Origin of the sequence: Capnocytophaga sp. oral taxon 412 str. F0487, from assembly GCF_000271925.1 — a bacterium.
Lineage (GTDB): Bacteria > Bacteroidota > Bacteroidia > Flavobacteriales > Flavobacteriaceae > Capnocytophaga > Capnocytophaga ochracea.
The window spans coordinates 1-103,576 of record NZ_AJZR01000022.1; the positions used below are offsets into that span (position 1 = coordinate 1).

Here is a 103,576-nt window from a genome sequence, read left to right on the forward strand (position 1 = left end):
TTTGTTCGTTCTTTGTTCGTTCTTTGTTCGTTCTTTGTTCGTTCTTTGTTCGTTCTTTGTTCGTTCTTTGTTCGTTCTTTGTTCGTTCTTTGTTCGTTCTTTGTTCGTTCTTTGTTCGTTCTTTGTTCGTTCTTTGTTCGTTCTTTGTTCGTTCTTTGTTCGTTCTTTGTTCGTTCTTTGTTCGTTCTTTGTTCGTCTTTTGTTCGTCTTTTGTTCGTCTCACTTTTCCGTTACTACACTCCCTCTCCTTGGGAGAGGGTTGGGGAGAGGATATTTTGTTCGTCTTTTCTCTATCTGCCCGTGTGGCTCACACTATCTGCCCGTCGTGCTACGACTGTCTGTCGTCCTACGAGCTCACACTTTACCTTCAACAATTGGTATTATTGGCATTATAGTATTAATTACGGATATAATAAATATTTCTTTCTCATCTCCTTAAACTGCTCTATATCCTTTTGCCACGATTGGCGTATTTCGTCTTCGGTCTTCCCTTCGCTGATTTGCTTCTTTAATATATCATTACCAGCAATCTTATTGAACGATGAAGTAAAGAAAGGTGTTTTCACTCCTTTGCCTTGCTCAAAAGCTTTTTTAAGCCAAGTAAGATTTAGTTTATCCAAACGAGGTGTTTTTCTCAAGTCCTCACCGTAACATAGCTCACCATTAAACTTCGGATTCTTGTCGCCTGCGTTAGGGTGTGGCGTAAAGCTAAAAGCCGTCTTATTAAAATAAGGAGAGCCATAAATCTGAAACTGCATATCGGTACCGCGCCCCATACTCACATTTGTCCCCTCAAAAAAACACAAACTTGGGTACAAGTTCACCGATACATCATTAGGTAAGTTAGGCGAAGGTTTTATCGGTAAGCTATAAGACGTTTGATGTGTATAATAGGCAAGAGGAATCACTTTAAGGTCAGCAGTAACGCCTGCTTGCAACCACTTTTCACCATTTATCATCTGAGCATATTCGCCAATAGTCATTCCATAAACCACGGGTACAGGGTGCATCCCAATAAAACTCCTAAAAGCAGGTTGCAATACCGCTCCATCAATGTAATGCGCATTAGGATTCGGACGGTCGAGTACTATTACAGGAATATGCTGTTCAGCACAAGCCTCCATCACATAATGCAAAGTAGAAATATAAGTGTAAAAGCGCACCCCTACATCTTGCAAATCAAAGAGCACAAGGTCTACACCTTTCAGTTGCTCAGCAGTAGGTTTTTTGTTTTTACCATAGAGCGATACAATAGGCAAGCCCGTTTTAGTGTCTTTGCCGTCTTTTACCACTTCACCTGCATCGGCTTCCCCTCTGAATCCGTGTTCAGGAGCAAAAACCTTGCTGATAGATACTTTCTTCTTTAATAACGTATCCACCAAATGTACATAATTCCCTTTTTCGGCTTTCACAATCCCAGTCTGATTCGTAACGATAGCTATATTTTTAGCGCGTAAATCCTTAATGTAAAGATACATTCGGTTAGCGCCTACCACCACTTCTTTCGTCTGTTTTTCAGTATTTTGCACAGAAGCATTACCTTGTGTCTGTCCATTATTTTTGCACGATATAAGCGTACATAAGAAAAAAAGTGTAACTTTGGCACTTCTAAAAGGCATTATTGTTTTGAATGTTGAATATTTCATAGCAAAAAGAGTTATTTTTTCGAAAGGGGACAAAGGTACAATTTCTTCCCCAATTATCAAAATGGCAATAGCTGCCATTGCTGTGGGTATGGTGATGATGCTCATTGCCATTGCTACGGGTATTGGCTTGCAACGCAAGATTAGGGAGAAGTTGGTAGTCTTTCACGGGCACATTCAGATTTTTGATTATAGCAATAATATATCAGAGGTTAGTACTAAACCTATTAAGTTACAACAAGATTTTTACCCTACTTTTTCAGCAGTACCGGAAGTTACCCATATTCAAGCAGTAGCTACCAAAGGTGGTATCATCCGTACTGAAACCACTTATGAATCGATTCTCGCTAAAGGTGTGGGGAAAGACTACAATTGGTCACTTATTCGCGATTTTATTACCGAAGGACGCACCCCTAATGTAGCGAGTGAAGAAGTAACCGATGAGGTGCTAATGTCTAGCTATTTAGCCAACAGATTGCACCTAAAACTGGGCGACCGTTGCCAAGCTATCTTTCTAAAAGACGAAGCTGCCCAAGCCCCTAACCAACGTAGTTTTAAAATTGTAGGGCTTTACAATAGTGGCTTTCAAGAATTTGATGCGTCGTACGTCTTCACTGATATACGTCATATTCAGAAAATCAATAAATGGCAACCTGACCAAATAGGCAATTTCGAGCTTTTTATCAAAGATTTTGACCATATAGAAGAAGTAGGCAAACAAGTGTACGGCAAGGTAGGTTCATTCCTCGATTCGCAAACTATCATTCAGAAGTTTCCTTTTATCTTCGAATGGCTTGGTATGTTCGATTTCAATATTTACCTCATCATCGGGATAATGATAGTGGTAGGTGGATTTAATATGATTACGGCTATTCTCGTGCTCATATTGGAGAAAACACCAATGATAGGTACTTTAAAGAGCTTAGGTGCCTCTGACCGCAGTATCCGCAAGATATTTTTGTATAATGCCACCTATATCATAGGCTTAGGACTCTTATGGGGGAATGTTTTAGGATTCTTATTGCTCTGGTTACAACAGCGTTACAGCCTTATCAAGTTAGACCCTGCCACCTATTACGTAACCGAAGTACCGATTGCTTTCACTCCTCTGTGGGTGTTATTGCTCAATATAGGCGTTTTGCTATTGTGCTTGCTGATGCTACTCATTCCTACCTATGTGATTACCAAAATATCACCTACTAAATCTATGAAGTTTTCGTAAATAATTTGAGATAGTGCAAAAGTGAGTGCATAATTATTTAAAATCTTTGCTTTATTCAAAATAAAGAAGTACATTTGCCACAAATTAAAAAATGTGACTATATGAAAAGAAATATTAGCACTTTGGACAAGAATATCCGTTTGCTCATTATCGTTATCACTGCAATATTGGGGTATTTTAACGAGTTTTCTATTACCATTGCTTCCGTGTTATCAGGCGTTTCTATATTGCTTTTGGTAACCATTCTCATCAATTTCTCACCCATTTACGCACTTTTAGGTATCAGTACCTATAAGCCTAAAGAAAAATAATTATTATGACTTCTTTTTTTAACGAAACTCCCTTTGTCTTTCCTTTTAAGAAAAACGAAGTAAAACGTTGGGTGAAATGCGTAGCCCAATCCGAAGGTAAAGAGGTAGGCAATATCAACTATATTTTTTGCGATGATGAGTATTTGCACAAAATAAATGTAGAGTATTTGCAACACGACACCCTTACCGATATCATCACCTTTGATTATTCTGAGGGAAAGGTACTCCATTCGGATATTTATATTTCGGTAGAGCGCGTAAAGGAGAATGCTAACATCTTTAAAGTACCATTCCAAAGAGAGCTCCTGCGGGTATTGGCACACGGCTTGTTACATCTTTGCGGTTATAAGGATAAAACACCCGAAGACAGTGCGCTAATGCGCAACAAGGAAGAAGAAAAGATGAACCTTTTTACGGTTGTTTAGGAAGAGTAGATTTGAGCTTTATAGTAAAACTCGCTAAATAACCATAAATAAGCAAAAGTAAGGTTCCTATGTAGATACTATTGTCAAAAGCATAAAAATTTACAAATGAGAAAACAACACTCATTCCAAGGAAGATTTTTATCTTCCTTTTTTTATAGGGTATCGGATAGTATTTTTGTCCGTAGTAATATGAAATAAACATCATCGCTCCATAGGTGATGAGTGTTGCTAACGCCGCCCCTTTATAACTGAGCCAAGGAATAAGCGCAAAGTTGAACACTACTGTGATAGCCATTCCTACTAAAGATACGATAGCCCCGAAACTGGTGCGGTCGGTTACTTTGTACCACACCGAAAGACTGTGGTAAATACCCAAACAAAGGTTAGCTAACAAGATAATAGGTACAATCCAAAGGGCTTCCCAATAGGCTTTGTTAGGTATCAAAATAAGTTTAAAAACATCGGTGAACACGGTAATAAAGAGCAAAATAAAGCCTCCGCACACAATGAAATATTCGGTGATACGAGCATAAGTTTTAGGCGCATTCTTATCCTGTGCACTGCTAAAAAAGAAAGGTTCTATACCGAGTTTATAAGCAGTGACAAAAAGGTTCATAAATACTCCCATTTTGTAACAAGCTGAGTAGATACCTATAGTTCCATCGGCAGTATCAGCGGGGAGAAGCATACGCAAGAACACTCGGTCAAAACCTTCGTTTACGGCAAAAGCAATACCTGCCAATAATACAGGGAAAGCATAAACCATCATCTCTTTCCAAAGTCGATAATCAAAACGGAAATGTATTTTGAAATAGATAGGCAACAAGACAATGAAAGTCGCTAAACTCGCTATTACGTTGGCTAAAAAGATATAATATACACCACCATTGGTAGCAAGAGTTTCAGCAGGTAAATAGTTCAGGTAGTAAATGTTCAGAGCTAAATTCACTACCGTATTCTCTATTTTAACAATAGCATAAAGTTTAGCTTTGCCTTTGTTTCTGAGCCACGCAAACGGAATCACCACTAAGGCATCGAGTACTAATATATAAATGGCAAAGACGATATACTGTACATCGTAGTTCAGCCAGGAGGCAATAAAGTGTCGCAATAAGTAAGCAATCAGCAGGAAAAACAAAGAGCTGACTGTAAGAGAAGTAAGCGCAGTAGATTGTACCTTCTTCTTCCGTTCGCCTTTGTTCATAAAGCGGAAGAAAGCTGTTTCCATACCGTATGATAGCAGTACGTTCCCCAAGATAAGATAGACAAACAACCCTGAATAGATACCAAAATCGGCAGTATCGAGTTTATTCACGTACAGCCTTGTGAGCAATAGGGTAAGCACACGAGGGAGTACAGTAGCAATGCCGTAAATAATGGTATCTTTAAAGAGTTTTTTCAACATAAGGCGTTTTTATTATCCAAATAGTTCTTGTATTGCATCTTCTATCTTGGCAACTTTTACAATCCTAATTTTAGTATTTTTAAGGGCTATTTTGTTATATTTTGATACAAAAATAGTGTTGAAGCCTAATTTCTCAGCTTCAGTAATGCGTTGCTCTACGCGTTGTACAGGGCGTATTTCACCACCTAATCCTACTTCGCCGGCAAAACAGACGTCCTTTTCAATCGCTATATCTTCGTTAGAAGATAGGATAGCCATCGCCACTCCTAAGTCAGTTGCAGGGTCGTCGATAGTAATGCCTCCCGTAATATTTAGGAAGACGTCCTTAGCACCTAAGCGAAATCCTGCGCGTTTCTCAAGCACTGCCAAAAGCATATTGAGGCGTTTGGCATTGAAGCCCGTAGTACTGCGTTGTGGTGTACCATATACCGCTGTACTTACGAGTGCTTGTATTTCAATCATCAGCGGACGCATACCTTCCAAAGTGGCAGCTATGGAGGTACCGCTAATCGTCTCATCGGTTTTGGAAATGAGAATCTCCGAAGGATTATTTACCTCACGCAATCCGTTGCTAAGCATCTCGTAAATACCTAGTTCGGAAGTAGAGCCAAAGCGGTTTTTCAGTGAACGCAAGATACGGTACACGTGATTACGGTCGCCTTCAAACTGCAAAACCGTATCGACCATATGCTCTAATATCTTAGGTCCTGCTATTTGTCCGTCCTTAGTGATATGCCCAATGAGTATTACAGGAGTGTGAGTAGTTTTAGCAAACTTAATCAGTTCGGAGGCACATTCCCTAATTTGAGAAATGCTCCCTGCTGATGCCTCTATATAATCGGATTGAAGGGTTTGAATAGAGTCGATAATCACGATTTCAGGTAAGAGTTCTTTTATCTGTTGAAAGATATTTTGCGTCTTAGTTTCAGTGAGAATAAAACAATTATCGAGCTTATGCGGAATGCGGTCGGCGCGCATTTTTATCTGTTTCTCACTTTCCTCCCCCGATACGTAGAGCGTACGATAGGGCAAATTGAGGGCTATTTGTAGCAGTAGCGTACTCTTGCCTATCCCTGGTTCTCCTCCTAAAAGAGTAACCGAACCGGGTACAATTCCCCCTCCCAAGACGTTATTCAATTCGTGGTTGTTGCTGTTGAGGCGCGCCTCCTGTTGTGTATCGATTTGCGAAATAGAAATATACTTAGGAGCTTTACTCTTGATAGGTGATTCTTTCTCTTGCCAAGCAGGAGCAGTGTCTTTCTGTACGACCTCTTCCACAATGGTATTCCACTGCTTGCAGACGTAACACTGTCCTTGCCATTTGCTGTATTGTGCTCCGCAATTCTGACAGAAATATGCTGTTTTTAGTTTTGCCATTTTTTAGGAGGTTAGATGTTAGGAGGCACGAGCTACAAGCTCGCACCAGCATAGATAGAGGTTAGGTTTTAGGCGTTAGATTATCTGGAAAAGCAAATTATCTATTGTTCATCGTTAATTGCAAAAGGTATTGCCCGTATTGGTTTTTGAGCATTGGTTTTGCTAAGTCTTGTAACTTTTCAACGGTAATCCAACCCTTGCGATAGGCTATTTCTTCCAAACAAGAAATTTTGAGTCCTTGACGTTTTTCTAAGGTTTCTACGAAGTTCGATGCCTCGCTAAGCGAATCGTGGGTGCCGGTATCAAGCCACGCAAAACCGCGCCCTAAAAGTTGTACTTTTAATTCGCCGTCGTTTAGAAACTCTTGATTCACCGTAGTAATCTCCAATTCACCTCGTGCTGAGGGTTTGATACTTTTGGCTACTTTCACTACTTTATTGGGGTAAAAATAGAGTCCTACTACCGCATAGTTAGATTTAGGCTGTGTGGGTTTTTCTTCAATGCTAAGCACATTGCCCTCGGTGTCAAATTCAGCTACCCCATAACGTTCAGGGTCTTTTACGTAATAACCAAAGACAGTAGCTTTGCGTTCTTTCTTTACATTCTCTACCGCTTGAGCGAGCATTTTCGAGAAACTCTGTCCGTAGAAAATATTATCTCCTAATACCAGGCATACATCGTCATCACCTATAAACTCTTCGCCTATGATAAAAGCTTGAGCCAAGCCATCGGGACTGGGTTGCTCGGCATAGCTAAGGTGAATACCGAAGTCGGAACCGTCACCTAAGAGGCGCTCAAAACCTGGTAAGTCCTGAGGAGTAGAAATTACCAATATCTCGCGAATACCCGAAAGCATCAGCACCGATAATGGGTAGTAAATCATTGGTTTATCGTAAATAGGGAGCAATTGTTTAGAAACTCCCTTAGTAATGGGGTAAAGGCGTGTACCTGAACCGCCTGCTAATATAATTCCTTTCATCGGTTGTTAGTTTTTTCAGACGTTAGTAATTACTGTAACTTTCATATTATTTTGAGCATTGCCCAAAGTCACTATACGACAAGCTATCAAAAAAACTTTGGCAAAGGTACAGTATTTATTTGAAATTAGCAAATGTGCTATTAATACCACAATGCCAATTGTTGAAGGTAAAAGATAAAAGATAAAAGGTAAAAGGTAAAGTGTGAGCTCGTAGCGCAACAGACAGATAAAATTAGTAAATTAGTAAATGAGTCAATTAGCAAATGGGGGCGGGAGAATAAAATAATGTAGATATAAAGAGCTTATAGGAAAGACGAACAATGAACGAACAATGAACGAACAAAAGACGGTGCGAGCCGCACGGGCAGATAATGAAAAGACGAAGAAAATATCCTCTCCCCAACCCTCTCCCAAGGAGAGGGAGTGTAGTAACCAAAAAGTGAGACGAACAAAAGACGAAGAAAAGACGAACAATGAATGAACGAACAAAGAACGAACAAAGAACGAACAAAAGACGAACAAAAGACGAACAAAAGACGAACAAAAGACGAACAAAAGACGAACAAAAGACGAACAAAAGACGAACAAAAGACGAACAAATGACGAACAAAAGACGAACAAATGACGGTGCGAGCCGCACGGGCAGATAAAGAAATGACGAAGGAAAAGTGGGGGTAAGTTAAAGCTAAGATAAAAATAAAAAGAGGGTTATTAGTAGATTTCAACTTTGGCAAATTTTGAAACTTTGGCAAAGTTCGTACATATAAACGGATAAATGACGGTGCGAGCCATACGGCAGATAGACAATGAACAAAGGAAAAGTAGAGACAAGGTGGTGAAAAAGCGGAGAGCAAACGGAGGAAAATGACTGGAAAAATTAATTAGAAAATAATTTTGGGTAAATGAAAATAAATTCCTACCTTTGCCAAATTAAGACATAAATAAGATTAAAGATTATGAAGAAATTACTAGCCTTAATAGCTTTTTTATGGGTAATGACCGCCTGTGAAAAATCAGGGGAAGATACGCCCCAAAATGCGCAAACTCAAATACCTTATGATTGGGATTTTTATTTGAAGCCTTCTCGGTTGTATGCAGTAAAAAATGAAAAAAATGCCGAGTTGAAAAAACTGTATTACCAAGTGTATGGTACGCCCTGCGGAGATTGGTATGATGGAATTAACCCAAACAGTAAGGATAGCGACCTCTATCTAAAGAATTTTGTTGAAGGAGCTGAACACGCTCGCAAAACGCCTATTGTGGTGATTTACGGTATCCCCAATCGCGATTGTGGGTCGTTCTCAGGAGGCGGACACCCTAATGCTGCTTCTTACAGAGCGTGGATAGACCGCGTAAGTGCCATTATTGGACAACGCCGTGCAGTAGTAATTATAGAACCAGATGCCATTAACTACTGCGGACATAAAAAGGGATCAGCTGAGTACAAAGAACGCGCTGATTTGCTCACTTATTGTGCAAGAAAGCTAAAAGAGAATAACCCTAATGTAGCGAGCTATATTCACGCTGGGAATTCTGATTTGGTCACAAAACACCCTGAAGCTGTTGCCAATGCCATTATAGATGGAGGCTTACAATATATGCGTGGTTTCGCACTGAATGTTTCGGGCTTAGGAGGCACTGCTGAAGAACAAGCAGGAGCCGAGAAATTTGTAAATTACTTAGCTTCTAAAGGTTTTAAAGATGTGCATTACGTGATTGACACAGGGCGCAGTGGTATCAATAGACCTAAACACCAAAATGCAAATGCTCCTTATAACTCTTGCAATAACTTTAATGCAGCTTTAGGCCCGCGTAGCACTACCAAAACCACAGGTGCACACGCCGATGCTTATTTATGGATTAACGGAGGAGGTGGCTCTGACGGTGAATGTAATATGGGAGCTCCCGAAGCGGGAAAGCCTTATCCTGAATATACAAGACACTTGGTGCAAAACGCTATGAGAGTGAAAAGTATAGAGATTTTGGAAGTACCTCAAAGCTTAAAATAGTCGTAGCACGACAAGCAATTAGAAACTTTGGCAAAGTGTGTGAAGAGTCGTAGCACGACAGAAGAGACATTTTATTTACATTGCCATTGGAAGTCTTCGACTTTAGATTGCATTTCGGGACGGTACTCATAGTGCCACCACTCTGAGAAAATAGATTTAAAGTTATATTTGTTGAGTACATCCTTCAACAACTTGCGATTCTCAAGTACCTTTTTAGGGAGGGTCGTGCAAGTGTGATGTGCTTTTTTACCAAAGAAATCAAAAGGAGTACCCATATCTAATTCCTTGCCTTGTGCATCTACAAGGGTAAGATCGACAGCAGCCCCGCGATTGTGTTTAGAGCCTTTCGCGGGGTTTGCTACGTAGTGGGTACCTGGAAGTATCTTCCACATCTTTTTCTGTACCGAAAGCGGTCGGTAGCAGTCGAACAATTTAATGCGGTATCCCAACGATTTAAACTCTTCATTAGCTTTGACCAAAGCCTTCGCAGTACTCTTGCGGAGATAACACTCACCACAATCATATACTGCTTGTTTGAGGAAATTATCGGGGGTGGCGTATTTCATATCGAATACAAAGTCATTAGAAAGGCTTCTGAGAAGCACAAAATCATTCTGCTGCGCTAAAAGTGAGGACACTGATAATAATGTAAAAAGTTGTAAGAGGTATTTCATAAGAGTGATTTTCGGCAAAAGTACAAAAAAACTTAAAAAAAAGCTTGCTATATGTAACAAATTTACTACTTTTGTGCTATGATTCAGAAAACAGTACAAATACTCAACAAACGGGCGAAATTTGAATATGAAATCCTCGACAAATACACGGCGGGGATTGTGCTCGTGGGTACCGAGATAAAGTCTATACGAATGGGAAAAGCCTCGATAGCTGAGAGTTTTTGCGAGTTTAACGATAAAGGAGAGCTTTTCGTAATTAACTCTACCATTGAAGCATATGACTTTGGCACCTATTACAACCACCGCCCCAAAAGCGAACGCAAACTGCTTTTGCAGAAAAAAGAACTACGCAAACTCAATAAAGAAGTGAAAAATAGCGGGCTTACTATTGTACCACTCAAACTCTTTATTAACGAAAAAGGTTTGGCTAAAATGGATATAGCCTTAGTACGCGGTAAGAAATTGTACGATAAACGCGAAACTATTAAAGACCGTGATAACAAGAGAAACTTGGATAGGCTAATGAAGAAATAAATCCTCACCCCGTTGCCCCTCTCCCAAGGAGAGGGGCAAATTGTGAATTAATCATTAACAATTAATCATTAGATAAGTGTATAGAGATTTTAAAGAACTCCCCGATGATGCCCGTGTGTGGGTATACCAATGCAACCGTAGCTTTACAGAAGATGAGCAAAAGCAACTGCATACACAATTAGAAGAATTTATAAACCACTGGATGGTACACGGCAAGGATTTGTTATCATCATTTGAATTACGCTATAACCGTTTTATAGTTATAGGGGCATTACCCGATGCCCACGGTGTAGGAGGCTGTTCTCTTGATGCTTTAGCGCACTTTATTCAAGAGCTTGAAGCCCAATACAACGTTACATTGCTTGACCGTATGAATGTGAGTTATCGTCAAGGTGAACACATCGCCTATAAAAACCTTGCCGATTTCAAGAAGATGGTAAAAGAAAAAGCAGTATCGGCACAAACTATAGTGTTCAACAATTTGGTGAATACTAAAATAGAATACGAAGAGAATTGGGAAGTGCCTTTGGAAGACAGCTGGCACAACCGGTTTTTATAGTGCGAGCCACAGTGCGAGCCGCACAGGCAATAAAAGAAGTATGAACTTTGCCAAAATCTGAAACTTTGGCAAAGTGTAGCGACGCAAATGCGATTTTAAGACTTTTCGGACAGCCTTTTTTATTGTTAATATATCTGTCCTCTTAGTAAGTCTTCGAAGGTTTCTGCCTTTCTGATAAGTTTAGCTTCCCCATTCTGCCACAATACTTCTGCTGGACGCAAGCGTGAATTGTAGTTGCTCGCCATAGTGTAGCAATAGGCACCTGCATTGTGAAAGCACAATATATCACCCTCAGTAATCTCAGCTATTTGTCGGTTGGAGGCAAAAGTATCGGTCTCGCATATATACCCGACTACTGAATAGAAACGCTTCTTACCTTCGGGGTTAGAAATGTTTTCGATATAATGATTAGCCCCGTAGAACATTGGTCGGATAAGATGATTAAAACCAGAGTCGATGCCTGCAAATACCGTAGAAGTGGTTTGCTTTACTACATTCACCTTTACTAAAAAGTAGCCTGCTTCACTTACTAAAAACTTACCAGGTTCGAAAGCTAATGTAAGGTTGCGACCGTACTCCTTGCAGAAATCAGCAAAGCGACTGCTGAGACGTTCGCCCAACTCTTCTATATTGGTTTGTATATCTCCCTCTTTATAAGGCACTTTAAAGCCACTACCAAAGTCGATAAATTGTAAATCCTTAAAGTGTTTAGCGGTTTCAAAGAGTATTTCGGCAGCATATAGGAACACATCAATATCTAAAATATCACTACCTGTGTGCATATGAATACCGTTGATGTGCATCTTTGTATTCTGGACGATGCGCAAGATATGCGGTATTTGGTGAATGCTAATACCAAACTTACTATCGATATGCCCTACCGAAATATTGCTATTACCGCCTGCCATCACGTGTGGATTGATACGAATACACACGGGTATCTCAGGGTGTTGTGTGCCAAACTGCTCCAAGAACGAAAGATTATCGATGTTGAGCTGTACTCCTAAGCGCATAGCCTCTTCAATTTCGTCCATTGAGACACCATTAGGCGTAAAAATAATTTGCTGAGGGTCAAAACCTGCCAGCAATCCCAACTGTACTTCCTGAATAGAAACGGTATCAAGACCAGCACCTAAATCCTTCATCAATTTCAAGATAGAGATATTAGAAAGGGCTTTCATTGCATAGTTGATGCGCAACTTGGGTACTGAGGCAAAGGCATTGGTAAGTCGGTTATATTGAGAAGCAATCTTCTGGGCATCATATACATATACAGGGCTACCGTAAGTGTGTACTATGTTTAGTAAATCGTTTATTTTCATTGAATATACTGTTGTTTAAATGATTATAGGGCACAAAAGTACAAATAATTAGCAAATTGGCAAATAATACTAATAATACCAGAAATGCTAATAATACCAAATTAATGACAAATGATGGTGTGAGCCACATAGGCGGATAAAATGAGAAAATGAGGAAATGAGGAAATGAGAGAATGAGGAAATGGGGGCGGGAGAATAAAATAATGTAGATGAAATCCTTATTTAATGATTAATGGTTAATGATTAATGGTTAATTTAAAAGAAGCTTATAGGAAAGACGAACAAAAGACGGTGCGAGCCACACGGGCAGTCGTAGCACGACAGGCAGATAATGAAAAGACGAACAAAGAACGAACAAAAGACGAACAAAAGACGAACAAAAGACGAACAAAAGACGAACAAAAGACGAACAAAAGACGAACAAAAGACGAACAAAAGACGGTGCGAGCCGCACGGGCAAAGGAACGAATGACGAACAATGAATGAAGAAAAGATAAAGCTAAGGTGGAAATAAGAAGAAGGTTATTAGTAGAATTCATACTACAACGGCGAAGGGTATATGAAGATGGGGTTGTTTTATGACTAAAAAGCAGTAGTTTTCAGATATTTAAATAATAATCTCATATTGATTAAACGTCTGTAATACAGTATATAATAAATTAGTATACACAAAAATAATCTGAAAAAAGAGAAAAAAGTTTTGCTGTTTCAAAAAATAGTTATACCTTTGCGCCCTGAATATAAATAACACATTAATAAATAGAGAAAAAAATGGCAAGAGTTTGTGACTTAACAGGCAAAAAAGCATTGGTGGGCAATAACGTGTCACACGCAATGAACAAAACTAAACGTAAATTCAATGTAAACCTCCGTACAAAACGTTTCTTCATTCCGGAAGAGAATCGTTGGATTACCCTAAAAGTATCGGCAACTGCAATTAAAACTATCGACAAGAAAGGTATCTATGCAGTGCTTAAAGAAGTAGAACGTAACGGATATATTAACTAATTTAAAAGAATACTAAAATGGCTAAAAAAGGAAATAGAATTCAGGTTATTTTGGAGTGCACTGAGCACAAAGAGTCTGGTTTACCAGGAACTTCACGTTACATCACTACCAAAAACAAAAAAAATACTCCAGATAGATTAGAGCTTAAGAAGTTCAACCCTATCCTAAAGAAAGTAACTGTTCATAAAGAAATTAAATAATTAAAACATTATGGCAAAGAAAACAGTAGCAACCCTACAAGGTAAATCTAAGAAGCATACTAAAGCTATCAAAATGGTGAAATCACCTAAAACAGGTGCTTATACTTTCGTAGAAAGCGTAATGGCTCCTGAGCTCGTTGATGAATTTTTGAAGAAGAAATAATTAAATTTTCTCTATTTTTATCATATTTAAAAAAGCTGTCGTGAGACGGCTTTTTTGCATATATAAACTTTTTTACTACCTTTGCACTCATATCCTAAAATATACAATAAGCTATGGCATTGCAATTTCTGAAAAATATCTTTTCAAAAGAAAAGAAAGAAACCTTAGATAAAGGCTTAGAGAAATCTAAAAACAGCTTTTTTGACCGCTTAGGAAAGGCTCTCGTTGGGAAATCGAAAGTAGATGAAGAGGTGCTCGATGACCTTGAAGAAGTGCTTATTGCCAGTGACGTAGGGGTAAATACTACTCTTAAAATCATTGATCGTATAGAGGCTCGTGTGGCTGAAGACAAGTACTTAAATACTTCTGAACTGAATACTATCCTTCGTGAAGAAATAGCAGGACTTCTATCAGAAACTCATACAGGAGAAGCAACAGACTTTACTTTACCTACTGACAAAAAGCCTTATGTGATGATGGTAGTAGGAGTAAACGGAGCTGGAAAGACCACTACTATCGGCAAGCTAGCAAGTCAGTTTACTAAAAAAGGTTTGAAAGTAGTATTAGGTGCTGCTGATACTTTCCGCGCCGCTGCGATTGACCAGCTACAAGTGTGGGCAGACCGTACCGGAGTGCCAATGATTAAACAACAGTTAGGTAGCGACCCTGCTTCGGTAGCCTATGATACCCTTAGTTCGGCGCTAAAACAAAATGCTGATGTAGTAATTATTGATACGGCAGGACGCTTGCACAACAAAATCAATCTAATGAACGAGCTTTCTAAAATCAAGCGCGTGATGCAAAAAGTGATTCCTGATGCTCCTCACGAAGTGCTGTTAGTACTCGATGGTTCTACTGGACAAAATGCCTTTGAGCAAGCTAAAGAATTTACCAAAGCCACTGAAGTAACCGCTTTGGCTGTTACTAAACTGGACGGTACCGCCAAGGGGGGTGTGGTAATAGGCATCTCTGACCAATTTCAGATTCCTGTAAAATACATAGGAGTAGGAGAAGGTATAGACGACTTACAAATTTTTAACAAATATGAGTTCGTAGATTCTTTCTTTAAAGAATAACAACTTCAAAACTAAAATGAGTAATTGATTAACATTGTACTAAAAGCGAACCTTTATTGTATCGGTCATCGCATAAGCTTGACAGGTAAGAATATAGCCTTGCGATACTTCTTCTTCGCTGAGGGTTTCATTCTTCGCCATTTTGGCTTCTCCTTCCTCTACCCTACCGATACAGCTACTACACACGCCGTTCAGGCAAGAGTAAGGTGCATCGTAGCCACGTAAGAGTGCCGAACTGAGAAGTGTTTGGTTGCGCGCACTCTCAAAGCTGTGCGTCTGTCCGTTAAGTTCAAGAGTAATGGCGACATTGCCTTGTAGAGTGCTGTAATCTATCTCAGCTGGCGATGCCTCAAAAAGCTCTGTAAAAATGCGGTCTTTGTCTATCCCTCTTAACAAGAGTATCTCACGGAGGTTTTTCACCAATTCCGTAGGACCACAAGCATAGTAACGCCCCCAGTTAAGATCTTTGTATTTGGCAAAAATCTCGTTTACTATCCTATCGTTAATGCGCCCCGTATAGTGGTCGCCCCAAGGCTGCTGACTGAAAGCGTAGTGAACTAAAAAGCGTTCGGGATACTGAATGCGGAGGGCTTCTATTTCATCAAAAAACAAAGCTTCCTCTTTAGACTTACTACCATAGACGAATACTACCTTGATGTTCGTTTTTGACAAGGCTGTTTTAGCAATGCTCATCATAGGGGTTACGCCACTTCCTGCCGAGAAGAGCATAATATCCCGGTTGCCAAAGATGTCGTAGAAGAATACGAAAGAACCCTTAGGAGGCATCACTTCTAATACATCACCTGCTTTGAGTTGGGTCGTCGCATAGGTAGAGAACACACCATTAGGCACGCGCTTTACGGCTACGCTCAGTTCACCTTCGTTCACTCCAGAACAAATAGAATAAGCACGACGCACCTTTTCTCCACCAATCGTTTGTTGGAGTGTAAGGTATTCGCCAGCTTCAAAGTGAAATACTCTCTTCAATAACTCAGGTACTTCAAAGGTAATCATTACCGATGAAGTAGTAAGTTGTGTGATTTTAGATATGGTTAGTTCGTAAAATCGATTCATTTGTACATTTCATTCAAGCCAAAATAGCCAGAGGTAGAAGTACCGAGCTTCTCAAAGTAAAAAGTTTCTTTCGACGCTGATCGCAAAGCTCTTCCGGCAACATTTCCTGTAATCTCTTGTAAGGTGCGAGCCAAAAGAGGTTCAGTTTCGTCGCCTAATACCCCTAAATCATTTACAATCTCACTAATCTGGACATTAGGCTCTAAGCCATTTACGTAATCGCCTATGCCTTTGGCGTTTTCTATCTTCATTACCAAGGGTTGCATCGCCCATTTGTGCTTAGGGTTTTTAACTTTTCGTTGCTTATCGGTAAAGTCGTAAACAGTCACCGAGCCTTGGTTCTTACCCATTGTGGTTTCACCTATCTGCACTACATCTATGTAGGCTTTAAGACCATTGATAACCAATTCACTGGCTGAAGCTGTCCCGTCCGAAGTAATTACATACACTTTATTAAGGCGCAAACTATTGATAGCTACCTGTCGACTGCCTTTTACCATATTAGATGTAAAATACTCACGTTCATTCCCTTTAAAAGGTTGCAACTTGCTATTCCATTTTTCTATAGCAAACACCTGACCGTTAAACTGACCTGTAATCATCGATGCTAAGTAAGTAGCCGAATCGACACTACCTCCTCCATTGTAGCGCAAATCAAGAATTAAGTCAGTAGCTCCCTGTGCTTTAAAATCTGCAAAGGCATCGTTAAGTGCCTCATCAAAATCAGCTGTAAAGGCATTGTACATCAGGTAAGCTATTTTCTTTCCTCCCTTATTGAATACTTTATGAATGAGTACAGGGTTTTCAGGTGTTTGAGCTTGGTGCAAAGTAAACGATTTTTCAGTAGGAGTTGCTTTGCCATTTACAATTCTATAGGTTGAAAACGAAATAGTAGCCGTATTTTGCAACAGTTGAAGATAATTAGAACGGTTAAGTGATTGCCCGTTGATAGTGGTTATCAAATCCCCCCGTTGCAAACCTTGTTGTTCTGCCTCCGATTTAGGCACTACATAACGCACTACAGCATAAACTCTAGTTTTTGTTTCGTCTACAAAACCAAAAGCGTAGTTTATACCCACACTGGCAGTAATCCCCTTGAATTGGTTTTCAAGATCGGTGTAATTATCGGTGATATAGCTAAAACGGTCTATTTCTTCATATCTATTAAGTAACCCTTTATAGAAAAGGGCTTCAGGATTGCTAAAACTTTTTAAGAATTGAGTATAACTCTTATTTTTATCTGCTTTGGTATCAGCCAAACTACCAAAACGGTTATTTTGCAAATTAGGTACATCGGCTTGCCACAAATAATACGTGTTAAGCCCCTTCCAAATAAAATCGCGTACGCGCAAATCGGTATCGTTACCGGTATAGTCAGAGCCCGTAAAAGACACCTCATTGCCATTAGTAACAGGTTCTTTAGCACAAGATAACAAGCTGATAGCTATGAATATAGAGATAAACAAGTGTTTCATATTGAAAATAATTTTCCACAAAAGTAATACTTTTTTTATATTTGCACAAATTTTGTACCAGATAAGAAGTAAAACTAAATACCGATACGTGAAGTGTGAAAAACAAAATTTTCTGTTTTACAGCATAAAAAGTAGCTCTTTTTTTCAACTAAAATAGAAGATTCCTTCGGTTTTCATACGCTTATTGTTCGTTCATCATTCGTCATTCGTTCATTTGCCCGTGTGGCTCGCACCGTCATTTGTTCATTTGCCCGTGCGGCTCGCACCGTCATTTGTTCGTCATTTGTTCGTCATTTGTTCGTCATTTGTTCGTTCATTGTTCGTTCATTGTTCGTCTTTTGTTCGTTCATTGTTCGTTCATTGTTCGTCTTTTCATTATCTGCCTGTCGTGCTACGACTGTCCGCGTGGCTCGCACCTGCCTGTGCGGCTCACACTGCCCGTCGTGCTACGACCTCGCACTTTTTACCTTTTATCTTTTACCTTTTACCTAAATAGATAGAATGTCAGATATTATAAAATTACTCCCCGATCACGTAGCCAACCAGATAGCCGCTGGTGAAGTGATTCAGCGTCCCGCCTCAGCAGTCAAAGAGCTGATGGAGAATGCTATCGATGCCGGTGCTACCGAAATAAAACTGCTCATCAAAGACGCAGGCAAGACCCTCGTGCAGGTGATTGACAACGGTGTGGGAATGAGTACTACCGATGCGCGTATGGCTTTCGAGCGTCACGCCACCTCCAAAATACAAAAAGCAGAAGACCTTTTCCATTTGCAAACTAAAGGTTTCCGCGGGGAAGCCCTTGCCTCCATAGTGGCAATTGCGCACGTAGAGATGCAAACCAAGCGCCCAGAGGACGAGTTGGGTACCGAAATACACATCGAAGGCAGTAAGATTACGCGCCAAGAGCCCTGCGTATGCCCTACCGGTACGAGTATTGCGATGAAGAACCTCTTTTTCAACATTCCAGCGCGTCGCAACTTTCTAAAATCGGATACGGTGGAATTCCGCCATATACTCGATGAGTTTCACCGTGTTGCCTTGGCACACCCTGCAATTCATTTCTTTTTGTACAACAATGGCAACGAGCTGTTCAACCTGCCAGCTACCAATTTCCGCCAACGCATTGTACATCTTTTTGGAAGCAAAACCAATGAAAAGTTAGTGCCTATCATTGCCGAAAACACACCTTTGGTGCAAATCAGCGGATTTATCGTGAAACCTGAGTATTTAGCAAAGACTAAAAACTTGCAGTTTTTGATGGTCAATCATAGGTTTGTGAAAAATCAATACCTCAACCACGCAATTGCCTCGGCTTACGAAGGTCTTATCCACACCGACCAGAAGGCGGAGTATTTCATCAGTTTAGAAGTAGACCCCACAACTATCGACATCAATATTCACCCTACGAAAACCGAAATTAAGTTTGAAGAAGAGCATAGTATTTATGCCCTACTGAAGTCGGCAGTAAAACACAGTTTGGGTCAGTTTAACATCTCCCCTACGCTCGATTTTAGCAAAGACCCTACTTTCGATATTCCTTATAACTACAAGGACAAAACCCCAGAGTTTCCTAAGATAGAAGTAGACCCCAATTTCAACCCATTTAAAGAAGAATATGTAAGCCGAAGCAGTGGAAGCGATAGCCATAGTAATTTCGGCTCTTACAGCAAAAAAGCACCTACGTGGGAGAGTTTGTACACGGGCATTGAATCTTCTATCAATACTTCAAACCCTGAAACTATCGTGAGTTCGCTCTTTGAAACTGAACCTACACGAAGCCAAGGTAAGAAAATCATTGCTTTGGCAAAGAAATACCTCATAACTACTTTGGAAGGAGGGCTTATCATCATCAATATCAACAGGGCGCACCAACGTATCTTGTACGAAGATTTTATGAAGCATCTGCAATCCACCCATAGTGCAAGTCAGCAACTGATGTTCCCCTACGAACTGCCTTTTGCACCACACGAATTGGAAGTGATTGCACAACTGCGCGAACTCTTTGAGTGCAGTGGCTTTATGTTTACCATAGAAACCGACAAGATTGTAGTAAGTGGGATTCCTCTGCACCTTACCGATAGTGAGATTCCTAATATTTTCAACGAACTCTTGCAACAGCATATCGAGGCATTACCCTCTACCGAAAACACTCAGAAAGAAGCCTTTGCTAAAGCTTTATGCAAGAGCTTAGCTGTAAAAACCGGACAAGTACTCAGTGAGGAAGAACAAGAAACTTTGATAAATAATTTGTTTAGTTGTCAAGAAGTATTAATTTCGCCTTTTGGAAAGCGAATTTATTACAACCTTTCAGTAAATGAAATAGAAAACCTATTTTAAATGCGAGTCGGATAGGCAATATAAGCATTATGAACATTGCTAATTAACCAATCTCTAACAACTAATAACTAAAGACTAAAATGGACAGAATATCTAAAACAGTACTACATCTGATTATTATCAATACGATAGTATTAATACTTACCGCATTGAATGAAAAAGGACTATTTTTACCTCAAATAAATATAGTCGGTACTTTTGCCTTACATTATTTTGAGAATCCTAACTTTCACTGGTGGCAATATATCAGCTATATGTTTATGCACGCTGATTTTACACACCTGCTCTTTAATATGTACGCCTTATGGGCATTCGGGACTCCTTTAGAGAATATATGGGGGCGCAATAAGTTTCTATTCTTCTATTTCTCTTGTGGCGTAGGAGCAGCCTTACTTCATACGGGAGTAAATTACTACTATGTACATCACACCCTTGATGCTCTTGGCAGTATGGGAGTTACTATGGAAGATTTAATAAATACTATCAATACTAATTCTTATCCCCGCGTGTGGACTGAAGTGGCTTCAGTCGATGCTATTAATAATATGGGATCTTCTTTCGCAAGTACAACCGTAGGCGCTTCAGGTGCTATTTATGGTATATTAGTAGCTTTTGGAATGTTCTTCCCCGATGCCAAACTGATGTTGTTCTTTATCCCCTACCCTATAGCGGCTCGTTATTTTATCCCTTTACTCGTAGCCTTAGACTTAATAATGGGATTTGTGGGAGGAATTACTATTTTCGGTGGTAATATCGCCCACTTTGCACACGTAGGAGGGGCTCTCATAGGCTTCCTAATTATGCTGTACTGGAAAAAGCACAACTTTGATAAGAATAGATGGGACAGAAGATTGTAAAGAGCCTTTAAGTAGAATCCTATTTTTTAATAACAAATGATATGCAAAATATTCAAATTCCAGAAAACTGGACTGTCTATATCGGCAGATTAGAAGATAACCCCGCTGTATTCCGCCTCAATTTAGGATTAGAGGAAATTGCTCCTATCACCCAATACCCTCAAAGCGTACGCCTTACTTTTGAGCTAAAAGAACCTGATGAAAACGGTTTTTCAAATAACCGAGAACGTGACTTCCTCTATACGATAGAAGATGAAGAAGTAATGCCTTTGCTTAATGAAAGTGATATCTTAGCGGGTATTGTCACTTATCAAGGCACTATCACGTGGTATTTTTATACCGAAAATACTTCTGGTTTAGAAAAACGCTTGCAATCAGTAGTAACCAAACACCCTGATTATAGCACTCAAATCAAAACTACTGACGATACTGATTGGAAGATTTACTTTGAGTTTCTTTTCCCTAATATCTACGAAATGCAAAGCATTCACAATAGTAATTTGCAAGAACATTGTGAAGAAGCAGGCGACCACACCGACCAAGAGCGCCCTATTGAACACTGGTTGTATTTCCAAACTGAAAAAGATATGAATAGTGCTATTGCAAAAGCTGAAACCTTAGGTTTTTCAGTATATAACAGAGGTAAAATAGAGCCCGAAGAGGGCGAAGACTCTAATGAAGATTTAGGTTACTGCCTTATCCTCAGTAAAGTAAATAGTGTAGACAATATCGACTCTGATACGTGGGACTTGATAGACCTCGCTCTCGATACTCACGGCGAATACGACGGCTGGGAAACAGTCTTAGTTAAGTAAAAATAATTAACCATTTATCATTAAACATTAATCATTATTTTGAACTTAGAAAGTAAAAAAACAATTGTAGAGAAAAGTGCTAAAGACCTCTTTGCACTCTTAGAAAATGTAGCTAATTTTGAACGACTGATGCCCGATAATATTAGTAAGTTCCAAATGCTCAGTGAGCAGTCCTTTGTGTTTGCTTTAAAAGGAATGCCTGAAATTTCTTTAGAAAAGAAAAGTAGTACCCCCAGCAGTCAGTTGGTATTAGGAGAAGCAAAAGGTAAGATTCCTTTTCAGCTTACTGCCAATATTACCGAAGTATCGAACAATGAGAGTGAGGTACAACTACTCTTCGAAGGCAACTTCAACCCCGTAATGGCAATGATGGTAAAGACCCCTATCAGTAAGTTTATGGAGACCTTAGTAACCAAAATGAAAGAATTATAATGGCTAGAAATAGTATAGGTACACTCTTTAGGCTCACTACCTTTGGTGAATCGCACGGCGAAGCCTTAGGAGGAATTATAGACGGCTGTCCACCTAATATAACCTTAGATTTTGAAGCCATACAGCACGAACTCGACCGTCGGAAACCAGGGCAGTCAGCGATTGTTACGCAACGCAAAGAGGGCGACAAGGTACGCTTTCTCTCAGGAATTTTAGAAGGCAAAACTACGGGTACACCTATTGGCTTTATCATTGAGAACGAAAATCAGCATTCAGCTGATTATGCCCATATAGCCGAGGTATACCGCCCCAGCCACGCCGATTATGTATATCAACAGAAATACGGTATACGTGACTATCGTGGAGGCGGTCGCTCATCAGCGCGTGAAACGGCTTGTCGGGTAGTAGCAGGAGCTATTGCCAAACAGGTACTGAAAGGAGTACAAATTACCGCTTATGTATCAAGTGTAGGTGAGCTTACCCTTACCAAGCCCTATACCGAACTCAATTTGGCAATAGCCGAAACCAATGCAATACGCTGTCCCGACCCTACTTTAGCGGAACAAATGGAAGCATACATCAAAGCCATTCGTAAGGAGGGTGACACCGTAGGCGGGGTAGTGAGCTGTGTAGTAAGAGGTGTACCCGTAGGTTTAGGTGAACCTGTATTCGATAAGCTCCACGCACAGCTTGGCAAAGCAATGCTCTCTATCAATGCGGTTAAAGGCTTTGAATACGGCAGTGGTTTTGCAGGTACTGCAATGCGCGGTAGTCAGCACAACGACCTTTTTAACCCTGATGGCACTACCCAAACCAACTATTCAGGCGGGATACAAGGCGGTATCAGCAATGGTATGGATATTTATTTTAGAGTAGCTTTTAAGCCCGTAGCTACCCTTATGCAAGAGCAACCCGCACTCGACACACACGGCAACATCGTAACAATGCAAGGTAAAGGCAGACACGACCCTTGTGTAGTACCTCGTGCAGTACCTATCGTCGAGGCTATGACTGCAATCGTATTATTAGATTTTTACTCGTTAAATAATAGTTATCAGTAGTTGAACTTGTCAGACAAGTCTAACTTATATGACAATTAATCATTAAAGAATGAACTCAAAAGAAATAGCAAATGGTATATTGCGTGCCGTAGGGATTATTGTATTGGTAGTGTTAGGGCTCTACACCCTTTACTTGCTACAATCTATTATCATTTACCTCATTGTATCGCTGGTACTGACATTGATGGGCAAACCTCTTATACAGTTTTTTTACAAAAGGCTGAAGATAAAAAACCGAACCTTATGTGTGATTCTTACAATGTTATTGTTCGTGGTATTGAGCCTTGGGGTATTCAGTTTGTTTATCCCTTTGCTTATTTCGCAAGGTAAGAACCTCTCAAGCCTTAATATAGACTTGCTAAAGGACAACCTCGACGCCCTCCTCCACCAAACTCTTAGCAAGGTCGGACTTCAGAGAGAAGATTACTCTTTTGGAGTACAAGAGATGTTGAATTTTATCGATATTCCTAACTTCCTAAACTCTTTTATCTCGTTTATCAGTAGTTTTGGGGTAGGATTCTTCTCGGTACTTTTTATTACCTTCTTCTTTATGAAAGACGGTGACAGAATACTTATCGCATTGCTTTCTATTTTCTCTCCTAAACGCAAACGCAAACTTAAAACCTCTATTTTCAAAATAAACAACTTATTGTCCCGTTATTTTGTAGGATTAATGCTACAGCTTACTATTCTTTTTATAATTTACACCATAGTATTGCTTATTTTCGGGGTAGAAAATGCTTTTATCATAGCCCTTTTATGTGCTTTACTGAACCTTATTCCTTATATAGGTCCGATGATAAGTTTTATACTAATGGCTTTGCTTACAATGAGTAGCAACCTACAAAACGATTTTATGACGGTAAGTCTGCCTACTACTATCTATGTGTTGATAGGGTTCATAATAGGTCAGTTTATTGATAATTTCTTCTCTCAACCGCTTATTTTCTCTAATTCAGTAAAATCTACAGCCTTAGAGATTTTCCTCATTACCCTTATCAGTGGTACGCTTTTCGGGATAACAGGAATGGTAGTGGCTATTCCAGCCTATACGGTACTGAAAGTAGTATTAAAAGAGTTTTTCCCGAACAACAAGATTGTAGAACTTCTCACTAAAAACATATAGCTATGAACCCTCTTGCTCTCTTCATTTTAAATTAGACAAATGGTGAAGAACTCCGATTTTTAGGAAAAGAATGAACAAACAAATGATGGTGCGAGCCGCACGGGCAGTCGTAGCACGACAGGCAGATAATGAAAAGACAAATAATGAATGAACGAACAAAAGACGAACAAAAGACGAACTATGAACGAACTATGAACGAACTATGAACGAAGCTAAACTGAAGCTAAACTGAAGCTAAGACAAAGCTATAATCTTAGAAAACTGAATACTAATTGCTTTTTTAAGGTAATAAAACTTTGGAAAAAACACAATAACTTTAGAGTTTTTATGATTTTTAGACTTTAATAAAGTAAATGAGATTTACTTCGGACAATCAGGATTTAAATAGCTATTATTCAAACATATAAAATTACATATAAATAAAAAAGTAATTAAAATAGTTTTTATTCAAAATATTATTCGTAACTTTGTAGCCTAATATCAAACTTGATAAATTTTAAAAGAAATGAGTAAATACGACGTTATTGTATTAGGAAGTGGTCCTGGTGGGTATGTTACTGCCATTCGCGCTTCTCAATTAGGGTTTAAAACCGCTGTTATTGAAAAAGAAAACCTCGGTGGTATTTGTTTGAACTGGGGTTGTATTCCTACGAAAGCTTTGTTAAAATCAGCGCAAGTGTTTGAATACCTAAAGCACGCTGAGAACTATGGTATCACCGTAAAAAAAGAGTCTTTTGACAAAGATTTTTATGCGGTTATCAAACGTAGCCGCGAGGTAGCTGCTACAATGAGTAAAGGGGTGCAGTTCTTGATGAAAAAGAACAAAATAGATGTGATAATGGGCTATGGTACCCTAAAAGCTGGCAAGAAAGTAGACGTAAAAGATAAAGATGGCAAAGTAACTGAATACAGTGCTGACCACATTATTATTGCTACTGGAGCACGTTCACGCGAGTTGCCTGCTTTACCTCAAGACGGCAAGAAAATTATCGGTTACCGCCAAGCACTTACGCTCCCTGAGCAACCTAAGAAAATGATTGTAGTAGGTAGTGGGGCTATCGGTATTGAGTTTGCTTACTTCTATAACGCTATGGGTACTGAAGTAACCATCGTAGAGTTTATGCCTAATATTGTTCCTGTGGAAGATGAGGATATCTCTAAACAATTAGAAAAGAGTCTTACAAAATCAGGTATCAATATTATGACTTCGGCTGAGGTAACCAAAGTAGATACTTCTGGCAAAGGTGTAAAAGCATTTGTGAAAACAGCCAAAGGCGAAGAAGTTTTAGAAGCTGATATCTTGCTTTCAGCAGTAGGTATCAAAACAAATATTGAAAATATCGGTTTGGAAGCGGTAGGTATCAAAACTGAACGCGATAAAATTCAAGTAAACGAGTTCTACCAAACTAATGTTCCTGGTTATTACGCTATTGGTGACGTAGTTCCTGGTCAAGCCTTAGCACACGTAGCTTCAGCGGAAGGTATTATTTGCGTTGAAAAGATTAAAGGAATGCACGTAGAACCACTTAACTATGGTAATATCCCTGGTTGTACTTACTGCACTCCTGAAATTGCTTCAGTAGGTCTGACCGAAAAACAAGCTAAAGAAAAAGGCTATGAAATAAAAGTAGGTAAGTTCCCATTCACTGCCTCAGGAAAAGCAAATGCAGCGGGTACTACTGAAGGCTTCATAAAAGTAATCTTTGATGCTAAATATGGCGAATGGTTAGGTTGCCATATGATTGGCGCCGGCGTTACCGATATGATTGCTGAAGCGGTAGTAGCTCGTAAATTGGAAACTACAGGACACGAAATCATCAAAGCGGTACACCCACACCCTACAATGAGCGAAGGTGTAAAAGAAGCAGTAGCAGCTGCTTATGGTGAAGCTATCGACATTTAATATTTTTGTTCCAATAAATTCATAAACGCAAGAAACTCCAAGTAAAAAAGATTTTACTTGGAGTTTTTTTATTAGTGGAAATTTGAGATAAGAAATCTAACAGACTGTTAGTTATGATTAACTTTGGCTAAGTTTAAAACTTTAGCTAAGTGTGGGAGTAAAAAACAGTATTGTATTATGTTAAAATAGTGCTAAAAGAGCGTTTGTAGCACCTCTAATGATTTTATTTGTCTAAAATTGGGAAAGTGCCATTCGTAGTATTTAAGCAGTTGAAAAAGCAATGCATTACGCTCGTTCTTATTGCTTTTAACGTTTGATAACTGAGGATAATCGGTGTGTAGGAGGTTTTTGAATAGCAACAAGGTAGCGCCTGTAATGGTGTATTTGCTTTCATCGGTAGTACTGAAAATGCCGTCTTCCAACGAAAAGGAGGGCAAATGCTCGTGAGTGGTATCGGGGTAAAAGCCGAGATAGCGAGTGATATCAAGCAGAAACTTTAAGTGAAAATTGGCAGAGAAGTCGTTTCTATCAAAAAAGAGGAGCTTCTGTTCTAAAAACAAAAACATTTCTTCATCGGGAGCTTCAGATGTGCAAACAAAAGCACATACTTCGGAAAGAAACATACTTACAGCACTCTTGTACATATCAGTATGTAACGAGTAATAAGGGACGGCTATCTTAGCTTCTTTTACACGTCCTAACGTACCGTTATTTTTATGGGTAGCCACCAGTTCTAACAGCATAAAAGGCTGAAAAAGGGCTGTTTTTAAGTTCCCTTTCTTCTGTGCTAAAACGCCTTGTAACAAATAGCTACGAGTACCCATCGTTTGAGTAAAACACTTCACTATAAGACTGTTATCGCTGTATTTGAGGCTTGAAATAACTATGGCTCGGACTTTATCGTACATATTTCTTCTATAAATAGCGTTGCAAAAATACAAAAAAGACTTCAATAGGACGTAATTGATGATATAAATGAAAGGTAATGCCAATAATACCAATGAGAGAATGAGAAAATTAGAAAATTAGAGAATTAGTAAATGGGGTACGAGCTTGAGTTAGAGGAATGAGGCTGTGCCTTGTGAAGTAACTTTTTGGAACATTAACTTTGGCAAAGGTCGTAGCACGACGGGCATAGAAAATTAGAGAATTAGGAAATTTGGAAATTAGCAAATGGGTAGTGATAAAAAAGGTTTTTTGACGGGTCTGACTTGTCGGACAAATTGGACTGGTCTGAGTTATCGGAGGAAAACGAAAAATATAAAAAGTGAGTTGGAAGGATTTTTGGTGAAAAAAGGGTGTAAGGAGGGTGGGGTTAGCTTATAGAGAGCTTATAGGAAGCTTATACGAATCTTGGACGATTGGTATAGAAAGGGTATATAAGTGATTGATTCACATCATAATACAACAACATCAAAAATGTCAAAAACGGGGTTTCGAGGCGAAAGAAAGAGAAAAGGCACTAGGCCTTAGACCATAGGCAATAGGGGGAAGTATGACGGAAAGAAGAAGGAATCATTAGGAAATTAGTAAGTTAGTGGGAATATTGGAAAATCTTGGAGGGAGTTTGAATATAATGAGAGCATTTGTAATTCGCAATTATTTTGTACCTTTGCACCCATAATGAGCAAAAATAAGCATATAATCATTGAAAATGTAACCGTGATTGATGCAGGAGCCAAAGGCAAAAGCATTGCTAAAGCCCCTGACGGACGTGTGATATTTATAAGTAACGCTATTCCTGGTGATGTAGTAGACGTGCAGACCACCAAGAAGAAATCGGCTTATTATGAAGGTTTTGTAACTAAATATCACCAACTATCAGAACAACGAGTAACGCCCGTATGTTCTCACTTCGGCTATTGTGGCGGTTGCAAATGGCAAGATATGAACTACCAAAGTCAGTTGTTTTACAAGCAGAAAGAAGTAGAAAACAACTTAGTACGGTTAGGTAGGATAAAAATTCCTGCTGTAATGCCTATCATAGGCTCTGACGAGACTTATTACTACCGCAACAAAATGGAGTTTTCTTTTTCGGATATGCGCTGGCTTACTCCCGATGAAATTAAGAAAGCCGACGAAATAGACAATCGGAATGCCTTAGGTTTTCACATAGCAGGAGCTTGGGACAAGATTTTAGACATAGATAAATGTTACTTGCAAGCCGACCCTTCTAACGCGATACGCTTGGAGATAAAGCGTTTTGCCTTGGCGAACGAAATGCCTTTTTACAGTCCGAGGCAACAAACAGGCTTATTGCGTACTATGATGATACGCATTAGCTCCATTGGGCAAATAATGGTAGTGATACAGTTTTTCCGCAACGACCCTAAAATTACACTGCTCCTCGACCATATTGCAGAGACATTCCCGATGATTACCTCTTTGCAATACTGTATCAATAGCAAAGGCAACGATGCTATTTATGACCAAGAACTTATTTGCTATAAAGGTACTGACTGTATTTATGAGGAAATGGAAGGGTTGCGATTTAAAATCAATGCCAAGTCGTTTTACCAAACTAACTCGGCACAAGCGTACAAGCTGTACCAAGTAGCTCGTAACTTTGCCGATTTAAAGGGCGATGAATTAGTGTACGACCTTTATACGGGGACGGGCACTATTGCGCAGTTTGTAGCGAAAAAAGCGAAAAAAGTGATAGGGGTAGAAGCTGTACCAGAAGCTATAACAGATGCCAAAGACAATGCTTTTGCCAATGGTATTAAGAATGTTACTTTTTACGTGGGAGATATGAAAAACATTTTCAACGACACTTTTATAGAAGAAAACGGCACCCCTGATGTGATTATCACCGACCCTCCTCGCGACGGTATGCACAAAGATGTAGTAGCTAAAATTCTTCAAATAGCCCCGAAAAAGATAGTATATGTAAGTTGCAATAGTGCAACGCAAGCGCGAGACCTTTCCTTGCTTGATGTAACTTATAAAGTAACCAAAGTTCAGCCCGTGGATATGTTCCCACAAACCTACCACGTAGAGAATGTTGTATTATTAGAAAAGAGAAATGAAAAAAGCTGAAAAAGTAAACTTTATCATTGATACACTGGAAAGTATCTATCCTGAAATTACTATACCCCTGCAACACAAAGACCCTTATACGCTACTGATAGCCGTACTCTTATCGGCACAAACTACCGATGCACGGGTGAACCAAATCACGCCTATTCTATTTAGCAAGGCGGACAATCCGTATGATATGGTACTACTTTCGGTAGACGAAATACAGGAAATTATCAAACCCTTAGGGCTTGCCCCTATGAAATCTAAAGGTATTCACGGGCTTTCCCAAATACTCATAGACAAATACAACGGCGAAGTTCCTCAAACCTTTGAGGCTTTAGAGGCTCTCCCCTCAGTAGGACATAAAACTGCCAGCGTTGTTCTTGCACAAGCCTTTGGCATTCCGACCTTCCCCGTTGATACCCATATACACCGACTGATGCACCGCTGGAAGCTTTCCGACGGTAGTTCGGTAGTGCAAACGGAGAAAGATGCTAAACGACTCTTCCCCAAAGAAAAATGGAACAAACTGCACGTGCAAATCATCTTGTACGGGCGCGAATACAGTCCGGCGAGAGGCTGGAATATGGAAAAAGATATTATAACCAAAACCATTATACAATCGAAAAAATGAATTTACAACAGCGAGACGAAAAACATTTGTGGCACCCGTATACCCAACATCAAACGGCTGCCAAACCTATCGGAATTGTGAAAGGAAAAGATGCTCTCCTTTGGGACGAGGACGGCAAAGAATACATAGATGCCATTGCCAGTTGGTGGGTGAACCCCTATGGGCATAGCAACGAGCGATTAGCCCAAGCTGCCTACAAACAACTCACCCAGTTGGAGCACGTACTCTTTGGTGGCTTTACACACCGACCTGCCGTAGAGCTTGCTGAAAAGCTCATCAGTATTCTGCCTAAAAACCAACAGAAAGTATTCTTCTCGGACAACGGGTCGACAGCAGTGGAAGTAGGTATCAAGATGGCGTTACAGTACTTTTTCAATAAAGGCGAGAAGCGCTTTACGGTAGTTGCTTTTGAAGATGCATTTCACGGAGATACCTTTGCCGCTATGGCAGCTTCGGGTATTTCATTCTTTACTGATGCTTTTAAAGAACATTTGTTGAAAGTAGTGCGCATACCGTTACCCAAAAAAGGAAGCGATGAAGCTGCTAAAAAACTAAAAGAAGTGATTGCTGAACATCACCCTGCCGCCTTTATATTTGAAGCCTTAGTACAAGGAGCCTCAGGAATGCAAATATATGAACCAGAAGCCTTAGACAAGTTGATTCATATCGCACAAGAAAATGGTGTGATTACCATTGCCGACGAGGTAATGACAGGCTTCGGACGTACAGGACGCACTTTTGCTTCGGACTATCTCACTCATAAACCTGATATTATGTGCTTATCGAAAGCTCTTACAGGAGGAACGATTCCGCTTGCAGTAACTACTGCTACCCAAGAGATATTCGACGGTTTTTACAGTGAAGACGTGAACAAAGCTCTTTTCCACGGACATACCTTTACGGCAAACCCCACGGGCTGTGCGATTGCCTTAGAAGCTATTCGCATATTGGAAAGTGACGAAATGCAAGCCAATTTAAAACGCATTGCACGCCGTCATCAGGAGTTTTTAGCCCGTATTGCGAAATATCCATCGGTAGAGAATGCACGTACCTTAGGTGTTATTTTGGCATTCGACCTCAAAACCTCTCAAAATACTGACTACTATGGCTCATTTAGGGATAAACTGTACAACTTCTTCATCTCAGAAGGCGTAATACTGCGTCCGGTGGGAAATATTATCTACATTTTGCCCCCTTACATCATCACAGATGCTCAATTAGACCGAGTGTATGATGTTTTAGAAGAAGCGATACAGAAGTTCTCTAATCAGTAAGAGAAAAGAAAAACACATTTAAGAGACTATTTTCATAAGAGAATAGTCTCTTTTTTATTTAGTAACACAAGAGAAAAGTTAAAATAATTTTATTGAGATATTAGTACGAGATACAATCTTTAGAATTTTATTTTGATAGTAAAAAAATATTCTATATCTTTGCACCACTTATGAAAACTTTATAACAAAGAAGTTTAAATACTGTATACAATGAAAAAATTAGTCTTATTAGCCACCGCTTTATGTATGGTGGCTTGCAAAAGTATTGAAGCACCCAAGTCAGTGGGAGCTATTCCTTCCGCACGTCAGTTGCCGTGGCACGAGATGGAATATTATGCTTTTATCCACTTCAATATGAACACCTTTACCGATATGGAATGGGGCACAGGTGGCGAAGACCCTGTTTTATTCAACCCTACCGAATTAGATGTAAATCAGTGGGTAAAAGTGATTAAAGACGCTGGTATGAAAGGCGTTATCATCACGGCTAAGCACCACGATGGTTTCTGCTTATGGCCATCAAAGTACACTGAGCACTCTGTAAAAAACTCACCTTGGAAAAACGGCAAAGGCGATGTTATAAAAGAGCTTTCAGAAGCCTGCCACAAAGCGGGACTTAAATTTGGGGTGTATTTATCACCTTGGGATAGAAACCACGCTGAGTATGGCAGAGAAGCCTACGTAACCTATTTCCATAACCAACTACGAGAATTGCTTACCAATTACGGTGAAATATTTGAAGTATGGTTTGACGGTGCCAACGGTGGTTCAGGTTATTACGGTGGAGCTAACGAAACTCGTACTATTGATGCTCATACTTATTATCAGTGGGATAAAACATTTGCCATAGTACGCGAATTGCAGCCTAATGCTACTATCTTTGGTGATGAAGGTCCAGATATTCGCTGGATAGGTAATGAAAAAGGCTTTGGTACTCCTACTAACTGGAATCCTTTTACCTCTAACCCTTCTTTACAAGGAAAAGACCGCTTACATCATTTGGGTGAAGGCGATGAAAATGGCGTAAATTGGATTCCTGCTGAAGCTGATGTATCTATTCGCCCAGGTTGGTATTACCACGCACGAGAAGACCACCAAGTGCGTCCATTAGAAAAAATGGTAGACATATACTACGCTTCAGTAGGTCGCGGTTACAACTTATTACTCAATCTTCCCGTGGATAGACGTGGCTTAGTACACGAAAATGACATCAAGAGACTTATGGAACTCAAAAAAGTTATAGAAGCAGATTTTGCACATAACCTCGTAACTGATGCCTCTGTAACGGCTTCTAATGTTCGTGAAAATAACAAGCAATTTAACCCTGAAAAAACTACTGATAGTGATAAAAATACCTATTGGACAACCGACGAAGGAGTAACAGAAGCTTCTATAGAACTAAACTTTACCAAGCCTACTACCTTCAACCGCTTTATGGCACAAGAGTATATCCCATTGGGGCAACGTGTAAAGAAGTTTAAATTAGAATACCAAAAAGATGGCAAATGGGAAACTATAGATGAACAAACAACTATTGGCTACAAGCGATTATTGCGCTTCCCATCAGTAACAACTACTAAGGTACGTTTCACAGTTTTAGAAGCTAAAGGTTCACCATTGATTAGCAATATAGGGTTATACAATGCTCCTGTGTTATTGGTTACTCCTCAGCTTTCTCGTGATAAGAATGGTCTAGTAACCCTCACTCCAGCTGATACCGAAACTGAATTTTACTATACTTTAGACGGCAGTCAGCCTACTGAACAGTCGTTACGTTATACAACTCTTTTCCCTGTTACTCAGCCTACTTCTTTAAAATTTGTAGCCTATGACCGCAAGCGGCAATTGTACAGTGAAGTAGCTTCTTACGCATTGGATATCCCCAAAGCAAAGTGGAAAGTGTTATCTTCTGCTTCCTCTGATATCCAGAAAGTAATTGATGAGAAACCTAATACGTGGTTTGCTCAAGAAAAGGGCAATACACCCACTGCCATTACTATTGATTTGGGAGAGCTGTTAAACCTAAAAGGATTTACCTATTTGCCTTCACAAGACCGCTGGGCTGAAGGCACTATCAGTCATTACATTTTTGAAGTGAGTACTGATAATGTACATTGGAAGAAGCTAAGTGAGGGAGAATTTGGCAATATCAAGAACAATCCTATTGAACAACGCATTACTTTCCCTGCCGAGAAAGCCCGTTATATCAAGCTTACCGCTACCCAAACTGTAGATGATACCAATAGAGTATCGTATGCCGAAATAGGAATCATTACACAATAAAGTTATGTATCTTAAAAACGGAAGATTGTCACAGAGCCCTAAGTGGCTTTATATTATAGTTCCAACCCTGTTCTTTGCTTTTACAGGGTTGAACTTTTTAGTAGCACAGTTTTTTGATACTACTACACTTATACAGTCGGAAATTGCCCAAAAAGGAGAATTACAATTCTTGTTTGAGAACTTAGTTGTCTTTGCTATCTTCTTAGGGTTATTGTTACTATGGGTGAAGTTCATACATCGCCAGCCTTTGGTAGCACTTATTACGGCGCGACCCCGTATCAGTTGGAAGCGTTTTTGGTTTGCTTTCTTGTTGTGGGGAAGCGTAACCATAGGCATAACTTGTATCGACTACTTATTTTTTAACCCCGATGATTATATTTGGAATTTTCAGTGGATACCTTTCTTAAAACTACTCGTGATAGTAGTGCTGTTCATTCCTCTGCAAACCGCTTTTGAAGAAATATTCTTTCGAGGCTACCTAATGCAAGGCTTAGGACTTGCTATGCGTAATGCGTGGTTTCCTTTGCTTTTTACCTCTATCACCTTCGGACTAATGCACATTGCCAACCCCGAGGTAGAAAAATTAGGATACAGCTTGCTTATCTATTACATAGGTACAGGCTTGTTCTTAGGTATCACTACCTTAATGGACGATGGCTTAGAGTTAGCCTTAGGGTTTCACACCGCCAACAACCTTTTTACAGCTCTTTTAGTAACTTCCGACTGGACAGTATTCCAAGTTCCTTCCGTCTTGCGTGATGTCTCAGAACCCTCTTTAGGCTTCAGTGTATGGGCTCCTCTATTGCTCTGCTTCCCTCTTTTATTGTATATTTACGCCAAGAAATACCATTGGGAAGAGTGGAAAAAACACTTGTTATAAAAGAAAACTTAATTTTTTGTTAAAATAATTTCCTTCATATCATAATATTTCATATCTTTGCAACCGATTTTAAATAGCAAAAGGCGACACCCCGAAAAGCCTTTAACAGAGTAGGGAGTAATTTTAATTTTCAGTTTTTTATGGAAGAAAATACAACTTCAACACAAGAGCAATCTGTTTCTCAAGAACAGCAAACTGCTAAAGAAAACAACCCAACCATCATTATCCAAAACTCCTCTAAGAGCAACGGAATAGGCACCGCTGGTTTCGTATTAGCTTTAATAGCTGTATTCTTAGGTTGGGTTCCTGTTTTAGGGTGGATTATCTGGCTTTTAGGACTTGTCCTTTCAGGTATAGGTGTTACTAAAACTCCTAAAGGATTAGCCATTGCAGGGCTTGTGCTCTCTTTAATTGGGCTTGTTATCCTTATTCTTTTAGCTACTGTTTTTGCAACAGCGGCAGCTGTTTCTTCAATGCCAGTACAATAAGAATTTACAAAAAAGGCTATCTGAGATTCTTCTCAGATAGCCTTTTTCTATAAAGTTACATATCATTTTAGCTCCCTATAATAAAAATAGTAGGTCTCTTCTGCACATCAATATTCGTTTTCTTCCAACGATGCACAGGGAGTGTTTTAATTTCTTCAGTAGGAAGCGTAATATCACAAGCCACGCACAAAAGAGTATTAGCCTGTAATGTCTCTATCAAGTCAGTAAGCATTTGCTTATTGCGGTAAGGCGTTTCTATAAATAGTTGCGACTGTCCTTCTCGTGCTTTGCGCTCTAAGGTTTTAAGTACCTTCTTTCGCTCTTGTTTATCAATAGGGAGATATCCGTTAAAAGCAAAATTCTGCCCATTAAGTCCACTTGCCATCATTGCTAATAACAACGAAGAAGGTCCTACCAGCGGAATCACCTTCAGTCCTTTTTGGTGAGCCACCCGCACAATATCAGCTCCTGGGTCGGCTATCCCTGGGCAACCTGCCTCCGAGATAATCCCTATCGAGTGTCCTTCCACACAAGGGCTTAGGAAACTCTGATAGTCAGTATCCTGATGGTGCTTATCTATCACAACTATTTTTAAATCTGCTTGCACCTTGTTCGGAGTAACGAGCTTGATAAACTTCCTTGCCGACTTTTCGTTTTCTACTACAAAATAAGTAAGTGATTGCACTATATTTGCCACCTGTGCTGGCAATACATCAAGAGCAACACCCCCTAATAAGTTCGGTATTAAATAAATATTTCCCATCGTTGTTTGTATCAACATTACTAACAGATTGCAAAGGTATATTTTTTCATCATACTTATAGTATTAAATGATTAATTATTTGTACCTTTGTCGCGTATATCTCAACAATCTATAATCACAACAAATGAAAAACATTCTCTCTTATAGTTTCATTTTTTCGGTTATTACACTGATAAGCTGTAATAAAGACAGCAACAGCAATAACCTTTCTGAGCATTCCCAACAAATGCTACAACAAGCTATGCGCAATACCGAAGCAGGGCACGACACAAATTTTAGTGACAACACTCCCTTCATTTTCAATGGTTATAGTAATACTTCCAACAGATTGTTCGAAAAAGGAGGTAATATATCCATCGGGGCTGCCTTAAATTTTGCGTCTCTTAATCACGACAAAATCATTTATAAAAGTTGTTATTGGGGGCTTTATGGCAAAGAAGGCTACTGCAACTACCCTAACGAAAACCGATATTTTGAATTGTACAACCTTTGGGGGGTGCTATTTTCTGAAAAAAACAATCAGAACCCTAACGCTTTGATAAATGTAAAAAACTTCCGCTTCTACGTGCTTTACAAAGGTGAAAACGTATGGCGGAGAGTTCATTTTTCTGAAACTGATATTACCGACCAAGCCCCTATTACGTGGGCGGCTACATATTATAAAGATATCGTAACAGAAGCAGGCAATGGGAAGATTAAAGTAATACAAGAAAAAAACTATTCCACTATCCCTATTGCCAAATCAGGAAAATACGACGGCAAATGGTATGATGCCAAAATATTAGTAAACCACTTTGGTTCTAAACTTATGAAACCTGTGGGAGAGTTCACCCCTAGCAAAGTCGAAGGCGTGTATATGCAAGTAGAGGTACGTCTCGACCCAAGTTCCCCCAACGCCAAAGTAGGCATACAAGCTGGTATGGACGTCCGCCACGAAGGCATTAAAACTACTTACTATATGGCTTTTGGTTCTACCCGCATCGTTACTGTTGCCCCTCATTGGAAAACCGTTAATTGGGTAAACTACGCAGGCGGACAAGGAGCTGACGAAGGAGGCGTCGTACTGAGTAAAGAACGACTACTAAACACCTCTTTTCCAAGAGAATAACCCCCTCTTAAACGGCTCTAAAAAGCACCTTATCCCTCAAAACGAAATATATCTTATATAAAACGAAATTAGAATAGGGATTACTACCTTATATCATTTGTATAGCTTTTCTATATCTATCGTCCAAGATTCGTATAAGCTTCCTATAAGCTTCCTATATCTATCCCTTAACTATCAAGCTCTTACAACAATAGCAAAACAAACCCAAAAAAGTACCTAACAAACTAATTATCACAATGAAACAGTCATTTTATCAAAAAGAAGGAAAAAGAAAGAATAAGACAATTGTCTTCCTTCACGGCTTTTTAGAAGACCATACTATATGGCAACCTATTACTAAAGCTCTCTCTACCGAATATTTCACACTATCCATCGACCTTTTAGGGCACGGGCAGAGCCCCACTATCGCCCCAGTACACACAATGGAAATGATGGCAAACCAAGTAAACGATATCTTACTAAAAGAAGAAATAGAACATTGCACCATCGTGGGGCACTCAATGGGTGGGTATGTAGCCTTAGCCTTTGCCGAGTTATTCCCCAAAAAAACAGAAGGAATAGTATTGTTAAACTCCACTACCCTACCCGACTCCGAAGAGAAAAAAGTAAATAGAGACCGAGTGCTGAAAGTAATCGATAAAGAGAAAGAACTCTTCGTGCGCACTGCCGTTACAAACCTATTTAGCGACGAAAACAAAACACTTATGAAATCTGCGCTCAACAAACTAATCGATATAGCAATGCACACCCCTAACGAAGGTATCAAAGCAGCTTCCTTAGGAATGAAACAACGCCCCGACCGCACTGAACTATTCGAACAACTAACCGCTAAAAAGCATATCATTATGGGTAAAAAAGACGCTCTTATCCCTTCTGATAGTTTGATAGCATTAGCCCAAAAAGCAGGTGCAAGCAACACCTTGCTTTCAGGCGGACATTTAGTATATATTGAAAACGAAGCCGAAACCATAGAAGCCTTGCGCAACTTTATGGCACAACCCTAATCTTAACTCCTTTTCTCAAATTCCAAGATATGTATAAGCTATTCATTCGCCCATTCCTTTTCAATCTCGACCCCGAGAAAGCTCATCACTTTACATTTAAATACTTAAAGTTTGTTCACAAAATCCCCTTAGTGCCCTTGCTCATTCGCAAAATATACAATGTGGAACACCCTTCTCTACATCGCGAAGTCTTTGGGCTACACTTCAAAAATCCCATAGGATTAGCCGCAGGTTTAGATAAAGATGCTAAATTGTACAAAGAGTTAGCCAATTTAGGTTTTGGTTTTATCGAAATCGGAACCATTACCCCTAAACCACAACTGGGGAACCCAAAAAAGCGATTGTTCAGACTCATAGAAGACCAAGGAATTATAAACCGTATGGGCTTTAACAACGAAGGAGTTGAAGCTGCTGTAAAGCGTCTTAAAAAGAATACCAATGTACTGATAGGAGGAAATATTGGTAAAAATAAAACTACCCCAAATGAAGAAGCCGTAAACGATTACCTGATTTGTTTTGAACAACTCTTTAATTATGTCGATTATTTTGTAGTAAATGTAAGTTCACCCAATACTCCTAATTTGCGTACATTACAAGAAAAAGAACCTCTAAAACAGCTTTTAAGCACTTTGCAAAATACAAACCTAACCCATAAAAACCCTAAGCCTATCCTCTTAAAAATCGCCCCTGACCTTACCGACGAACAACTGTCAGATATCATCGAAATCGTACAAGAAACTCATATTGCAGGCGTAATAGCTACCAACACCACGATTGGTAGAGAAGGGTTAGTATCCGATAATCAAAAAGAAACCGGCGGACTTAGTGGGAAACCTCTAAAAGGTCGCTCCACTGAGGTAATACGTTTTCTAAGTGAAAAGAGCAACCACGCATTTCCCATCATTGGCGTTGGAGGAATATTTAGTGAAACCGATGCCCTCGAAAAGTTAGAAGCAGGAGCCTCACTTATCCAGCTCTATACAGGTTTCATTTACGAAGGCGCAGGTCTCATAAAACGTATTAATAAACAGCTAATTGCTAATGTGAATAAAGGTTTCAGAAATGATTGTCCCTGATTTACAACCTCATAGTCGTTTTTGCGTCACATATCCCCCTTTGGAGGGGGCTAGGGGGAGGTTTATAATCAATAATTTAGTTCAACTCTTGATTAGCTTTGCTAATTCTAACCAACATTAGCATTATTTCCGTTATTTGTTATTTGCGATTCTTAATTCACCGATACAAACCAAACGCATTGATGAAATAAAAGTCTTGATGAAAATTTATAAACATACTCACCTCACAAATATTGTCAATTACTAATTATTTTATACCTTTGCACTTATTTTCAAAAACGATATTATGATACAGTCAATGACAGGCTTTGGCAAGAGCGTACTATCTCTCACCGATAAACATATTAGTATAGAAATCAAATCCCTAAACAGTAAGAGTATTGATATCAATACACGTATTCCGCAAGCGTATCGCGAAAAAGAACTCGATTTCCGTAAACTCATTGCCGAGCAGCTCTTACGCGGGAAAGTAGATTTTAGTATCTTTGTAGAAAATACAGGTACACAAACACCTTCTAAAATCAATCCTAATATCGTAAAATCCTATATCGAGCAAATGCGTACTATTGTTGATGGTGACCTTACCGAACTGCTAAAAATGGCAGTACGTATGCCCGATGCCTTACAAACCACTACCGAAAGTGTTTCCGAAGAAGAACTTTCAGCTATTTTCGAACATATCAGCCTCGCCATTACCGATTTGCAAACCTTCCGCATTCAAGAAGGTAAAGTTTTAGAAAAAGACTTCGTTTTGCGTATTAGTAACATCGATAGCTTACTGCAAGAGGTACAAGCTCTCGACAGTGAACGCTTAGCGCTCATTCGCGAACGCTTGGAAAAAGCGGTAGCTGATATCCAAAATGTAGATGCCAACCGCTTTGAGCAAGAACTCATTTTCTACTTAGAAAAATTGGACATCACAGAAGAAAAAATCCGACTCAAAAAACACTTAGACTATTTTCTCGAAACCCTTCACAGCGAAGATTCTAACGGACGTAAATTGAGTTTTATTGCACAAGAAATAGGCAGAGAAATCAACACCTTAGGTTCAAAAGCTAACTTCGCTCCTATGCAACAGTTAGTAGTCCAAATGAAAGACGAACTCGAAAAGATTAAAGAACAAGTATTAAACGTCCTGTAACCTGACACCTATCACCTGACACCTAAAAATGAACAAACTAATTATTTTCTCAGCTCCTTCTGGGAGCGGCAAAACTACCATAGTGAGGCATTTACTCTCGCTCGAAAAACTAAACTTAGCCTTTTCTATTTCGGCTACTTCTCGTGCACCTCGTGGTGAAGAACAACACGGCAAAGAATACTATTTCCTTTCTGCTGATGAATTCAAAAAACGTATTCAGCACAACGAATTTATGGAATGGGAAGAGGTATACACAGGTTGTTATTACGGCACATTAAAATCAGAAGTAGAGCGCCTATGGGCAATGGGAAAGAATGTGGTATTCGATATTGATGTCGCAGGAGGTCTCCGTCTCAAACAACAATATCCTGGGCAAACCTTAGCAGTATTTGTTGAACCACCAAGCCTTGTTGCCTTAGAAGAACGCTTACGCAACCGTAAGACCGAAACAGAGGAGAAAATACAAATGCGTCTCAACAAAGCCGAACAAGAAATGGCAACTGCTCACCAGTTTGATGTGATTATCAAAAACGATAATCTACAACAAGCCCTACAAGAGGCTGAGCGCATAGTAACCGATTTTATCAACCGATGAAAAAACAAATAGGCTTATTCTTTGGCTCGTTTAACCCTATTCATATAGGGCATCTCATTATCGCCAATCATTTGGTGGAGCATAGTGCAATGAACGAACTGTGGTTTGTAGTAACACCTCAAAATCCGTTTAAAGAAAAACAATCGTTATTAGACAACCACTTGCGATTGGAAATGGTCAATTTGGCAATAGAGAGCTATCCCAAGTTACGCGCCTCAAACATCGAGTTTCACTTGCCACAACCTAATTACACAGTTAATACCTTAGCCTATTTAGAGGAAAAACACCCTAATACTAACTTTGCCCTAATTATGGGGGAAGACAACCTAAAAAGCTTTCACAAATGGAAGAACTACGAGCATATTTTAGCAAATTACTCTATTTACGTCTATCCTCGTATTTCAGAAGGTACAGTGCCCGAAGCTTTAACTGAGCACCCGCATATCACCCGTGTACCCGCCCCTATCATCGAACTCTCAGCCACCTTTATCCGTGAAGAGCTCAAAGCTGGACGCAATATACGTCCGCTCCTCCCCGAAAAAGTATGGCAATACATTGATAAATTAGGACTCTATTTCAATTAACAATTGACAAGTAACAATTAACATTTTTGCGTCACACACTTAGCCAAAGTTTCACACTTTGGCTAAGTTAAAACCAATAATATCTTTGTTTAATTTCTAAGGCGTAAGCCTTATCTCTTTTAATATATGAAAAAAACGAAAATACTAATGGTTTGCTTAGGCAATATTTGCCGTTCTCCTTTAGCCGAAGGCGTGATGAGAAGCAAGCTCCCTTCCGATAACTTTGAAGTAGATTCAGCTGGTACTGCCAACTATCACGTAGGCGATGCTCCTGACACTCGTTCTATCGCCTCTGGCAAAAAACACGGAGTAGATATCTCTATGCTTAGAGGTCGTCAGTTCTCAGCCAAAGATTTCGCCCTTTTCGATTATATTTTTGTAATGGATAAAAGCAATTACCAAAACGTTATCCGGCTTGCTAAGAACGAAAAAGAGCGTGCTAAAGTACATTTTTTAGCTGATGCTTTGGGTGGAATGACACAACACGAAATCCCCGACCCTTATTACGGCACAGAAGCTGATTTCGAAAACGTCTATCAGCTCATTGACGAGGCTTGCACCAAAGTTGCTCACAAACTATCTCCTAACCCCTAACTACTATTATCTCCTAAAATGGACTTTTCATCTAAACTCTTAGAAAACGCCGTCTACGAAATAGCTCAATTGCCTAGTATAGGCAAACGTACGGCTTTGCGTTTAGCCTTGCACCTGCTCAAACAACCCGAAGAGCAATCACTACAATTGGCACAAGCTATTGTGGCTTTACGCACCCATATCCAGTATTGTAAAAACTGCCACAACATCTCCGATGTAGATTTGTGTGAAATATGTGCTAACCCTATGCGTGATACGGGAGTCGTTTGTGTTGTAGAAGATTTTAGAGATGTAATGGCAATAGAAAACACAGGGCAATTCTTTGGTCAGTATCACGTTTTAGGAGGCAAAATATCCCCTATTGATGGCATCGCTCCTTCCAATCTACACATTGCCTCACTGATAGAAAAAGTAAAGACAGGTAAAGTAACTGAGTTAATCCTCGCTCTGAGCAATACAATGGAGGGCGATACTACCAATTTCTATATTTACAAACAAGTAGAGCCTTACCATATCACCATTTCTACCATTGCCCGAGGCATAGCCGTAGGAGGCGAACTCGAATATACTGATGAGGTAACTTTGGGCAGAAGTATTACTCAGCGCATTCCTTTTGAAAAAGCTATTAAAGCCGTTTAGAATATGATACAAGTAGCCAATACCATTATTTCGGAAGATATCATAGATTGCGATTTTGTATGCAATCTCAATGCTTGTAAAGGTGTTTGTTGTATAGAAGGTGATGCAGGAGCACCCGTAGAAGAAAGCGAACTAAAAGTGATGAAACGCATTTATCCCGAAGTAGCTCCTTACCTTACCGAGGAAGGTCGTACAGCTATCGAGGAGCAAGGAGTATACATCAAAGGAGAAGACGGCGAATGGGAAACTCCTCTCATCAATGGAGGCGAATGTGCTTATGTAGTACGCAATGAAAAAGGTTGGGCTCTTTGTGCTATCGAGCAAGCATATAACGATAAAAAGATAGACTGGAAGAAACCTATATCGTGTCACCTATATCCTATACGATTACAAGAGTACAGTTCCTTCACAGCAGTCAATTACCATCGTTGGAGTCCTATATGCGATGATGCTTGTATCTTGGGTAAAAAGTTACAAGTGCCTATCTACAAATTCGTAAAAGAGGCTCTTATTAGAAAGTTTGGAGAAGAGTGGTATCAAGAGTTAGAGCTTATAGCTGAGCACTTGAAAAAGTAACATACAAATAACAAAATAAAAGAGACAGTACAATATTAAAAGTACTGTCTCTTTCTTATATAGATATTATGGGATTTCTTACTTCATTGTCTCTAACTTCCCTTGTGATTTTAGCAACTGTATTTCTGCTAATTTGTAGTCCAACAAAGCATTAGTGTAATTGTTCTTAGCATCCGATAAAGAGCGTTCTGCTTCCAATAAATCTGTAAGGGAAGCCAAACCTTGTTGGTAGTTGTTTTGGGTGTTGAGCAATACCTCTTCTGCAAGCTTTACATTCTCCTTTTGCGAATCAATAGTAAGAAGGTTATTAGTAAGCTGACTATGGGCATTCTCATAAGCCAAATCCATTGCCAAACGGGTGTCTTTAAGGGTCGCTTCAAGCGCCTGACTTTCTATCTGTGCTTGGTGTATCTTAGCACGTGTACCGAAACCCGAAAATATAGGTATATTCACTCCCAATGTAATAGCCGAATAGTCAGCTCCGTACACTTTATCTTTCTTGCCGTAAATAATCGGTGTTTTAGGTCCCATACTCAAATAACCATAAGTAGCCTGCAACGCTAATGATGGATAAAGTGCTGCACGTTGTACTTTAGTATTGAGGTCAAGAAGTTGCTTTTGCTTTTCGAGTACTTGTAGCTCTATACGAGTATTGCTATTACCTTTCTCAAAAGCCAAATCGTAATTGGCTTCAAAGCCTTCTTTGGGCAAAGTAATTACTTCACTCATCGGCATACCTATCATATATTTAAGCGCGTTCTCCGAGAGTTGTACCCCATTAAGGGCTTGTTGGCGTGCCGATTTGAGATTATTTACAGCCACGGTAGTGCGGTCAACGTCTATTTTCTTTGACAACCCCGATTGGTTTAACCCTTTTACAACATTAGCCGTTTTCTCGGTAAGAGCCAAATTGCTTTCTATATTTTCTAATGTTTGTCGGGTTTGGTATACTTGATAGTAGGCTTGTGCTACTTTCTCAATGATTTCATTCTCGGTAAGCTGTTGGTTAAGCATATAGAACTCACGTGTCGTACGAGCCGCTTTCAAGCCCATAAACACCGTTTGATTAAACAATACTTGGGTAAGTTTTGCTTCAGCATTAGCCGACCATTTTTGCCCCATTTCCATTTTCATAGGTCCCGAAGGTGCTCCAAGAAAAGAAAAAGCACTTCCATCAATATAAGTAGCTTGTAACTTAGGATTGTACACCATACCGCCCGAAGCCGAAATACTAGGCAGTGCGTTAGCGCGTACTTCTTGTATTTTGTATTCGCTTTTGGTTACTTCCAATCGCGCTTTCTCAGCGTCCGCTTTATTCTCTAAAGCATAACGAATAGCGTCTTTTAAAGTCAATTCTTTTTGCTGTGCAAAGCTCATAAAACTGAGGAACAACAAAGCACTCGTAATGATTTTTTTCATAATAATTCAATTGCCTATTAATAGGCTTATTTATATTGTCCTTTTAATTCTGTTGTAACTTCTTTTTACTTTATTTATTCAGATACCCATCTCTCGCTGACCTTACTTTTTCACCTCTGATGATTGGTATTATTGGCATTTTTAGTATTATAGTGTTAAATTAACCTTTTACCTTTTATCTTTTACCTTTTACCTTTTACCTCCTTAAGCACTCGTTCCAATTCTTTGAGTCCTTTTTCATTCACAAGTATCCTAAAAAAGTACTCTAAAATAGTATAGATAGTTTCCCAAAAAGAAAACTCAGTTTCAGTAAATAACTCCGATTGTGCTTTCATTCGTTGTACAGCCGTATAGAAAATCTTAAAGAATTTAAGATTGATATCTTCTCTAAAAAGTCCCTCCTGTATACCTCTTTCCATTACTTTATCTATAAAAATCGCATCTGCCTTGGCAGTCTCTACATTCATACGTTCGTATGTCTTAGGATAGTATTTCTGCAATTCCCAAATAGGACGGTCGCTATTGATGTTAAAAACTTCTTGAACCTTTTTTTGGTTACGGTATACATTTTCTATCACCGAACCTTCTCCTTGTACAAAAATATCTGTATTTTTACAACTTATCTCTAAAGCGTAATCTAATGTAGCTTCTACCAAGTCGTTTTTAGAAGGAAAATGCTCGTAAAGCGTCTTTTTAGATATCCCCATTTTGTTAGCCAAATCATCCATAGTAAAGGTTTTAAACCCATACTGTATAAAGTCATTTAAGGCTCTTTTCACGATTTCTTCTTTCATCTCTCTCATCTTTAAATTCGGGGGCAAAGGTATAACAAAAAAACTTAATAAACAAAAAAAGTTTCCACTATTACCTCTTACCTCTTACTTCTTATCTGTTTAAAGACTTAAGAAAGTAAAGCCTACTCCCACAATAGTTTGTTTGTAATTGTAATCGATAAGGGAATCGCCATAACCGTGAGAGGCTTGCAACAAAATACGCAGGTCGCGACTCAGCGGATATACCCAGTTCAGTTCTACGTGCCCGCGATTATGATTAAAATTTAAATTATTCCTCACTCGCAAATTAAAAACATTTTTACGGAAGGGATAAGCAATGCTCAATTCACAACGTTCTATATAATTCTCAATATCGGGATTGTCATCTTCTCTTGCCTTTTCTGAGAAACGCCACCAAAAACGGCTGATAATCATTAAATCATTCCATTGAAAAATACCTAATAAAATAATTCTGTTCCAACTGCGGGAATGTGCCGCTTCTTTACCATTAGATTGGTGGTTTACGGATAGTCCTGCCATTTTCACTTTAAAATTCCCCACCGAGAGGTTCAGCGGGTAAGTAAATATCAATTCTGGTTCGTAATTCAGTTCCCTAAACGGACGTGAAAGCTCACCGTTGTACATCTGCCAATACGATTGCTGAGTGAAAGCTACCCACACATCTCCCTTCCCAAAAGCATCTTGCATAATCTTAGCTTTTAAGCTCACTTGAAATTTTACCTCCACGTGCTGGTAGTCGCGCCATTCGGGTATAGGTCGGTCGGGGTTCAAACTTATAGGTTGTTCCGTAGGTTTATCCGTAAAACGGAAAGGCATTACGTACATAGGTAAGTAATCCACAAATTTAAAAGTACCTCTCTGGTCTTCTCGGTCAAGCTCCCATAGCTTAGAAATAGCCCTCTCTAACTCGGCTCTTCTATCGGCTTTTATTCCTGTCTTAGGAAGTTCCTGTAATGTGTCATTCACCACCTCCTGAGGAAAAATAGGTGTTGCAATAGCCAAGAGCATTATAAATAAAGTGTATTTCATCATTTTGTTTTTTGCGGGTGCAAAGGTACAGCAAATAAACTTTATAAACAAAAAAAGTTTCCTACATTTTAATATGAGGAAACTTTTTCTATTCTGATACTTTATGTATATCAATATTTCTTCTTACTCAAACTCCGATGTAAAATGCAACTTTAAGTTCGGGTACTTTTGTTTTACCATCTCAATAGAGAAAGCTGAGTCAGCTAAGAAAACTAATTGATTCTGCTTATCGCGTGCTAAGAACTTCTGTTTTACGCGTAAGAAATCAAGATACTCAGCATCTTTGGGGTTTTCAGGCTCCTCTACCCAACAAGCTTTATAAATAGGAAAGTTTTCATAACTACACTTTGCCCCATACTCGTGTTCTAATCGATACTGAATTACCTCGTATTGGAGTGCTCCTACCGTCCCAATTACTTTGCGACCGTTGAAGTCTAACTTAAAGAGCTGTGCCACCCCTTCGTCCATTAGCTGGTCGATGCCTTTTTCTAATTGTTTAGATTTCAGTGGGTCAGCATTGTTAATGTAGCGGAAGTGCTCAGGAGAGAAGCTCGGTATCCCCTTGAAGTGCAATACTTCACCTTCAGTAAGTGTATCGCCTATCTTAAAGTTCCCCGTATCGTGCAATCCTACAATATCCCCCGCATACGAGATATCCACCACTTCTTTCTTTTCGGCAAAGAAAGCATTCGGACTGGAAAACTTCAACTTCTTGCCTAAACGCGTATGTAAATAAGGTTTGTTACGCTCGAAAGTGCCCGAAACAATTTTCACAAACGCCAAACGGTCGCGGTGGTTAGGGTCCATATTTGCGTGAATCTTGAAGACGAAGCCCGTAAAAGTAGGTTCTTCAGGGTTTACGATGCGCTCTTCACTGGCTTTCGGGCGGGGCGAAGGAGCAATTTCCACAAAACAATCCAAGAGTTCTCTTACCCCAAAATTATTCAATGCCGAGCCAAAAAATACAGGTTGTTGGTCTCCTTTGAGGTAGGCTTCTCTATCGAATTTAGGATATACTTCATACACTAACTCCAAATCGGAACGGAGGTTCTCGGCGGATTGTTCGGATATAATCTTCTCTAATTCAGGACTATTAATATCGTTGAAGGCTATAGTTTCCTCTATATTCTTACGGCTGTCGCCTGAAAAAAGGTTGATATTCTTCTCCCAGATGTTGTAAATCCCTTTGAAATCATACCCCATCCCTATGGGAAAGCTCAGCGGAGTAACCTTTAAGCCTAACTTCTGTTCTACTTCGTCCAACAGGTCGAAGGCGTCTTTCCCCTCACGGTCTAACTTATTAATAAACACAATCATAGGAATATTACGCATACGGCACACTTCAACGAGTTTTTCGGTTTGCTCTTCCACCCCTTTGGCAACGTCAATAACCACAATTACACTGTCCACAGCCGTGAGAGTGCGGAAGGTATCCTCGGCGAAATCCTTGTGCCCGGGGGTATCTAAGATGTTTATTTTATGCTCTTTGTAGTTAAAAGCCAGCACCGAAGTAGCTACGGAAATCCCACGTTGGCGTTCAATCTCCATAAAGTCGGAGGTAGCTCCTTTCTTTATTTTATTCGATTTCACCGCGCCAGCTTCTTGGATAGCCCCCCCGAAGAGTAAGAGTTTTTCGGTAAGGGTTGTCTTTCCCGCGTCGGGGTGAGAGATGATGCCGAAGGTACGGCGTTTTTGTATTTCTTGTTGTAAAGACATAAAGTTAATTTGCTAATCTGCTAATTTTCGAATCTGCTAATTTGCTAATTTGTTAATTAGTTTTTTTAAGAGTATAATTTGGTAGCGAGTTTACTATCATTAATGCTGTTACCTTCTTGGTCGAACATTCTTCGTAAGTACTTACACACGAACAACCATAAGTTGTAAGCAACAGCACTACCACACTGAATATTAATAAGATTCTTTTCATTCTTACTAATATTTTGTTTTAAAATCGGGTGCAAAAGTAGTGAATAAACTCCAAAAAGAGACATAAATAAGTAAAAAATTCACTTTACCCTAATTTAAACCACCTCTTAACCTCAACGTACCCCCACCCTTCCTTTGTCTTTTCTCTATCTGCCCGTGCGGCTCGCACCGTCATTTGTTCGTTCTTTCTCCATCTGCCCGTGCGGCTCGCACCGTCTTTTGTTCGTCTTTTATTCGTCTTTTGTTCGTCTTTCCTATAAGCTTCTCCCAAATTAACCATTAACCATTAACCATTAACCATTAACCATTAATCATTAACCATTAAACAATCGGTATTATTAGCATTTTTGGCATTGTGGTATTAAACTCATTTATCCATTTGATAATCAATAAATATATAAGAATATATACCCCTTATGCCAGCCTTTCAAATATAAATAAAATATAATTTTTTAGGACTTTATTTTTCTATGTTCAGTAAAATATATATCTTTGCCGTTTGAAGAGATAAAATAAGTAAATTATTTAATTAAAAAAATGCAAAACAAAGGACTTGTGAAACTATTTGCCATATTGTTTGGGCTAATATGTATTTATCAGCTTTCATTCACCTACGTGGCAGGTAGAGTAGAAGATGAAGCCAAAGCATTCGCTGAGGCAAAAGTGCCTAATACTCAAGCTGACTATATCGCTAAACGCGAAGCTATAGAAGCGAAGTATTTGGACGATAAAATGGGGCAAGATGTCTATAACCTCGGTTTTACAAAATTCACTTATGGTGAAGTAAAAGCTAAAGAATTGAACCGCGGTCTCGACCTTAAAGGCGGTATCAACGTGATTCTGCAAATTTCCGTAAAAGACATCTTGAGAGGTCTTGCTGACAACTCCAAAGACCCTATCTTTAACAAATCATTAGCCGAAGCCGATGAACAGCTCCGTAAAACCGACAAAACCTACTTGGATTTGTTCTTCGAGGCTTACGCTAAGAACGGAGGTAAATTAGCCTCCCCCGATGTGTTCGCTAATAAAACCCTCAGCGACCAAATCAACTTCCAAATGAGTGATAGTGAGGTGCGCCCTATCATCAGAAAACGCGTAGACGAGTCTATCGTATCTGCTTTTGAGGTATTGCGCAAACGTATCGATAAATTTGGCGTTTCTCAACCTAATATCCAGCGCCTTGGTAACTCAGGTCGTATCCTTGTAGAACTTCCTGGTGCCAAAGATATCACTCGTGTGCAATCACTCTTGCAAAGTACCGCTCAGCTTGAATTTTGGGAAACTTATAAGAATACTGATGTTTTCCCTTATTTACAAGCCCTCAACGAGCAACTTAAATCTACTGCTAAAACTACAGATAAAGTAAAAGATACGCTCACAGCCGCTACTCAATCAGGTAGCAGTGCTATCGACTCTCTACTTACTGATGTAAAGAAGGATTCTGTTCCTACTCAACAAGGAAAAGGCAATCCTTTGTTTGACCTTATCAAAGCTAATTCTTATGAAGGTTCTCCAGTACTTTTTACAGTAAGTTTAAAAGATACTGCTCAAGTAAATAGCTATATCAATTCTCCTGAAGCAAAACATTTGATTCCTGCTTCATTGCAGTATGTAAAATTCGCTTGGGGTAAACCTGATAAAAAGACCTCCCTTATCGAACTTTATGCCCTAAAAGGCAACCGCGATAACACCCCTCCTCTTACAGGTAACGTAGTAACCCAAGCCGAACAAACCTATGATGTTCGCAACCAGCCTGCCGTATCTATGCAAATGGACGGTAAAGGAGCACGCATTTGGGAAGCGCTTACAGGTAAAGCTTTTACTCAAAACACCAATATTGCTATCGTACTCGATAACATCGTATATTCAGCACCAGGAGTAACTACAGGCGCTATTTCAGGAGGTCGCTCTGAAATTACAGGGCATTTTACTTTAAATGAAGCTGTCGACCTTGCTAACGTGCTCCGTGCTGGTAAATTACCCGCAAGTGCTGATATAGTACAATCTGAAATCGTAGGACCTTCTTTAGGACAAGAAGCTATCGATAGCGGTATGAACTCTTTCCTTATCGCTACTATCTTCATCTTTGCGTGGATGATATTCTACTACGGTCGTGCCGGTATTTATGCCGACCTCGCTTTGGTATTCAATATACTCCTCATATTTGGAGTGTTAGCAAGTATAGAAGCTGTACTTACGCTCCCTGGTATTGCGGGTATCGTGCTTACCATTGGTATGGCAGTCGACTCGAACGTGCTGATATTCGAGCGGTCGAAAGAAGAACTGCGCAAAGGTAAAAACATCAATCAAGCAGTGGTTGATGGTTTCAAACACGCCCTATCATCTATCTTAGACTCTAACATTACTACAGCGCTTACTGCTCTTATCTTGTTGTTCTTTGGTAGCGGTCCTATTCAAGGTTTTGCAACTACCTTGCTCATTGGTATTGCAACTACTTTGTTCACCGCTATCTTTATCACTCGCTTGTTTATCGACTATAGCGTTGAGAAAAAACACACACTTACTTTCACCACTCCTATTACTAAGAACTGGTTCAAAAATGTAGATCTCAACTTCATCGGCAAACGCAAAATAGGATATGCTTTTTCTATTATCCTATCAATAATAGGTATCATTTCTCTTTCTACTCGTGGTCTCGACCAAGGTATCGATTTCGTAGGTGGTAGAACTTACCAAATTCGTTTTGAAAAAGAAGTTAATCCTACCCAAGTAGCCGATGCGCTCAAAACTACTTTAGGAAATGTGGAAGTAAAGACTTTTGGTGCTCCTAACCAAGTTAAAATTTCTACCAAATACAAAGTACAAGAAGAAAGTACTGAAGTAGATAATGAAATACAAGAGCTCTTGTACAAAGGCTTACAGAAATTCTTACCCGAAGGTACTTCATTCGATAGTTTTGCTAAAGCTAGTTCTACTGATAAGATTGGTATTATGCAATCTATGAAAGTAGGGCCTACTATCGCTGAAGATATTAAGAGCAGTGCGTTCTGGTCAGTTATCGGTTCGCTTATTGTAATCGGTCTATATATCTTATTCCGTTTCCGCAAATGGCAGTTCTCTATGGGTGCGATTGTATCTTCAGCGCACGACGTGCTAATGGTACTCGGTATCTACTCGCTCACTTATAGCATTATGCCTTTCAATATGGAAATCGACCAAGCCTTTATTGCAGCTATCCTTACAGTAGTAGGTTACTCACTAAACGACACGGTGATTATCTACGACCGTATCAGGGAAGTAATGCGTGAGCCTCATTGGTCAAGAGAGAAAATCAATCACGCACTCAACACTACCCTTAGCCGTACCTTGAACACCTCATTTACCACTATGGCAGTACTCGTTACTATCTTTATCTTTGGTGGTGAAACCTTGCGTGGCTTTATGTTCGCAATGATTATCGGGGTACTCATCGGCACTTACTCTTCTATCTTCGTGGCAGCTCCTCTCATTTACGACACTGTAAAGGACGAAGCTGACCATACTAAAGAACAATCTAAAAAGTAATATCTAATTACTGAATATATAAAAGGGACTGTCCTAAAAAGGATAGTCCCTTTTTCTATGCGGTAGAAAAAAGTGAAAAACTACTTGCAAATATCAATTATAAACCCTAACTTTGCCTTTCAAAAAACTAAGTAATATGAAAACATACGACATTGTTATCATCGGTTCAGGTCCTGGCGGTTATGTAGCCGCCATTCGCGCAGGTCAATTAGGCTTTAAAACTGCCCTTATTGAAAAATATAATACCTTAGGAGGCACTTGCCTTAATGTAGGCTGTATCCCTTCTAAAGCCTTACTCGACTCTTCTCACCACTACGAAAACGCCTCCAAACACCTCGAAGCCCACGGTATTGAAATCACAGGCAAAGTAAAGTTTAGCTTAGAGAAAATGATTGCTCGTAAGGCAGCTGTGGTAGAGCAAACTTGCGCAGGGGTAAAATTCCTAATGGAGAAAAACAAAGTAGACGTTTTTACCGGGGTAGGGAGCTTTGTATCACCCACACAAATTAAGATTACTCCTAATAAAGGCAAGGCAGAGACCATAGAAGCCAAGCACACCATTATTGCTACCGGCTCTAAACCTGCCTCCTTACCTTTTATTACAGTCGATAAAGAACGTATTATTACTTCTACTGAAGCCCTCCAGCTAAAAGAAGTACCAGAACACCTCATCGTGATTGGTGGGGGCGTAATAGGCTTAGAATTGGGGCAAGTATACAGTCGCTTAGGAGCTAAAGTGTCGGTAGTAGAATACACCGATAGCATTATCCCTACGATGGATAGAGGCTTAGGGCGCGAACTTACCAAAGTACTCAAAAAACAGGGCTTTGCTTTCTATACAGGTCATCAGGTGAAAGAAGTAACTCGCAAGGGCAAAACAGTAACTGTAAAAGCTACCACTCCCAAAGGCGAAGAGCTTATCCTTAAAGGTGATTACTGCTTAGTAGCCGTAGGTCGTCGCCCTTATACCGAGGGTCTTAACCTCGAAGTAGCAGGTGTACAGAAAGACGAGCGCGGTAGGGTAATAGTAAACGACCACCTGCAAACCAATGTGCCTAACATCTATGCCATAGGTGATGTAGTACGCGGAGCTATGCTCGCCCATAAAGCCGAAGAAGAAGGCGTATTGGTAGTAGAACAACTCGCTGGACAAAAACCACATATCGACTATAATCTTATCCCTGGTGTTGTTTACACCTGGCCTGAAGTAGCTTCAGTAGGAAAAAGTGAAGAGCAACTAAAAGCTGACGGCATAGCCTATAAAGTAGGGCAATTTGCTTTTCGTGCCTTAGGGCGCGCCCGTGCCAGTATGGATACCGACGGCTTTGTAAAGATTTTGGCTGACACCGAAACCGATGAAGTACTTGGCGTACACATCATTGGAGCTCGTGCTGCCGATATGATAGCCGAAGCCGTTACAGCAATGGAGTTCCGTGCCAGTGCCGAAGATATCGCTCGCATCTGCCACGCTCACCCTACCTTTACCGAAGCAATAAAGGAAGCCGCCCTTGCTACCACCGAAAACCGCGCTATCCATAGTTAACTACCGATGCCTATACAGGTAATAAAGATTTAAGTCCCATAGAAGGATATACGTTGCAATTAATAATTAGTAGTAAATACAGTGATAAAAATAATTAAGAAAAAGTTTGTTTCTTTCAAAATAAATAGTAACTTTGCCTCAACTAACCTTTAATCATTAAAATATTATGAGTAGATTTTCCGATACCCAAACCGCTTTTGCCCTCAAAAGCCAATCCGAACTCAACTGGGCTTACCGCCTTTTTAAACTTATTGGCAGTAATACCCTTACTCGTGTGGGCACTGCCCTTACCAACTTCTCCTTAAAACTGCGCCTGCCCGTCGAAGGACTCATCAAGCGCACCGTCTTTAAGCAGTTCTGCGGAGGTATCTCCGAACAAGACTGCCTTCCCGTAATCCAAAAGATGCATCAAAAAGGCGTAGGCTCTGTGCTCGACTATTCCGTAGAAGGTAAAGAAGACGAATCCTCTATCGAAGCTACTTTCGAAAAAACAATGGAAACCATCGATTTTGGTAATCTCCATCGCAACGAAGGTATTCCTATTGTGGTATTTAAACCTACGGGATTTGGGCGTTTTGCCATCTTCCAAAAACTCACCGAGAAAAAAGCCCTTACCCCCGAAGAAGAAAAAGAATGGGAGCGCATCAAATCTCGTTTCGACGCAGCCTGCAAGCGCGCCTACGAGTATAAAATTCCTATTTTGGTAGACGCCGAAGAAAGCTGGATGCAAACTGCTGCCGATGACCTCGTAGAAGAGATGATGCAGAAGTACAACAAAGAAGAACCTATCGTATACAATACCTTGCAAATGTACCGCCACGACCGTTTGCCTTACCTAAAAGAACTTTATGAACGTGCCGTAGATAAAGGCTTCTACATAGGCGTAAAAATCGTACGAGGTGCCTATATGGAAAAAGAAAACGAACGCGCTGCCGAGCTAGGCTATCCCACTCCCATTTGCCCCAGCAAGCAAGCAACCGACGATAATTATAACGCTGTTGTGCGCTATATTATTGACCATATCGATAGGATTGCGCTCTTTGCAGGTACTCACAACGAAGAAAGTGCTGCCCTGGTAATGGATTTGATGCACAAAAAAGGCTTGCAACCTAACGACAAACGCGTGTGGATAGCACAACTCTACGGTATGAGCGACCATATCAGCTTCAATGCCTCTAAGGAAGGCTATAACGTAGCCAAGTATTTGCCTTTTGGTCCCGTGCGCGAAGTGATGCCTTACCTTATCCGCCGAGCCGAAGAAAATACCTCAGTAGCAGGGCAAACAGGACGTGAACTCACTTTGCTAAAAGCAGAGAAAAAGCGCCGAAAAGAAACTGCTAACCAGTAAAAATAAGTTTTTATTATTCGTTGTAACTCTCGTTTTTGCACTTCTCGCAAAAACGAGAGTTATTTTTATTCCCAATTACTACCCTCTTACCTTCGCTCATTGTTCGTTTTTTGTTCGTCATTTCTCTATCTGCTCGTGCGGATCGCACCGTCTTTTGTTCGTTCTTTGTTCGTTCTTTGTTCGTTCTCTGTTCGTTCTTTGTTCGTTCTTTGTTCGTCTTTTGTTCGTCTTTCCTATAAGCTTCTCCCAAATTAATCATTAACCATTAATCATTAAATAAGGCTTCCTATAAGCTCTCCATATCTACATTATTTTATTCTTCCGTCTCCATTTGCTAATTCTCAAATTTGCTAATTTACTAATTATACCCGCTCGTGTGGCTCACACCTGCTTGTGCGGCTCGCACTGCCTATCGTGCTACAACCTCACATCGGTTTCCTTTTAAAGCTTGTCCCCCTTCGGGGGTTCGGGGGCTTTCGTCACACCGTCACTTATCACTCGTCATTGATTTGGTATTTTTGGCATTATTGACATTATTGGTATTAAATTAGTTGCTAATTCAAAAAAAAGTTGTACTTTTGCGTGATTTTCTATCTTAAAACAAAAAATATAAGAATGGCACGTTCCATCGATTCATTTAACAAACGAAGATTAATTACCTCCTATTTTTCGGTAATAGTGAGCATTACCTTAGTGCTCTTTCTTATGGGCTTTTTTAGTTTTTTAGTATTAAGTGCTAATAAATTAGCCAATTACTTCAAAGAGCAAGTAACCGTTACCGTCTTGATAAAGGACGATGCTAAAAATGCCGACATCGAACAGTTACAGAAAACTCTTTCGGTAGCGAGTTTTGTAAAGTCAGTGCGTTTTGTATCAAAAGAAGTTGCTGCCGAAAAGTTCAGTAAGGATATCGGCGAAGATTTTGTTACCTTCATCGGTACTAACCCTCTGCAAAACACCATCGATTTAAGCCTAAAAGCCGAATATGCCGAGCCCGATAAGATGCGTGAAATCAAACGTGAGTTAGAGCAAAACTCTTTTGTTACCGAAGTAGTATACGACCAATCTTTGGTAGCTCTTATCCACGAAAATGTGAACAGAATAGGTATTGTTACATTAATTTTCAGTGCCCTATTCACTTTTGTATCTATCTTGCTTATCAATGCCTCTATTCGCCTCTCCATTTATTCCAAACGTTTTATCATCAAAACAATGCAATTAGTAGGGGCTACGCGCAGTTTCATACGCCGTCCGTTTTTATGGACAAATGTACGATTGGGCATTCTCAGCGCTCTAATAGCCATAGTGCTTTTCTATCTATCGTTATTAGCCATTGTAAAGTCATATCCTGAGTTTAATATCTTAATGGATACAGGTACTTTAAGCATTGTTTTTATAAGCATTATAACCATTGGGATACTCATCAGTTGGCTAAGCACCTATTTTGCTACACAACGTTTCCTAAACCTCAATACCAACGACCTTTATTATTAACCATTAATCATTAATAATTAATCACTGATGAAACATCATTCAACTTTCATTTTTGAAAAGAAAAACTATCTTATTATGGCTATTGGCTTAATAGTAATAGCCCTTGGTTTTATAACAATGAGCGGTGGTGGTAGCGATAATCCCGCTGTGTTCGACCCCTCTATTTTCAATTTCCGACGTATTCACTTAGCTCCTGCTTTGGTACTTTTAGGTTTTGCCATTGAAATTTACGCCATTCTAGTAAATCCTAAAACTGATAAAAAACAAGAAGAAAAATAAGAATGAGTACACTGCAAGCTATTATTATTGCTATTATCGAAGGACTCACCGAGTACCTTCCTATCTCATCAACCGCACATATGGGCTTTACCGCTGCCCTTATGGGAATGCCCGACGATGAGTATTTGAAAATGTTTCAAGTTTCCATACAGTTTGGTGCTATCCTCTCGATAGTAGTACTGTATTGGCGCAAGTTCTTCGACTTTTCTAATTGGAACTTCTATTTCAAATTAGCGTGTGCCGTTATCCCTGCTCTTATATTAGGTAAGCTTTTCGATGATAAGATTGAAGCAGTTTTGGGCAACCAAAAAGCGATTGCTATTACCCTAATTGTCGGCGGTATTATCCTTATTTTTGTAGACAATTGGTTCAAACATCCTACGATTCACAACGAGAAAGACATCACAATAAAAAAAGCCGTTACTATTGGTTTTTGGCAGTGTTTAGCAATGATGCCAGGCACTTCGCGCTCGGCTGCTTCTATTATTGGCGGAATGACGCAAGGGCTCACTCGCAAAGCCGCCGCTGAGTTCTCTTTCTTCTTAGCCGTTCCTACAATGCTAGCTGTAACCGTGTATTCTATTTTCTTGAAGAAATGGGGTACTGCCCAGGAGAAAGGCTACGAGCTGATAATGAAAACTGATGAGAGTTTTTGGTTGTTTATCATAGGTAATGTAATAGCTTTTGTGGTAGCAATGATAGCCGTGAAATTCTTTATACATATCCTCACCAAATTTGGTTTTAAAGTATGGGGCATTTACCGCATTGTTATTGGAGCAGTATTACTGATTTATTTCTCAATTAACAATTAATTATCTTTCCCTCCTACCCTTACCTTTTACTTTTTACCTTTTTTCACAAAATGAAAATATTACTTTTAATTGTAGCTTTCTGTTTTATTCTCATTCAATCTATAAAAGCTCAAACCGATAGCTTATCAGTACTCCACGAGTCGGTACTCACAGCCGATACTTTGCAAATAGCTACTGAAAAACCTAAACTCAAACAGGTATTACTTCCTGCTTCTCTGATTACCTTAGGAGTTATCTCCAACGCTACTTATATCAATCGTTATGTACAACGACACGCTTATAGATATTCCGGCGGACAGAAGTTGCGCTTCGATGATTATATACAGTATCTACCTATTGCTAGCGTCTTTGCTTATAGCAATTTAGGTATAAAAGCCAAGCACAGTGTAAAGGAACGGCTCATAGTAGGAGCTACTGCTTATGCCATTACGGCAGCCTTAGTAAACGGAGTAAAATATAGTGTCAGAATACATCGTCCCGATGAAAGTGCTTACAATTCTTTCCCTTCAGGACACACCGCTACCGCTTTTACAGGTATGGAAATCCTTTGGCAAGAGTACAAAGATGAGAATATATGGGTAGGTATCAGTGGCTATGCTATAGCTACCACCGTAGGTGCAATGCGTTTGTACAATAATCGCCATTGGATAGGCGATGTGCTTGTAGGGGCAGGTATAGGTATCCTTAGTGCCAAAACAGCCTATTGGCTCTTGCCATATACTTCCAAATGGCTTACACGCAAAGAGAAATCTTCAGTACAAATAGCTGTTTACCCCGTTTATTCCGAAGAAATGAAAGGAGTAGGGCTCACCTTATTTCGCTAAAAACACCTTCTAATGGCTATTATTACCACTATATTAAACAAAGTTCCACGCCCTTGGCTTATAAAGATGAGCTATTGGGTGCGTCCGTTTTTAGCTTTCTACTTGCGAGGAAAGAAATACCAAGACCCTATTGATGGCAAGACTTTTAGGAAATTCTTACCATATGGCTACGGCAAAGTTCGCCCCAATGTACTCTCGCCCTCTACCCTATCGCTTGAACGCCACCGATTGCTTTGGCTCTATCTTACTCGTGAAACCGATTTCTTTACACGTGAGCTAAAAGTGCTACACGTCGCTCCTGAACAAGCCTTCTATAAACGCTTTAAAAAACAACCTAACCTCAATTACCTCACCACCGACCTATATTCTCCTTTGGCAGATGTAAAAGCCGATTTGTGTGCTTTGCCATTTGAAGACGAATGTTTTGATGTGATATTTTGCAACCACGTATTGGAGCATATCCAAGATGATACCCAAGCAATGAAAGAGCTTTATCGTGTGATGAAAAAGGGTGGTTGGGGTATTTTTCAAGTACCACAGGACTACCACAGAGCAATTACGTTTGAAGATAACACCATTACTGACCCGAAAGAACGCACCCGTATTTTTGGTCAGTATGACCACGTAAGGGTCTACGGTTTAGACTATTTTGATAAATTGCGCAGTATAGGCTTTGAAGTAGAGGAACTGCAATACGCTTCCCATTTCACAGCTGAAGAAATAGAACGGTATCGTATTGTTGCTGAAGAAATCATTCCTTTATGCAAGAAGAAGCAAAATTTTAATAATTAAATAATGAAATATCTATTTTTAAGTATCGCAATAGGTTTAGTAGCTTGCCAGCCTCCCGTAAAAGATGAAATTCATCTTATAAGTGGAGAGGCACAAGGTAGTACTTATCACATTAAGTACATTAGCAAAACTAAAAAAGACTTAAAACCTGCCATAGACTCTATTTTACAAGTGATAGATAAGTCTATGTCTACCTATAAACCAGATTCTGACATTTCTAAAATCAATGCAGGAGATAAAAATGTAGTAGTAGACGAACATTTCAGGAAGGTTTTTGAAGCCTCTCAGCAAATATGGCAAGAAAGTAAAGGGTTATTTGACCCTACGGTAGGTGTATTAGTAAATGCTTGGGGGTTCGGTAAACAAAAGATAACTGAGGATAAACTCCCCACAGATGAAAGAATAGCAGAACTAAAAAAATATGTAGGCTTTAATAAAGTACATCTCACAGCCGATAACCATATTGAAAAAGAGTCTCCTGAAATACTGTTTGACTTTAATGCCATAGCACAAGGCTATACCTCCGATGTAGTTGCAGCTTTCCTCAGCTCAAAAGGTATTAAGAATTATATAGTAGAGATAGCAGGTGAGATGTATCTGAAAGGAAGGAATACTGTAGAGAACAAAGCGTGGACGATAGGCGTAGAAAACCCTATCAAACCTTTGGACGATCGCGAATTGGTAGCTACTATACAATTTACCAATCAAGGATTGGCAACCTCTGGTAACTATCGCAAAGTATGGACAGATAGTAATGGGCGCAAATATGTACATTCTATTAACCCTATTACCGGACGTGCTACCCAAAGCGATGTGCTCAGTGCTACAGTAGTTGCTCCTTCCACTATGTTTGCTGACGGATATGCTACTATGTTTATGGTAATGGGATTAGAAAAGAGCAAAGCTTTCTTAGAGAAACACCCCAATATGGCTGTACTTTTAGTGTATAGTAACGAACAAAACGAAGAACTTACCTTCAAGACAAAGGCTTTTGAAAAATTAATAATTCAGTAAAGATTTTTTATTTATGAAAATAGGAATTATAGGTGCAATGGAGCTTGAAATAGATAGTTTAAGAACTTCTATTCAGTCTTGCAAAGAAACTAAAATAGGGCGTTTTGTTTTTTATGAGGGTTCTCTTAATGGGATAGAAGTAGTATTATTACTTTCAGGTATAGGTAAAGTAAGCGCTTCGGTTGCGACCACTTTACTTATAGAGAGATACAATCCATCGCTTATTATTAATACAGGTACTGCCGGAGGCTTAGGTGATACTTCGGTACACGATATAATCTTAGCTACTGAAGTACGCCACCACGATGTAGACGTTACGGCTTTTGGGTATGAAATAGGTCAGCAAGCACAAATGCCTCCTGCCTTTATTGCTAACACGCAATGGACAGAAAAACTAAAACAAGTAGCCGAACGATACAGCCATACACTTCACTACGGACAAGTAGTAAGTGGAGACTCTTTTATTTCCTCGCCCACCCGACTACAAGAAATTGCTAATACCTTCCCTAAAGCAAAAGCCGTAGAGATGGAAGCAGCAGCTATTGCTCAAACCTGCTACTTATTAAACATTCCATTTGTAATGCTTCGCGCTATTTCTGATAAGGCAGGCGAAGGGAATGCAGTATCATATGAGACTTTTGTAGCAGAGGCAGGCAAACTGTCTGCAACTATTATAAAAGCATTCTTAACCTCTATCTCTGAAACATAGGAAAAGTACACATATAACAAATAAGGGATTGAATTACATAATTCAATCCCTTATTTTTTTATACTTATAGAAATATTCCTATTTTAAAAATTGACGTACTTCTTCTTTTAAATGGCTTAGTGCATTAGCCGAAGGAGTGGCTTTCTCTACAAACTCTTTAAATATGGCTTCTACCATAGCTTGTGAGTCTTTTATGTCTTCGGTTAGGGCTACTTTACGGATTATTTGAATAGTAGCCATTTTAGCAGTACGAATAATATTCCATAGCTTTTCACTGAGGTATATTTGTTGTGCTAAGTTATGTTCAAATTCTTCATCAATAGAGTTTACAAGCAATGCTTCATACTCTTTCTTAGAAAAGTTATGAGGAGGAATGCGCAGAAATAGTTGTTGAGGAGACATTCGCTCTAAGAAAAGTGTCATTCGCTCGTATGCTTGTAAGCGGATAGGCATTGTATACTTTTGGTTTTCTTTATGAAGAAGAAATAATCGCTTTTTATCTTCATTTTCAATATGTATTCTAAAAAAATAAAAGGCTACCGCTCCTACAATAAGAGCCGGAACGCAATACATAATAAAGGTAATAATCTGGTCAGACATAAATAATTAAGATTCTTTTGATAATAATATTTTTTCTAAGTTTGGACTGAAAATATCTTCAAAAGCCGATATGATACGTCCGTTTTTATCTATAATTACTGATTTGTTAATATTATTAATTAAAAACTTTTGAGACAAATCTATGAAATTGATAGAGTGATATTGGTCAGTCCAATCGGTATTTGAGATTTGTTTGCGCCATTGGGTTTTATCCTGCCCTATATCAATACCTACAAACTTTACATTGGGGAATAGCTTCTTTAACTGACTAACTCTTCCGAAAATAAGTTTGGAAAGCTCTTTCTGATTGACTGACCAAAAGTAATAAATAGTTACCTCCGGCTGTTGTATTTCCGAAAACTTAGTAGGTTCACCGTTTGCATTAATCAAATCAAAATCGGGAGGAATTCTTCCCGCTTGTAGTGCTATTACGTTTCTAAAAACCTTATCTAATTCAGCTTTATACTTGTTATCTTTGTTATACTTAGCAAATTTATCGAAGTAATCTTTATACTCGGTGTGTTCTTGGATATTAAAAATATAAGCATAAGCTGCATTTCGGTATAGGTTATCTCTCAAACTTCCATTGGTAAAAAGACTATCGATGATTTTAATCTTTTGCAAATGGAAACCTAATTCCCTACTTACATCTACCAAAGTGTGAGTATCATAGGTGTATTGGGTAAAAGCCAGATTATTGACATACATTACCATATACCTATAATAGGGGCGAAAATACTCTAAAAAGCTATCGTTATAATTAATTTGTTTACGATAGTCGTAAAAGTTATAGGGTAGTAAATCTACGATTGAAATGTTGTTCTTATTTTGATAAACAAAAGGATATATCTCCATTTCCTTATAGATAGGAAAAGTAGCGCTTACTAGGGCTAAATCTTTTGCTTTCTCGGTGAGCTGAGGATTTAGTTTGAGAAAATCATCATACTCCCGTTTTCTTTCTTGATATAAGGAATCACTTTTGTTTTTGTACTGCATAGGTGGCAAAGAATGAAACTTCCTAAAAACTTCTTCTTGCGCATCTGACATCTTAGATTGTGAGAGTAAAAAGTTATTAATAGCAGAGCCTTTACCCGAGAATGAGATACTTTCTTCAAAACTGAGTGCATTGGCATACACTACCACACTGTCCTTAGGTTCTACATACACATATTGATACTTACCATCTGTTTCAAAGTTAAACAACTCTCCTTCGGTTATATTTAGGTTAAACAGGAAAGTTTTATTCTTATCTAAATAAGCAGTATCTATAGGAGTATCATTGCTGTATAGAACAACAAAAGAGTCCTTTGCATTAGGGAAAAAGCCACTTATTATAGTAGGCTCATTACGCTTACCCTTGCAAGCGATTAAAGTGCTAAAAAGCACCCATAATATTAGCCGATTCATCTTCATCACCAATAAGCATTCAACTATTTGGGGGCAAAAATATAACATTATCTAAATACGGTGAGTTAAGAATATGTTAAAAATATACCCACTACTAAATATTAACATTTATTAGTAATTCGCGGTTTGAATTAGCCTCTCATTGATAGCAAATTAGCTTTCTTTCTCCTTGCTCACTTCAAAGAGGAATTTCTTTTCTTGGTCGGTTAAACTTGCATAACCACTAGCACTGATTTTCTCTAACAGTTGATTGACCTGATGTGCTCGTATCTGTTGTTCTTCTGAAACGACTTTCTTCTCTTTTTTAGGAGACTCTTCTTGGGGCATTTTTGCTCTTTTAGGAATGCGAAAACTGTACTTTGAAGTAAGTCCTGCGAATATCCCTCCTAAAATACCTCCGAAGTGGGCTATCTTACCTCCTGTGTTTACTGATATATTCAGTATATCGAAAAGGATAAAAGCCAATATAACGTACAGCAATTTTATTTTAAAGGTAAAAATATAGACATTATAAGAGGGGAACAGGGTTACCACAAAGGCTAAGGCTCCCATAACAGCAGCTGAAGCTCCTAAGAGCATCGTATTATCAGTGAAGGAGGGGAAGAAGTAACCTATGGTTAGAAATGTGATTCCACCACCTATAATCCCAAAGCTATACGCTTTTACAAATTGTTTTCCGTTAAAGAGATTGAAGAAAATATGCCCTGTGAAAAATAACAGGAGCATATTCCAAAACAGGTGTTGAATGCTTACGTGATAGAAAGCATAAGAAATGAGCGTCCAAGGTTGTTTTAAAAACAGAGGTAACGATTGAGGCATACATAGCCACTGATTAAGCTGCTCTTGTGTTACTTTGTTAGTATACACTACAAGTTTGCTTATACCCAATAGCAATGTACAAACCACAATTACGCTATTAGCTGTGTTTAATTTTCCTGACATTGACGTAATATTAATGAGGCTGTTTTTTCGCTTGCACCTTCTCCGCCTAACCTTTCTCTCAACAAAACATAATCTTTAAACACTTCGTAACGGTGCCTATAAGTAGTGAGCTTGTTAAGCTCAGCTTCTAATTTTTTTTTAGTAAGGTCACCTTGAATAAGCTCAGTAACCACAGGCTTATCCATAATGAGGTTTACTAATGAAATGTACTTGAGCTTGATAATGCGTTTGGCTATATGATAGGAAATCCAATTGCCTTTGTAGCACACCACTTCGGGGACGTTGAGCAAGGCGGTTTCTAAGGTAGCCGTACCACTGGTTACAAGCGCTGCATATGACACTGAGAGCAAATCATAAGTTTTACCGCTTACAAAATGCACGTTTTCTTCTTTGATAAAACGTTTATAGAAGTGATAATCAATTGAGGGGGCTCCTGCTATTACGAACTGATACTGATGAAAATCATCGACTATAGAGAGCATTATTTTTAGCATCTTGGCTATTTCCTGCTTTCTACTACCTGGTAAGAGTGCTATAATAGGGCGCACATCTAAGTTATTTTCCTTTTTAAAAGTCTGCTCATCTACTTCTTTGCGCTGTGCAATAGCATCGAGCAAAGGATGACCAACAAAGTGCACGCGGTATTGGTGTTCTCTTTCGTAGAAATCTTTTTCAAACGGGAGTATGACGTACATAAAATCTACATCGCGTTTGATTGCTTTTATGCGGTTCTCTTTCCAAGCCCATATTTGTGGTGAGATGTAGTAATGAGTAGGGATATGTTGTTGTTTAGCCCATTGGGCAATGCGCATATTAAAACCGGGATAGTCTATAAAAATAAGAACATCGGGGTTGAACTGGGTGATATCTTTCTTACAGAAATCGATATTGCGCAAGATAGTGCGCAGGTTCGTAATTACTTCCCAGAAGCCCATAAAAGCGAGGTCTCGGTAATGCTTTACTTGTGTACCTGCTACCTGTTGCATTTGGTCGCCCCCCCAAAAGCGGAATTCGGCTTTTGGGTCTTTTTCTAATAGGGCTTTCATTAGGTTAGCACCGTGCAAATCACCAGAAGCCTCGCCTGCTATAATATAATACTTCATTTTTCTGCAGTTTGAAAGTTTAATACATTATTAGTTTTTAATGGCAGTATTGTTTAGATACGCTGTGATGGCAGCGTGATAAACTGATGAGGTGCCTTTTTTGACCTTAGGTAATACTTCATAGGAAGCCCTGAGCTGTGGGTCTTTAAGGACGAGCTGGGCATAACGCACGGCTTCTTGGAACTTAGTGCGACAGCCTAATTGAGCTTCGGAAGCTGGTACGCGGGACTTAGAAGGGGCTTTGCAGACTATTGTTTGTCCTTTAACTTTTCGGAAAACGAACGTTTTACCAATCATACCAGAGAGTCCGTTTAAAATAACATTTCGACTTCTTGCCATAATACAAATTGTTTTTTGGAATTAATAGTGCAAAGGTATGGCAAATTTTTGGTTTATCAAAATTGGTGTGAGTCGCACGAGCGGGTATAATTAGTAAATTAGCAAATTTGAGAATTAGCAAATGGGGACGGAAGAATAAAATAGTGAGTATAATTAGTAAATTAACAAATTTGAAAATTAGCAAATGGGGACGGAAGAATAAAATAATGTAGATATAGAGTGCTTATAGGAAAGACGGTGCGAGCCACACGGGCAGGTGTGAGCCGCACGGGCAGTCGTAGCACGACAGGCAGATAAAGGAAAGACAAATAAAACCTCCCCCTAGCCCCCTCAAAGAGGGGGAATGTAGCGACACAAAAATGAAAGAGTGACGAACAAAAGACGAACAAAAGACGAACAAAGAACGAACGAATGACGAACAAAGAACGAAGGAAAAGTGGGGGTAAGTTAAAGCTAAGATAGAGATAAAAAGAGGGTGATTAGTAGATTTCAACTTTACTAAAATTTGAAACTTTGGCAGAGTTCGTTTTGGAAAGAGGGGGTAAACCGCACGGGCAAATAAAGAATAAGGGTAGGAAAGTTGCTTTTGAAAGGATAAAGAAAGGGTGATTAGAGATTTGTAAAAAGGGATATATATTACTGAAAATCAATAGATATTATATATGAGTAAAAAAGATTTTCGATATTAGTGAATTTATACATTATTTTTTCTTATTTTTGCCGTTCTAAACAAACTCATCATTATGATAGACGCACACAAATTATCTATTGGTTTACTACTACCTATTGAAGCATACGAAGGGGCTATTCCTAAAATGGAAAACCAAGTACAACTCATTCAGCGAGCTGAAATGTTAGGCTTTAATGCTGTGTGGGTGCGTGACATTCCTCTATACACTCCTGATTTTAACGAAGTAGGACAAATGTTTGACCCGTGGATATATTTGGCACACATTGCTACTCTTACCCAAAGTATTAAGTTTGGCTTTGCGAGTGTAATACTACCACTGCGTCACCCTTTACACGTAGCGAAGGCTTCAGCGAGTCTTGACGTGCTATTTCCGAAGCGTTTTATGATGGGAGTTGCTTCTGGTGACCGACCTGTAGAATATCCTGCTTTTAATGAACTTTATGAGTCACGGAGTACTCGTGTATTGGAGCATATGGCTATGTTACGGGACTTGTGGAGCAAAGAGTTCCCTACCTACAACAATGAGTATGGTACCCTAATGGAAAAAATGGGTGATGTAGTACCCAAGCCCTTGCATAAAAATATACCAATGTATGCCACTGGGCACATAGGAGGAGTAAATTTGGAATGGATTGCGAAAAACTCGGACGGGTGGATTTACTACCCAAGAGATTTTGCTCTCACTAAGAAGATAATACAAGACTGGCGCAAAGCTCTTAAACAAGAAGGAGAACCTCCTAAACCTTATATTCAACCTGTGTATATCGACCTAAAAGATAACCCTGATTTTGAACCACAGAAAATGGACTTAGGGTTCCGTTTAGGACGTAACTATTTATTGGATATGTTCTTAGAACTCGGAAAAATAGGGGTTAACCATATTATGCTCGTACTAAAATACTGCTCTCGTCCTGCAAGTGAAGTGCTTGAAGAAATAGGAAAAGAAGTATTGCCACACTTGAAATAAACGCAAATTATGACCATTACTCAATACCAATATGTGTTGGCTGTAGCGAAATACAAGAACTTTACTACCGCTGCTGAACACAGTTTTGTTACCCAGCCTACCTTGAGTATGCAAGTGCAGAAATTGGAGGAAGAATTGGGGGTTACTATTTTTGACAGGAGCAAAAAGCCTTTACAGGTTACTGAAATGGGAGAACAAATCGTTAAACAAGCCCAAGTAATCGTAAATGAAGCGGGGAGAATGAACGATATAGTAGCGCAACAAAAGGGTTATATAGGAGGTGAGTTTCGCGTGGGGATTATCCCTACCGTCTCCCCTACTCTACTACCTATGTTTCTCGCTAATTTCATCAATAAATACCCTAAGGTATGCCTAAAAATTGAGGAGCAAACTACTGAAAACATTTTGAAAAAGATAGAGGACGGGAGTTATGATGCAGGGATTTTGGCAACCCCTCTACACAATCCGTCGATAGTAGAAAGACCGTTATACTATGAGCCTTTTGTGGCTTATATTCCACAAAATCACCGTTTGCAAAACTCTAAGACTATCTATTCTGAGGATTTGGATATCAACGATATATTGATGCTTGAAGACGGGCATTGTTTTAAGGACAGTGTACTGAATATCTGTAACCAAGATGTGATAGACTCAAAAGAGCACTTCCAACTAAAAAGCGGTAGTTTTGAAACCTTGGTGCGCTTGGCTAACGAGGGCTTAGGAATGACTTTGTTACCATATTTACACTCTTTGGAACTGAAAGAGGAAGAAAAGAAACGCATTCACTATTTTGCTGAGCCTTACCCTGCGCGCGAAATCAGCTTGGTATATCACAAAAACGAACTAAAAATGCAAATCATCAAAGCCTTACACGACACTATTGCAGGGGTTATACGAGGGGCTATTGTTTTCCAAAATGTAAAAATTATCAGCCCAACAAGAGAAAGGCACAGAATTTGATAAAGCTAAGAGCTAAGAATTGAAAGTTAGCTAAATTATTAAAAAACAATTTTAGAATGAAAAATATTTCAGCAGTATTATTTTTATTATTTATTTCATTTGCGTCTTGTAGTTTTACAAGTAAGAAATTTGACAATCCAGATAAAGACAAGGATAGAGTGCTTTTGGACATTGTACAACACGTACTGGAAAATGCGCATTTTAGTCCGATAAAAATGGACGATGCTTTCTCTAAGAAAGTATTTGACAGTTATTTGAATAATATTGATGGGCAGAAGCGTTATTTTCTACAATCGGATATCAACGAGTTTAAAAAGTACGAAAACCGTTTGGACGACGATTTGAAAAACGGAGAAATTGCATTCTTCAATCTTTCTTACGAACGCCTCAAACAACGTATGAAAGAAGCAGAAGCAATTACCAAAGCTATCTTTGCTAAACCTATCAACCTGAATACCAATGAAACGATTAATACCGACTATGAGAAGTTGCCTTTTGTAAAGAACAAAGCTGAGTTACAAAACCGCTGGAAACAAGTAATTATTTTCACTACGCTTTCTACTTATATCACTAAACAAAAGGAAGAAGCGAGCAAGAAAGAAAAGGACGCTAAATATCAGCCTAAAACCAATGAGGTACTGAAAAAAGAATCGATAGAAGCTACTCAAAAGACATTGGCTGATATGTTCAGTATGTACAACGACATCACTCGTGAAGAGTGGTTCAGTATGTTTGTGAACGCTATTACTGAGACTTTCGACCCCCACTCCAACTATATGGCACCAGACATCAAAGAAGGTTTCGACCGAGATATGTCGGGTAAGTTTGAAGGTATAGGGGCACAATTACAAAAGAAGACTGATGGAATTGCTATTACCAATGTGATTTTGGGAGGGCCAGTATGGAAAGGTAAACTCCTTGAAGTAGGCGACCAAATCCTAAAAGTAGCACAAGGAGCCGGTGAGCCCGTAGATGTAGTAGGAATGCGTTTAGACGATGCGGTAAAACTTATTAAAGGACCTAAGGGCACTGAAGTACGCCTTACCGTAAAACGCGTAGACGGCACAATAGAAGTAGTGTCTATCATTCGCGATGTGGTAGAGATTGAAGAAACTTATGCCAAATCGGCAGTGATAACTGCTAATGGTAAACGCTATGGACTTATCAACTTACCTAAATTCTATATTGATTTTGAAGATGTAAACCAACGCAATGCTGCAACTGATGTGGCTCTTGAAATAGAAAAGCTCAAAAAAGAGAATATAGACGGGCTTATTGTAGATTTACGTACCAATGGAGGGGGCTCCTTAAAAACAGTAGTGGATATAGGAGGTTTATTTATTCCTAAGGGGCCTATTGTACAGGTAAAATCGTCACGCGGAAGTCGTGATGTGCTCTCTGACAACGACCCTAAAACACAATGGGACGGTTCGCTGGTAATCCTTACCAATGAGCTTTCGGCATCAGCCTCAGAGATTTTGGCAGCGGCTATGCAAGACTACAAACGCGCTATCATCATAGGTGGTAAACAAACCTTTGGTAAAGGTACCGTACAAAGTTTTGTAGACCTTAATAGTTTCTTGCGCCAAAACAATTACGGCGACCTTGGTGCTATAAAAATTACGATTCAGAAGTTCTATCGTATCAACGGAGGGTCTACCCAGCTAAAAGGTGTAGAAAGCGATATCGTAGTGCCTGATAAATACAAATATATTGACATAGGCGAACGCGATATGCCCAACGCTATGCCTTGGGATAAAATAGAGCCTGCTAAGTACACTCCTTGGACTAACAATGCTAACTTTGATAAGGCAATAGAAAACAGCAAAAAACGTATCAGTGAAAATCAATACTTAAAGCTGATTGACGAAAACGCTCGATGGATAAAACAGCAACAGAAAGACAATGTTTTTCCTCTCAACTACGAAGCTTACAAAAAAATAATTGAGAAAAACGAAGAGCAATCTAAAAAGTTCAAAGCAATTAACGATTATAAATCTAACTTGAAATTTAGTTCAGTGGCTTCTGATGAGGCTAAAATAAAAAACAGTGAAGACCTAAAATTACGTCGTGATCGTTGGCACGAAAGTCTTGAAAAAGATGTATATATAGACGAAGCTGTGAAAGTATTGGAAGATTTGAACAAATAAGACAATAAGTAATACATTATAAAAACATTGGCAGAGCGAGGAGCTTTGCCAATGTTTTTATTTTGGGTATATGGGAAATTTGTTATACCTTTGCACTACATTTTGTCTGTTACCTAAATAGAAATGCGTTTTAAGATACTTAGTATTATATATAGAAATAAGAACCACCCCCACTACAAAAGGAAAAATAGACCATAGATAATAGACTATAAAAATATAATGAAACAACGACTGATATTTATCGATGTAATACGCGCTTATGCCATCTGTATGATGTTACAAGGACATTTTATCACCGCTTTACTTGCTGAATCATACTGTGACGAAAATAACCCTTACTATCATATTTGGCATTATTTCACAGGTATTACCGCACCTGTATTCCTTACCATTTCAGGCTTTATCTTTACCTATTTGCTCATTCGAGAAGGCGAACGCAGTGGTGTAGGACTCAAGAACCCACGTGTGAAGAAAGGAGCAAAACGAGGATTAATGCTTATAGCAGTGGCGTGTATTTTGCGGAAAAGCATTTATTTCGTAGATATTTTGCATTGTATAGGGTTAGCTCTCATCATAATGGTGGGGCTCTACTTATTAGCCAGAAATCACGTGAGGCATTTCCTTCCTACAATGCTTATCGGCATTACTTTACTACTTTTCACCTTCAACGAGACCTATAACCAATATGAATACTCTTGGTTACCCCAAGTAGTAGCCAATTACTTCACTCCGAAATACGGTACTTTCTTTACTATTTTTCCGTGGTTAGGCTTTGTAACCTTAGGAGGCTTTATGGGATCGCTATTTTACTATTACAGAAACACCAAACACTTATATACAGTATATACACTACTACTTATTGGCATCGGAGCCATTTTTCACTTCCAATATCACACATTTCACTTCTTATACAGCATTACAGGGTGGGGACACTTTGAAAGTTTAGCACGCAATGGCTTTCTTTTTTTGAGAATGGGTGACACTCTTTGGACATTTGCTGTGTTTGTAATCTTACGAAATGTACTTACTGCCCATTTTTTACAACGTATAGGGCAAAACACCCTTTCTATTTACATCATTCACAGTATTGCGCTCTATTACTTTATTCCATATTTCAACTTAGATTATTATCTTCATAAAAGCTTAAACCCTACCCAAGCTGTGATAGGTGCTATTGCCTTTGTGATAGGTATTTTAATTCTTTCATTCTATTATCACAAAGTCAGCAAGTATATAAAAGAAAAATATTTAAGCAAGAAAACCATTGAGAAATAAAATGACAACCATAGAAATCTTTACCAACAGTCCGAAAATGTATGGAGCTCCTATCAGTATTGCAAGTTCCACAATGAAAATCAGTCATAAAGAACTTGTTTCGCTACTTTTAGAAAGTTTAGCTACTTATAAATAAAGATAAAAATCAGTATAAATATACATTTAAAGACTTTACATAAAATTTTATCTTCATTCGTTTGTCTTTATCTTTATCAGAAGAAAAGTAATGAGAAAAATAATCATTGATTTATAAGTCTTTACTTTTTTATTTACAGAAAATACAATAAAAAAGTTTTAAAAAATTTGGAATATAATAGCAAATGCCCGTATATTTGCACTCGAAAAATTATTTATATCATTGTAATTGCGGGAGTAGCTCAGTTGGTAGAGCGTCAGCCTTCCAAGCTGAATGTCGCGAGTTCGAACCTCGTCTCCCGCTCTACAAAAAAAGCCTGATAACAATATGTTATCAGGCTTTTTGTTTATCATTTCTATTTTTATAACATTATATGCTTCTTGAGCTTCATTGCTAACTCCCAAATAGCAATTCCTGCACTTACCGAAATATTCAGAGAATGTTTAGTACCATACTGTGGGATTTCTATCACCTCATCAGAAGCTGAAACCACTTCTTGTTCCACTCCTTTTACCTCGTTGCCAAAGATAATAGCATATTTTTGCTTTCCGTTAGGCTGAAAATCATTCAGCATTGTGGAATTTTCAGCTTGCTCAATGCTAATAATATAGGCACCTTGCTCTTTTAGCTTTTCTACTGCCGAAAGTGTATTTTCTTCATATTCCCACGCTACACTATCAGTCGCACCCAAAGCTGTTTTGTGAATCTCTTTGTTTGGAGGAGTGGCGGTAATCCCACAGAGGTATATCTTTTCAATTAAAAAAGCATCGCAAGTGCGAAAAACAGAACCTATATTGTTCAAACTTCTCACATTATCCAAAATTACTATTAAAGGTGCCTTTTCTGCCTTCTTAAATTGCTCAATATCCAACCTATTGAGCTCACTATTTGCTAATTTTCGCATATTAGAGTCTGTTTACTTTATCTACTCCTTTAATGTTCTTAATATCTTGCATCAATTTCTTTAAAGTAGCATTATTGTTGATAGAAATAGAGACTTTCCCGCTGAATACATTGCCTTCGGTATCAATATTAATGTTGGTAAGTTTTACAAATTTGCTATCCAAAATCACTTTTGAGATATCGCTGATGAGTCCATCGCGGTCAATACCACTAATTTTAAGACTCACTTTGAAATCTCTTTCATCAGATTTTACCCATTTGGCTTGAATGATACGATAAGCGTAATTCGATTGCATCGAAATAGCATTCGGGCAAGTTTTTTTGTGTACTTTCACCCCTTCGTTGATAGTAACGAACCCAAAAATGGGATCACCAGGGATAGGATTGCAACATTTTGAAAAAGTATAGTCTAACGATTCTTCTTCTTTGCCAAACACAATGCTATCATAGTGAACGTTGGGCGAATAAATGGGTTCGTCGATAGTTTTTTTTACTGCTTTATTTTTGAATAAGCCAAAGAAAGACGTGCGATGCGATACAAAGTCTTTCAGCATTTGGTTGCTGATTTCTCCCGTGCCTGCTTGATAGTAAATATCTAAGCTCGTCTTTGTTTTGAAGTAACTCACCATCTCATTCATCACTTCTTCGTTGAGAGTAATCTTCAATTGTTTTAATTTTCGTACTAAAATCTCTTTTCCTTCGGCGGCGACAGTTTTTGTCTCTTCTTTTAAAGCATTTTTTATCTTACTACGTGCTTTGGCTGTGGTGGCATAGTTAAGCCAGTTTTTAGTAGGTTTTACATTTTCGGCAGTGATGATTTCCACCGTTTCGCCACTCTTTAACACATAGTTTAAGGGCACTAATTTATTGTTTACTTTAGCTCCCCGCGTTTTTAAGCCCACTCCTGTATGGATATAAAAAGCAAAATCTAAGGGTGTTGCGCCTTTCGGGAGGGATTTTATCTCGCCATTAGGGGTAAAGACGAAAATCTCTTTGGAATACAAGTTGAGTTTGAAATCTTCTACAAAGTCCACCGCATTTGCCTCGCTGTTTTCAAAGATTTCTTGTAACCTATTAAGCCACATTTCGATGCCTTCTTCTTTTTGGTCGCCGTGTTTATACTTAAAATGGGCTGCATAACCTTTTTCGGCGATTTCGTGCATACGTTCGCTGCGTATTTGCACCTCTACCCATTTGCCTTTTGGACCCATTACGGTAATGTGTAAGGCTTCGTAACCTGTAGATTTGGGTGAGGAAATCCAATCGCGCAATCGGGTGGGATTGGGACGGAAGTGGTCGGTAACAATAGAGTATATTTTCCAAGCCAAAAACTTTTCTTCGGCTGGTTCACTTTTATAGATGATGCGAATCGCAAATTTATCGTAAACTTCTTCAAAACTCACGCCTTGCGATTCCATTTTTCTGTAAATAGAATAGATTGATTTGGGTCGCCCTTTGATGGAATAATCAATTTTTTGTTGCGTCAAAGAAGTTTCTACGATTTTGGTAAACGCTTCAATGTATTCCTGTTGTTCTTCTTTGGATTCCTCCATTTTGTTTAGGATACTATTGTAGCGTTCGGGGTCAGTGTATTTAAGGGCGAGGTCTTCTAATTCTGTTTTGATGTTATACAAACCAATGCGGTGAGCAATAGGTGCATAAATATAGAGTGTTTCCGAAGCTATTTTGGCTTGTTTATAGTCTGCCATCGAATCCATTGTTTGCATATTGTGGAGTCTGTCGGCAATTTTTATGAGAATCACACGCACATCGTCATTCATTGTAAGAAGGAGCTTTCGGAAGTTCTCGGCTTGTAAAGAGATGTCATTTTCACGGCTCATACTCGAAATTTTGGTAAGTCCTTCTACAATATGAGCTACAGTTTTACCAAAAAGCCGTTCCATATCTTCAATCGTATAGTCGGTATCTTCTACTACATCGTGTAACAAAGCCGACGCAATGGCTATGGCGTCTAATCCTATTTGTGAAGCGACAATTTTAGCTACGGCAATAGGGTGAAAAATGTAAGGTTCTCCGCTTTTTCGGCGTTGGTTTTTGTGTGCATCAACAGCGGTGTCAAACGCTAAGCGAATGAGCTTTTTATCTTCATCACTCAGGGTTTGATAGCTGATACGCAAGAGTTCTTTATACTCACGCGCAATGGCTTTGTTTTCTTCTTCTAAGTCGATGTTTGTTTCCATAGCAAAAAACAAAAGAGGTTTTTCAAAAATCTATTTAATAGTAGCCGATAATTTGCGGAGTTTGATAGCCGTAAGGATTTTTTTGGTATACAACGGGAAGTCGGCACCGAGAAGCCAACCAAAATATCCTGGTTCTTCGTCAAAAATATCTTTTACACGTTTACCTTTGTGTTTCCCAAAGGTAAAGATTTCTTCGCCTTTGTCATTATAACCAATAAAACCAGCAAAGTCGGCTATTTGTTTGCGATAAGTAAACTCGCTGAGCTTTTTGATGTTGTTCTCTAAGTTGTCATAACGGTCGAGCTGGGCTTTGAGGATTTCATAAGTGGCATTGGTATCTGCCGAAGCCGTATGCGCATCAATAAGGTCTTTACCACAATAGAATTTATAGGCTGCCGAAAGGGTGCGCTGTTCCATTTTGTGAAAAATAGTTTGTATATCTACCGATACGCGGTTTCCCAAATCAAAATCTACTTCGGCACGCAACATTTCTTCGGCAAGCAAAGGAATATCAAAGCGGTCGGAATTGTAGCCAGCAAGGTCGGAATCTTTTATCATATTATGGATTTGCTTGGCAAGCTCTTTAAAAGTAGGTTCCCCTGCAACGCGTTCATCGGTAATGCCGTGCACATCTGAGGCAGCTTTGGGGATAGGAATAGTAGGGTTTACCAACCACGTTTTGCTTTCTTTATTGCCATTGGGGTAGACTTTTAAGATAGATATTTCAACAATGCGGTCTTTGATAATATCGATACCCGTAGTTTCAAGGTCAAAAAAACAAATAGGTTTTGATAGTTTTAGTTCCACGATTTTAGTGAATAATTAAACGTTAAAAACAAATAATTTAGAATAAAAAAATTATGCTTCTTCTATTTCAGCAGAGAGTCCCGCATCAAGAAGTGCAGTGCAGAGCGGTTTTAGAAAATCATAACTTCCTGATTTTACATCGCACTTTCCTTTGAAATGCACAATAATAGCGCATTGCTCGGCTTGTTCAAAGGTGTGATGACAAACCTTTACTAAGGTATCGATAACGTGGTCGAAAGTATTGACATCATCATTGTATAAAATGAGATGACATTCATCTTCCAAAAGTTCCATTACATCACCTTCGGCAAAAGTTTCTTCTTGATAATTATTTCGTAACATAATTTGTTTTTATGATGATACAAAAGTACAGCAAATAAATGAATTGTGCAAATGCTTAACCAATATAATAAAATTTTACTCAAAAACGCCAAAAGAAAGTGTTTTCTTTTAGCATTTATCTTTTTCTCGTCATAGCATTACTATCAGATATGATACATTTATTATTATTTGAATCCATATACTCTTAATTTAAATTATAAATCATTCTATTATCTTCCATAATAAACATTGCTCATATAATCAAAAATATTACTTCTGTAAGCTATTTTTTAGCATAAAAAAGCTTTTTTTATACTACTCTATCAATTACATTGGTATTGGAGAGTATAACTAAAAGGTCGTCTTTGTTAAGTTTGACATTCGGGTCGGGGGTTACGTTCATTTTGCCATCGGAATGCTTTACTGCCAAAATATTTATCTCATACTTATGTCGCAAATTGAGTTCCATTAACGATTTTCCTATATAGCTCTTAGGCACTTTTACTTCGTAGATAAAATAATCTTCGGCAAACTTAAAATATTCTATAATAGTGGGTCGCAAAACGGAATAGGCTACTTTTTCACCCATTAATTCCTCTGGGAATACTACTTGCGTAGCGCCTATTTTGTATAAAACCTTTTCTTGGGTGTGGTTTACAGCCTTACAAATGACGTTCTTCACCCCCAAATCCTTCAACTGCAAAGTAATAAGGATACTCGCCTGAATATTATCGCCTACGCTCACAAAAGCAGTGTCGAAATCGTCTTTCACTACGTTTTTGAGCGCAATTTCATCGGTAGCGTCCAAAATCACAGCTTCATCGATGATATTTTCATTGAGGGCTTGCTTGATAACACTCTCACGAGAATCTATTGCTAGCACAGTGGCTTTGTTTTTATAGAGTGTTTTGGCTACCGATTTGCCAAACTCCCCTAATCCTATGACTAAAAAATTCTTCATAATCTATCCTATTAAAATATTTTCTTTTGGGTATTTGTAATTTCCTTCAGCACGTGGTCTCGATAAGGCGAGTGCAATGGTAAGCGGTCCTACCCTGCCTAAAAACATTGTAAATATCAAAATAAATTTTGAACTATTGCCTAATTGTGAGGTAATTCCGGTAGAAAGTCCGCAAGTGCTGAATGCCGAAATGAGTTCGAAAGCTATTTTTGTAAATTCTAAATCGGGTTCTAAGGCTGTGAGTATTACAATCATTGTAAGCACATACATCATCGCAATAAACACGAGTGCTGAGGCTTTATTAAAGAGTTTCCAAGAGATGCGTCTCTTAGAAAATTCGATGTAGTTCTTATTGAGTAATGCTGTTTTAATACCGAGAAATAAAATGCCAATAGTAGTAGTTTTCACGCCAGAACCTGTGGAGTTTGGCGATGCCCCTATAAACATAAACGTTACGCAAAAAAGAATGGTGGCACTGCTTAAATGCTCCAACGGAATCGTATCGAAACCTGCTGTACGCAAACTTACAGAGTGAAAAAAGCTAATAAGCATCTGACCAAAGAAAGTTTTCCCATAAAGTGTGTAATAATTTTTATATTCTAAGGTAAAAAATAAGAGCGTACCTGTAACGAGCAATATTATTGTCATCAAAATTGAAAATTGTGAGTTAATATCGAGTCTTCGTCTCTTTTTTCGCAGGTATTCATAGGCTTGAATAATGGTTGTAAAGCCTAAACCACCAAAAATAACCAAAAAAGCGATGATAATATTCACAAAAGCATTGTAGGTATAACCTTCGAAACTATGAGGGAACAAAGAAACGCCTGCATTACAAAAAGCCGATACCGAGTGAAACACTGAAAAGAATAACGCTTTTCCGAAAGGGAAATCTTGAATGAAAGAAACAAACAAACACAGTGCTCCCGTAGCTTCAAAAAGCAAAGTAATATACACCACACGCTTTGTTACGGCATAAATATCGTAACTTTTGTTGTGATTAAGCCCTTCGGCTACTATTTTTTTAGTATAAAAACCAATACGTTTAGCAATAAGCAACACCAAAACAGAGGAAATAGTAAGCACTCCCAATCCGCCAAACTGAATAAGCACTAATAAAATGAGTTTTCCGTAAATAGTAAAGGTCGCACCTATATCTATCACCGAAAGACCCGTAACGGTAACCGCCGAAGTAGCTGTAAAAAGTGCTTCGAGGAAAGAAATATCTTTCTGAGGCGTATGTGCAAAAGGCATCATCAAAAGCAAAGCTCCTACGACTATTAAGCCGATAAACGAAAGCATTATAAGGTTATATGGGGATATTCTTTTTAACATTGGGTTCAATTTTATTGTTTATACATCTGAATGGTACGAATAGGAAATGGTATATTTATATTATGTGTATCAAAACACTTCTTGATAGCCATTATAGCTTCTGATTTATACAGAAAAGACTCAGAAAGTTTCTTGGAAGGAATAGTAAAATACACAATAAAATTGATAGAACTATCAGCAAACTCAGTATAATAAAAAGAAATGGTAGTATCAAGCTCTTTTTGTTTCATCATCTGCCGAATGGTAGTTTCAGTAAGCATTTTCACCTGCTCCAAATCCGATTCATAACCTACGCCACAAGTAACTAACACATTGGCAGTATCACTTTCAGAATAATTTTTCATAGGATTGTCTACTATAAGCTTATTGGGTATCGACACATAGTTCCCGTCAGCCATTTTAAGCTTGATAGTACGCAAATTTATATCTTCAATAGTTCCTGTATAGCCCATAGTTTCAATTTGATGCCCTATGCGAATGCTCTTGCTAAAAGATAAGGTAATGCCTGAAAAAGTATTGCTAAGCGTGCCTTGTAAAGCCAAACCGATAGCTAAACCTGCTACTCCTGCTCCTGCCAAAATGGTTTTGAACATATTTTCGAGGTCTAAAATATTTAGCGAAAACATAAAGAAGGTAATAACTACCAACACAGAAATAATATTGCCAAGCATTATGCGTGAAGAAGGTTTTACACCACGCTTTTCTAAGATACGAATGGCTATTTTTTTGATAAGTCTAGAAAGATAAAAACCTAAAATAAAGACTAATAAGGCTATAACGATATTAGGTGTTTTATCGATGAAGAGTTGAATCCATAGATGTATTTTTTTAGTGAATACTTCTATAATATTAATGTAATCATTTACTATTCCGTTTTCCATTGAGTCTAATAAGTTTGTTTTACCAAATGGCAAAAGTACAAAATATATTGCTGATACGCACTTTTTTGCTATTTATTACATAAATGAGGCTGTCTAATCTTTTCAGACAGCCTCATTTTTGGAAGTTTTATTTGTTTATTAACGTGAATAATTAGGAGCTTCTTTGGTGATGGTAATATTATGGGGGTGGCTTTCGGTAATTCCGCTTGCAGTGATGCGCACAAAGCGACTCACGGCTTGCAACGTTTCAATATCCTTGGCTCCACAGTATCCCATACCTGCGCGCAAGCCTCCGATGAATTGATGCATACTTTCTTGTAGTTCGCCTTTGTATGCCACGCGCCCTACAATGCCTTCGGGGACAAGTTTTTTGATGTCGTCTTCTACATCTTGGAAATAGCGGTCTTTACTACCTTGGTTCATCGCTTCTACCGAGCCCATACCGCGATAAGATTTGTATTTTCTACCTTCAAAAATGATAGTTTCCCCCGGTGATTCCTTAGTGCCAGCAAGCAGAGAGCCAAGCATCACACTATTGGCACCTGCGGCGATGGCTTTTACGATATCGCCGGTGTAGCGAATGCCTCCGTCGGCAATCACAGGGATTCCTTTGCCTTTAAGAGCGTTTGCAACGTTCATCACCGCTGATAATTGAGGATAACCCACGCCTGCCACCACTCTGGTAGTACATATAGAGCCTGGACCTATGCCTACTTTCACTGCATCGGCGCCATTTTCGGCTAAATAAAGGGCAGCCTCGGCAGTGGCAATGTTTCCTACCACTACTTCTAAGTCGGTAAACTTGCCTTTTACGGCTTTAAGAGCGTTCACCACGCCTTTTGTATGTCCGTGAGCTGTATCAATAACTACGGCATCAACTCCTGCTTGTACAAGAGCTTCGGCGCGGTCTACTACATCGGTAGTAACGCCTAAGGCTGCTGCTACGCGCAAGCGTCCTAAGCTATCTTTGTTAGAAATAGATTTTTCTTGCAAGTTGGCAATGTCTCGGAAAGTAATAAGACCTACTAATTTGTAGTTTTTATCTACTACGGGGAGTTTTTCTACCTTACTGCGTTGTAAAATACCCTCAGCTTCCTTCATAGAAGTGCCTTCGTTGGCAATCACAAGGTTTTTAGAGGTCATTACTTCAGTTATCGGGCGATTATTATCGTGTTCAAAGCGCAAATCGCGGTTAGTTACAATGCCTTTTAAGATTCCGTTAGCATCAACAATGGGGATACCGCCAATATTGTTTTCTTTCATACAGCGTTTTGCATCACTCACCTTGCTGTTTAAGGGAAGCGTAACAGGGTCAATAATCATACCGCTTTCGGCACGTTTTACTTTGCGTATTTGTTTGGCTTGCTCCTCAATAGTCATATTTTTATGGAGCACCCCTATGCCTCCTTCACGTGCCATAGCTATAGCCATAGCAGTTTCGGTTACAGTGTCCATAGCCGCTGAGATAATAGGCACATTTAGGGTGATATTACGGGTAAAACGTGAGGTTATCGACACTTCGCGAGGTAATACCTCAGAATAATTGGGGATAAGAAGGACATCATCATAGGTAAATCCTTCATTAATAATTTTATCTTGGAAATTCATTTTAAAAAAGAGAATTTAGTTGCGTGCAAATGTACTTCTTTTTTTATATACGAAGCAAATTTTTCGAGTATTTTAAATCAAACAAATAGAGACGATATAAAGAGTATCGTCTCTATTAAGGTTACAAATTCTTTTGCTTTACTTGATAAACTCTTTGATAGGCACTTTTTGGAAGTATAAATCTCCATCACCTTCGTAAAGAATACCTATGTATTTATTATCTATTACCGTAAGACAAGAATAGCCCATAGCTGCTTGCTCATACAACAATACTGAAGGTAGTTTATACCAAGTATTACCTTCATCATCACTAACTTTGATAGTCATATTTACTCTGTTCTTTGCATCATTAGGATTAGAGAAGAATAAATACTGTTTACCTTTTTTGTCTTTATAAGAAACGATACTTGCCATACAATTGGGCTCGGTGAGGGCTGCGCGAGAGGTGTTGTGCTCTATCCACGTTTTGCCCATATCGGCAGTAACTGCTACTGAACGCCCGTGATAGTTATCAGAAAGCTCATAATTAGAGCGATTGCGGTCGTCGCGCATATTGAGCATTAACGTACCATCAGAGAGTTCTACCACTTGCGACTCGGTAGTGTGTGATTTGGCTCCTGTACCTACGTGCCACGTCTTGCCGTGGTCTTTACTGTAAATAATAGTAGAATGAGGCACTTGATCTTTATCCTTAAACTGACCTGCAAATACCAAGGTACCATTGCTCATAGAGATACCTCTGCCAGGTCCTTGAAAAAAGAGTCTCCATTCGGGATTTTTGATTTGAGAGGTGATATTAATAGGTTCACTCCACGTTTTGCCATCGTCTTCACTTTTTACTACTACTATTTGTCCTGTTTCCTCAGGATTCATTCCACTTTTAGAGCCCCACCAACTCATTGTTTGAGGATCTAAGCCGTGCTGCCACAAGCCCATCACCCAAATAGTATTGTTTTGCTCATCTACCAAAACTGCAGGATCTCCCACTCCATTAAGACGGTTAGGTTTTCCTCCCCATTCGCCCATATCAATCACTTTTTTCATTGGCTCCCACGTCTGTCCGCCATCAGTACTGCGACTCATTCCCACATCGATATCTTCTTGCAAATCCTTGCAGTTGTTGTAACGATTGTCGTAAACGGTTATCAGCGTACCCTTATTAGTGGTTACAAGCCCTGGTATACGGTAGCATTCTATGCCGTCTTGTTTACGCTGACGAAGAGCAATAGCAAAACGCTGTCCTTCTTTTTTAGCATTATTAAGCGTGAATTTAGCCTCATTAGTGGTGAGTTTTATCTTTGATAAGTAGAGTTTTTGTAAGAGGTTTGGTTTTTGAGTAGTACGGGCAGAAACCCAAACAAAAAGGGTATCATTAGTAGCTTTGAAATTCCCTTGTAGTTTGGTATTACAACTGAGATTCGAAGTTTTAGCAAAAAGTGTTGCTTGTTCTCTTTTAGCGTTAGCACCTACATAAACAGAGAGTTCTGAAAGGTTAAGTTTTTTACTTTTGAACTGCAAAGAGAGTTCTTTTACCTCTGTTCCTTGCTTTACAGGCAGTACAAATGAGGTAACAGGATTATCTTTATCAGTAGCCAAAGGCATTTGGGCTTGAGTAAAAGTCATTCCTTTTTGGGCATAGCCAAAGCTAAGGAAGCATAATGCAAGAATGGTAAATAGTTGTTTCATTTGTTAATTTATTGATTTAGAGATTGATTATTAATATTATAGACTTTGTCAAAGTTAAAGACTTTGACAAAGTTGTGATGTAAACTCATACAATATTATGCCTTTTTCACGTATTGAGTGAGGATAACGATTTGTTGTCCATCAACTTTGCCTTCTATATATTCAGCATTTTCGGGGTCGAGAGTGATTTTGCGCACAACAGTACCTTGTTTAGCTGTCATACTAGTACCTTTTACTTTCAAGTCTTTGATAAGCACAACGTTATCACCATTAGCGAGTACTGCTCCGTTGCTATCTTTGTGAATTACCTTTTCGCTCTCTTCCAAATGGTCGTCGGAAGCCTGGGCAAAAGCCAATTCTTCCTCATCTAAATACATCATATTGAGAAGGTCGAGCGACCAGCCTTCGTTTTTGAGTCGGTTGAGGAGACGCCACGCCATTATCTTTACAGGGCGGTGTTCGCTCCACATACTATCGTTGAGGCAACGCCAATGGTTGCTATCCATCGTTTCGGGATTTTGTATTTGACTAAGGCAAGTACCACATACCAAAAGGCTATCATCTGTACTTTCGTTTCTAGCGGGAGGCACTGTATATACACTTAGGCTTTCAGTAGCTCCACAGAGCTCACAACAATTACCACTACGAGATTTTAGTTCTTGTAACATCTTAATTTAATTTGTCGTTTTTCAATTAATTAATTGTGCAAATATAAAAGTTTTTCTCTGAACTACAAAAAAAGAGGCACGAGCTACAAGCTCGCGCCAGCGTGTGATGATTTTTATTATAAAAACTCTACTTTTAAATAATTGATTTTACCTTCTGAATTTAGTTTTGCTGTATCTTTACCTTTAAAGGCAAAGAAAGTACCATCTTTTCGTTTTCCTGAGACAGCCCAATGAGTTTCAAGAGTATTTTCAGTAACTTTAATTGTTTCCCAAAGATGTTTTGTAGTTTTATTCCTTTCAAAGAATTGTTTAAAAAAAGTAATTACTGCAGTTTTACCTTTCATTTGTGAACCATCGGCACTTAACATTGTAATATCTTCAGAAAACAAAGCTATTAACTTATCAAAGTCTGCTACACTATTTCCTGCATAATCTGACAAATAGAAATACTCATCAAGAACTGTCCAACTCTTAACTTCAAAAGGTAATTTATCAAATATTCTTTCCTCAGTACCGAGCCACATTACGGAGTTTGCCATATCTACAAATTTGAGTTCATCGGCACGGAGGTCGGCTAAGGCTTTTTGCCCCTCAGGAGTGTTGCGGGCTCTGAGAAAATCGTCTTTACTTTCATACCACAATTCACCCATAGCATCAAAGGTAAAAGGGAGGGTTTCTCGCTGTGTAGACGATTTTTCATCAGTAGGTTGAAAAGGAAATGTTTTAGCATAATCCTTTATCAGCAGGGCTTCTTTATAGTTTATTACTTTTTGAGAATGTGCTTCCCATAGTTTTATAAATTCTTCTGTGCTAAGATGCTGTTTCTTGCGCACAAACATTATAATCTTAAACATATCAATATAAGTTATCAGAATAATTAAAAGATTGTAAGGAATTTTACAAAACGTTTCTACAAAACATATTGTAAAAATACCTGACTATCATTATATTCAACTTTGCCAAAGGTCGTAGCACGACAAGCTACTAAAACCTTTAGCAAAGTGTAATGGTGTTCATTTACTAATTTACTAATTAGCTCATTTCCCAATTTCTCTTTACAAAGTCGGCAAGTTCTTTACCTTTGAGGAGACCTTGTGAGAGTCGTGCTAAATCAAAGGCTTGCTTGATGAGAGCTTCTTTGGCGGGTTCACCTTCAGCTTTCATAATAGCACCAACTAAGGGAGAATTGCTATTTACCACTACGTGATACACTTCGGGGAAGCCTCCCATAGCGAACATACCACCTCCTCCGGTAGCACTCATTTCCTTCATACGGCGCATAAACTCGGGTTGATTGATAACGAACGGCGTATCATCGCTGTCTAAATCTTCTAACTGCACCATATAGCCTTCTTTAGGGATTACTTTCTCGATTTCGGCTTTTAGCGTGTTTTTCTCTTCGTCGGAAAGTTTGGCAATAATAGATTCTTCTTTTTGTATCAGCTTAGCTACAGGAGCAGCATCTACACGGGTAAAAGTAAGTTTCTCATTATCACCTTCTAACTTCTGTATCAAGTGCGATACAATAGGGCTATCCAATAACAACACTTCGTAGCCCTTTTCTTTGGCTTGCTCAATAGCTGTGTATTGCTGTTCTTTATTTTGAGCATATAACACTACCAAAGTACCATTTTTGTCGGTTTGTTCAGCTTTTATTGCTTCTTTTAGTTCTGCCAAAGTGTAATACTTGCCATCGGTAGTGGGGTACAACATAAAATCGGCTGCTTTTTCGTAGAATTTATCATCGGTAAGCATACCATATTCGAGCACTATCTTGATGTCGTTCCACTTGTTTTGGAAGTCGTCGCGATTATTAGTAAAGAGTGATTTTAGCTTATCAGCTACCTTACGAGTGATGTAATTAGCAATCTTCTTTACATTACCATCGGATTGGAGGTAAGAACGCGATACGTTTAGCGGAATATCTGGCGAATCTATCACCCCTTTGAGCATTGTTAAGAACTCGGGTACTATACCTTCGACGTTATCGGTAACAAATACTTGGTTTTGATACAACTGTATGCGGTCTTTCTGTAACTGCATATCGTTAGTGAGCTTAGGGAAATAGAGAATACCAGTAAGATGGAACGGATAATCTACGTTTAGATGAATGTAGAAAAGAGGTTCATCGAACTGCATTGGGTAGAGTTCGTGATAGAACGCCTTATAATCCTCATCTTTCAAATCGGCTGGTTGTTTCGTCCAAGCAGGATTAGGGTTATTTACAATATTATCAACCGTTACATATTCCGTTTTATAGTCGTCAGGGGCATTTTCAGGACGAGGTAACGGCTCTTGTTTCGTACCAAATTTAATTGGGATAGGCATAAAGCGGTTGTACTTGCGCAATAACTCTTCGATACGAAAGTCTTCCAAAAACTCAGTAGAATCATCGGCGATGTGCAAGATAATTTCAGTACCGCGTTCGGTGCGTAGGTCGGTTTCCTCTAAGGTAAATTCAGGACTACCGTCGCATACCCAGCGCACGGCTGGAGCATCGGTATAGGATTTGGTGATGATTTCCACTTGTTTGGCTACCATAAAAGCAGAGTAGAAGCCCAATCCAAAATGACCTATCACTCCGGCGTCTTTGGCAGTATCTTTATATTTCTCCAAAAACTCCTCAGCTCCTGAAAAGGCAATTTGGTTGATGTACTTTTCGACCTCTTCAGCGGTCATACCGATACCTTGATCGATTATATGGAGGGTTTTATTGTCCTTATCGACCTTAACTTCGATGATAGGGTTACCATATTCCACTTTTGCCTCGCCTATAGTAGTGAGGTGTTTCAGTTTAAGGGTTGCATCGGTAGCGTTGGAGATGAGTTCACGTAAGAATATCTCGTGGTCGCTGTACAAGAATTTTTTAATAAGTGGAAAGATGTTTTCCACAGAGACGTTTATATTTCCTTTCATTTTTATTTAGTTAAGAAGTAAGAGATAAGAGGTAGGACTCGTTTCTCTTAATTTGTTATTTACTAGGGGGAATATAGCGAAAAGAGTACCAAAGTAGGAGGAGGTGACAAAATGGCAGGTGCGAGGTCGTACGGTATTTTAATTAGCAAATTAGAAAATTAGAAAATTAGAAAATTAAAGAGAGTTTATAGAAAAGACGGTGCGAGACGAACAAATGACGAACAAATGACGAACAAATGACGAACAAATGACGAACAAATGACGAACAAATGACGAACAAATGACGAACAAATGACGAACAAAAGACGGTGCGAGCCGCACGGGCAGATAAACAAATGACGAACAAAAGACGAACAAAAGACGAACAATGAACGAACAAAAGACGAACAAAAGACGAAGAATAAATGGTGATAAAATAAAGGTAAGATGAAGATATAATATATCAAGTTTTAACTTTGCCAAAGTTTGAAATTTTCGCAAAGTGAGGACAAATATTTTGCAAAGTGTTGTTCAATAAAGGTTTTTTCCTATCGATGTTGATAAAAAGAGGTTACTTAGTTTTTTTATTCCTGTAAAAATACTGTACCTTTGTCCGCTGAATACAAAACCTTACAGCAGTTACATTATTGAGTTATGTTTTTATTTTTTGACTTTAGCTTTCACCCTACCATAGAACTAGCTTTGCCTAATGCTTATTTAGCCGAAAAACAAAACGGATACGCCTCGTTTTACAAGAAAGCTACCACAGAAGTATTACATAGTTTGACTAACTTTGAACTATCAGAAAGTGAAAAAAAGGCTTTAAGTATCGTAAATAGTCTACAACCTAATATTCTACATCAAAAATACATCAAAAAAGGGGATAGTTTTGAGGAAATATACAAAAATGCCCAAATTAAAAAGCATATTCAGCAACAAATAGAAGAAAAAACGGCTGAATTACTTTCTATTATTGCAGAAAATAGTTTGTTTATCACTACTAACCACAATCACAAAGACGATATCAGCAAGAAAATACTACCCATAAGCACGAATATAATTGAACCTTTATTGGAATTTACAAAAATTGAAGGAGGTATTAGTTACCGGTTGTTGTTACAGAAAGACGATGAAAAATTATTGCCTTGTGAAAGCCATATAGAACTGCTGAACAACTCATACGCTTGGATTGTACTCAAAGGGCAAGTAGTGCGAGTAGCTCATATTAAAGCTTCGCACCTTAAACCTTTTTTGAATAAAGAAAGTACCTTTATTCCCGAAAAAACTTTCCCCGAATACTTCGAGAAATTCCTTAAAAAAGTACTTAGAAATGCACAGGTAGAAGCAAAAGGCTTTAAAATTATTACTCAGAATGAATTAAAAGGTAGTGAATTGGATATTTTATACGATTTCTTTGCCAATCATTACAAAATATACATACACTTTGATTACAATAGTTATACTTTCGACAGTAATCAAGCGAAAAACAATCAGTCGAACTTAGAAATAAGCCCCAATAACGATATAAAAATATACAATTACCAACGAAATAAAGAAGAAGAAACAAGAAAGTATCGCCTTTTGGAACAGTTAGGTTTTGTGAACGACGGAGGTACTTTTTCAGTTGAAAGTAAAGACCCTTTTGCTTCGTATTTTCATCTGTTGCACTGCAAAAAAGATTTGGAAGAAGCAGGTTTTGGCTTTCATACTTTTAGCATAGAAGGTGGAAAAGAGATAAGTGAACATCTGCCTGAGCTCATTTTTGCAGAAACAAGTACCGAAAACGATTGGTTTGATCTCAATATAAGAGTAAAACAAGGAGAAAATAGCTTTCATTTTAAGGATTTAATCAAGAATTTAAAAGAAAATAACCCTATTTACTTACTTCCTGATGGGAAAGCCTTCATTATTCCTCAAGAATGGTTTAGTAAGTTTGGTAGTATTGCCAAATATGCACAAATTAGACAGGAGAAACTGCAAATTAGCAAGAGTAACTATGCACTCTTGGAAGCTGTACCTGAAATAAAACCTCAGAACTTAGTAGAAAAAGTGAGTTATACCCCCTCGCCTAACCTACGAGCTACCTTACGTCCGTATCAAATAGAAGGTGTGGAGTGGCTTTTACAACACTATTACAATGGTGTGGGGGCGTGCCTTGCTGATGATATGGGACTTGGGAAAACACTGCAAACCATTGCCTTATTGGTGGCTATACACGATGCTTTACCCGAAAAAGCAATTGAAACTGCCGACCTTTTTTCAGAGATAGAAAAGAGTAAAGAGGCTCTAAAAGTATTGGTTATTCTGCCTTCATCGCTTATTTTTAATTGGTATGACGAGACTAAAAGGTTTGCCCCACATTTTAAATGCACACAATACGTGGGGGCTGACCGAAAAGTAAAAGCCAAACGCTTAGGCAATTACGATGTGGTTTTTACCAGTTATCCGATAGTAGAACGCGATGTAGAACTCTTCCAAAAGTACGAATTTAGGTATATCATTTTAGATGAAAGCCAGCGTATTAAAAACAAGAACTCAAAGACATTCAAAGCGATACACACCTTAAAAGCGACTCATCGCATTGCGCTGAGTGGGACACCTATTGAGAACTCACTCAGTGACTTATGGTCGCAGATGCAATTTATCAATCCGAATATACTGAAAAGTTATGCTTCGTTTTACAAGAACTATGAAGTGGAAATCAGCAAAAAGAAAAACACACAAGCCTTAGAAGAGTTAAAGACCATTATCAGTCCGTTTTTACTAAGGCGGACAAAGGAGCAAGTGCTTGACGATTTGCCAGAAATGGAAGAGCAAATTATCTACTGTCCTATGAGTGAAGCCCAACACAAATGGTATGAAACAGAAAAATCGAAAGTGCGTAACCAGCTTTTACAAATTAATGAGCCAATCTCTGAATTTAATACTCTAAATATGCTAATGAGGCTTAGAAAAATAAGCTTACACCCTAAATTAGTGGACAAAGAGAGTAAAATTGCATCAGGAAAGTACGAAGAAGTGATAAATTATATGGAGGAATTGCTACAATCATCGCGGAAAGCACTTATTTTTAGCAGTTTTGTGAGTCATTTAGCACTTTATGAAGAATGGTGTAACAAAAAAGGGATAAAATATGCTAAACTAACAGGCGAAACACCCTCGTTTGAGCGCAAGAACCAAGTAGAGATGTTTCAGAACAATCCTACTATATCGTTCTTTTTTATTTCGCTTAAAGCAGGTGAGGTAGGGTTAAATCTCACGCAGGCATCTTATGTTTTGTTATTAGACCCGTGGTGGAATCCGTTTTCTGAAAAGCAAGCTATTGGGAGGGCTCACCGTATAGGGCAACAAAATAAAGTGAACGTAATACGGTTTGTGAGCAAGGATACCATTGAGGAAAAAATCATCAAATTACAGAAAAGTAAAACAGAACTTTCCGAAAACATTATCGATGAAAATCACATCATTAAGGAAGTAATGGAACAAATTGATAGCTTATTGGAATAATTTTTGTGCAATATTTTATTGTTAATTATCAATTATTTTTTACCTTTGCATTATTATGAAGATTAGATTATTTAAATTACCAAAGAACAAGCGCTTTAACTATACTCCTCGTTATTACGAAGGGAAGGAAGAAGGTAACCCTTTTGAGATGGGCTCACGCATTCGAAAAGACCGCGAAACTGTGACGAAGCACTTCACGGAAGAATGGCGTTCTATCCGCAGTGAGAGTCGCAACCGAAAAAACGCAGGGGTAAACAAAACTTTTTGGATAGTGTTATTAGTATTAATATTGATAACTCTTTACTTCCTTGACTTTGATTTATCAATATTCAGAAGACATTAACAAAGTTACAAGAAAATATGAAAAAAACTATTGCAATTTGTGTACTCATAGCGGTAGCGATAGGATTAGGCTCTTTTTATTGGGTGAAACAGCAACGCGAATGCAAAGAAGCAGAGTACAACTACCAAGTAATAAGAAAAGGGCTTTTAATACTCTCAGAGGAATATAATAAAGGCGCTGAGAAAGTGCAATACCTCAAAGAATATGAAGAAACTAAAAACAAAATCGTTAAAGAACATTAACAACATATTGTTACTATGAAAATAAAGAAAATATTAATGCTATCTGCTTTTTGGGTGACCATCGCTGTTAACGGACAAACAGCCTTTGAAAAGTTAGAAACCAATAAAGATATTAGCACTGTGGTAGTATCGCAGAAGATGTTTCAGATGCTATCAAAAATTGACAGTAAAGATGCGGAAGCCAAAGAGTTTATGGAAGTTGCTAATAAGCTCAAAGGAATGAAGATATTCACGACTGAGAGTAAAACGGCTGCTGGGCTAATGAAAACAGAAGCACAACAGTACCTTAAAACAGCAGGGCTATCAGAATTAATGCGAGTAAAAGACAAAGCTCAAAATGTGAAATTCTACACCAAAGAAGGGAAAGATGCTACCCACGTATCGGAACTGCTAATGCTTGTAGAACCGACCGAGACTTCAAAACAAACTATAGTATTATCGCTCACAGGCGATATAGACCTTAATAAAATAAGCGTATTAACTAAAAATATGAACCTCCCACAAGAGGTTAAAGAAATAAAGTAGCAGGAAAATGGCAAGATATGAATTAATATTCCCCTCATTGGGTGAAGGCGTAACAGAGGCTGTTGTTACCAATTGGCTGAAAAAAGTAGGCGATCCTGTAGAAGCCGAAGAAAGTATTATGGAAGTAGCTACAGATAAAGTAGATGCTGAAGTACCTACTGATGTGTCGGGTATATTGGCTGAAATCAAGTTTCAAGTGAATGACGTTGTGAAAGTAGGTGAAGTAATAGCTGTTATTGAGACACAAGAAGAGATTAGCACTTCTGGAGAGGCGCTTGATGTTGTACAACAATCGGTTGCAAGTTTAGAAAAAAACATTGCTAACATACAACAAAGTACCTCAGCTCAGCCACAAGTAGACTTCAGCAAAACAGAGCGTTTCTATTCACCTTTGGTAAAGAATATCGCTAAGAAAGAAGGTATCAGTTTAAGTGAGTTAGACAGCATCAAAGGAACAGGGTTAAATAACCGTGTAACCAAGAGTGATATTCTTGACTATCTATCGCATAGGACACAAGGAAATGCAAAGCATTCAGCTACTTTTGATACTACTCCTGCCGATAAAAGAGTTTACACCAAACACGGTGAAGAACGAATTGAGATGAGCCGTATGGGTAAACTCATTGCAGAGCATATGCTAAAAAGCAAAGTTACTTCAGCACACGTACAAAGTTTTATTGAGGTAGATGTAACCCGCATATGGAAATGGCGCAATAAAGTGAAAAAAGTATTTGAAGAGCGCGAAGGTGAGAAATTCACTTTTACACCTATCTTTATGGAAGTGGTTGCCAAAGCACTTGTTGATTTTCCTATGATGAATGTCTCAGTAGAAGGAGATAGCATTATCAAGAAGAGAAATATTAATATAGGTATGGCTACTGCGCTTTCTGACGGTAACCTAATTGTTCCCGTTATAAAAAACGCTGATGAGCTCAGTTTAAGAGGTATGGCAAAAGTAGTAAATGACCTTGCTAATAGAGCTCGTGCTAATGCACTCAAGCCTGATGAAGTGAAAGCTGGCACATATACAGTAACTAATATAGGTTCATTTGGCACTTTGTTTGGTACTCCTATTATTAATCAGCCACAAGTAGGTATCTTAGCAATAGGAGCTATCCAAAAAGTTCCTGCTGTAATTGAAACTCTAGAAGGAGACACAATAGGCATTCGTTATAAACTAATGCTTTCTCACAGTTATGACCATCGTGTTGTAAATGGAGCCTTAGGAGGAATGTTTGTACAGCGTGTAGCTAAATATCTTGAAGAGTGGGATATGAATAGAGTACTATAAAATAATTTCAATAATGTGATTATATAGAAAAACGGGAAGTTTTAATTAAACTTCCCGTTTTTATTAGAATATGGTTTTTCTCATAGATGAGTCCTATAAAACTAATCGACATTGTCGTGTAAATAAGAATTGTTTTTTCTTATTTGCATCTCTCCTGCGCTATCTTTCCCCATAGAAGTACGCGATTGATTATTACTTCCAAACTTGTAGTTATAATCTTGCAAACGATTGGAACGAGAACGTTTCATTACATCAGAGATTCTACTGTCAATAGGGTTCAAAGAAGACTCTATATCCTCTTCTTCTGCAAACATATCTAATTGACCTGAAGAAGTAGAAGTTTTGGACTTAGAATCCTCTTCTTTCTTATAAAGAATAAACTCGTTTGAGTTTTTATCTTCTGTAAAAGAGGTCGGCTTTGCTTCTATAAAAGTTCTTTCAAGCTCTGTATAGTCTTCTAAAGTATAACGAATTTCTCCCTCTTGATTTACAACAGGAGGAGTCTTCCGGCGTTCTACTTGAGGTACTTCTTTATGAATATCCTCACTCAATTGGTGAATAATTGGAGCTTCTTTTTCGGGCTCTTCGTGTTTTACTAATGTTGATTGCTGGGTTTGCACTTCAGCTTTTTTTTCAATAGTTTGAAAACTATTCTTTTTAGGAATAGACTTATCTACTATCACAAACTCATCATTTACAGCAGTAACTATTTCACAATCCACCCAAATATTAAATAAATCTGATAGCGAAGACTCTTTCTTTATATCAGAGATTGAAGAAATGGGACAAGTGCTATTTATAGCATTAACCACAGTTCCTTTAGGTTCTGTTAAATCACGAGTAGCTGTTTGGTTTTCCTCAAGAATATGAATTACTTTTTTGGTTTCAGCGTTCACTATTTCTTGTTGTTGGTCAGCATCAAAGCCTGTGGCAATAACTATCACAGAAATAGCTTCTCCTAATGATTCATCTTCACCTATCCCATAGATAAGGTCAGCCATATTATCACCTGCTTGCTCTTGGATAAAACTACTTATTTCAGTAACTTCACGCTGAGTAGCTTCTTTTTTACCATAAGTAATCAAAAGAAGAGCGTTTTTAGCACCTGCTATCTTATTATCATTTAGTAAAGGAGAGTTCAAGGCTGCTGAAACAGCCTCATAAGCTCTGTTATCACCTTCAGCTGAGGCTGAGCCCATAATAGCTGTACCCCCGTTTTCAAGTACGGTACGAGCATCACGTAAGTCGATATTTACAAGGTAATGCTTACTGATTACCTCAGCCATACCTTTCGCTCCTTTTAATAATATCTCATTCGCCTTCCCATAACTCTCTTTAATACTCAAATCACCGTATATTTCGTTGATTTTATTATTATTGATAACAATAAGAGAATCTACACATTCACGTAGTTTCTTTATACCCGCTTGTGCTTGTCGACTGCGCTTTAAGCCTTCATAATTAAATGGAGTAGTTACAATAGCAACAGTAAGAATACCCATATCCTTAGCTTGCTTAGCTATTACGGGCACTGCTCCTGTTCCTGTTCCACCACCCATACCAGCTGTGATAAACACCATTTGGGTATTCCCTTCCAAAGTTCGTTGGATATCCTCAATACTTTCAAGAGCCGCTTTTTCGCCAATATCAGGATTAGCTCCTGCTCCTAATCCTTCAGTAAGGGTAACTCCTAATTGAATTTTATTAGGGATAGGGCTGTTTTCCAAAGCTTGTGCATCTGTATTACAGACCACATAATCTACCCCTTTAATACCTTCGTTGTGCATGAAATTCACGGCGTTGCACCCTCCGCCTCCTACGCCAATAACTTTGATATAGTTACTAATATTCTTTGGCAAATCAAATTGAATGTCCGAATTCATATCAAAAAAATCATAATTATTTGTTTCTACTTAATCTTCACTATCTAAGAAGTCCTTTAGTTTTTCATTTAATTTACTCCACCAACCTCTACTAGTTTTATGTATCTCTAATTCATCATCTTCATCTTTATCTTGAAAAACGTTTATTTTTGGAGAATCTACTATTGTGATAGGTTGTTTTTCAAGTGATGAATCCTGCAAATCTGTTGATAAAGGCTCTACTACCACTCCCTTTCCGTTCTCTATTGTTTCTTGAGCTTTTACTTCCTGGAAGCGTTTTTTAAATTGCTCTTCTGCTTCATTTTCAATAGCACTCATTACAAGACCTATAGCCGTAGAGTAAATAGGCGAAGTAAGTTTAGGGTCAGAGTTACCTGCTAAGTGCTCATTAGGATAACCTATGCGGGCATCCATTCCCGTAATATATTCTACTAACTGAACAATATGCTTCAGTTGGCTTCCACCTCCTGTGAGTACTACTCCCGCAAACAGTTTCTTTTTAGTTTCTTCGTGACCGTAATTTTTAATCACGTTAAATACTAAATTGATAATCTCACTTACTCTTGCGTGAATAATTTTAGAAAGGTTTTTAAGTGTTATTTCTTTAGGTTCCTTCCCTTTAATACCAGGAATAGATACTATCTCATTATCTCGGTTCTCTCCTGGCCAAGCCGACCCAAATTCTACCTTCAGCATCTCGGCTTGACGGGTGAGTATTCCACAACCTTCTTTTATATCATCAGTAATAATATTACCTCCTAAAGGCACTACGGCTGTATGGCGGATAATACCATCTTTAAAGATAGCTACATCGGTGGTACCACCTCCTATATCCACTAACACCACTCCTGCATCTTTTTCCTCTTCACTTAATACAGCTTTAGCAGAAGCAATAGGTTCCAAAGTAAGACCTATGGGCTTTAGATGTGCCATTTCCACACAACGAGTAATCCCTTTGATAGCGCTTACTTGCCCGATAACTAAGTGAAAGGTAGCATCTAAACGCGTCCCCATCATACCGATAGGTTCTTTAATATCTCCCACATTATCTACTTTATAGTCCTGAGGGAGTGCGTGAATTATCTTTTGTCCTGGTGAAAGTGCTATAGAGAACACCTGTTCTTTCAGGCGTTCCAAATCGTCAAAGTCTATAAGTTGTTCAGGGTCTGTACGGGTAATATAATCGCTATGTGAACGACTTATGATATTTTGTCCTGCGATACCTGCTTCTACGTTCTCAATTTCTAAGCCTGTCTTTTCTTTGGCATCTTGAATAGCATCCATAATAGATTGAGTAGTTTTAGCAATGTTAGTTACTACTCCTTTATTGATGCCTTCACTTTTAGATTGCCCATAACCTAAAATCTGAATCTTCCCGTATTCGTTCTTTGCCCCTACCATAGTTACAATCTTGGTAGTCCCGATATCTAACCCTACGTAATACTTGTTATATTTCATTTTTCACTTAAACAACTATATCTAGATGTATAGCCGATAATTTTTTGTTTAATTCGTTATTAATTAGGTCGCTCTATTCGTGTCTTTACACTTCTTTAGACGTAGCAAAGATATAGAAAAAAAGAAACTTTACAGCATTTTTTTATTAATAAGTTATCAACATTTTTATAAACAGCTGATAATCAATGTTAATAATTTGCTAAATTTCTGCTTTATTTCCCTCAATTTTAGTCTTTTTATCTCTATTTTTATCACTTTTGTGTAATCAATCGCTTACGTGCCCTCTCCAAATCTTCGGGGGTATCAATCCCTATAGTAGGAATATCGGTTAGCGCTAAACGTATTTTAAACCCATTTTCTAAGTAGCGAAGTTGTTCTAATTTTTCCGTTTCTTCTAATAAGGAAGGAGGTAACTCGGTGAACTGTTGTAATGCTTCTTTGCGATAGGCGTAAATACCTATGTGCTTGTAATAAGACACCTTGGTGTTAGGGTCGCGAGGAAAGGGAATGATATTCCTCGAAAAATAGAGCGCCTCTCCAAATTTGTTCACTACTACCTTCACATTGTTCGGGTTTGCAATATCATCTGGGTCAGTAATACGCTCCATTAGGCTTGCTACCGCTATGCTTTTAGTAAGGTCTTTAGCAAAAATATCAATTACTTTTTGTAAGTTCTCTTTATCTGTAAAAGGCTCATCTCCTTGTACATTCACAATAATATCTACGTCTAAATCTCTTGAAGCTTCTGCCAAACGGTCACTGCCACTATTGTGTTCTTTTTTACTGCGAATTACTTTGCCTCCTACCTCCCGTATCACTTTTTCTATACGGTCATCATCAGTTACCACATACACTTCGTCAAACAAGCGGGTATCAGCTACACGTTCATAAGTATGTACAATTACAGGCTTGCCACAAAGGTCTTGCATCAGCTTTGCAGGGAAGCGTGTCGCCCCGTAACGGGCAGGTATCATTGCTATGAGTTTCATCTCTAATTCAGTATAAACAATATTAATAACGTTAGGGGCATTAGCAAATCAGGAAGTATAATCCATACGTTCCCTTTGTTGAAATTGTGTTTTCGCTTCATCTCAGCGATGTGTAACAAGGCTGCTCCTATCAAGAATACACTAAACGGAATAGCCGTTGCCAACCAGAATCCGTCGCGAAACCAATGGCACAATATACCACAAATGCCTATCCCCAACGACACAAAACCCAATTCTTTTTGAAAACCATTAGATACCCATCCTATGGTTTTAGCTACTTTCTCACTGAGTACCGAGTGCCCTACAAAGTTAAACAACCCAAAAAAGCCTACTCCATAAACCAAATGAGTATATAATGCGGTATATACAAAGCTTTCATCGAAAGAAAAAGCATACAGTACAACAGCTAATACCCAACAAATAAAATATACAACAAGATATATCATAGTATTGTAACGATATAAAAGGGACTATCTTTCTCTTGAGTTAGACAGTCCCTTTCTTTATATAATCATTTCTACTTCATTATTCTGCCACTTGGGGTTTCATCTGGAAATCCTCCATAAACTTAGTAGTGTAATTGCCTGCTAAGTAATCGGGGTCGTCCATTAGTTGCAAGTGGAACGGAATCGTGGTTTTCACTCCTTCTACTACAAACTCGTCTAAGGCGCGTTTCATCTTGGCTATTGCTTCCTCACGGGTTTGCGCTGTAGTGATGAGTTTCGCAATCATCGAGTCGTAGTTAGGCGGAATTACATAACCACTGTACACGTGAGTATCGAGGCGCACTCCGTGACCTCCTGGGGCGTGCAAGGTGGTAATCTTACCTGGCGACGGACGGAAGTCGTTATAAGGGTCTTCCGCATTGATACGACACTCTATGGCGTGCAGTTTAGGCGTGTAGTTCTTACCTGAGATAGGCACTCCGGCAGCTACCAATATCTGCTCGCGAATAAGGTCATAGTCTATCACTTGTTCAGTGATAGGGTGCTCTACTTGTATACGAGTATTCATCTCCATAAAGTAGAAATTGCGGTCTTTGTCTACCAAGAACTCTACCGTTCCTGCCCCTTCATATTTAATAAACTCAGCAGCTTTCACTGCAGCTTCTCCCATACGCTTGCGAAGGTCGTCCGTCATAAAAGGCGACGGCGTTTCTTCGGTAAGTTTCTGGTGGCGACGCTGTATCGAGCAGTCGCGTTCTGAAAGGTGACAAGCCTTGCCGTATTGGTCGCCTACAATTTGTATCTCAATGTGACGAGGGTCTACAATCAGCTTTTCCATATACATCGCATCGTTACCAAAGGCAGCTCCTGCTTCCTGCATCGCACTGTTGAGGGCTTTCTCGAGGTCTTCCTCTTTCCATACATCGCGCATACCGCGACCTCCCCCACCAGCAGTAGCTTTCAACATCACAGGATAGCCTATTTCTGCAGCTATCTTTTTAGCGTGCTCCAACGATTCTACGAGCCCGTCAGAACCTGGTACGGTAGGCACTCCTGCGGCTTTCATAGTCGCTTTAGCTGATGCCTTATCACCCATTTTTTCAATCATTTCAGGCGATGCGCCTATAAACTTAATGCCGTGTTCTGCACAAATCTTCGAGAATTTTGCATTTTCCGAAAGAAATCCGTAGCCTGGGTGTATGGCATCGGCATTGGTAATTTCGGCAGCGGCTATAATATTAGGTATTTTTAAGTATGAATCTTTGCTGGGTGGAGGACCTATACACACAGCTTCATCGGCAAAGCGCACGTGTAAGCTGTCAGCATCGGCAGTAGAATATACGGCTACCGATTTGATACCCATTTCTCGACACGTACGTATCACGCGTAAGGCAATTTCTCCACGGTTGGCTATCAATATTTTTTTAAACATAATTGTTTGGTTTATGAAGGATCCACTAAATACAATGGCTGGTCAAATTCTACAGGTGAAGAATCATCAACCAATATTTTAACTATCTTACCAGAAACTTCTGATTCTATTTCGTTGAAGAGTTTCATCGCCTCAATAATGCAAATCACACTACCTTTGGCTATGGTAGAACCTACTTCCACAAATAGCGGTTTGTCTGGACCAGGACGACGATAAAAAGTACCAATCATCGGCGATTTGATAGTAATGTATTTGCTATCGTCATCGGCAGGTGTTGCTGGTTTGCTGTCAGCAGGTTCAGCTGTAGGAAGTTGTTGTACAGGCACTTGCTGTTGCAAAGGCAATTGCGGTAGCTGTTGTGCTACGGGCAATTGTTGTACAAACACTTGCTCTTTGCCACTTTCATCAGGGTTCGTTTTAATGGTGATTTTTACATCTTCCATTTCCAATTTCACTTCGCTTGCCCCCGACTTGGCAACAAACTTAATTAAATTTTGAATGTCTCTTAAATCCATACGTGTATTGTATTTTTCTCAATGGTTGTTCCTTATTTGTGATAAAGGGCTCCGTCGTATGCCCATTTTAAGTAAATAGCTCCCCAAGTGAAACCTCCCCCAAAGGCTGCCAATACTATATTGTCTCCTTTTTTGAGTTGGTTTTCGTAGTCGTTAAGAGCTAAGATGATGGTTGCCGAAGTTGTATTACCGTACTTATGAATGTTGAGCATCACTTTTTCAGCAGGTAATCCCATACGCTCGGCAGTAGCATCAATAATACGTTTATTAGCTTGGTGAGGCGTAAGCCATTGCACTTCGTTTGAGGTCAAACCGTTGCGTTTGATAAGCTCCTCTGCTATGTCAGCCATTCCTGTAACTGCATATTTAAACACCGTTTTACCGTCTTGGAATACAAAATGGTCTTTGTTAGCCACTGTTTCAGCCGTAGTCGGACAGAGAGAACCTCCTGCTTTGATGTACAAATAGTTACGTCCTATTCCATCACTTCTTAAGAGTTCGTCCTGCACACCTAAACCTTCATAGTTGGGTTCAAAGAGTGCAGCCCCTCCCCCATCGCCGAAGATAATGCAAGTAGCTCTATCGGTATAGTCTATGATAGACGACATCTTATCTGCCCCCACCAAGAGTACTTTTTTATAACGCCCTGATTCTATGTATTTAGCAGCTACCGAAACCCCAAATAGGAAGCTCGAACACGCAGCTTGCAAATCGAATGAAAAAGCATTCACAGCGCCTATTTGCGACGCTACATAAGGACCTGTAAGAGCTACAGGCATATCAGGGGTAGCCGTAGCCAAAATAACTAAGTCTATTTCTTTGGGGTCAAGACCTGTTTTGCGAATAAGGTCTTTAGCGGCTTCAATTCCTAAAAATGATGAACCTTTATTAGGGTCTTTAAGTATGCGTCTTTCTTTGATACCTGTACGGGTGTAAATCCACTCATCGTTAGTATCTACCATTTTTTCTAACATTTCATTGGTTAGAACATCTTCAGGTACATAGCCTCCGATAGCCGTAATGGCAGCAGTTATTTTCTCCATCGTAATTCTCTAAATTAATTTTTATATAACTCACATAGTGATTATTAACTCCAATAAGTAGTTTTTTCACAAAGCCCACTATGTAAATTTGGGGCAAAAGTACATAATATTTTTGATTTAGCACCAATATGCAAAGAGTTTTTTTACTGAATATCCTTTTAAAAGCTTATTTTTAATGATGCAAAATTTTTACAAATAAATAAAACCCTAATAAAATGAACTTTTAAACTATTATAAAACACCCTATCTCCACCCTGCTACTTAGGTTTGATTTGTTCATCATTCGTTTATGTATAAACTTTGCAGAAGTTTGAAACTCTAACAAAGTTAAAAACCTCCAATAATCATCTTTTTATCTTTACCTCAACTTCAACTTACCTTCGCTTTAGCATCGCTCTTCCTTCGTCTTTTTCTCATCTGCCCGCGCGAATCGCACCGTCTTTTATTCGTCTTTCCCTCATCTGTCCGTGCGGCTCGCACCGTCTTTTATTCGTCTTTTCTCTATCTGCCCGTGCGGCTCGCACCGTTCTTTGTTCGTTCTTTGTTCGTTCTTTGTTCGTCTTTTGTTCGTCTTTTGTTCGTCTTTTGTTCGTCTTTTGTTCGTCTTTTGTTCGTCTTTTATTCGTCTTTTCTCTATCTGCCCGTGCGGCTCGCACCGTTCTTTGTTCGTTCTTTGTTCGTCTTTTGTTCGTTCTTTGTTCGTCTCACTTTTCCGTTACTACACTCCCTCTCCTTGGGAGAGGGCTGGGGAGAGGATATTTTGTTCGTCTTTCCTATAAACTTCTCCCAAATTAACCATTAATCATTAACCATTAATCATTAACCATTAATCATTAAATAAGCCTTTCATCTACATTATTTTATTTTCCCTCCCCCATTTGCTAATTTGCTAATTAACCCATTTACTAATTTTATCCGCTTGTGTGGCTTGCACCTGCCCGTGCGGCTCGCACCTCACACCGTCATTGATTGGGTATTATTGGTATTTCTAGCATTTCTGATATTAATCAGTATTATTAACATTTTTGGTATTATGGTATTAATTCGGTATTAATTAGTATCTTTGCAAAGTAATTATAAACTTTTGTACCAATGAAAACATTCTATGCGGTTGCTATTATTGGAATTATGCTATTGGGCATAGCCCATTCAGCACTTAGTTTCAAGAAATACGACCAACTTTCGGCAGAAGCCTTTTGGTTTTTCAGTGCAGGGTTAGCCCTTATCTTTGCCGGTTTAGCCAATGGCTTACACTATCAGTTACAACTGCCTATTACTTTTCGTTATGTACTTGCTATAAACGTGCTATTAGTGCTTTTTACAGTATTTTTAGCAATAAAAGTACCTGCTCCCACTACTTTTTTAGTAGCGATATTCTCAGCACTACTTTGCATAGCAATTTTACTAAACAAATAGATAGGCAAGTTATTGTATTCATAACTCAATTACGATGAGTTTAATAAAAAAGAGCTGTTCATTATTGAACAGCTCTTTTTATCCGCTCTGTGTGAGACTTTAAAAAAAATGAAGCTCTATTTTCTTTTAATTTGTAACTAATTTTTATTTCAAATCTGTCGTTTGCGACACTTCTTTTAAAACAAATTTTCATTAAACCTTATACTTACTTACCTTAAGGCTTATAAATAACTTTACCATTAGAAATAGACCCAAACTCATAAATGATAATATAGAATCCTTTTGCGTATCTCGACATATTAAAATCTAAGCTTTTGCCGAAATCTAAATCTCCTTGTAAAATTCTCTTACCCGAAAAGTCAAATACTTTAACTCCAATTTTATCTAAATTATCCCGATTATTTAAGTAGTATAATACTTTTTGGAGCTCTTTATCGTTTAACTCTTTTCCTGAATATTTAGCGTCTAACCATTGCTGTAAATCCTCTGTTTGAACACGCAAAGTCGAAGCCCTATTCGTGAAAAATTCATATACAGGAATATCTTCATTTGTGCTTTTAACGGGACTATTATAAGCAGAAGCCGACCTAAATGAAGTTTCATTTATTGCCCCATAATAACGAGCTATAGTATTAGACCATTTTGTAGGGGTACCACAGTCTGATATATATCTCATTTTGGTTTCTACAATAAAGGGAGTAAAAGTATATCGTGTAGCTACAAATTCCTCTTCCCTATTTGTACCTCTAAATTCAAAATTGTCCTTGGGGTCTTTGTAAACAATAGTATTTTTCCACTCTACTTTTATTGACGCTCCTCCCATATAATCATCCAATATTACGTGTTTTATTACCCTTGTACTTCCATTACAACAAGGAGTGCTGTAAGGTGATTGTGGGTGATTTTTGATAGTATATTGAGCGTTAGCCCAATTTCCTTGGTATCTCACGTAAACCTCTTTTTCAAAAGATTTTACAGTGCCATCTTTATAAGTTACAACAGCTTTAATAGTTCTATTTCCATCCCAATAGGTACCTCTAAACACACAACTTTTAGTACCTTGTCCTGAAACAATTTCCAATTTATATTCAGGATCTTCCCATTTAATAGTAGCATCATTAGGGATAGGAGCGATTAACTCAAAAGTAGCATCTGTTTTCAAGCAAAATTCATCAGGACCTGCAATAGTGGCTTTCTGCAAAGCCTTATAAGCATCCACCAAACCATAACCCATCTCATTGTTCCAAGTGCCATTAGGACGAGTATAAGTGTTTTGGTAGTTATAACCTCCTACTTTTTGTGCAGTTTGTTCTATGATATCAGCTACTTGTTTAGCTGTTAAATCAGGATTTACCGAGAGTATTAAGGCAGCTACTCCTGCTACGTGAGGACAAGCCATTGAAGTACCATCTTCACTACTCACTGAATTATTAGGGACAGTTGAAAGAATCCCAACTCCTGGAGCTACTACATCTAATTCTCTTCCATAACCAGAACTATTGCTTCTTCTTTTATTTGATTGAATAGACCCTATAACTAAAATATCTGGATTTGCATAGGCAGGATAATCAATTTTAGGACTGAAATTTCCTGAGGCAAATAAAACAATAGTTCCTTTACCATTCCTACCTTGTGCTATAGCCTCTGAAATAGCATCTTCTAAAATCTTGCTGTGTAATTTTTCATAACCACTACCTCCTTGATCTCCCCAAGAGTTATTAATTACATCTGCTCCATTTTTCCAAGCCCAACTTATACCGCTTGCTAATTCTGCGGAAATATTTTCCGATGCCACCAAAGGATTACTTACAGACATTATTTTCGCATCTGGAGCCACTCCTACCACTTGTAGATGATTGTCTTTAACTGCAGAGATAATTCCAGCTACGTGGGTTCCATGAATTTTATTGCTTTTAAAATCACTCCCTATTTTCCCTGTAACTGTATTAAAACTTAAGGGGTGAATATTTTGTCTCAAATCATTATGAGATTTGTCAATCCCGTGATCAACAACAGCAACATTAACACCGCTACCCGTACTTAAATTCCAAGCCTTACATATATTGATACTGCCTAATCCCCATAAATCCTTAAAATAAGGATCGTTTGCACATTCTCCTTTAAAATCAAAAATAAACGCAGGGTCAATATCAGAAAATAATTTTGATTCATAATACAGATTCGACATTTCTAAGGAGGTGTATTTGCTATCCGTTACCGCTAAAATATACCATAAAGGCATATTAGGCACATTAGAAATTATTTCAACATTCCTTTCACTTGAAAAGTTTTTTAACACTTGAAAATCATTAGGACGCTTAATCTTTACATAAAAATACTTAGATGTTCCGATTGATTTTTCACCATTTTTAAAATAAAGACCTACTATTTTCGATGCTTTTTTTAAATTCTCTAATTGAGATTCAAATTCTCTTTCTGTTACATTCCCTACAGACTGCATTTTGATATAAGATTTGTTGTCTTGTTCTATAGGGGTGTAAATCCTACTTGTAGGAATACTCTTTATATCATCACTGATGATATTTAAGTTATTTGTATCAAGCTTTAATAGAATTTTATTTCCATTATAATAATAGAAATACTTGGTTTGTGCATTTGTAATAAAACAAAAGAGCGCTAATGTGTAGAAAAAGATCTTTTTCATAATGCTTTATTTTTATATGTGATGTTTTTATTAGTTTTAGGAATCTCAACTATACAGAAAGGACAGCTGAAAGCAGCCCCCAATCCTTTAACTTCACTAACCGTATGAACTACAATAGAAGTGTTATCTTCTGCAACAGAAGTTACATTAATAGAAGAAGGTGTATAGCGTTCTTCCTTTCCCCAAATAATAATTACTTGCTTTTGTGAGAAATCAATTTTAAAACTGTTTATAGTTTCTGTGGTGAGTCTTAACACTTCTCCAATTTTTTGCAATTCAACTTCGTTAGAAATAATTTCCTTTTTATTGATATATTCTAAATCAGGAGGATTGCAACCACTAAACAATGTTCTAAAAGGTACCGCTTTAAAGTTATCTTTTTTTGAGCAACCGCACCCCACTATTAACAATAGCAGCAGTGCTAAAAATGTTTTTGTTTTCATTTTAATTACTTTTTTGAATGTTAAAACTTACATTGGCATTGTTAGGTAGTTTTTTAACAACAATACCATAGAGAAAAGTATCAGGTTTTGTTGCCAATCCTGATATTTTAACTGTTAGACTATAGTTATTAGCCTTTATTTTCACGAATTGGAAATGAAAATCAGCTTGATTAGCATAATTATCATATCCTAATAAAAGAGTTTCTGTTGTAAAATCTATATCCTTAAACTGTTCAAGAGTACTAAATTCTACATTAGAAAATGCACTATCCAATGCTTTTTTATTTTGTATCACTTTATAGGTGCCAAATTTTTCATCACCCAAATAAACTCTTATCTTAGATATTTCTCTTACAATCACAGCCTCAGGAGAAGTATCCTTGTCTG

Annotated in this window: 103 protein-coding genes and 1 tRNA gene; 58 read left to right on the forward strand and 46 right to left on the reverse strand. The window is 38.6% G+C overall.

The genetic code is table 11. The features are described 5' to 3' along the window. Together HMPREF1321_RS11820 and HMPREF1321_RS03060 are read right to left on the reverse strand one after the other, a co-directional pair. The coding region (locus tag HMPREF1321_RS11820; protein WP_034575588.1) for a hypothetical protein at positions 1 to 223 on the reverse strand (223 nt) is incomplete at its 3' end. 178 nt (positions 224 to 401) lie between these two features. After that, on the reverse strand, positions 402 to 1,724 hold the full coding sequence (locus tag HMPREF1321_RS03060; RefSeq protein ID WP_034575590.1) for an exo-beta-N-acetylmuramidase NamZ domain-containing protein: 1,323 nt from the start codon (positions 1,722 to 1,724) through the stop codon (positions 402 to 404). Between HMPREF1321_RS03060 and HMPREF1321_RS03065 the strand changes: the two genes are divergently transcribed. The 3 genes from HMPREF1321_RS03065 to ybeY all read left to right on the forward strand — a co-directional run bounded on the left by HMPREF1321_RS03065 (position 1,708) and on the right by ybeY (position 3,601). Beyond that, the gene (locus HMPREF1321_RS03065; RefSeq protein WP_009421368.1) at positions 1,708 to 2,865 is read left to right on the forward strand and encodes an ABC transporter permease; all 1,158 of its coding nucleotides are present in this window, start codon (positions 1,708 to 1,710) and stop codon (positions 2,863 to 2,865) included. The two genes, HMPREF1321_RS03060 and HMPREF1321_RS03065, sit on opposite strands and share 17 nt — an antisense overlap. A 101-nt stretch (positions 2,866 to 2,966) precedes the next feature. Continuing rightward, the gene (locus HMPREF1321_RS03070; protein ID WP_002672528.1) at positions 2,967 to 3,176 is read left to right on the forward strand and encodes a DUF2892 domain-containing protein; all 210 of its coding nucleotides are present in this window, start codon (positions 2,967 to 2,969) and stop codon (positions 3,174 to 3,176) included. A 5-nt stretch (positions 3,177 to 3,181) separates the two neighbouring features. Next, complete coding sequence (gene ybeY / locus HMPREF1321_RS03075; protein WP_009421385.1) at positions 3,182 to 3,601, forward strand: rRNA maturation RNase YbeY; 420 nt, start codon at positions 3,182 to 3,184, stop codon at positions 3,599 to 3,601. On the opposite strand, the gene HMPREF1321_RS03080 is transcribed toward ybeY, so the two are convergent. From HMPREF1321_RS03080 to rfbA, 3 genes are all read right to left on the reverse strand, one after another. After that, the gene (locus tag HMPREF1321_RS03080) at positions 3,588 to 5,006 is read right to left on the reverse strand and encodes a lipopolysaccharide biosynthesis protein (RefSeq protein ID WP_009421373.1); all 1,419 of its coding nucleotides are present in this window, start codon (positions 5,004 to 5,006) and stop codon (positions 3,588 to 3,590) included. The genes ybeY and HMPREF1321_RS03080 overlap by 14 nt on opposite strands. A gap of 12 nt (positions 5,007 to 5,018) precedes the next feature. After that, entirely contained in the window at positions 5,019 to 6,383 is a 1,365-nt protein-coding gene (gene radA, locus HMPREF1321_RS03085) for a DNA repair protein RadA (protein ID WP_009411859.1), read from the reverse strand. A 97-nt stretch (positions 6,384 to 6,480) separates the two neighbouring features. Then, on the reverse strand, positions 6,481 to 7,362 hold the full coding sequence (gene rfbA / locus HMPREF1321_RS03090) for a glucose-1-phosphate thymidylyltransferase RfbA (RefSeq protein WP_009421376.1): 882 nt from the start codon (positions 7,360 to 7,362) through the stop codon (positions 6,481 to 6,483). Between the two features lie 331 nt (positions 7,363 to 7,693). On the opposite strand from rfbA, the gene HMPREF1321_RS11825 reads away from it, so the two are divergent. The 3 genes from HMPREF1321_RS11825 to HMPREF1321_RS03100 all read left to right on the forward strand — a co-directional run bounded on the left by HMPREF1321_RS11825 (position 7,694) and on the right by HMPREF1321_RS03100 (position 9,371). Further along, positions 7,694 to 7,843 carry a hypothetical protein gene (locus HMPREF1321_RS11825; RefSeq protein WP_157461767.1) on the forward strand — a complete coding sequence of 50 codons (150 nt, stop codon included), beginning with the start codon at positions 7,694 to 7,696 and terminating at the stop codon, positions 7,841 to 7,843. Continuing rightward, on the forward strand, positions 7,836 to 8,012 hold the full coding sequence (locus HMPREF1321_RS11830; protein WP_157461769.1) for a hypothetical protein: 177 nt from the start codon (positions 7,836 to 7,838) through the stop codon (positions 8,010 to 8,012). The genes HMPREF1321_RS11825 and HMPREF1321_RS11830 overlap by 8 nt, the downstream gene beginning before the upstream one ends. 306 nt (positions 8,013 to 8,318) lie before the next feature. Further along, the gene (locus tag HMPREF1321_RS03100) at positions 8,319 to 9,371 is read left to right on the forward strand and encodes a glycoside hydrolase family 6 protein (RefSeq protein WP_009421334.1); all 1,053 of its coding nucleotides are present in this window, start codon (positions 8,319 to 8,321) and stop codon (positions 9,369 to 9,371) included. Between the two features lie 71 nt (positions 9,372 to 9,442). Here HMPREF1321_RS03100 and HMPREF1321_RS03105 read toward each other — a convergent pair whose 3' ends face one another. After that, complete coding sequence (locus HMPREF1321_RS03105) at positions 9,443 to 10,045, reverse strand: M15 family metallopeptidase (protein WP_009421329.1); 603 nt, start codon at positions 10,043 to 10,045, stop codon at positions 9,443 to 9,445. A 78-nt stretch (positions 10,046 to 10,123) separates the two neighbouring features. On the opposite strand from HMPREF1321_RS03105, the gene smpB reads away from it, so the two are divergent. Both smpB and HMPREF1321_RS03115 read left to right on the forward strand, forming a co-directional pair. Then, complete coding sequence (gene smpB, locus HMPREF1321_RS03110) at positions 10,124 to 10,579, forward strand: SsrA-binding protein SmpB (RefSeq protein WP_009410605.1); 456 nt, start codon at positions 10,124 to 10,126, stop codon at positions 10,577 to 10,579. Between the two features lie 76 nt (positions 10,580 to 10,655). Continuing rightward, on the forward strand, positions 10,656 to 11,138 hold the full coding sequence (locus HMPREF1321_RS03115) for a hypothetical protein (protein WP_009421343.1): 483 nt from the start codon (positions 10,656 to 10,658) through the stop codon (positions 11,136 to 11,138). 125 nt (positions 11,139 to 11,263) lie between these two features. Here HMPREF1321_RS03115 and lysA read toward each other — a convergent pair whose 3' ends face one another. Next, positions 11,264 to 12,460, reverse strand: coding sequence for a diaminopimelate decarboxylase (gene lysA / locus HMPREF1321_RS03120; protein WP_009421370.1), 1,197 nt, complete (start codon positions 12,458 to 12,460; stop codon positions 11,264 to 11,266). Between the two features lie 246 nt (positions 12,461 to 12,706). Here lysA and HMPREF1321_RS11835 point away from each other — a divergent pair, with 246 nt between their 5' ends. The 5 genes from HMPREF1321_RS11835 (at position 12,707) to ftsY (ending at position 14,907) form a co-directional block, all read left to right on the forward strand. Next, on the forward strand, positions 12,707 to 12,946 hold the full coding sequence (locus HMPREF1321_RS11835) for a hypothetical protein (RefSeq protein ID WP_157461771.1): 240 nt from the start codon (positions 12,707 to 12,709) through the stop codon (positions 12,944 to 12,946). A gap of 285 nt (positions 12,947 to 13,231) precedes the next feature. After that, positions 13,232 to 13,468: a 50S ribosomal protein L28 gene (gene rpmB / locus HMPREF1321_RS03125; protein ID WP_002672544.1), complete on the forward strand. Its 237-nt coding sequence runs from the start codon at positions 13,232 to 13,234 to the stop codon at positions 13,466 to 13,468. A gap of 17 nt (positions 13,469 to 13,485) precedes the next feature. Continuing rightward, positions 13,486 to 13,668, forward strand: a complete 183-nt coding sequence (rpmG, locus tag HMPREF1321_RS03130; protein WP_002672545.1) for a 50S ribosomal protein L33 — start codon at positions 13,486 to 13,488, stop codon at positions 13,666 to 13,668. 10 nt (positions 13,669 to 13,678) lie between these two features. Beyond that, a complete protein-coding gene (locus HMPREF1321_RS11445) occupies positions 13,679 to 13,831 on the forward strand; it encodes a DUF4295 domain-containing protein (RefSeq protein ID WP_002672546.1) in 153 nt (50 codons plus the stop codon). 113 nt (positions 13,832 to 13,944) lie between these two features. Then, positions 13,945 to 14,907, forward strand: a complete 963-nt coding sequence (gene ftsY / locus HMPREF1321_RS03135; protein WP_009421350.1) for a signal recognition particle-docking protein FtsY — start codon at positions 13,945 to 13,947, stop codon at positions 14,905 to 14,907. Between the two features lie 39 nt (positions 14,908 to 14,946). Here the strand turns inward: ftsY and HMPREF1321_RS03140 are convergent, their stop codons facing one another. The 3 genes from HMPREF1321_RS03140 to HMPREF1321_RS12320 form a co-directional block, all read right to left on the reverse strand. Continuing rightward, positions 14,947 to 15,981 (reverse strand): ferredoxin--NADP reductase, encoded by a 1,035-nt coding sequence (locus HMPREF1321_RS03140; protein ID WP_009421331.1) that lies wholly within the window; start codon positions 15,979 to 15,981, stop codon positions 14,947 to 14,949. Then, positions 15,978 to 17,456, reverse strand: a complete 1,479-nt coding sequence (locus tag HMPREF1321_RS03145; protein WP_034575595.1) for a S41 family peptidase — start codon at positions 17,454 to 17,456, stop codon at positions 15,978 to 15,980. The genes HMPREF1321_RS03140 and HMPREF1321_RS03145 overlap by 4 nt, the downstream gene beginning before the upstream one ends. A gap of 290 nt (positions 17,457 to 17,746) precedes the next feature. Further along, positions 17,747 to 17,872, reverse strand: coding sequence for a hypothetical protein (locus tag HMPREF1321_RS12320; protein WP_255346880.1), 126 nt, complete (start codon positions 17,870 to 17,872; stop codon positions 17,747 to 17,749). Between the two features lie 85 nt (positions 17,873 to 17,957). Here HMPREF1321_RS12320 and mutL point away from each other — a divergent pair, with 85 nt between their 5' ends. The 7 genes from mutL (at position 17,958) to lpdA (HMPREF1321_RS03180) (ending at position 25,990) form a co-directional block, all read left to right on the forward strand. Beyond that, positions 17,958 to 19,796: a DNA mismatch repair endonuclease MutL gene (mutL, locus tag HMPREF1321_RS03150; protein WP_009421399.1), complete on the forward strand. Its 1,839-nt coding sequence runs from the start codon at positions 17,958 to 17,960 to the stop codon at positions 19,794 to 19,796. 80 nt (positions 19,797 to 19,876) lie between these two features. Beyond that, on the forward strand, positions 19,877 to 20,653 hold the full coding sequence (locus HMPREF1321_RS03155) for a rhomboid family intramembrane serine protease (RefSeq protein ID WP_009421330.1): 777 nt from the start codon (positions 19,877 to 19,879) through the stop codon (positions 20,651 to 20,653). Between the two features lie 41 nt (positions 20,654 to 20,694). Next, positions 20,695 to 21,468, forward strand: coding sequence for a DUF695 domain-containing protein (locus HMPREF1321_RS03160; RefSeq protein ID WP_009421401.1), 774 nt, complete (start codon positions 20,695 to 20,697; stop codon positions 21,466 to 21,468). A 39-nt stretch (positions 21,469 to 21,507) separates the two neighbouring features. Further along, entirely contained in the window at positions 21,508 to 21,900 is a 393-nt protein-coding gene (locus tag HMPREF1321_RS03165; RefSeq protein ID WP_002672562.1) for a hypothetical protein, read from the forward strand. After that, positions 21,900 to 22,961 (forward strand): chorismate synthase, encoded by a 1,062-nt coding sequence (aroC, locus tag HMPREF1321_RS03170; RefSeq protein WP_009421324.1) that lies wholly within the window; start codon positions 21,900 to 21,902, stop codon positions 22,959 to 22,961. The genes HMPREF1321_RS03165 and aroC overlap by 1 nt, the downstream gene beginning before the upstream one ends. Positions 22,962 to 23,010: 49 nt before the next feature. Continuing rightward, positions 23,011 to 24,087 carry an AI-2E family transporter gene (locus HMPREF1321_RS03175; protein WP_009421323.1) on the forward strand — a complete coding sequence of 359 codons (1,077 nt, stop codon included), beginning with the start codon at positions 23,011 to 23,013 and terminating at the stop codon, positions 24,085 to 24,087. 505 nt (positions 24,088 to 24,592) lie between these two features. Continuing rightward, on the forward strand, positions 24,593 to 25,990 hold the full coding sequence (gene lpdA, locus HMPREF1321_RS03180) for a dihydrolipoyl dehydrogenase (protein ID WP_002672574.1): 1,398 nt from the start codon (positions 24,593 to 24,595) through the stop codon (positions 25,988 to 25,990). Positions 25,991 to 26,181: 191 nt separating this feature from the next. Here the strand turns inward: lpdA (HMPREF1321_RS03180) and recO are convergent, their stop codons facing one another. After that, the gene (gene recO / locus HMPREF1321_RS03185) at positions 26,182 to 26,898 is read right to left on the reverse strand and encodes a DNA repair protein RecO (protein ID WP_034575597.1); all 717 of its coding nucleotides are present in this window, start codon (positions 26,896 to 26,898) and stop codon (positions 26,182 to 26,184) included. A gap of 265 nt (positions 26,899 to 27,163) precedes the next feature. On the opposite strand from recO, the gene HMPREF1321_RS12160 reads away from it, so the two are divergent. The 7 genes from HMPREF1321_RS12160 to HMPREF1321_RS03220 all read left to right on the forward strand — a co-directional run bounded on the left by HMPREF1321_RS12160 (position 27,164) and on the right by HMPREF1321_RS03220 (position 34,570). Next, complete coding sequence (locus HMPREF1321_RS12160) at positions 27,164 to 27,316, forward strand: hypothetical protein (protein ID WP_034575599.1); 153 nt, start codon at positions 27,164 to 27,166, stop codon at positions 27,314 to 27,316. A gap of 297 nt (positions 27,317 to 27,613) precedes the next feature. Beyond that, positions 27,614 to 29,029, forward strand: coding sequence for a 23S rRNA (uracil(1939)-C(5))-methyltransferase RlmD (gene rlmD / locus HMPREF1321_RS03195; protein ID WP_009421402.1), 1,416 nt, complete (start codon positions 27,614 to 27,616; stop codon positions 29,027 to 29,029). After that, a complete protein-coding gene (locus tag HMPREF1321_RS03200) occupies positions 29,016 to 29,645 on the forward strand; it encodes an endonuclease III domain-containing protein (protein ID WP_009421392.1) in 630 nt (209 codons plus the stop codon). The genes rlmD and HMPREF1321_RS03200 overlap by 14 nt, the downstream gene beginning before the upstream one ends. Beyond that, the gene (gene bioA / locus HMPREF1321_RS03205) at positions 29,642 to 30,919 is read left to right on the forward strand and encodes an adenosylmethionine--8-amino-7-oxononanoate transaminase (RefSeq protein WP_009410364.1); all 1,278 of its coding nucleotides are present in this window, start codon (positions 29,642 to 29,644) and stop codon (positions 30,917 to 30,919) included. The genes HMPREF1321_RS03200 and bioA overlap by 4 nt, the downstream gene beginning before the upstream one ends. A gap of 210 nt (positions 30,920 to 31,129) precedes the next feature. Then, positions 31,130 to 33,202 (forward strand): alpha-L-fucosidase, encoded by a 2,073-nt coding sequence (locus HMPREF1321_RS03210; protein ID WP_009421333.1) that lies wholly within the window; start codon positions 31,130 to 31,132, stop codon positions 33,200 to 33,202. A 4-nt stretch (positions 33,203 to 33,206) separates the two neighbouring features. After that, the gene (locus tag HMPREF1321_RS03215; protein WP_009421380.1) at positions 33,207 to 34,082 is read left to right on the forward strand and encodes a CPBP family intramembrane glutamic endopeptidase; all 876 of its coding nucleotides are present in this window, start codon (positions 33,207 to 33,209) and stop codon (positions 34,080 to 34,082) included. Between the two features lie 140 nt (positions 34,083 to 34,222). Continuing rightward, on the forward strand, positions 34,223 to 34,570 hold the full coding sequence (locus HMPREF1321_RS03220; RefSeq protein ID WP_009410361.1) for a hypothetical protein: 348 nt from the start codon (positions 34,223 to 34,225) through the stop codon (positions 34,568 to 34,570). Between the two features lie 67 nt (positions 34,571 to 34,637). Here the strand turns inward: HMPREF1321_RS03220 and HMPREF1321_RS03225 are convergent, their stop codons facing one another. Further along, on the reverse strand, positions 34,638 to 35,351 hold the full coding sequence (locus HMPREF1321_RS03225) for an SAM-dependent methyltransferase (protein ID WP_009421374.1): 714 nt from the start codon (positions 35,349 to 35,351) through the stop codon (positions 34,638 to 34,640). A gap of 106 nt (positions 35,352 to 35,457) precedes the next feature. Here HMPREF1321_RS03225 and HMPREF1321_RS03230 point away from each other — a divergent pair, with 106 nt between their 5' ends. The 9 genes from HMPREF1321_RS03230 (at position 35,458) to HMPREF1321_RS03270 (ending at position 42,650) form a co-directional block, all read left to right on the forward strand. After that, positions 35,458 to 36,441 (forward strand): hypothetical protein, encoded by a 984-nt coding sequence (locus HMPREF1321_RS03230; RefSeq protein WP_009421379.1) that lies wholly within the window; start codon positions 35,458 to 35,460, stop codon positions 36,439 to 36,441. 236 nt (positions 36,442 to 36,677) lie between these two features. Next, positions 36,678 to 37,445, forward strand: a complete 768-nt coding sequence (locus HMPREF1321_RS03235; RefSeq protein WP_009421397.1) for an alpha/beta fold hydrolase — start codon at positions 36,678 to 36,680, stop codon at positions 37,443 to 37,445. Positions 37,446 to 37,474: 29 nt separating this feature from the next. Next, complete coding sequence (locus tag HMPREF1321_RS03240) at positions 37,475 to 38,521, forward strand: quinone-dependent dihydroorotate dehydrogenase (RefSeq protein WP_009421383.1); 1,047 nt, start codon at positions 37,475 to 37,477, stop codon at positions 38,519 to 38,521. 286 nt (positions 38,522 to 38,807) lie between these two features. Further along, entirely contained in the window at positions 38,808 to 39,662 is an 855-nt protein-coding gene (locus tag HMPREF1321_RS03245) for a YicC/YloC family endoribonuclease (protein ID WP_009421396.1), read from the forward strand. Positions 39,663 to 39,690: 28 nt separating this feature from the next. Further along, positions 39,691 to 40,257 carry a guanylate kinase gene (gene gmk, locus HMPREF1321_RS03250; protein ID WP_009421393.1) on the forward strand — a complete coding sequence of 189 codons (567 nt, stop codon included), beginning with the start codon at positions 39,691 to 39,693 and terminating at the stop codon, positions 40,255 to 40,257. After that, entirely contained in the window at positions 40,254 to 40,841 is a 588-nt protein-coding gene (nadD, locus tag HMPREF1321_RS03255) for a nicotinate (nicotinamide) nucleotide adenylyltransferase (protein ID WP_009421342.1), read from the forward strand. Before gmk ends, nadD begins: the two co-directional genes overlap by 4 nt. Positions 40,842 to 40,967: 126 nt before the next feature. After that, complete coding sequence (locus HMPREF1321_RS03260) at positions 40,968 to 41,435, forward strand: low molecular weight protein-tyrosine-phosphatase (RefSeq protein ID WP_009417840.1); 468 nt, start codon at positions 40,968 to 40,970, stop codon at positions 41,433 to 41,435. 18 nt (positions 41,436 to 41,453) lie between these two features. After that, positions 41,454 to 42,074 carry a recombination mediator RecR gene (gene recR, locus HMPREF1321_RS03265; protein ID WP_009419002.1) on the forward strand — a complete coding sequence of 207 codons (621 nt, stop codon included), beginning with the start codon at positions 41,454 to 41,456 and terminating at the stop codon, positions 42,072 to 42,074. A gap of 3 nt (positions 42,075 to 42,077) precedes the next feature. Further along, the gene (locus HMPREF1321_RS03270) at positions 42,078 to 42,650 is read left to right on the forward strand and encodes a DUF3109 family protein (protein ID WP_009421386.1); all 573 of its coding nucleotides are present in this window, start codon (positions 42,078 to 42,080) and stop codon (positions 42,648 to 42,650) included. A 78-nt stretch (positions 42,651 to 42,728) separates the two neighbouring features. Here the strand turns inward: HMPREF1321_RS03270 and HMPREF1321_RS03275 are convergent, their stop codons facing one another. The 5 genes from HMPREF1321_RS03275 to HMPREF1321_RS11455 form a co-directional block, all read right to left on the reverse strand. After that, positions 42,729 to 44,069 (reverse strand): TolC family protein, encoded by a 1,341-nt coding sequence (locus HMPREF1321_RS03275; RefSeq protein ID WP_009421336.1) that lies wholly within the window; start codon positions 44,067 to 44,069, stop codon positions 42,729 to 42,731. Positions 44,070 to 44,251: 182 nt separating this feature from the next. After that, positions 44,252 to 44,863 (reverse strand): TetR/AcrR family transcriptional regulator, encoded by a 612-nt coding sequence (locus HMPREF1321_RS03280; protein WP_009421365.1) that lies wholly within the window; start codon positions 44,861 to 44,863, stop codon positions 44,252 to 44,254. A gap of 99 nt (positions 44,864 to 44,962) precedes the next feature. Continuing rightward, a complete protein-coding gene (locus HMPREF1321_RS03285) occupies positions 44,963 to 45,895 on the reverse strand; it encodes a phospholipase A (protein WP_009421388.1) in 933 nt (310 codons plus the stop codon). 120 nt (positions 45,896 to 46,015) lie between these two features. Then, entirely contained in the window at positions 46,016 to 47,608 is a 1,593-nt protein-coding gene (locus HMPREF1321_RS03290; RefSeq protein ID WP_009421339.1) for a peptide chain release factor 3, read from the reverse strand. Between the two features lie 52 nt (positions 47,609 to 47,660). Next, positions 47,661 to 47,819, reverse strand: a complete 159-nt coding sequence (locus HMPREF1321_RS11455) for a hypothetical protein (RefSeq protein ID WP_157461773.1) — start codon at positions 47,817 to 47,819, stop codon at positions 47,661 to 47,663. 536 nt (positions 47,820 to 48,355) lie between these two features. Here HMPREF1321_RS11455 and secDF point away from each other — a divergent pair. The 3 genes from secDF to HMPREF1321_RS03310 all read left to right on the forward strand — a co-directional run bounded on the left by secDF (position 48,356) and on the right by HMPREF1321_RS03310 (position 54,234). Continuing rightward, a complete protein-coding gene (secDF, locus tag HMPREF1321_RS03300) occupies positions 48,356 to 51,343 on the forward strand; it encodes a protein translocase subunit SecDF (protein WP_009421384.1) in 2,988 nt (995 codons plus the stop codon). A 136-nt stretch (positions 51,344 to 51,479) separates the two neighbouring features. Next, the gene (gene lpdA, locus HMPREF1321_RS03305; RefSeq protein ID WP_034575605.1) at positions 51,480 to 52,886 is read left to right on the forward strand and encodes a dihydrolipoyl dehydrogenase; all 1,407 of its coding nucleotides are present in this window, start codon (positions 51,480 to 51,482) and stop codon (positions 52,884 to 52,886) included. Between the two features lie 166 nt (positions 52,887 to 53,052). Next, complete coding sequence (locus HMPREF1321_RS03310; RefSeq protein WP_009410265.1) at positions 53,053 to 54,234, forward strand: proline dehydrogenase family protein; 1,182 nt, start codon at positions 53,053 to 53,055, stop codon at positions 54,232 to 54,234. Positions 54,235 to 54,247: 13 nt separating this feature from the next. Here the strand turns inward: HMPREF1321_RS03310 and HMPREF1321_RS11840 are convergent, their stop codons facing one another. After that, complete coding sequence (locus tag HMPREF1321_RS11840; RefSeq protein WP_034575607.1) at positions 54,248 to 54,493, reverse strand: hypothetical protein; 246 nt, start codon at positions 54,491 to 54,493, stop codon at positions 54,248 to 54,250. Positions 54,494 to 54,849: 356 nt separating this feature from the next. Between HMPREF1321_RS11840 and HMPREF1321_RS03320 the strand changes: the two genes are divergently transcribed. Genes HMPREF1321_RS03320 through HMPREF1321_RS03350 form a run of 7 tightly spaced genes read left to right on the forward strand, consistent with a single transcriptional unit; the run spans position 54,850 to position 60,158 of the window. Next, positions 54,850 to 55,728 (forward strand): cell division protein FtsX, encoded by an 879-nt coding sequence (locus HMPREF1321_RS03320; protein ID WP_002672636.1) that lies wholly within the window; start codon positions 54,850 to 54,852, stop codon positions 55,726 to 55,728. 27 nt (positions 55,729 to 55,755) lie between these two features. Continuing rightward, positions 55,756 to 56,007, forward strand: coding sequence for a DUF3098 domain-containing protein (locus HMPREF1321_RS03325; protein ID WP_002672637.1), 252 nt, complete (start codon positions 55,756 to 55,758; stop codon positions 56,005 to 56,007). A gap of 2 nt (positions 56,008 to 56,009) precedes the next feature. Next, positions 56,010 to 56,819: an undecaprenyl-diphosphate phosphatase gene (locus tag HMPREF1321_RS03330; protein ID WP_002672638.1), complete on the forward strand. Its 810-nt coding sequence runs from the start codon at positions 56,010 to 56,012 to the stop codon at positions 56,817 to 56,819. Between the two features lie 50 nt (positions 56,820 to 56,869). Next, the gene (locus HMPREF1321_RS03335) at positions 56,870 to 57,643 is read left to right on the forward strand and encodes a phosphatase PAP2 family protein (protein WP_009421341.1); all 774 of its coding nucleotides are present in this window, start codon (positions 56,870 to 56,872) and stop codon (positions 57,641 to 57,643) included. Positions 57,644 to 57,655: 12 nt separating this feature from the next. Beyond that, positions 57,656 to 58,435 carry a class I SAM-dependent methyltransferase gene (locus HMPREF1321_RS03340; protein WP_009421357.1) on the forward strand — a complete coding sequence of 260 codons (780 nt, stop codon included), beginning with the start codon at positions 57,656 to 57,658 and terminating at the stop codon, positions 58,433 to 58,435. Between the two features lie 3 nt (positions 58,436 to 58,438). After that, on the forward strand, positions 58,439 to 59,449 hold the full coding sequence (locus HMPREF1321_RS03345) for an FAD:protein FMN transferase (protein ID WP_009421381.1): 1,011 nt from the start codon (positions 58,439 to 58,441) through the stop codon (positions 59,447 to 59,449). A gap of 13 nt (positions 59,450 to 59,462) precedes the next feature. Then, entirely contained in the window at positions 59,463 to 60,158 is a 696-nt protein-coding gene (locus tag HMPREF1321_RS03350; RefSeq protein ID WP_009421369.1) for a 5'-methylthioadenosine/adenosylhomocysteine nucleosidase, read from the forward strand. Positions 60,159 to 60,236: 78 nt separating this feature from the next. Here HMPREF1321_RS03350 and HMPREF1321_RS03355 read toward each other — a convergent pair whose 3' ends face one another. From HMPREF1321_RS03355 to HMPREF1321_RS03375, 5 genes are all read right to left on the reverse strand, one after another. Further along, complete coding sequence (locus HMPREF1321_RS03355) at positions 60,237 to 60,758, reverse strand: hypothetical protein (protein WP_009421360.1); 522 nt, start codon at positions 60,756 to 60,758, stop codon at positions 60,237 to 60,239. Between the two features lie 6 nt (positions 60,759 to 60,764). Beyond that, a complete protein-coding gene (locus HMPREF1321_RS03360) occupies positions 60,765 to 62,171 on the reverse strand; it encodes a TlpA family protein disulfide reductase (protein ID WP_034575609.1) in 1,407 nt (468 codons plus the stop codon). 147 nt (positions 62,172 to 62,318) lie between these two features. Then, positions 62,319 to 63,107 (reverse strand): rhomboid family intramembrane serine protease, encoded by a 789-nt coding sequence (locus tag HMPREF1321_RS03365; RefSeq protein WP_009421400.1) that lies wholly within the window; start codon positions 63,105 to 63,107, stop codon positions 62,319 to 62,321. Further along, a complete protein-coding gene (gene lpxB / locus HMPREF1321_RS03370; RefSeq protein ID WP_009421355.1) occupies positions 63,092 to 64,210 on the reverse strand; it encodes a lipid-A-disaccharide synthase in 1,119 nt (372 codons plus the stop codon). The genes HMPREF1321_RS03365 and lpxB overlap by 16 nt, the downstream gene beginning before the upstream one ends. Positions 64,211 to 64,240: 30 nt before the next feature. Then, complete coding sequence (locus HMPREF1321_RS03375) at positions 64,241 to 64,549, reverse strand: hypothetical protein (RefSeq protein ID WP_034575611.1); 309 nt, start codon at positions 64,547 to 64,549, stop codon at positions 64,241 to 64,243. A 743-nt stretch (positions 64,550 to 65,292) separates the two neighbouring features. On the opposite strand from HMPREF1321_RS03375, the gene HMPREF1321_RS03380 reads away from it, so the two are divergent. The 6 genes from HMPREF1321_RS03380 (at position 65,293) to HMPREF1321_RS03400 (ending at position 71,031) form a co-directional block, all read left to right on the forward strand. Continuing rightward, positions 65,293 to 66,207, forward strand: coding sequence for an LLM class oxidoreductase (locus HMPREF1321_RS03380; RefSeq protein ID WP_009421337.1), 915 nt, complete (start codon positions 65,293 to 65,295; stop codon positions 66,205 to 66,207). 9 nt (positions 66,208 to 66,216) lie between these two features. Continuing rightward, positions 66,217 to 67,167, forward strand: a complete 951-nt coding sequence (locus HMPREF1321_RS03385; protein WP_009421395.1) for a hydrogen peroxide-inducible genes activator — start codon at positions 66,217 to 66,219, stop codon at positions 67,165 to 67,167. Between the two features lie 56 nt (positions 67,168 to 67,223). Then, positions 67,224 to 69,317: a carboxy terminal-processing peptidase gene (locus HMPREF1321_RS03390; protein WP_009421352.1), complete on the forward strand. Its 2,094-nt coding sequence runs from the start codon at positions 67,224 to 67,226 to the stop codon at positions 69,315 to 69,317. Positions 69,318 to 69,536: 219 nt separating this feature from the next. Continuing rightward, on the forward strand, positions 69,537 to 70,592 hold the full coding sequence (locus HMPREF1321_RS03395; protein ID WP_009421366.1) for a heparan-alpha-glucosaminide N-acetyltransferase domain-containing protein: 1,056 nt from the start codon (positions 69,537 to 69,539) through the stop codon (positions 70,590 to 70,592). A 1-nt stretch (position 70,593) separates the two neighbouring features. After that, positions 70,594 to 70,728, forward strand: coding sequence for a hypothetical protein (locus tag HMPREF1321_RS12325; protein WP_009421344.1), 135 nt, complete (start codon positions 70,594 to 70,596; stop codon positions 70,726 to 70,728). Positions 70,729 to 70,958: 230 nt separating this feature from the next. After that, a tRNA-Gly gene (locus tag HMPREF1321_RS03400) sits at positions 70,959 to 71,031 on the forward strand. Between the two features lie 58 nt (positions 71,032 to 71,089). Here HMPREF1321_RS03400 and HMPREF1321_RS03405 read toward each other — a convergent pair. The 12 genes from HMPREF1321_RS03405 to htpG all read right to left on the reverse strand — a co-directional run bounded on the left by HMPREF1321_RS03405 (position 71,090) and on the right by htpG (position 85,012). Then, complete coding sequence (locus tag HMPREF1321_RS03405) at positions 71,090 to 71,632, reverse strand: RNA methyltransferase (RefSeq protein ID WP_009421328.1); 543 nt, start codon at positions 71,630 to 71,632, stop codon at positions 71,090 to 71,092. A 1-nt stretch (position 71,633) separates the two neighbouring features. Beyond that, positions 71,634 to 73,832, reverse strand: coding sequence for a RelA/SpoT family protein (locus HMPREF1321_RS03410; RefSeq protein WP_034575613.1), 2,199 nt, complete (start codon positions 73,830 to 73,832; stop codon positions 71,634 to 71,636). Positions 73,833 to 73,862: 30 nt separating this feature from the next. Then, the gene (locus HMPREF1321_RS03415) at positions 73,863 to 74,639 is read right to left on the reverse strand and encodes a 3'-5' exonuclease (protein WP_009421326.1); all 777 of its coding nucleotides are present in this window, start codon (positions 74,637 to 74,639) and stop codon (positions 73,863 to 73,865) included. Positions 74,640 to 74,690: 51 nt separating this feature from the next. Then, positions 74,691 to 74,981: an ATP-dependent Clp protease adaptor ClpS gene (locus tag HMPREF1321_RS03420; RefSeq protein WP_009421335.1), complete on the reverse strand. Its 291-nt coding sequence runs from the start codon at positions 74,979 to 74,981 to the stop codon at positions 74,691 to 74,693. Positions 74,982 to 75,270: 289 nt separating this feature from the next. Further along, a complete protein-coding gene (locus tag HMPREF1321_RS03425; RefSeq protein ID WP_009421322.1) occupies positions 75,271 to 75,921 on the reverse strand; it encodes a potassium channel family protein in 651 nt (216 codons plus the stop codon). Positions 75,922 to 75,924: 3 nt separating this feature from the next. Beyond that, positions 75,925 to 77,253, reverse strand: coding sequence for a TrkH family potassium uptake protein (locus HMPREF1321_RS03430; protein WP_034575618.1), 1,329 nt, complete (start codon positions 77,251 to 77,253; stop codon positions 75,925 to 75,927). Between the two features lie 11 nt (positions 77,254 to 77,264). Beyond that, on the reverse strand, positions 77,265 to 78,134 hold the full coding sequence (locus HMPREF1321_RS03435) for a mechanosensitive ion channel family protein (RefSeq protein WP_009421327.1): 870 nt from the start codon (positions 78,132 to 78,134) through the stop codon (positions 77,265 to 77,267). Positions 78,135 to 78,272: 138 nt separating this feature from the next. Beyond that, positions 78,273 to 79,742: an IMP dehydrogenase gene (gene guaB, locus HMPREF1321_RS03440; protein WP_009421372.1), complete on the reverse strand. Its 1,470-nt coding sequence runs from the start codon at positions 79,740 to 79,742 to the stop codon at positions 78,273 to 78,275. Between the two features lie 138 nt (positions 79,743 to 79,880). Beyond that, the gene (locus HMPREF1321_RS03445) at positions 79,881 to 81,428 is read right to left on the reverse strand and encodes a sialidase family protein (RefSeq protein ID WP_009421390.1); all 1,548 of its coding nucleotides are present in this window, start codon (positions 81,426 to 81,428) and stop codon (positions 79,881 to 79,883) included. A gap of 95 nt (positions 81,429 to 81,523) precedes the next feature. Then, complete coding sequence (locus HMPREF1321_RS03450; RefSeq protein WP_009421356.1) at positions 81,524 to 82,096, reverse strand: PhnA domain-containing protein; 573 nt, start codon at positions 82,094 to 82,096, stop codon at positions 81,524 to 81,526. A 116-nt stretch (positions 82,097 to 82,212) separates the two neighbouring features. After that, positions 82,213 to 82,950 carry an EthD domain-containing protein gene (locus HMPREF1321_RS03455; protein WP_009421387.1) on the reverse strand — a complete coding sequence of 246 codons (738 nt, stop codon included), beginning with the start codon at positions 82,948 to 82,950 and terminating at the stop codon, positions 82,213 to 82,215. Positions 82,951 to 83,128: 178 nt separating this feature from the next. Further along, a complete protein-coding gene (gene htpG, locus HMPREF1321_RS03460; protein WP_034575620.1) occupies positions 83,129 to 85,012 on the reverse strand; it encodes a molecular chaperone HtpG in 1,884 nt (627 codons plus the stop codon). 633 nt (positions 85,013 to 85,645) lie between these two features. On the opposite strand from htpG, the gene HMPREF1321_RS03465 reads away from it, so the two are divergent. From HMPREF1321_RS03465 to HMPREF1321_RS03485, 5 genes are read left to right on the forward strand one after another with little or no spacing between them, the layout of a single operon-like run. After that, on the forward strand, positions 85,646 to 88,498 hold the full coding sequence (locus HMPREF1321_RS03465) for a DEAD/DEAH box helicase (protein ID WP_009421367.1): 2,853 nt from the start codon (positions 85,646 to 85,648) through the stop codon (positions 88,496 to 88,498). A gap of 55 nt (positions 88,499 to 88,553) precedes the next feature. Next, positions 88,554 to 88,841, forward strand: a complete 288-nt coding sequence (locus HMPREF1321_RS03470; protein WP_009421394.1) for a hypothetical protein — start codon at positions 88,554 to 88,556, stop codon at positions 88,839 to 88,841. Positions 88,842 to 88,858: 17 nt separating this feature from the next. Then, complete coding sequence (locus HMPREF1321_RS03475; RefSeq protein WP_009421325.1) at positions 88,859 to 89,083, forward strand: hypothetical protein; 225 nt, start codon at positions 88,859 to 88,861, stop codon at positions 89,081 to 89,083. A gap of 15 nt (positions 89,084 to 89,098) precedes the next feature. Continuing rightward, a complete protein-coding gene (locus HMPREF1321_RS03480) occupies positions 89,099 to 89,608 on the forward strand; it encodes a DUF4252 domain-containing protein (RefSeq protein WP_002672710.1) in 510 nt (169 codons plus the stop codon). A gap of 7 nt (positions 89,609 to 89,615) precedes the next feature. Then, complete coding sequence (locus HMPREF1321_RS03485; RefSeq protein WP_034575622.1) at positions 89,616 to 90,899, forward strand: dihydrolipoamide acetyltransferase family protein; 1,284 nt, start codon at positions 89,616 to 89,618, stop codon at positions 90,897 to 90,899. Between the two features lie 101 nt (positions 90,900 to 91,000). On the opposite strand, the gene ftsZ is transcribed toward HMPREF1321_RS03485, so the two are convergent. The 8 genes from ftsZ to HMPREF1321_RS11845 all read right to left on the reverse strand — a co-directional run bounded on the left by ftsZ (position 91,001) and on the right by HMPREF1321_RS11845 (position 99,321). Then, on the reverse strand, positions 91,001 to 92,782 hold the full coding sequence (gene ftsZ, locus HMPREF1321_RS03490) for a cell division protein FtsZ (protein ID WP_034575624.1): 1,782 nt from the start codon (positions 92,780 to 92,782) through the stop codon (positions 91,001 to 91,003). Between the two features lie 30 nt (positions 92,783 to 92,812). Continuing rightward, positions 92,813 to 94,240, reverse strand: coding sequence for a cell division protein FtsA (gene ftsA, locus HMPREF1321_RS03495; RefSeq protein ID WP_009421338.1), 1,428 nt, complete (start codon positions 94,238 to 94,240; stop codon positions 92,813 to 92,815). A 251-nt stretch (positions 94,241 to 94,491) separates the two neighbouring features. Continuing rightward, positions 94,492 to 95,229 (reverse strand): 3-deoxy-manno-octulosonate cytidylyltransferase, encoded by a 738-nt coding sequence (kdsB, locus tag HMPREF1321_RS03500; RefSeq protein WP_034575626.1) that lies wholly within the window; start codon positions 95,227 to 95,229, stop codon positions 94,492 to 94,494. A gap of 2 nt (positions 95,230 to 95,231) precedes the next feature. Next, positions 95,232 to 95,675: a DUF6790 family protein gene (locus HMPREF1321_RS03505; RefSeq protein ID WP_009421359.1), complete on the reverse strand. Its 444-nt coding sequence runs from the start codon at positions 95,673 to 95,675 to the stop codon at positions 95,232 to 95,234. Between the two features lie 79 nt (positions 95,676 to 95,754). Then, positions 95,755 to 97,107, reverse strand: a complete 1,353-nt coding sequence (accC, locus tag HMPREF1321_RS03510) for an acetyl-CoA carboxylase biotin carboxylase subunit (RefSeq protein WP_009419788.1) — start codon at positions 97,105 to 97,107, stop codon at positions 95,755 to 95,757. A gap of 11 nt (positions 97,108 to 97,118) precedes the next feature. After that, positions 97,119 to 97,622 (reverse strand): acetyl-CoA carboxylase biotin carboxyl carrier protein, encoded by a 504-nt coding sequence (gene accB / locus HMPREF1321_RS03515; RefSeq protein ID WP_002672720.1) that lies wholly within the window; start codon positions 97,620 to 97,622, stop codon positions 97,119 to 97,121. A gap of 32 nt (positions 97,623 to 97,654) precedes the next feature. Then, a complete protein-coding gene (locus HMPREF1321_RS03520; protein WP_002672722.1) occupies positions 97,655 to 98,665 on the reverse strand; it encodes a beta-ketoacyl-ACP synthase III in 1,011 nt (336 codons plus the stop codon). Positions 98,666 to 99,078: 413 nt separating this feature from the next. Next, entirely contained in the window at positions 99,079 to 99,321 is a 243-nt protein-coding gene (locus tag HMPREF1321_RS11845) for a hypothetical protein (protein ID WP_157461775.1), read from the reverse strand. A gap of 436 nt (positions 99,322 to 99,757) precedes the next feature. On the opposite strand from HMPREF1321_RS11845, the gene HMPREF1321_RS03525 reads away from it, so the two are divergent. Next, on the forward strand, positions 99,758 to 100,081 hold the full coding sequence (locus tag HMPREF1321_RS03525; protein WP_009421364.1) for a hypothetical protein: 324 nt from the start codon (positions 99,758 to 99,760) through the stop codon (positions 100,079 to 100,081). 214 nt (positions 100,082 to 100,295) lie between these two features. Here the strand turns inward: HMPREF1321_RS03525 and HMPREF1321_RS03530 are convergent, their stop codons facing one another. The 3 genes from HMPREF1321_RS03530 to HMPREF1321_RS03540 all read right to left on the reverse strand — a co-directional run. Further along, complete coding sequence (locus HMPREF1321_RS03530; protein WP_009421371.1) at positions 100,296 to 102,746, reverse strand: S8 family peptidase; 2,451 nt, start codon at positions 102,744 to 102,746, stop codon at positions 100,296 to 100,298. Next, the gene (locus HMPREF1321_RS03535; RefSeq protein ID WP_009421345.1) at positions 102,743 to 103,189 is read right to left on the reverse strand and encodes a hypothetical protein; all 447 of its coding nucleotides are present in this window, start codon (positions 103,187 to 103,189) and stop codon (positions 102,743 to 102,745) included. Before HMPREF1321_RS03535 ends, HMPREF1321_RS03530 begins: the two co-directional genes overlap by 4 nt. Before the next feature lies 1 nt (position 103,190). Then, positions 103,191 to 103,576 (reverse strand): hypothetical protein (locus HMPREF1321_RS03540; RefSeq protein WP_009421389.1); only part of this gene is annotated, 386 nt, incomplete at its 5' end.

Excerpts from the sequence above, each read along its gene's own strand:
- HMPREF1321_RS03065 (WP_009421368.1), top strand. The coding sequence starts at position 1,708 with ATGGCAATAGCTGCCATTGCTGTGGGTATGGTGATGATGCTCATTGCC.
- HMPREF1321_RS03060 (WP_034575590.1), bottom strand. The coding sequence starts at position 1,724 with ATGGCAGCTATTGCCATTTTGATAATTGGGGAAGAAATTGTACCTTTG.
- HMPREF1321_RS03070 (WP_002672528.1), top strand. The coding sequence starts at position 2,967 with ATGAAAAGAAATATTAGCACTTTGGACAAGAATATCCGTTTGCTCATT.
- ybeY (WP_009421385.1), top strand. The coding sequence starts at position 3,182 with ATGACTTCTTTTTTTAACGAAACTCCCTTTGTCTTTCCTTTTAAGAAA.
- HMPREF1321_RS03080 (WP_009421373.1), bottom strand. The coding sequence starts at position 5,006 with ATGTTGAAAAAACTCTTTAAAGATACCATTATTTACGGCATTGCTACT.
- radA (WP_009411859.1), bottom strand. The coding sequence starts at position 6,383 with ATGGCAAAACTAAAAACAGCATATTTCTGTCAGAATTGCGGAGCACAA.
- rfbA (WP_009421376.1), bottom strand. The coding sequence starts at position 7,362 with ATGAAAGGAATTATATTAGCAGGCGGTTCAGGTACACGCCTTTACCCC.
- HMPREF1321_RS11825 (WP_157461767.1), top strand. The coding sequence starts at position 7,694 with ATGAACGAACAAAAGACGGTGCGAGCCGCACGGGCAGATAATGAAAAG.
- HMPREF1321_RS11830 (WP_157461769.1), top strand. The coding sequence starts at position 7,836 with ATGAATGAACGAACAAAGAACGAACAAAGAACGAACAAAAGACGAACA.
- HMPREF1321_RS03100 (WP_009421334.1), top strand. The coding sequence starts at position 8,319 with ATGAAGAAATTACTAGCCTTAATAGCTTTTTTATGGGTAATGACCGCC.
- HMPREF1321_RS03105 (WP_009421329.1), bottom strand. The coding sequence starts at position 10,045 with ATGAAATACCTCTTACAACTTTTTACATTATTATCAGTGTCCTCACTT.
- smpB (WP_009410605.1), top strand. The coding sequence starts at position 10,124 with ATGATTCAGAAAACAGTACAAATACTCAACAAACGGGCGAAATTTGAA.
- lysA (WP_009421370.1), bottom strand. The coding sequence starts at position 12,460 with ATGAAAATAAACGATTTACTAAACATAGTACACACTTACGGTAGCCCT.
- HMPREF1321_RS11835 (WP_157461771.1), top strand. The coding sequence starts at position 12,707 with ATGGTTAATTTAAAAGAAGCTTATAGGAAAGACGAACAAAAGACGGTG.
- rpmB (WP_002672544.1), top strand. The coding sequence starts at position 13,232 with ATGGCAAGAGTTTGTGACTTAACAGGCAAAAAAGCATTGGTGGGCAAT.
- rpmG (WP_002672545.1), top strand. The coding sequence starts at position 13,486 with ATGGCTAAAAAAGGAAATAGAATTCAGGTTATTTTGGAGTGCACTGAG.
- HMPREF1321_RS11445 (WP_002672546.1), top strand. The coding sequence starts at position 13,679 with ATGGCAAAGAAAACAGTAGCAACCCTACAAGGTAAATCTAAGAAGCAT.
- ftsY (WP_009421350.1), top strand. The coding sequence starts at position 13,945 with ATGGCATTGCAATTTCTGAAAAATATCTTTTCAAAAGAAAAGAAAGAA.
- HMPREF1321_RS03140 (WP_009421331.1), bottom strand. The coding sequence starts at position 15,981 with ATGAATCGATTTTACGAACTAACCATATCTAAAATCACACAACTTACT.
- HMPREF1321_RS03145 (WP_034575595.1), bottom strand. The coding sequence starts at position 17,456 with ATGAAACACTTGTTTATCTCTATATTCATAGCTATCAGCTTGTTATCT.
- mutL (WP_009421399.1), top strand. The coding sequence starts at position 17,958 with ATGTCAGATATTATAAAATTACTCCCCGATCACGTAGCCAACCAGATA.
- HMPREF1321_RS03155 (WP_009421330.1), top strand. The coding sequence starts at position 19,877 with ATGGACAGAATATCTAAAACAGTACTACATCTGATTATTATCAATACG.
- HMPREF1321_RS03160 (WP_009421401.1), top strand. The coding sequence starts at position 20,695 with ATGCAAAATATTCAAATTCCAGAAAACTGGACTGTCTATATCGGCAGA.
- aroC (WP_009421324.1), top strand. The coding sequence starts at position 21,900 with ATGGCTAGAAATAGTATAGGTACACTCTTTAGGCTCACTACCTTTGGT.
- HMPREF1321_RS03175 (WP_009421323.1), top strand. The coding sequence starts at position 23,011 with ATGAACTCAAAAGAAATAGCAAATGGTATATTGCGTGCCGTAGGGATT.
- lpdA (WP_002672574.1), top strand. The coding sequence starts at position 24,593 with ATGAGTAAATACGACGTTATTGTATTAGGAAGTGGTCCTGGTGGGTAT.
- recO (WP_034575597.1), bottom strand. The coding sequence starts at position 26,898 with ATGTACGATAAAGTCCGAGCCATAGTTATTTCAAGCCTCAAATACAGC.
- HMPREF1321_RS12160 (WP_034575599.1), top strand. The coding sequence starts at position 27,164 with ATGGGTAGTGATAAAAAAGGTTTTTTGACGGGTCTGACTTGTCGGACA.
- rlmD (WP_009421402.1), top strand. The coding sequence starts at position 27,614 with ATGAGCAAAAATAAGCATATAATCATTGAAAATGTAACCGTGATTGAT.
- HMPREF1321_RS03200 (WP_009421392.1), top strand. The coding sequence starts at position 29,016 with ATGAAAAAAGCTGAAAAAGTAAACTTTATCATTGATACACTGGAAAGT.
- bioA (WP_009410364.1), top strand. The coding sequence starts at position 29,642 with ATGAATTTACAACAGCGAGACGAAAAACATTTGTGGCACCCGTATACC.
- HMPREF1321_RS03210 (WP_009421333.1), top strand. The coding sequence starts at position 31,130 with ATGAAAAAATTAGTCTTATTAGCCACCGCTTTATGTATGGTGGCTTGC.
- HMPREF1321_RS03215 (WP_009421380.1), top strand. The coding sequence starts at position 33,207 with ATGTATCTTAAAAACGGAAGATTGTCACAGAGCCCTAAGTGGCTTTAT.
- HMPREF1321_RS03220 (WP_009410361.1), top strand. The coding sequence starts at position 34,223 with ATGGAAGAAAATACAACTTCAACACAAGAGCAATCTGTTTCTCAAGAA.
- HMPREF1321_RS03225 (WP_009421374.1), bottom strand. The coding sequence starts at position 35,351 with ATGTTGATACAAACAACGATGGGAAATATTTATTTAATACCGAACTTA.
- HMPREF1321_RS03230 (WP_009421379.1), top strand. The coding sequence starts at position 35,458 with ATGAAAAACATTCTCTCTTATAGTTTCATTTTTTCGGTTATTACACTG.
- HMPREF1321_RS03235 (WP_009421397.1), top strand. The coding sequence starts at position 36,678 with ATGAAACAGTCATTTTATCAAAAAGAAGGAAAAAGAAAGAATAAGACA.
- HMPREF1321_RS03240 (WP_009421383.1), top strand. The coding sequence starts at position 37,475 with ATGTATAAGCTATTCATTCGCCCATTCCTTTTCAATCTCGACCCCGAG.
- HMPREF1321_RS03245 (WP_009421396.1), top strand. The coding sequence starts at position 38,808 with ATGATACAGTCAATGACAGGCTTTGGCAAGAGCGTACTATCTCTCACC.
- gmk (WP_009421393.1), top strand. The coding sequence starts at position 39,691 with ATGAACAAACTAATTATTTTCTCAGCTCCTTCTGGGAGCGGCAAAACT.
- nadD (WP_009421342.1), top strand. The coding sequence starts at position 40,254 with ATGAAAAAACAAATAGGCTTATTCTTTGGCTCGTTTAACCCTATTCAT.
- HMPREF1321_RS03260 (WP_009417840.1), top strand. The coding sequence starts at position 40,968 with ATGAAAAAAACGAAAATACTAATGGTTTGCTTAGGCAATATTTGCCGT.
- recR (WP_009419002.1), top strand. The coding sequence starts at position 41,454 with ATGGACTTTTCATCTAAACTCTTAGAAAACGCCGTCTACGAAATAGCT.
- HMPREF1321_RS03270 (WP_009421386.1), top strand. The coding sequence starts at position 42,078 with ATGATACAAGTAGCCAATACCATTATTTCGGAAGATATCATAGATTGC.
- HMPREF1321_RS03275 (WP_009421336.1), bottom strand. The coding sequence starts at position 44,069 with ATGAAAAAAATCATTACGAGTGCTTTGTTGTTCCTCAGTTTTATGAGC.
- HMPREF1321_RS03280 (WP_009421365.1), bottom strand. The coding sequence starts at position 44,863 with ATGAAAGAAGAAATCGTGAAAAGAGCCTTAAATGACTTTATACAGTAT.
- HMPREF1321_RS03285 (WP_009421388.1), bottom strand. The coding sequence starts at position 45,895 with ATGATGAAATACACTTTATTTATAATGCTCTTGGCTATTGCAACACCT.
- HMPREF1321_RS03290 (WP_009421339.1), bottom strand. The coding sequence starts at position 47,608 with ATGTCTTTACAACAAGAAATACAAAAACGCCGTACCTTCGGCATCATC.
- HMPREF1321_RS11455 (WP_157461773.1), bottom strand. The coding sequence starts at position 47,819 with ATGAAAAGAATCTTATTAATATTCAGTGTGGTAGTGCTGTTGCTTACA.
- secDF (WP_009421384.1), top strand. The coding sequence starts at position 48,356 with ATGCAAAACAAAGGACTTGTGAAACTATTTGCCATATTGTTTGGGCTA.
- lpdA (WP_034575605.1), top strand. The coding sequence starts at position 51,480 with ATGAAAACATACGACATTGTTATCATCGGTTCAGGTCCTGGCGGTTAT.
- HMPREF1321_RS03310 (WP_009410265.1), top strand. The coding sequence starts at position 53,053 with ATGAGTAGATTTTCCGATACCCAAACCGCTTTTGCCCTCAAAAGCCAA.
- HMPREF1321_RS11840 (WP_034575607.1), bottom strand. The coding sequence starts at position 54,493 with ATGATTAATTTGGGAGAAGCTTATAGGAAAGACGAACAAAAGACGAAC.
- HMPREF1321_RS03320 (WP_002672636.1), top strand. The coding sequence starts at position 54,850 with ATGGCACGTTCCATCGATTCATTTAACAAACGAAGATTAATTACCTCC.
- HMPREF1321_RS03325 (WP_002672637.1), top strand. The coding sequence starts at position 55,756 with ATGAAACATCATTCAACTTTCATTTTTGAAAAGAAAAACTATCTTATT.
- HMPREF1321_RS03330 (WP_002672638.1), top strand. The coding sequence starts at position 56,010 with ATGAGTACACTGCAAGCTATTATTATTGCTATTATCGAAGGACTCACC.
- HMPREF1321_RS03335 (WP_009421341.1), top strand. The coding sequence starts at position 56,870 with ATGAAAATATTACTTTTAATTGTAGCTTTCTGTTTTATTCTCATTCAA.
- HMPREF1321_RS03340 (WP_009421357.1), top strand. The coding sequence starts at position 57,656 with ATGGCTATTATTACCACTATATTAAACAAAGTTCCACGCCCTTGGCTT.
- HMPREF1321_RS03345 (WP_009421381.1), top strand. The coding sequence starts at position 58,439 with ATGAAATATCTATTTTTAAGTATCGCAATAGGTTTAGTAGCTTGCCAG.
- HMPREF1321_RS03350 (WP_009421369.1), top strand. The coding sequence starts at position 59,463 with ATGAAAATAGGAATTATAGGTGCAATGGAGCTTGAAATAGATAGTTTA.
- HMPREF1321_RS03355 (WP_009421360.1), bottom strand. The coding sequence starts at position 60,758 with ATGTCTGACCAGATTATTACCTTTATTATGTATTGCGTTCCGGCTCTT.
- HMPREF1321_RS03360 (WP_034575609.1), bottom strand. The coding sequence starts at position 62,171 with ATGAAGATGAATCGGCTAATATTATGGGTGCTTTTTAGCACTTTAATC.
- HMPREF1321_RS03365 (WP_009421400.1), bottom strand. The coding sequence starts at position 63,107 with ATGTCAGGAAAATTAAACACAGCTAATAGCGTAATTGTGGTTTGTACA.
- lpxB (WP_009421355.1), bottom strand. The coding sequence starts at position 64,210 with ATGAAGTATTATATTATAGCAGGCGAGGCTTCTGGTGATTTGCACGGT.
- HMPREF1321_RS03375 (WP_034575611.1), bottom strand. The coding sequence starts at position 64,549 with ATGGCAAGAAGTCGAAATGTTATTTTAAACGGACTCTCTGGTATGATT.
- HMPREF1321_RS03380 (WP_009421337.1), top strand. The coding sequence starts at position 65,293 with ATGATAGACGCACACAAATTATCTATTGGTTTACTACTACCTATTGAA.
- HMPREF1321_RS03385 (WP_009421395.1), top strand. The coding sequence starts at position 66,217 with ATGACCATTACTCAATACCAATATGTGTTGGCTGTAGCGAAATACAAG.
- HMPREF1321_RS03390 (WP_009421352.1), top strand. The coding sequence starts at position 67,224 with ATGAAAAATATTTCAGCAGTATTATTTTTATTATTTATTTCATTTGCG.
- HMPREF1321_RS03395 (WP_009421366.1), top strand. The coding sequence starts at position 69,537 with ATGAAACAACGACTGATATTTATCGATGTAATACGCGCTTATGCCATC.
- HMPREF1321_RS12325 (WP_009421344.1), top strand. The coding sequence starts at position 70,594 with ATGACAACCATAGAAATCTTTACCAACAGTCCGAAAATGTATGGAGCT.
- HMPREF1321_RS03405 (WP_009421328.1), bottom strand. The coding sequence starts at position 71,632 with ATGCGAAAATTAGCAAATAGTGAGCTCAATAGGTTGGATATTGAGCAA.
- HMPREF1321_RS03410 (WP_034575613.1), bottom strand. The coding sequence starts at position 73,832 with ATGGAAACAAACATCGACTTAGAAGAAGAAAACAAAGCCATTGCGCGT.
- HMPREF1321_RS03420 (WP_009421335.1), bottom strand. The coding sequence starts at position 74,981 with ATGTTACGAAATAATTATCAAGAAGAAACTTTTGCCGAAGGTGATGTA.
- HMPREF1321_RS03425 (WP_009421322.1), bottom strand. The coding sequence starts at position 75,921 with ATGAAGAATTTTTTAGTCATAGGATTAGGGGAGTTTGGCAAATCGGTA.
- HMPREF1321_RS03430 (WP_034575618.1), bottom strand. The coding sequence starts at position 77,253 with ATGTTAAAAAGAATATCCCCATATAACCTTATAATGCTTTCGTTTATC.
- HMPREF1321_RS03435 (WP_009421327.1), bottom strand. The coding sequence starts at position 78,134 with ATGGAAAACGGAATAGTAAATGATTACATTAATATTATAGAAGTATTC.
- guaB (WP_009421372.1), bottom strand. The coding sequence starts at position 79,742 with ATGAATTTCCAAGATAAAATTATTAATGAAGGATTTACCTATGATGAT.
- HMPREF1321_RS03445 (WP_009421390.1), bottom strand. The coding sequence starts at position 81,428 with ATGAAACAACTATTTACCATTCTTGCATTATGCTTCCTTAGCTTTGGC.
- HMPREF1321_RS03450 (WP_009421356.1), bottom strand. The coding sequence starts at position 82,096 with ATGTTACAAGAACTAAAATCTCGTAGTGGTAATTGTTGTGAGCTCTGT.
- HMPREF1321_RS03455 (WP_009421387.1), bottom strand. The coding sequence starts at position 82,950 with ATGTTTAAGATTATAATGTTTGTGCGCAAGAAACAGCATCTTAGCACA.
- htpG (WP_034575620.1), bottom strand. The coding sequence starts at position 85,012 with ATGAAAGGAAATATAAACGTCTCTGTGGAAAACATCTTTCCACTTATT.
- HMPREF1321_RS03465 (WP_009421367.1), top strand. The coding sequence starts at position 85,646 with ATGTTTTTATTTTTTGACTTTAGCTTTCACCCTACCATAGAACTAGCT.
- HMPREF1321_RS03470 (WP_009421394.1), top strand. The coding sequence starts at position 88,554 with ATGAAGATTAGATTATTTAAATTACCAAAGAACAAGCGCTTTAACTAT.
- HMPREF1321_RS03475 (WP_009421325.1), top strand. The coding sequence starts at position 88,859 with ATGAAAAAAACTATTGCAATTTGTGTACTCATAGCGGTAGCGATAGGA.
- HMPREF1321_RS03480 (WP_002672710.1), top strand. The coding sequence starts at position 89,099 with ATGAAAATAAAGAAAATATTAATGCTATCTGCTTTTTGGGTGACCATC.
- HMPREF1321_RS03485 (WP_034575622.1), top strand. The coding sequence starts at position 89,616 with ATGGCAAGATATGAATTAATATTCCCCTCATTGGGTGAAGGCGTAACA.
- ftsZ (WP_034575624.1), bottom strand. The coding sequence starts at position 92,782 with ATGAATTCGGACATTCAATTTGATTTGCCAAAGAATATTAGTAACTAT.
- ftsA (WP_009421338.1), bottom strand. The coding sequence starts at position 94,240 with ATGAAATATAACAAGTATTACGTAGGGTTAGATATCGGGACTACCAAG.
- kdsB (WP_034575626.1), bottom strand. The coding sequence starts at position 95,229 with ATGAAACTCATAGCAATGATACCTGCCCGTTACGGGGCGACACGCTTC.
- HMPREF1321_RS03505 (WP_009421359.1), bottom strand. The coding sequence starts at position 95,675 with ATGATATATCTTGTTGTATATTTTATTTGTTGGGTATTAGCTGTTGTA.
- accC (WP_009419788.1), bottom strand. The coding sequence starts at position 97,107 with ATGTTTAAAAAAATATTGATAGCCAACCGTGGAGAAATTGCCTTACGC.
- accB (WP_002672720.1), bottom strand. The coding sequence starts at position 97,622 with ATGGATTTAAGAGACATTCAAAATTTAATTAAGTTTGTTGCCAAGTCG.
- HMPREF1321_RS03520 (WP_002672722.1), bottom strand. The coding sequence starts at position 98,665 with ATGGAGAAAATAACTGCTGCCATTACGGCTATCGGAGGCTATGTACCT.
- HMPREF1321_RS03525 (WP_009421364.1), top strand. The coding sequence starts at position 99,758 with ATGAAAACATTCTATGCGGTTGCTATTATTGGAATTATGCTATTGGGC.
- HMPREF1321_RS03530 (WP_009421371.1), bottom strand. The coding sequence starts at position 102,746 with ATGAAAAAGATCTTTTTCTACACATTAGCGCTCTTTTGTTTTATTACA.
- HMPREF1321_RS03535 (WP_009421345.1), bottom strand. The coding sequence starts at position 103,189 with ATGAAAACAAAAACATTTTTAGCACTGCTGCTATTGTTAATAGTGGGG.